A 111,909-nucleotide genomic window follows, 5' to 3' on the forward strand; every position below is an offset into this window, starting at 1 on the left:
CCGGAACCGGAACATGCAGGAGGTGGAGGCATGGCAGCTTGGATCGCGGCGCTAGGGGCCGCCGTGGCGGCAATCGCCGTCGCTGCGGCGGCATGGCAGTTCGTCGTGGTGCTTCGCCGTCTGAAAGCCTGGATGGAAGAAGCCCAGTCGTCAGGAAACAAATCGCAGGAGCAGCTCGACGAGCTTCTGAGCGATGCGCGCCATGCTCTGCGGCCCGCAAGAGAGGCGGCTGAGGAAGCGAGGCGGCAGCTGATGCTGCTCGGTCCGGTCCTGGAATCCGCCCTCAAGCTGCAGGACGCAGCGAACCATGCCCAGATTGCGGCGCGCAAGATCGCTCATGCGGCTGCGGACACGGCCGAATCGGCTGCAGTCCGCGTAGAGCAGGCTGCCGGCAAATACCGGGAGCAGATCGATCAGGCCATCGGCATCGCCGAAGTCGCGCTCGAAGGATGGATGTTTTGGCGCAGCCGCCGCGAAAAGCTTGGGATTTCTGCATGTTCCGTACGGAAGAATGGGAACCCTAACGAGGAAGGGAGCGATTAAGATGGCGAAGAAGAAATTTGGATTTGCATGGGGCGCGATTGCAGGAGGTATCGTCGGATCGGTGACGGCGCTGCTGCTGGCTCCGAAGTCGGGCCGCGAGCTCCGCTCCGACATCGGCGAGTATGCCGTCAAGACAGCCGACACGGCTGTTGAAATCGGCGAAATCATCGGCGACAAAGCTGCGGCTGCGGCAAGGCAGACGGCTGCCGGAGCAACGGCTTTGAAGGAAAAAGCCATTCAAACGGTCGATACCTTGGCATCCGGAATCAAATTCTGGGACCGCGAGGAAGATCGCGAGCTTGCGGTTATCGAATTGGCGGCAGCTGCCGACGATTCCGATGTGTCGGACTTCGTTATCGATGAGCGCCTTGACGCGATCGATAGCGAAGCAGACGGCTCCGGCAAAATCTGAGGAGCCTCCAGCTCATCCTAGCGGATGCGGCTGGCGTACATAGACGGCGGTTCTCCATAGGAGCGCTTGAACACCCGCTGAAAGTAGGACACCTCGGCATAGCCGAGATAGGCCGCGATTTCTTCTACGGTGAGCAGCGATTCCTGCAGCATGTAGACCGCCGTTTTCATCCGCAAGGAATGGACATAACCGCTGATGGTCTGCCCGGTGCCGCTTCGGAACAGCGAAGCGGCATAATTCGGCGTGCGGCCTATGCATTCGCCAAGCTCTTCCTTGGTTATATGCTCACGGTAATGATCCTGAAGGAAAGCTTTCATCTTATCGATATGGCGGCCTCCGGCTGCCTTGGCTTCCCCCTTGGACCGCTCTCTTCCCCATAACGCCATGATCTCCAGCAGCAGACCCGTTCCCAGCAAGCGGGAGTAGGGCAGTCCCTCCTTGCTTTCGCCGAGCATCGACTTGATCCGGTCGAGCAGCAGATCATAGGCGGCAGGCCTTATCCGCTCCCATCTCCCTGGCAGGGGGAAGCCGGAGGCCGGGGAGGAATCCATGCTGAACGAGATGACGTACATCTCGTGAAACACCCCCGGAAGAGCGATGGACCTGGCCTCTGCCGCCGCGGGAATGAAGATGAGGTCGCCACGGGCCGTCCCGAGGGGCTCCCCGTCTATATCGAGCGTGAATTTTCCGTAGCTGGCCAGCAGCAGAACATTCCGGTCGCCGGTTCGACGGCTGATCAGGGATTCGGAATTTCCTTGAATCCGGTTGATATCCCAATTATTAGGCCATTGCGCCATGAGTCGGCTCCTTTTATCGTACTATAGGTTTTTTATTATACTATAGGACGTCGTTTTGGTCTTCTTCAACAGGTACAATAGAGGAAGCAAACACCTAGGAGGACTTCAATCATGCTGCGCAAAACAAAAATCGTATGTACGCTCGGTCCGGCAAGCGAGTCGGTCGACACCCTCAAGCAAATGATGGAGGCCGGCATGAACGTGGCCCGCATCAACATGGCTCACGGGGAGCTGGAGGACCATGCCGCCCGCATCCGTTCGGTCCGCGAGGCTTCGGCCGCTGTCGGCGGACAGCTTGTTCCCATCCTGATGGATATCAAAGGACCCGAGGTGCGGATCGGCAAGCTTTCCGCTCCATCGGTCCACCTGCAGACGGGCTCCGAGCTGGTGCTGACCACGGTCGAGCTCGAAGGCGATGCGTCCCGCATCTCCGTCAACTACCCCGGCTTGCCGGAGGATGTGCATGAAGGCAGCACGATTCTGATCGACGACGGTCTGATCGAGCTGAGAGTGAAGGAATCCGGAGGCACCGAGATCCGCTGCGAGATCGTCAGCGGCGGCATGCTCAAGCCTCGCAAAGGCGTCAATCTGCCTGGCGTCCGTACCCGCCTGCCCGGCGTCACGGAGCGCGACGTCAAGCATATCCACTTCGGCATCGGCGAGAACGTGGACATCATCGCGGCCTCGTTCGTCCGCAAAGCGGAAGACATCATGGAGATCCGCCAGATTCTCGAAGAGAACGGCGCGGGACATATCCAGATCATCTCCAAAATCGAAAATGATGAAGGCGTCGAGAATCTGGATGCCATCATCGAGGCATCGGACGGCATCATGGTCGCCCGCGGCGATCTCGGCGTGGAGATTCCGGTCGAGGACGTGCCCGCCCTGCAGGAGGAAATGATCACGAAGTGCAACATCGCAGGCAAGCCGGTCATCGTCGCTACGCATATGCTGGAGTCGATGCAGGTCAACCCGCGCCCGACGCGCGCGGAAGTGAGCGACGTCGCCGGCGCCGTGCAGCAGGGAACCGACTGCATCATGCTCTCCGGCGAGACGGCTGCCGGCAAGTATCCGGTGGAATCGGTGCGCCGCATGGCCTCGATCGCCGTCAAGGCGGAGTCCATGCTGAATTACCGGCTTGAATTCCAGTCGCGCCAGGCGCTCCACGCCACGACGACGACCGAAGTGATCAGCCAGGCCGCCGTCGGCTCCTCCATCGATCTCGACGCCAAAGCGATCCTGACGCCGACGGAATCCGGGTTCACGGCGCGCATGGTATCGAAATACCGGCCGAAGGCTCCCATTATCGCCATTACCCCCGATCCTCGCGTAACGGCCAAGCTGTGCCTGCTGCGCGGCGTCATTCCCGTGCTCGGAGAGCGCGCGACGAGCACGGACGAGCTGCTTCAGTCCGCGATCGTGGACGGCAGCAAGACGGGCCTGCTGCATGAAGGCGATTATGTCGTCATCTCCTCCGGCGTGCCGAGCGGACGCTCGGGAGCGACCAATCTCATCAAGATCCAGCAGGTATAGAAGCAGGACCCGATCAAGATCATTATCCGTCCAGCAGGACGGAAAGCAGCCTCTGCTTCCGCATCATGACAGGCAGCCCCGAAGCGATCGCTTCGGGGCTGCCTGTTTTTTTTATGGGCCGACGAGACGCGCCCGGTAGGCGGAAGGCGAGCAGCCGGCGCTGCGCTTGAACTGCCGGGAGAAATAGAGCGGATCGGAGAATCCGCAGGATGCCGCCACCTGCTCCACGCTCAGTTCCGTGCCGAGCAGCGCCATCGCCCGGCGCAGGCGGATATTTTGGAGATACTGCATGGGAGAGAGGCCGGTGACGCTCCGGAACACCTTGGACAGATGGGAACGATGGTAGCCGAGAGCTTTCGCCAGCGCCGAGATGGATACGGCTTCGGCATAATGGGTCTGCAGCCAGCGCGCAGCCTGCTCCGCCTGCCGGCGGGCGGCGGCGGTGGAGCGGGCCGAGGGCAGAGCGGCATCCGGCTGCAGGCGGGCGAACTCGGCCAGCAGCAGCCGGAGCCAGCCGCTCGCCTCCATGTCCATCAGAGAAGCGCTGCTCCCCGATGCGAGGGAAGCCCGCAGCCGGGCGTACAGCTCTGCGGCCTTGCCGCTTCCTTGGCCGAGAATGGCGGGATTTTCCGGCGTAATCCCGGCCTCGGCGAGAAGCTGCAGGGCGGCATGTCCTCTGAACGCGACCCAGTTGTACTGCCAGGGATTCTCGCTGTCCGCCGTATAATGGAACAAGACGCCTGGAAAGATCGTGAAGCTGTCACCTGAAGTCAGCTCGGCGGCCTGGTCTCCGCAGCGGAACGTTCCTTTGCCGCCTGTTACGGTATGGACAAGGACGTAATCATGAATGCCGGGGCCGTTCTCGTGGCCGGGAATCGGGCTGCCTTCGCCGCTGAACAGAACCGTCAATTCTGCAGCGGGCACAGAACCCGGATTGTCGCTTACCTTGAACTCGTAGTGGTCCGGAGTGGCCGGCATCGGACGAAAGCCTCCTCAGCTTCTTTTGATTCCACAGTAGCGGAAACGACCACAAATGTCCATGCATTGCCTCCAACCTTCCATACCGCATCTGAAAGCGTTCTTTTACAATAATGACGAGGTTGAACGCCCGAAGCCGCCATCGTCGGCGAATGGCCTGCGGCTTAGCCGCAAGGCACACAAATGAACGTATTCAAGGAGGATGCACCTATGGACAAAATCGCCTTCCTCGGCGCAGGCAGCACCGTGTTCGTGCGAAATGTGCTCGGCGACGTCATGAAGACGCCGGCTCTGCAGTCTTTCGAGCTGGCTCTGTACGACATCAATCCCGAGCGGATGAGGGAATCGGAGCAGCTGCTCGGCGCCATCAAGGCGACCAGCGGAAGCAGCTGCCGGATCAAGGCTTATTCCGATCGGAAAGAAGCTCTGCGCGGAGCCAAATATGTCATCAACGCCATTCAGGTGGGCGGATACGATCCTTGCACGATTACGGACTTCGAGATTCCGAAGAAATACGGCTTGCGCCAGACGATCGCGGACACGCTCGGCATCGGCGGCATTTTCCGCAACCTGAGGACGATCCCGGTCATGCACGACTTCGCCGCAGACATTCGGGAAGTTTGTCCGGACGCGCTGTTCCTGAACTACACGAATCCGATGGCGGTGCTGACCAACTATATGAACACCTACGGCGGGGTGAACACGGTCGGCCTCTGCCACAGCGTCCAGGTATGCGTGCCCCATTTGTTCAAGGACCTCGGAATCAGCGCCGAAGGCGTCAAGACGAAGATCGCCGGCATCAATCATATGGCGTGGCTGCTGGAAGCGACCCGCGACGGGGAGGATCTGTATCCGGAGATCAGACGGAGAGCGGCGGAGCGGCAAAAGGAGAAGCATCATGACATGGTCCGTTACGAATTGATGCTGAAATTCGGCTATTACGTGACGGAATCCTCCGAGCATAACGCGGAATACCATCCTTATTTCATTAAAAAGAATTACCCGGAGCTGATCGAGCGCTTCAACATTCCGTTGGATGAATATCCCCGCCGCTGCGTGAATCAGATCGCCGACTGGAACCGGCTGCGGGAGGAACTGCTCGGGAAGCAGGAGCTGGCGCATGATCGGACGCATGAATATGCTTCCCATATCATCGAAGCCATCGAAACCGACGTGCCGTTCCGGATCGGCGGCAACGTCATGAACACGGGCCGCCTGATCCCGAACCTGCCGAGCGAGGCGTGCGTGGAAGTGCCTTGCCTCGTCGACCGCGGCGGAGTCCAGCCTACGTATGTCGGCAATCTGCCGCCGCAGCTGGCCGCTTTGAACCGGACCAATATCAATACTCAGCTGCTGACGCTGGAGGCGGCGGTAACCGGCCGCAAGGAGCATATTTACCAGGCTGCCATGCTGGATCCGCATACGTCGGCTGAATTGTCCATGGACGACATCATCGCGCTATGCGACGACATGATCGAAGCCCATGGCAACTGGCTGCCGAAATACCGCTGACGGAGGCAGGCTGCAAGCTGCAGACAGCTGTACAAGCGCATGACATCCGGAAGCAGCTGCCGGATCAAGGCTTATTCAGATCGGTGGGTAAGATGATCATTACTACATTTGATTGATTTATCTTTTTACGTCAGTAATGACCAAAAAAACAGACGCCATTTGGCGTCTGTTTTTTGATTTGATTAGTAGCTCAGTAGTTAGTGTTATTAGTGGTTTTATATTTCTAATCTTATATTTGGTTAATAAACTTAATAAAATATGTTGAAATTATACCTCTTACAAATTAGATATTACTCGCTCAACTAACCAGATACCGCCGAGTATAAATGCTATGGAAGACCCTCCAAGTATCACACTTCTCGAGAATCTCCAACGATGCAATAATACCAACAACGGTAATAGAATAGCTACAAGTATCACCTGAACCGTCTCGATTCCGATGTTAAAGCTTATTAAATTGACAGCCAGTTGGTTTCTTGGAATATTCATTTCTTGCAAAATATCAGCAAAGCCCATTCCATGAATCAGACCAAATAAGAAAGTTAATACCCAACGGTAGCTTACCTGTTTATGAACAATATTGTCTAAAGCCACATAGCAAATACTCAGTGCGATTGCAGGTTCGACAATGTATGATGGAACATTGATGATTCCAAGAACGGTTAAAGTTAGTGTAATACTATGTGCAATCGTAAAAGCAGTAATCATACTGGCATACTGTTTAAACTTTTGCCTGGCAAGGAGAAGTGAAAATAAGAATAGTAGATGATCATAGCCGGTAAGAATATGTTCCATACCTAGTTTCAAGAAAGAATACCAGCCAGAAATACTTCCAGAAGCTTCTGAAGCAGAAGCTTCTGAAGCATTGCTCTCATTTGTTGCGGTTCCTTCAGTAGCTCCAGGCTGAGAAGGCTGCCCATCTTGTGATAGACTTCTATAATCACTTTCAGTTACTTGCATAGACCAGGTCCGGTATTTACCGGATAAAGCGGAAGAAGTACTCTTTTTACCGTAATTAATGGTGACTAGATTGACGTAATTTGTGCTGCCACCGGTTGCATCAGAGTACAACTTATCTAAAAAGCCGACTGTTTGTGAATCGGATACAGGGGGATAAGATACTTTCAACGATACTTTTACTGCTTTTCCCTCACCATCTAGAGTGAAACTTTCCACTTTAGTCCAGGTTTGATTTTCGTTGTTAAGTGTGAATTGAAGATTTTTCTGGAACAACTCAATCAGTTGTTCTTTAACGCCTGCAAATTCATCTGGATCAAGAATACCGTTACTATTCAGATCTCCTTTGGATAACTCGATAACAGACAGCTCATCAAGTGAGAAGGTCATTTCGCTGCTCGCTTTTGTCAAGTTCAACGTCGTATAACTGGCGCTGTATGCGTGAGCATCTGCTTTCGTAAGAGGTATGAGAAGAAGTGCCAGTACCGATAAAAGACAGATAGTAGATCGAATAGCACAATGAATACGAAACATGACCGCGCTCCTTTTAAAAAATAGGATGCGACCTAAAGCCGCATCCAGTTAACCATATTCTAATTATTGAAGCTATTATTTCTGCAACAAGTTGTATACCACTTGAGCTGCTTCAGCGCGAGTTGAGCTTCCTTTAGGTTGGAAAGCACCTTGTGCATTGCCATTGATCAATCCAAGTGCGGATGCTTGTTTTACAGAAGCAGCAGCCCATGTAGATATTTGAGAATGATCTTTGAATGTTGTGCTTCCGCTTGCAGAAGCTTTACCGTGTGTTGTTTCATAGGCACGCATCAGCATAGTTACCATTTCTTCACGAGAAATTTCTGCTTTAGGATTGAACGATGCTGTGCTAGTACTTACAATGCCAGCTTTTGCAGCGATTGCAATTACATCAGCATACCAATCTGTGCTCTTCACGTCTTTGAATGTAACATTGCCTTTGTCTGTAAGATTCAAGGCTCTAACCAACATTGTAACGAATTCAGCGCGAGAAACCGTGCGGTTAGGTTCGAATTTGCCGTCAGCAGTACCTTTCAAGATTCCTTGAGATGCCAGGTAGCTAATTGGTGTTGATGCCCAATGTCCTCCAGGGATATCTCCAAATGGGATCGTACTGTTCCCACCATTGCTGTTTCCACCGTTACCAGGAGCAGGCGTTGGTGTAGGTGTTGGCGTTGATGTTGGTGTTGCTGTTGCTGTTGGTGTTGGTGTTGATACTGGTGTTGATGTTGGTGTTGATGTTGGTGTTGGTGTTGGTGTTGATGTTGATACTGGTGTTGAAGTTGGCGTTGGTGTTGAAGTTGGCGTTGGTGTTGATGTTGGCGTTGGTGCTGATGTTGGTGTTGGCGTTGGCGTTGGTGTTGGTGTTGGCGTTGGTGTCGGTGTCGGTGTCGGTGTCGGTGTCGGTGTTGGATTTGGGTCTGGTGTAGGAGTAGTAGACTTGGCTGGAACGGATACCGGAATGGTAATTGTGTCTGCGCTTGTATTGTCACTATCTTTCGTTACAGTCAGTACCAAGTTTACTGTTGTGTTGGTTGCTGGTGGTGTTATCACACCATCCAATCCGATAACTGCTGGGTTGCTGCTGCTCTTGATTTTAACGGCAAAGCCTGTTGATACAGTAGGCAGCGTCAACGATGTCGCATCTTTGGCTGGTGCTTGGATGCTGGTGAGTGCTGCTGCTACTTCTTCTACTGTTGGTGTAATTTCAACTGAAGCTTTACTTTCTTCAACAGTAGATTCCCATTCACGTTTATTATTGATTGCAGTAAGAACAGAATTCGATAGATTCAAATCGGCAGCTGTGATAACCGGCTTCGGCTTCAGGGTAAAAGTTAACTTGATAACATCCTGATATTTTCCATATTCTATAGAGTGGAAGGGCGTATCAAGATCAGCAGTGATATTCAATGTACCAGGAGTATTATCATCGACATTGAAATTATCAGAATGAAGATCAACCAGCTCAGCACTTTTAAAATCAAGATTATTTACATCATAAGTGAATGTTGTTTTTAGGTTTTTCACTGCGTTAGCATCTTTTACTGCATAGTAGAAATCAACGCTGGATGCATCACTTTGGAGTTTGCCTTCTTTGGCATAAACTTTTACATCTTCCGGTTTTTTAACCAGCGTGTAAGAGTCGACAGAAGTGACAGTACCATCAGTCTCAATTTCATACGCGTTATAAGAGATTTTATTTTCTGTTACATTGACAATGATGAAAGAGGGAAGATTGCGCTGTTCTTGTACCGCAGTGTAACGCTTTGAAGCATTAGTTGTATCCAAATTATAATATTTACTTCCGGAAGCAGAGTTCCCCGTGAAGTAAGAAGTACCTGTTGGGTTGATATCGTTACCAGCCGCATCTTTCAAAGAATATCCAGCTATAATTCCATCTTGTACCTTATCCTCGAATACAGGCTTGGATCTTGCATAAGAGTGGTCATGACCTGTGAAAATCAAGTCAATATCATATTTGTCAACGATTGGTGCAAGCCAGGTTCTTACGCCCATGGAATCATTACCTATTTTTTGGGAATGCGCGTCACCAGCACCATAAATGTCATGGTGGAAAGTAGCAATTCTCCATTTTGTTTGAGGATTATCTTCGATTGCTTTTTTCATGAATGCTTCATGATTTGCCCCGTTCGTATTGTTCGAGTTAAGCACCAGGTACAACGCATCGCCATAAGTGTACCAGTAATCGCCGCCATATGTAGCGTCTTTTTTGCCCGTAGCAGGGTTTATAAAGTTCGCATCTGTTTGAGCGCCAAGAGTACTGCTTTGGTTAGGTACATTGAAGTGGAAATCATAGCTAACTTGAGTATCATGGTTACCTACAGCTACTGCAACAGGCAGACTTTTGAGTTGTTCTGGAGACAAATAAAGGTCATATTCGGATGGGGCTCCCTTATAATATTGTTCGTTATTCGGAGCGCCATTGCTATAACTAGTTGCATCGATCTGGTCGCCAGCAGACATAATGGAATCAATCTCAGGGAATTTTGCTGTAGCGATTTCTAGCGTTCTTTTCCAACCTGCTGTATCAGTAAGGGTATTGCCGCTCTGTCCTGTACCGATTTGCGGGTCACCGACAAACATGAAAGTATAATTGCTCGGGTCGCCCGAAGTATAATTGCTAACTTCGCTCCAGTTATTGTCATCGCCGTCACCATAACGGTAAACGTATTCGGTTTGTGGCTCAAGGTCAGTTGCCGTTACTTTATTAGAATAATAAACTACGCTTGCAACGGTGACAGCTTGAATGGAGCTTCCTGTAAATACTTTGGCTTGATCGACTGGGAAAACGCCGCCGTTCATGGCGGATTTTTTCGCCATTTGAACTTTAGTGGCTGTCGGTTGGCCTCCAGAAGAGTACCATGCGAAATTCAATTGTGTCGCATCTGAGCCTGGAGTAAGTGCAAGATCCTTAGCGGCATAACCAGCAGCTTGTACTTCGACACCAGCAGCTACTGCCGGTTTTGGTCCCACGTGGGTACCATGAAATTGAGATGGCGACATGGATACTACCAGTGATGCAGACAGAACCAATGCGCTGATCTTGTTTAGCCGGCTCTGCTTCAGGCTGAGTTTTTTAAACATCCAAACACTCCTTTACCAAATTTGTTGCCTCTTATGTACGAGAACAAGTATCAGCATAGATCAAGAGTGTCAATTTCAATCTAGAATAATAATTAACTAATGTAAAGTTTTGCACTTTAATAAGCATGTCGCTATAAATCTACTTAATAGAGAGCAATTTAGAAGAATGCCTTTATGATGAACCAAACGATTCCAAATACTGTAATTAGTTTTAAGGTCCAAGGAACCGATATATTTGATTTAAATAAGCAACGGACAAAATACAAGACTGCAGCGATACTAATCAGAGCCGTAACGATCCCCGCATTAAAAGAAACGATGGAGTATAGAGGATGATGTCCACTATCCATTTTCATACCAGCCAAGTTTTTGGCAAATCCAAATCCGGCAAAGAATCCAGAGCCTCCAGCCAACCAAAAATAAAATTTCTTTTGCTTGCTAAACAACGTGTATAAAGAGGTCATGATAATACTTGACGCAACAATTAAATTAATAAAATTATCCGGCAGGGTTAATAGCTGTAAACTCGCCAAAATGAAAGCCAGAGCAAGGAATCCCCAGAATACGGACAAAACTGCAATGAACCGCTTAATGGATCTGCATCCTGCAATGAATGCAACAATGAACAAAATAGATTCAAAGCCAGTAAATGAATGTATCAAGCCGATCCGAAAAAAATGCATTAGCGTATATTGCAGCGTCATTTGACCAACTTGAAGCTCATGAAGATCTGCAACGAATACCGCCTCTTTCTTTAAATCTCCAATTGCTGCGTTTACATAATTGATGTGCCATCCGTCATATTCAAAAACCAAATCATAGTCTAGATAGAAGTCCTGCGGTGTATTGTTAACCGGATATTCAAGTATCGCTTCCGCAAAAGGTTGAGACTCGCCTTCCACCTCTACTTGTCTAAGCCGTGTAAGCTTTCCATTAAGAGGCAGGCGATCTGCGAATAAATGGATATTAGAGAGTAGATTTTGTTCTACGGATACAAAAGATCTTTTGTTGAACCGCTCAGCCTCCGGAGCTTGTTCATCAATGTCGGAATCCTCGATACCGGCAACTCTCTGTAAATCATACAGATCAATCTGCAGCACATATTTAATTACACCATCTTCATATGAAATCGTTGAGTAAGCCAAGCTGGCTTCACCATGAGCTGAGGACGTAGATGGCCATAATCCAAGTGTTAATCCACAGAAAACGAATGACAATACGAGCAATCGCTTAATCATGTTGTGCCTCCTGAATGGATTGAATAAAGTCAAATCTCCTAATATCATTAATGAAAAAAATAAAAAGGTTCTTGTATATTTGTATATAATGAATCTATAGGCTAGATTTAATGATATATTTTATCCAGTTAATATTACGGGGGTAATGTTATGTTTTCATCGAAGAAGAATACAAAAGCTATTCTCTTAGCAGTTGTAATTCTGCTCATTTCTATCTCGATGTATCTGTTTAGCAAGGCTCCTGAGGTGAAGTACCTGAATGAAGGTGTTGGCACCGGTTCTGTAAAATATGAAAAGGCAAAAGTATTGCAGGTTATAAGTGAAGATTTACAGCAAGATTCACAAGAACCCGATCTCAAAACTGGAACCCAAGAGCTGGAAGTGAAAATAATTTCAGGAGAGCATAAAGGTGACATACAGACCGTCACCAATCGCGTGAATCTATATAACTATAGTATCGCCAAAAAAGAAAGCATAATTATTGTAAACATTCAAACTGCTGAGACCGGGAATTATAATGTTTTGGCGTATAATGTTTACAAAACCCCCGTAATTCTGGTTACTATATTGTTATTCTTCGCTGTCTTATGGTGGATTGGCGGAAGAAAAGGACTAATGTCTGTACTGGGTATTGTTTTTACTTTTATGTGCATTTTCTATTTGTTTATTCCGATGCTGTACAGAGGATATTCTCCTATTTTTGCAACCATCTTGGTTGCCATTCTAACAACATGCATTTCTTTACTTTTGCTAAATGGTTGGAGCTCGAAATCATGGTCCGCCATATTAGGCACAATAATTGGATTGGTCATTACTGGAATAATAGCCTATTTATTTCAAATATTTGCGCACATTTCAGGCTACAATATTGATAATGGGGAAACTTTAATCACGATTGCTTATACATCGGGTATGCAGCTCAGAGGATTGCTTTTTGCCGGGGTTTTGCTCAGTTCCTTAGGCGCTGTAATGGATATAAGCATTTCAATTGCAGCAGCTGTTCATGAAGTTTATTTAACAAAATCAACCCTAAACAAGAGAGAATTGTATTTGTCCGGTCTAAATTTAGGTCGTGATATAATGGGTACGATGGCGAACACCCTTCTTCTTGCTTTTACAGGCAGTGCACTTAATACACTAATCATTTTGTATGCGATGAAGGTGCCATTCAATCAATTAATGAATATGAATTATATCGCTATTGAGGTCATGATAGGAATGAGCGGATGTATAGGCATTGTATTAACTGTACCCATTGTTGCATTTATTGCATCCAGAATTATTCCTAAATATGAAAAGAAAGCTGTTGTGAATCCAGAATCGTGACTAATTCGGTACCCATTGAGGCCACTGAAAAAATCCAAAGAATATAAACAGGATACCCTACCTCCAATTGGAAGAAGGGCGTCGCAGCACGCATGGAAAGCGGCAGATCCCCGATTGCAGATTGCAGCGGGGGTCTGTTTTTATATTCGGTCATGCTCCCGAGTACATATTCAGTTCATATAGGACGGTTACTATAAGCCCATCCGCTAATCCGGCACAATCAGGTTTACGGAATGAGAACACAACCGATAAAATGCCTATATGCGCAATTGGAAAGGCGGAACCGACATGACTCATATCCTTGTCGTCGACGACGACAGCCATATCCGCGAGCTGGTCTCCCATCTGCTCCGCAAGGAAGGTTATGCGACGGAAGAAGCGGCCAACGGCCGCGAGGCTCTGCTCAAGCTGTCTTCCAGGCGAGCCGATCTCGTCGTGCTCGATATCATGATGCCGGAGATGGACGGGTGGGAGCTGTGCCGCCGGCTGGGAGAGAACTACGAGGGCATGCCGATCCTCATGCTCACGGCCAAGGGCGAAACGGTGCATAAGATCAAGGGGTTCGAGCTCGGCACCGACGATTACCTCGTCAAGCCGTTCGATTCCCTGGAGCTGACCGCGCGGGTGAAGGCTCTGCTGAAGCGCTACCGGATCGCAGCTTCCCAGCAGATCCGGATCGGGGAGCTCGAGCTGGACCGCAAGACGTTCCAATGCCGGATCGGCGGCAAGGAAGCGACGCTTCCGCTCAAGGAATTCGAGCTGCTCTTCCTGCTCGCCAGCTACCCGGGCAAGACGCTCAGCCGCGACTCGCTGATCGAGCAGATCTGGGGCTTCGATTACGAGGGAGACGAGCGTACGGTCGACGTGCATATCAAGAGGCTGCGCGAGCGGCTGACCGAGGCGGAGCATCTGGAGATCCGCACGATCCGCGGGCTCGGCTACAGGCTGGAGGAGAAACGATGAAAAGGCTGGGCTCGAAGAGCAGGTTAAGGCTCATGGTCGCCTACACGATGGCGAGAGTCGCCGTGCTGCTCGTGCTTTGCTGGACGGCGTCGTTCTATTTCTTCGAGTGGCTTGCTTGGGAGCCCGCTCCTCTGGCCGGCCAGCTGTTGAAATCAGGGGCCGGCTTCATCCTGTTCGGATGCATTCTGTACCTATGGGGACGGTTCGCGCGCAGAAAGCAGATGGAAGCCTTTCAAGGAATCCTGGATGCCTTGGCCGCGATCGCGAAGGGGGACTTCCGCGTATCGATCGAGATGCCGAGGGAGATGAACGAAGGCTACATGGAAAATCTTGTCCAAGGCATCAACAGCATGGCCGCCGATCTCGACAAGATGGAGATTCTTCGCCAGGAGTTCATCTCCAACGTCTCCCACGAGATCCAATCGCCGCTCACGTCGATCAGCGGCTTCGCCCGCGTCCTCAAGGACAGCGAGCTGACTCCTCTTCAGCGCGAGCATTATCTCGATATCATCGAGCAGGAGAGCGTGCGCCTCTCGCGGCTGTCGGATAGCATGCTGAAGCTGGCCTCGCTCGATTCCGACAAGCATCCGTTCCATCCTGTCCCGGTCCGGCTCGACAAGCAGCTGCAGCGGGTCATCCTGGCATGCGAGCCCCAGTGGAGCGCCAAAAGCCTGGAGGTCGAGGCGCAGATGGACCCTGCCGAAACGGATGCGGACGCCGATCTGCTGGATCAGGTATGGATCAATCTCCTTCATAACGCCGTCAAGTTCACGCCGGACGGCGGGTCCATCCAGATCACCTTGCGGAGGACGAACGGAGAGGCGGTCGTCACCATCAAGGATACGGGGACCGGCATTCCGATCGCCAGCCTGCCCCATGTTTTCGAGCGCTTCTACAAGGCCGACCAGTCAAGGACCCGGACCGGCGGCGGCAGCGGCCTCGGCTTGTCCATCAGCCGGAAGATCGTGGAGATGCATGGCGGAGCCATTGCAGCGCACAACGATTCCGAGGAAGGAGCCGTCTTCACGGTCACCCTGCCGCTGTCGCAGACGCCCCCGAGCTCCTTGCGTCCGGCCAGGCAAGCCGAGAGTGCCCAGGGGGCGAGGCCTGCCGCTCCTCGGCTTGAACAGGCCTGTCTAATCCGCTAAGATGAAGGTACGTTTGCAATATGGCATTCATATGCTGTCATAGTCGAAAACGGACCCTCATTTTGTTCATGGAAAGCGGTGTGTACGTGCAAAGACCTATAGCCATCCTAGATTCCGGAGTAGGCGGGCTGACGGTTGTCAAGGAAGTGATGAGACAGCTGCCCCGCGAGAAGGTCATCTACTTCGGAGATACCGCACGAACGCCCTACGGACCGCGTCCGTCCGATGAAGTCGTCCGGTTCACGCGGGAGATCGTCTCCTATTTGATGCAGTATAAGCCTAAAATGATCATTATCGCCTGCAATACGGCTACGGCCGCGGCTCTTGAGGATATCCGCTCCATGGTGGACATTCCGGTCGTCGGCGTCATCAATCCCGGCGCAAGAGCGGCCATCAACCAGTCGAAGACCGGCATCGTCGGCGTCATCGGGACGGTCGGAACGGTCCGCAGCCGCGCCTACGAGGACGCGCTCAAGCGGCTCAATCCCAATATCCATGTCGTGAGCCTGGCTTGTCCGCTCTTCGTGCCTTTGGTGGAGCAGGGCAACTTCCGTTCCCAGGAGACGATGGATACGGTGCGGGATTCGATGGAGGAGCTCAAGGACATTCCGCTCGACACGCTCATCCTCGGCTGCACCCACTATCCGTTCCTGTCGGAGACGATCCAGGAAGTGATGGGCAGCGGCGTCAAGCTGATCAGCTCCGACAACGAGACGGCCCGCGAGATGAGCACGATTCTGCAAGAATCGGGCAAGCTTGCGCATGGGCCCGAGCTGCCGATCCACCAGTTCTTCTGCAGCGGCGAGCCCAAGATGTTCAAGCGGATCGCCCAGCAATGGCTCGGCGAGCAGATCGAGCTGACCCCGGTCGTCTGGCAGATTCCGAAGATCGGATAGAGCGGATTCGGACCGCACAGCCTCTTGCCTTCGTGGCAAGGGGCTGTTCGGGCTTGAACCGTCATGGATGACCGAGGCATTGCGCGTGCAATCCCCGCCTTCCAGCCCAGTCTACCGATTTTCTCCGCTGCAGCGGCGCTGGAGCTCCATGCTGCCCGGTTCCACCGGCATCGGAGGCGTGTTAGGTGGGCAAGTTCCCGCATACAATGATCGTATCTCGAAAAAGGGCGGGATCCTCCATGAATGTCCAAGACAACGACATTGTACGGCCATGCCTGTACGGACCGGCCGTTTTGGCAGCCGATCTGGATGCCTTGAAGAAGCGCTACCCTTGCTTGCCGAGAGTGCCTGCCGGCACAAGCGTCATGGGCAAGCCGATCGAGGCGCTTCGCTTCGGACGCGGACCGCGCTACGTCCAGATCAACGCTTCCTTCCACGCCAATGAATGGATTACAAGCCTCATTCTGATGAAGTATGCGGAGGCATTGGCGGCACGGGAAGCCTCGGGAGATCGTTTCGCCGCGGAAACGACGGTATGGCTGCTGCCGATGGTCAATCCGGATGGAGTGGAGCTCGTGCTCGAAGGCGTGCCGGACGGCCATCCTTACGGACGCCAGCTTCTGGAATGGAATGGCGGCAGCCTTGATTTCAGCGGCTGGAAGGCGAATATCCGCGGCGTCGACTTGAATGACCAGTTTCCGGCCGGCTGGGAGGAGGAGCGCCAGCGCCGGGGAGTGCAAGGCCCCGGTCCGCGGGATTATTCGGGGGAATGCCCGCTCAGCGAGCCTGAAGCCCGAACGGTGGCTGCCCTTACGGAACGAGAATCCTTCGATATCGTCGTCGCCCTGCATACTCAAGGGGAAGAGATCTACTGGAACTACCGGGGCTTCGAGCCTCCCGGGGCGGAGGAGATGGCGGCAAGGCTCGGCGCTGCCAGCGGTTACGCTCCTGTCGCCCTGACAGACAGCGATGCCGGATTCAAAGACTGGTTCATCCAGCGCTTCCGCAGGCCGGGATTTACGGTGGAGACGGGCCTGGGCGTCAATCCTCTGCCATTGGAGCAGTGGAGCGGCATGTACTCCCGCGTGAGCCTGCTGCTGGACGAGGTGCTCCTGATCGCGATGGGAAGAGAATAGGATGGGTTGATGGAATGGGTGCCAGCAGATTCTTGCTGGTCCTGTTTGATTTGAAACGGCAGAGAGCGGCTCGCATCCGAGCCGCTCTCTGCGTTTTATAATGGCAAGCTCATCGTTATGTTTCTGGCCGCGAATCCCATCCGCTCATACAGCCGGATCGCATGGCGGTTTTCCACGTACGCATTGAGACGGATTTCGGAGCAGTCCTCTTGTCTCATTTGGTCGATGGCCTGGTCCATCAAGCGGCTGGCGATGGACTGCCCTCTTGATTCCGGAAGGACAAAGAGCTCGTAGATGAAGCCGATTTCCTTGTCGGAGAACTCATCCGCTCTCTTTCCGAACAGAATCCAGCCTCTTACCTCCTGGTTCTCGGACGCAACCAAAAATCGGGAGCCTTTCGCCAGCAGCTCTCCGACCATCAACTTCATTTTCGCTTCTGACGGCTTGGACCGGCCCATCGTGCCTTCGAAGGTGGATTGCGGCGAGAGCCTCATGATTTCTTCCCGTTCTTCGTCCGTGGGAGTTCGAATTTCCATTCGGATACGCTCCTTCCGCTTCGGCCATCCTTTGCCGGAATGTCATTTCTGCGCCTGCGGAGATGCTTCTCCGTCTCGACAGTGTGTATTTCGCCATCTCTTCGGCACAAACCCTTTTTTCCGGATAAAAGAAAGGAAGAACGTCTTCGGAACGGTCCCCTTGGGAAGCCTGCAGTCCTCCGGTGGGAATGCTGCGGCTGCCGATCCGCAACCTTTGGGGCTGCCGGTTCGTATAACCCTTCGCCGGGTTTGGCTCGCGCCTGATTCGGGAAAGATAGAACCATAGGGGGAATGAGCCTTGCGCAAGCTTCTATCGCTCAACCATTGGAGACATGTGTTTGTCCGGGTATTCCGGCTGCTGCGCTCCAGGAACGTCAAGCTGACGGATAAGCTGCTGTTCCTTATTCCTGTCGGACTGTACTGGGTTCTTCCGGACGTCATGCCGTTCATGCCCGTGGACGACATCGCGGTGACGATGATGGCAGCCGGCTGGTTCGCCAAAGGAATGGAAAACAAGTACGGCGCGTCTTGATGTTTTGGCCGTCTTTCGATAGAATTACTGGATGAGAGAGATGCAGTCAACAAGCTTGCCGCGCCTGCAGCGGGCAAGCTTTACTTTATAGCCAGGAGGAACCGCCATGAATTGCAAAATTACCCGCAATGCCGCGAAGGTGCTGAAGCTGGAGCTGGACAAGCCCGAGCATGAAGGCAAGAAGCTGCGCGTCTACATCACCCATTCCCACGGAGATCATGCCCACTACGGGCTCGGCATCGACGATCCGACGGAGAAGGATGAGCTCGTATCGACGGACAAGGAAATCGACGTGCTGCTCGAGAAGGGCGTCGAGCTGCTGGACGGCGTGAAGATCGATTATCTCTACACCCCCGAAGAAGGATTCGTCATCACGAATCCGGTCAAAGGAAACCACGGTGACCACTGAGACGCTGCCCGCACGGCAGGAGGATAGGCCCGCATCGAAGAACGACATCCGCGTCTGCGAGAAATGCAACTTCATGCGTCTGAAAACGATCATTCCGAAGCTGCAGAAGCTCGATCCGGCTGCCGACATCAAGATCGGCTGCAAGTCCTACTGCGGTCCTTGCGGCAAGCGCGCGTTCGTCTTCATCAACGGACGCTACATCGCGGCACCGACCGAGGACGAAGTCATCGAGAAAGTGAAGCCCTACATCAAGAAATAAAACCGGCGGCTGTCCGGGAGGAGCTGCATCTTCCCGGGTTTGCAGCCGGCTTTTTTATTGCAGAGCAAAAAAGCACCCTCTTCCCGAACCGTTAAGGGAGAGGGTGCTTTGCGTTATTCGGCGGAGCTGGAGGCCGGTGCGCCATCAAGCCGAGGCCTCGGAGGCAGCGGCCCCAGGTACTGGTACAGCTGGCATTCGATGCGCCCGTTGTACAGCTTGCGCTTCTTGTCCGCGTTGCGGCCGTAGCTCTGCTCGAACGACTTGGAAGGGCTGAGGGCGAATACGGACCAATCCTTCTTGACCGCGTCGATGAAGCCGAGCTGGCGGATGACCTTGTCGGCTTCCTTCTCCGTGCCGAGCCGCTCGCCGTAAGGCGGATTCGTGATGATGCAGCCGTAGTGCCCTTGAGGCTGCACGCGCGCGATCGGCATCGTCTGGAGCTTGATCTCGCGGGCGAAGCCGGCTTTTTTGAGCGCGGCCTCGGCGACTTCGATCGCTTCGGGATCGATATCCGAACCGGCGATTTCCAGCTTCACGTCATCCTTCACGGAATCGAAGGCTTCCTCGCGGGCGAGGTCCCAGCGGCTCTCTCCCATGATGTCCCAGGCGTCGCTGCTGAAGGATCTGCGCAGGCCTGGAGCGACATTCCAGCCGATCATGGCCGCCTCGATCGGAATCGTGCCGGATCCGCAGAACGGATCGTACAGAGGGCGCTCCGGGCTCCAGCGCGACAGCAGCACCATCGCCGCCGCCATCGTTTCCTTGATCGGAGCTTCGGTGACGAGCTTGCGGTAGCCGCGCTTATGCAGGCTCGGTCCCGTCGTATCCAGCGTAATGAGCGCCATGTCGTTCAGCAGGCTCACTTCGATGACGTACCGGGCTCCATCCTCGCGGAACCATTCCGTGCCGTACTGCTCCTTCATCCTCTCGACGACCGCTTTCTTGACGATCGACTGGCAGGCGGGCACGCTCGACAGCTGCGATTTCTGCGACCGTCCATTGACGGGGAACTCTCCGTCTTCGGGGATCCAGTCGGGCCAGTCCAGCGCACGCACTCCTTCGAACAGCTCCTCGAAGGTCATGGCGCGGAATTCGGCCATCTTGACGAGAACCCGGTCCGACGTGCGGAGCCAAAGGTTCGTCCTGGCGATATCCTCCAGGCCGCCCTTGAAGGTGACGCGGCCGTTTTCTGTTTTGACATCGGTATAGCCAAGATCCTTCAGTTCCCTGGCGACCACTGCCTCCAGCCCCATGGGCGAAGTGGCAATCAGTTCAAGCTGCATAGTCTATCGTTCACTCCATCTCTTGCCTGCGGGCGGAATTTGTATCCGGCCGCAGGTCGTCATACAATCAAGTATAGGCGATAAACGCAAGCAAGTACACCGACAGAAGGGATTGAGCCGCAATGAACGAAATGGAAGCTTATATCGAAGCTTTGTTTCCTCCCGATGAGGATCTGGCGAGGGTGCTGACGAGCATCTCCGCGAAGGGAATGCCGGAAATATCCGTTCCTACCGGCTACGGCAGGCTGCTCACGCTGCTCGTGCAGATGTCCGGCGCGAAGGAGCTGCTAGAGATCGGAGCGCTGGGCGGTTACAGCGGCATTTGCCTGGCCCGCGGACTGGGCGGCGAGGGGAGCCTCACCTCGCTGGAGCTGCTCCAGGAATACGCGGACACAGCGAAGGAGAACCTGGAGGCTGCCGGGCTCGGAAGGCGCGTCTCCTATCTCGTCGGCGACGCGGGCGAGAGCCTGGGGCGGCTCGCATCCGAAGGGCGGCGCTACGACTTCTTCTTCATCGACGCCGACAAGGGCGGTTATGTCCGCTATCTGGACGCGGCGATCGGACTGGCCAATCCCGGCGCGGTCATCGTAGCCGACAATACGCTGCTGCGCGGCCGCGTCGCCGATCTCCAGCGGAGCGGACCTTCCGTGCTGGCGATGCGGCAGTTCAACGAGCGGGTCGCCTCCGATCAGAGGCTGACCGGCACGCTGCTGCCCGCCTATGACGGACTGGCGGTCGTGCGGGTCAATCCGTAGGGGCGATCAACGCTTGCCGCAAGCATCCCTTGATCGCTCAATCCAGCCGGGCAGGCTTCCTGCCCGGCTTCAGCAGCATCCGCCATACCCAGTAGGCGTTGGCGAACAGCAGCACGGAGCTGAGCAGGAAGATGCCTTCGATGCCGATCACTCCGCTGAGCAGGCCGCCGGCGATCGGCCCCAGCGTGTTGCCGAGCGCCAGCGTGCTGCTGTTGAGGCTGTAAGCCCGGCTTTCCTTGCCCTCGGGCGTATACACCCGGATCAATGCGTTCACGGACGGAATGAGGCCGCCGAGGAACAAGCCGAGCAGGAAGCGGACGATCAAGAGATCCCAGACGGATCCGGCGAACGCCTGCGGAATGAACATGGCGGCAGCCCCGAGCAGCGATACGGCCAGCACCTTGGTCTGGCCGATCCGGTCGCTCAGCCTGCCGAGCACGGGAGAGGCGACCAGATTCGACAGGCCGGTTACCGAGGTCACCATCCCGGCCAGAAAGGCCAGATTGCCTTTGGTCCCCGGCAGCTCCTGCACATACAGAGGCATGAGGCTCGATGGGCTCATCAGGGCGAACTGGATGAGCAGGGTGACGGTGAACAGCGCCATCAGCTGGGGAATTCCGCTCAGCTCCTTCATTCCCTGGAGGACGGAAGGCTGGATGACCTTGGCCGCCTTTTCACGGTCGAACGTCTCGCGGACGACGAACAGGACGAGCAGCGTGGCGGTGAACAGCATGGCTCCGGTTATGTAGAAGATCGGCCGGTAGCCGACGGCGTCGGCCAGCAGCCCGCCGATCAGCGGACCGAGGATGGTGCCGGCGATGCCTCCGGACTGGAGCATGCCCATCGCGAAGCCCATCCGCTCGCGCGGCGCGCTGGAGCTCATCAGTGACACGGCGGCGGGATTCATGCCGGATATCGTGCCGTTCAGCAGGCGCAGGGCGAGCAGCTGCCAGGGATGGTTGGCGAAGCCCATGAGCACGATGACGAAGGCCATGCCGAAGCCGGAGCGCAGCAGCATGATCTTGCGCCCGTACTGGTCGGACAGCTTGCCCCAGAGCGGCTGGAACAGGAACGAAGTGACGAAGTTGCCGGCAAAGATGACCCCGGCCCAGAGGGCGACGCTGTGGGGATCGCTGATGCCGAGATCCTGCTGCAGGTACAGCGGCAGGAACGGGGTGATCATCGTCATTCCGGCCATGCCGAGAAACAGCGTGACCCAGAGGACGATCAGATTTTTCATCCATGCTTCCATGGCGGTTCACCTTCTTGATGAGTCGGGCCTAATCCATGGGAGGATCCGGCCTTCGATTTGGAGATGCGAAGGGACATGACGGACGGGAATCACCGGCTGCTGCGGCGCATTCAGACGCTGCTGCGAAGCACGAGGCCGGGGACGAGGCCGACTCTCTCGACCGAGGAATGGGGCATCTTGATCCGGCGCTCCAGAGCTTCGACGGCTCTCTGGCCGAGCACTTCCTTGCCGAGATCGACCGTCGTCAGCGGCGGCTGGCTGCGCGTCGAGCCTTCGATGTTGTCGATTCCGGCGACGCGGCAGCGATCCGGCACCGCCACGCCGCGGGTGCGCAGCATGTTCAGCAGGACAATCGCGATGTCGTCGTTGGCGCACAGGAAAGCGTCGGGAAGGTCCTCTTCCTTGAGCCTCCCAAGCCTCGCATCCAGATCGCCTTCCCACTCCCCGGAGTAAGGCATATTCCATCGCCGCAGCTCGCCCGCCTTGCGCAGGGAGAACATCTGCTCCAGCGCCGAGCGGCAGCCGAGCCAGCGCTCGCGGAAGCTGACCGAGAACTTCTCGCTTCCGACGAAGATGAAGCGCCTGCAGCCATGGTCGAGCAAGGCGCCGGAAATCATGCGCGCGGCGGCGATGTTGTCGTTGGCTACGCTGTCGAGCCCCGAGAACGGCTCCTGGTGGTCGACGAGCACGACGGGAATCCCGGTTCTTTTCATGGCGGTGAGATGCCGCAGGGGAAACGCACCGACGGCGAGCCCGCCGACGCACAGCGAACGGCTGAGATAGGGCGGCAGAATATCTTCCTGCCGGCTTTCTCCCATCGGAGAGAGGACGACGGTTCCCCAGCCGCGCGAGCGGCAGCCTTCCTGGATGCCGGACAGGACGCGCTGCCAATACATAGGTTCTTCCAAATGTCCCCGCGACATCCATATGACGACGAACCGCTCATGGCCGGGGGCATCCATCGCCCGTTCTTCCCCGCCATCGACGATAGCCTGAATGCCGGCGGCCGTGCCCGGCGATTCCGACGCGCGCGGCGCGGAGCGGGACAGGCGGACCTCAGGCGGGCTGTAGCCCATCGCTTTGGCCGTGTCCAGCACCTTCTGGCGAGTCGCTTCGCTGACGCCTGACTTGCCGGACAACGATTGGGAAACGGTATATTTGGACACTTGCAGACGATCGGCGATCTGCTGCATCGTGATTTTTTTTCCTCTTGACATGAAAGCCTTCACCCTCTAAAGTTTGGTTGCTTTCTGGTTGTTATTAGCCTAACAAACCTAACAAAACTATTATAAATCAAAACCGCGGGGTGCTCAATCATGAATAAATGGCTGACCTTCTATGACAACGAATTTCCTTTTGCCGGTCCGCGTCCCGGCGGCGCCGATCTCGGCGCTTTGCAGGACACGCTGATCGGAGCGGCCGAGCTGGCAGACAAATTGCGGGAAGAACGGCCGGCAGCGCTCGTCATGCTGCATGGACCTTATTTCCCCAAGCAAGCCTGGCCGGCTCTGCTGGAGCATGTGAAGCGCGGCGGAGGGCTCGTGACGATCGGCGGCATACCGCTGCGCATCCCCGTTCTCCATACAACGGAAGGCTGGCTGCCCGAGGCGGAGCAGACGTCGTACCACCAGACCATCGGCATCCATGAAGCGCTTGAAGTCCAGACCGGCTTGGTGACGGAGCTCAAGACCTCCCGCGCCATTCCGCTGCTGTCCGGCGACGAGGGACTCTTCTCGCCCGCTCCGACTTACGGGCTTGCTCTTCATGTGACGCGCTCGCATGACCATCCGGCCGAGAACGGTTCGGGCGGTCCGATGGACGCCCATATCTATCCGCTGCTGACCGGGCTCGACAAGGACGGCCGCGAGCGCTGCGCTCCCGTCGTGCTGATCGAGAACACGAAGGGCGACTTCGCCGGCGGACGCTGGATCCTTGCGAACCGCGAAGCCGGGGCGGCATTCTGGGAGAACGGGAAAGGCGCACAGTCGCTCGCCCGCTGGGCGGCATTCGCCGCCAGCGGCGTGACGGAATGGTGGCTCAAGCCGAACTACGCCTGCTTCGAGATCGGCGAGAAGCCGGTTCTGACGTTCCAGCGCCAGCGGCTGAACGCGCAAGGGGACAGCGAGTGGAGCGTACGCTATGAGGTCCGTCTTGCGGACGGGCAAGGGAACCGCGTCGTGGCCGAAGGCAGCCTCGAGCTGTCTTCCGGCGCGCTGGCCGATTATGAGCGCGTGCCGCTGCCGTTCCAGGCGGAGCCGGGCTACTACAGCGTCGAAGCGGAGCTGACGGGCAAGCAGAGCGGCGAGATCCGCCGCCTCTCCCAGGGCTTCTGGGGACGCGACGAGGAGCTGCTTCGCCAAGGCGAGATGATTGCGGTGAACCGCGATTATTTCGTCAAGGAAGGCAAGCCGCTGCCGATCGTCGGCATGACCTACATGACGAGCGACGTCGCGCGCAAATATCTCCATCTGCCGAACGCGTCCGTGTGGGACCGCGATATGGCGCAAATGGCGAAGGCCGGCATCAACACGATCCGCACCGGCCTCTGGACGGCGCTGCGCAAGATGGCCTTCGTGGACGGGCATGTCAGCGAAGAGATGCTGCGCGCCGTCGATGCGCTGTTCCTGACGGCCAAGCGCCACGGCCTCGAGGTCGTCTTCAACTTCTTCGCCTTCACGCCGGAGCTGTGGGAAGGGGAGAACCCTTATCTCGATCCGCGCAGCGTGGAAGCGCAGAAGCGGTTCATCACGTCCATCGTAACCCGTCACAAGCATTCCGCCCACGTTCACTGGGATCTCATCAACGAGCCGACGATGTTCAATCCGGACAAGCTGTGGAACGCGGCAAGCACGCTCGGAGACCGCTTCGAGGTCGCCGCTTACCGCGAATGGCTGCAGGAGCGGCATGGCTCCATCGTCAAGCTGCAGGAGCGGTGGAACATGACGGAAGCCGAGCTGCCGTCGTTCGCCGGCATCATGCCGCCGACGCCGGGCGATATCGCCTTCTCCACGACGGAGCTGTACGAGAAGCGCAGCGGCCAGTGGCTCGACTACCTGCTCTTCTCGCAGGACATGCACAACCGCTGGGCCTCCGAGCTGCGTGCGGCGATCCAGGCCGTCCAGCCGAAGCAGCTCGTGACGGTCGGCCAGGACGAGGGACTGCAGGCGCAGCGTCCGTCCCCGCTCTTCTATGAAGAAGCGGTCGACTACACGACCGTGCACTCGTGGTGGAAGAACGACCAGCTCGTGCTGGACGGCATTTTCGCCAAGACGCCTTACAAGCCGAATGTCATCCAAGAGACCGGCATCATGTATATCGAGACTCCGGACGGCTTCGCCAAGCGCACCGAGGAAGAGCTGCACAGCATCCTGGAGCGCAAGTACGCCTATGCGTTCTCGACAGGCGGAGCGGGGGCGGTCCAATGGATCTGGAACATCAACTTCTACATGCACAACATCAACGAGTCGCATATCGGCGCCCTGCGCGCCGACGGCACCGAGAAGCCGGAGGCCGATGTCTCCTACGACTTCGGCCGCTTCATCCGCGAAGCGGGCCATCTGTTCGAGGACCGCAAGCTGGAGGAGGTGGCGGTCGTTTATCCGTACAGCAACGACTTCTCGAACCGCTCGCTGGCCGAGGACATCACTTCGCGCCTGACGCGCTCGCTTGCCCACCGCATGAATGTGCCGTTCCGCTCCTTGGGCGAATATGACCTGCATGTGCTGAAGGATGCTGCCTACGAGCAGCCGAAGCTGATTCTGATGCCGTCGGCGCATGCGCTCAGCGACGAGGCTTTGCGCGATCTTACGCACTGGGCGGAGACGACGGGAGGCACGCTGCTCGTGACCGGCCCGCTGAATCTCGATGCCTACTGGCATCGCAGCGACCGCGCCGAAGCGCTGACCGGCCCGGCCGTTCTCGCCAACATCCGCCGCGAGGAAGCGCTGGAGCTGGACGGCGAGCTGCTGCAGATCGGCTTCGCCGGCGACGCCATCGCCAAGCTGAACAAGCAGACGCTGCTTGGCGAAGACGGACGTCCCGTGCAGGCTCCCTCCCGGCTGCATGAGATCGCGATCGGCAATGGCCGCCTCCTCTGGTGTCCGCTGCCGCTGGAGCTGGCCGAGAGCTATATCGCGCTCGAGGCGGTGTACGACCGCGCCCTCGAGGCTGCGGGAGTATCGGCCGAGCTGGAATGGGAGCAGGGTGGAGAGCTCGCGGGCGTTTATGGACGCAAGCTGGACTTCGCCCAAGGCGCCGTGTATATTTTCGTATCGGAATACGCTCTGGACGCCAATATCGCGGTCAAGGACCCCGTTACGGGCATCCGCTATTCCTTCACGCTGGAAGCCGAGCGTTCGGTGCTGTTCGCGGCGGACCAGGAAGGCCGCATCGTCAGCGTCTACCGTCCGGATCAGGTCGAAGTCCAGGCGCAGAACGGCTGAGACGGAATGACTTGAGTTCTCGCCCATGAACCCTATCGCATACGGAAAGAGCCTCCGCCAGTTCGACTGGCGGAGGCTCTTTTATGTTCCAAGCATCCGCAAACGGCGCGACCGGCCGGGAAACGCTGTGAAGGAAGGCGCATCCAGTCCCGTTCAGGCATCGGACCCGTCATCATGCGCCGACAAACTCGGGAAAGCTATGGATTTGTACGATCATTTCGAGGGTAGGTGTGGTACAGTGTGCTCAAATCGTCCAAATAAATCCATGCTGTGGAGGGATGGCTGATGAAATTAAGCACGAGCGTAGATGTGAGGAAAGAACCGTTTCATCTCAATCATTATAAATGTTCCGGCAAGCAGGTTTGGGAAATCTATCATGCTCACCCTACGATGGAATTTCTTTTTGTCTATGAGGGCCATGGAACTGTAGAGGTGAACAAGCAAGTGATGGACATAAGCCCTGGCACGCTGCTCATGTTTCAACCTTTCCAATTGCATCGGATTCAAGTGGAAGGGCCGTTCATTCGATCGATTCTCATGTTTGATCCCTATAGATTGGATTCTGCGCTCCTTGCTTTCAGCTGCATACGGAAGCGGTTCAATATCCTTTGGAAGCAGCCATTAAAGTGTCAATCGCTGCCGCAGCAGCATCATCTTGCCCATCTGTTCGAGCAATTGAATCATAAGCTCAGGAACATGCCGGCCCATAAGCGGCAAGAGGAATTCATGCTGTGCCTATTGTCGATTCTCCAGCATCTGGAGCCCTTCGAGAAAGGAATGCATCTCGGCCAGGACGACCCGTTCAAGCCGCGCTTCAGCCATACGGTCATGCAGATGATGGAGTGGATCGAGCTTCACTACAAAGAGAAGTTCGATCTCCACCGGATGTCGGAGGACCTCCATCTGTCCACGTATTACTTGTCGCGCATGTTCCGGCAGTCGACCGGCAGCTCGATCACCGAGTTTATTATTTCGCGGAGGCTGAAGGAAGCTTGCCTGCTGCTGGAAACGACCACGAAAACAGCCGGCTTCATAGCCCAGGAGGTCGGTTTTCACAATGGATCTTATTTTTCCCGAGTATTCAAAACATCGCTTGGCGTCACCCCGAAGGGGTACAGAAAGCAGCTTTGAACAAGCGCAATACAGTGCAAGATTTAGGCAATAGATTGGCACATGGATGATTGACGTTCTTTTATACTGTGTAAGCGTCAGGTTAAAAATTTGACTTCAAGGAGGATGATTCACTTGGTTGGACCATTCACGGGAAACAAAGGCAGAAAAGGGGGGATCGCGTTCCTATCGTCGCTCATCGTGTTGAGTATGATGAGTGTTCCGTCGGTCGCCAGTGCGGCGGCTGCGTCCACGCTCAATCCATCGGAGGACTCCTATGTGTATTCAAGCAATGCGACGACCAATTTTGGAACAGCGACCTCGCTTTATGTCAAAAACGATTCAAGCGCGACTCGAATTGCATACTTGAAATTCAACCTGACTGGACTGACTGGAGTTACTAGCGCCAAGCTCCGCATTTATGGCAGCGCTTCCGCAGCAACCGTTCTCTCGGCGTACCAGACGACGGACAGCTGGACGCAAGCCGCCGTAACGTGGAACACGAAGCCTGCGGTCGGCCTTTCGGCGGGCAGTGTGCCGATCAATACAACCAATATGTACAACGAGATCGACGTTACTTCCTACGTGGCAGAGGAGGCGGCAGGGGATGCTGTCGTTTCATTTGCCTTGCAGGAAAGTGTCGGCAAATACACGACGTTGAACAGCAATGAGAATGCTGCCAATAAGCCGCAGCTCGTTGTCGTCAGCGGCGGAAGCGGCGGCGACACGCAAGCGCCGAGTGCTCCAACAGGGTTGACGGGTACGGCGGCGTCTAGCTCCCAAATCAATCTGAGCTGGAGCGCTTCTTCCGACAATGTCGGCGTAACCGAATATGAGGTGTATCGGAACGGCGCTTTCCTTAAAAGTGCCGCAGGCACTGCAGCCAGCGATACTGGCTTAGCGGCGTCAACCTCCTACAGCTACTATGTCAAGGCGAAGGATGCTGCCGGCAACGTCTCCGCGCCAAGCAGCACCATCCTTGCCACGACGAATTCCGGCGGCGGAGCTCCTAGCTGTTCGAATGCGCTAAGTTCAACAACGGCTATTCAAAATGCGATGAAAAATGCCACAGCAGGTACGGTGATCTCCATCGCGCCGGGCACTTATGCGGGTGATCGGACTGCCAGCGGCGACCCTGGCGGGCAAGGATTGTTTTTCTCCGATAAGAACGGCACGTCCTCCAACCCTATCATCTTAAAAAGCTGTGATGCAGCCAACCCGGCTATTCTTAAAGGCGTCAATGTCAATGACGGCTCTTACGGCATTCACCTGACGGGAGACTACTGGCAAATTCTCGATGTCGAAGTGATGAACGCGCAGAAGGGAATCGTCATTGACAATGGCAACCGAAATCTGATCCACAATGCCGAGGTGCATCTCATCGGGGATGAGGCTGTTCACTTCCGTGACGGAAGCTCCTACAACACATTGGAATACTCGCTCATCTACGATACGGGCAGATATCAAGCTGATTATGGCGAGGGAGCTTATGTGGGATCCGATTCCAGCTCTCCTTATGAACATATCGTTACGGGCAATGTGATCCGGTATACGAATTTCAATGGCGGCATTACAGCCGAGCATATCGATGTCAAAGAAGGCGCCAGCGGCACGATCATCGAGTACTGCACGTTCAATGGAACAGGAATCAGCGGGGCGAACAGCGCGGACAGCTTCGTAGATGTCAAAGGCGTGAATACCATTGTTCGTTATAATCAAGGCTATCGCAATGGCAATGCGAATGTGGTGGATGCCTTCCAGGTCCGTACACATGGGAGCGACTATCCGACCGGCATGAACAATTCGTTCAATAACAACACCGTGAACTTGGATAACTCAAGCGGTTATGTGGTCTATGCGACAAGCGCAACAACGGGTACGACGGCGCAGAACGATACGCGCACAGGCGGCGGGAACAAGTATAACGCGAATGTCAATAAGTGAGGAAGCCTGGCTGACTCTTTGAGGCAAGGAAGAAAAAAACAGACGCGGATTCCGACCCGCGTCTGTTTTTTTCTGTCATTTGTCTTCTTTATACTGGATGATCGGCCGGATAACCTGCGAGATCAGCCTGATTTTCTCGGGGGAGCAGCCTTCGAGCATATCCATGATCTCATGGCGGAGAAAATCTTGCGAGATGCTGTTGGCTCCGCTGAGCAGATATTCCGGAGTTTCCTCCAGGACGACGCAAAGCTCCGATAGTCGGTCGAGATTGAGCGGGGTTTTGCCGCGTTCGATTTTGCTTATGTAAGCATTCGATACATCCAGATGCTCGGCAAGAGCCTCTTGGGTCATCCCCTTCTGCTCACGGGCTTTCTTGATGCGCTTGCCAATTATCGAGTAGTCATATGCCACTATTCCATCACCCTACCAAACTATAACAACCTTTGAAACGGTCTTACATGTATGCGGATTCCAACTGAACCTATCGTTCAATCGATTTCGGAATGCGGGCATTCCTGGTACAGGAGTGATTCCCGGGATGTGCGATCGTTCATTTCCGCCAAATGAAAAACCCCTATGCAAGCTCTGCCCGGGCGGTGCTGAAGGCGCCGGCGAGCGGAGCTTGCATAGGAGATTGCAAGGATACGGAATCATTCACTTCTATTCATCGCTGGCGTGGGAGCCGATCGCGCCTGCGGCGAGCCGGCTGAGCACGCGGGCGACTTCGGCAGCGAACACCGGCTTGCTGATGAAGTCGTCCATGCCTGCATCGGCGCAGATCTTCTTGTCGGATTCCTGGGCGAAGGCTGTCACTGCAGCGATGGCCGGCTGCCTGCCGGGGGGGAGCCGGCGGCGGATGGCGGTCGCCGCTTCAAGGCCGTCCATGACCGGCATCTGCAAATCCATGAACACGATATCGTACCTTTGGCGCTCCAGGATGGCCAACGCTTCCGCGCCGTTGCCCGCCGTATCGGCGAGGCAGTCCATCTTGGCGAGAATCGTCTTCAGCAGTGACCGGTTGACGGAGTTGTCGTCGACGACAAGCGCTTTGATGCCGGGATAAGAATTCGCGGTCAGCAACGGCTCTGCATGCGCCGCTCCGGAGCGTTCCGGCTGCAAGAGCTCATGGTCCCCAGCCTGAGGGAGCGCGAAGCGGAGGACGAAGCTGAATACCGAGCCTTGGCCTTCAACGCTCTCGACTCCGATGGACCCGCTCATCAGCTCCACGAGCTTGCGGCAGATCGCAAGTCCGAGCCCCGTTCCTCCGTACTTGCGGTTGATGGCCGGATGCAGCTGGGAGAACGATTGGAACAGCAGGCTCTGCTTGTCCAGCGCGATTCCGATCCCGGTGTCCCTGACGCTGAACTCCACCAGGCAAGACGCCTGATCCGAAGCTTGCAGCGAAGCCGACACCTTGACGAAGCCTGCGTCGGTGAATTTGACGGCATTGCCGATCAGATTGGCGAGCACCTGGCGGATCCGTCCCGAATCGCCGATGACGCTGGAGGGCAATTCATCCGGGAAGTCGAGCTCGAGCGAAATGCTCTTGGCGCGCGCGCTGCCGCGGAACAGATCCGCAACGTCTGCGACGGTCTCCCGAATCTGGAACGGCTCCAGCTCCAGCTCCATCTTGCCGGCTTCGATCTTGCTGAAGTCCAGCACCTCGTTGAGGATGCGCAGAAGCGCGTCGCCGCTCTCGATGATGGTTTGCGCGTATCCGCTCTGCTCCTCGTCCAGCTCCGTGCCGGCGAGGAGATCGGCCATGCCCATGATGCCGTTCATCGGCGTCCGGAGCTCGTGGCTCATGATGGCAAGGAATTCCGATTTGGCCCGGTCGGCTTCTTCCGCCGATTCCTTGGCGCGGATGATTTCCTTTTCCCCGGTAATGTCGCGGAAGACGATGACGGAGCCTTTATGCTCGCCGCGGTCGAGGATCGGGGTCACGCTGCATTCGGCCAGGAAGCTGGATCCGTCCCGGCGCCACAGCACCGTCTCCTGGCTGAGGTAAGGCTGGCCGCCCCGGATCGCCTGGTGGATCGGCGAGTGCTCACTGCGGTAAGGAGTCCCGTCCGCCCTCGTCTGCTCGATCATGTCGAGGTAGGATCGACCGCCGATATCCGGGTGGCTCAGCCCGAGCATGGAGGCGGCCGCCGGATTCATGAATATCGAGGCTCCATCCAAATCCACGCCTAATATCCCCTCGGAGACGGCGTTCAGGATCAGCGTGTATTGATAGCCGAGCTTCTCGATCTGCTCCAGATGGCGCTTCCGCTCGGTGATGTCCTCGGAAAGGCCGTATACGCCGACAACTTCCCCGTCTACGACGATCGGAATGTTCATGGTATTGATCTCGAGCTCGTACCCGTCCTTGTGCCTGATTTTCAAATCGTAGGATTGCGGATGGCCTTTGCATGCCTGACCGAAGTGATAGAGGGTCTTGTCCATGTATTCGTCCGGAACAAGAGGCCCCCAATGATTGCCGAGCAGCTCTTCCAGAGAATATCCCGTCAGCTTCTCCAGGTTCGCATTCGCCGTCAAGTAGTCTCCCTGGAGGTTCATCGAGTAGACGGCCTGGGGACTGTTTTCGAACAGGGACTTGTACTGCTGCTCGCTTTCCTGCAGGCGCTTCTCCAGAAGCTTCTGCTCGGTGATATCCTGCACGAAGCCGGTATAGTGGTAGGGCCGGCCGGATTCGTCCACCCTGGGCACGCATTGGGAGTAGACATATCGGATGGTGCCGTCCGGAAGCGTGACCGGGTATTCCCATTCTCTCGACGTGCCCGGATTGTCCGCTCCTCGCCTCAGGAACAGCTTGATGTCTTCCGACACATCGGATCCGATGCGCAGCGCGTCGATGATTTCGTCGCTCGCGGGGGCAGACAGCGGCAGCCGGCCTTCGTACATGGCGCGGGTCTCCTCGGAGAACGACATCCGATTGGAGATGACATCCCACTGCCAGGCTCCGATCCGAGCCATGTCGAAGACGGTCTGAAGCATTTCCTCATACCGTTTCATGGCCGATACGTCCCGGGCAAAGGTAAGGATGCGCTGCCTGCCGTCCGGCATGTCCAGCACCTTGAAGTAGGTTTCCATCCAGATGAAGCGGCCGTCCTTATGGCGCGTCCTCCGCACGAAGCTGCGGTTCTCGTCGAACATGCCGCCATCGGCCATCTGGACAGCCTCGTGCTCATGGTAGAATTCCTTGCGGTTATGCCCGATCAATTCATGAACCTCGTAGCCCAGAATTTCCCGGATGGACGGCGCGATATACAGAATGGTTCCTTCCGGCGTGCTGCAGCTGACCAGATCCCGCGTATTCTCCACGATCAGCTCGTGCAGGTCATCATCCAGGGCGTGCGGAAGCTCCCGCTGTGAATCGGGGGAGGACTGGACCATGATGAACGCATCCTGATCCTCCTCAAGCAGCGTGAGCAGGCAATCGATCATGATGGAGGAACCGTCAGCCTGGCTGAGAGTCAGGCTATGCTGCAAAGGGGACTGAGCCTCGAGCATCCGCTTGAGGCTTCCCGGATCGTCGCCGCCTCCCAGGGCGGGGCCGCGCCGGTCGAGTTCCGGGCTGCCTGATTCGGCGCTCCATCCGCATAAGCGGCGGAAAGCGGGATTCATCGCGCTCCAGGCGCCGTCCCGAAGAGACAGAAACGCGATTCCATCCTTCGAATGGCGGAAAGCCATTTCCGCAAATAGCAGTTCATTTTCGGGCAGTTTCATCTAGTATGATTTCTCCTTGTCCTTGTCACGCTGGCAGCAGCCCGCTTTGCTGATAGTATAATCCTTTTCCAATCAAGAAGGAATGCCTATCGTTTGTCATAGGATTGTCATCACCCCCCGCCGGGTAAAGGTTGTTAGCGTTTTTAAAAACGGGCATAATGGGAAGCGAAGGGAAATTAATAGAAAGAAATGGGGAGCGGATATGATGCAGAACGACTCCTTCCTCCGGGCGGCCCGCGGGGAAAGCACGGATCATGTGCCGGTATGGTACATGAGACAGGCAGGGCGGTACGATCCGGATTACCGCAAGATCAAGGAGAAGCACACGCTCCTGGAAATTTGCAGGCAGCCCGAGCTGGCAGCGGAAGTCACGATGATGCCGGTACATAAGCTTGGCGTCGACGCCGCCATTTTATATTCCGATATTATGAATCCCGTTGCGTCCATCGGGATCGATTTTGATATAGTCGCCGGCATCGGTCCCGTCATCCACAATCCGATCCGCAGCGCGGAGGACGTGCGCAGGCTGAAGCCGATCGACGTGGAAGGGGACTTGTCCCACGTCCTGGAGACGATCCGGATTCTTGACCGAGAGCTGAAGGTTCCGCTCATCACGTTCGCCGGCGCGCCGTTCACAATCGCCAGCTACCTGATCGAGGGCAAGCCTTCCCGCAACTATCTGCGCACCAAGGCGCTCATGTACGCCGAGCCGGCCGTATGGTTCGAGCTGATGGACAAGCTGGGCGACATGGTGATCGCCTATCTGCGGGCGCATGCGGACAACGGAGGCAAGGCGTTCCAGCTGTTCGACAGCTGGGTCGGCTCGCTCGCCCCGCATGACTTCCGCGTCTTCGTCCTGCCGACGATCACCCGTATCTTCAGCGAGCTGTCGGATCTCCGGCAGCCGGGCATCTACTTCCCGGGAGTCAGCTCGGGCGAGCTGCTGCCGGAGCTGAAGGGCCTTCAGGCCGACGTGATCGGCCTCGACTGGCGAGTCGGCATCGCCGAAGGACGCCGCCGCCTCGGAAGCGGATATGCGGTTCAGGGCAACCTCGATCCGGTCGTGCTCACCGCTCCGATGGATGTCATCAAGGACCATGCCCGCAGCATCATCGACGAGGGCATCAAGGAGCCGGGCTACATTTTCAATCTCGGGCACGGCCTGTTCCCCGAGGCGTCCCTCGAGAAGCTGAAGCTGCTGACGGAATACATCCATGAATATTCGGCCGATGCCATCGCCACCCGGAGAACGGCCGCAAAGGAGATGCCTCATGTCTGACAAAACGATCGGCGTCCTGGTCATGTCTTACGGCACGCCGGAGAGCCTGGATCATGTGGAAGAATATTACACGCATATCCGCCGCGGCAGCCCCCCTTCGCCGGAGCAGCTCAAGGAGCTCAGCGACCGGTATGAGGCGATTGTCGGCGGCGTCTTTCCGCTGCGCGAGAACACGGACCGCCAGGTAGCCAGCCTGCAGGACAAGCTGGAGCAGGCCGCTCCCGGCCGCTATCGGTGCTATCAAGGGCTCAAGCATGCCCGTCCGTTTATCGAGGACGGGGTAGAGCGGATGGCGGCGGACGGAATCACGGTGGCCGTCGGCATCGTCCTAGCTCCCCATTTCTCCACCATGAGCGTCGCCAGCTACAACAAGCGCGCGATGCAGAAGGCGGAGCAGCACGGCATCTCGATGGTGTGCGTGGAGTCCTACCACCTTCATCCCAAGCTGGTCGAAGCGCTGGCGGAGCGCGTGAGCGAAGGAATGAAGGCTGTCGCCGAGAAAGCGGGAGGCGCTTCGGTCAAGGTGCTGTTCAGCGCGCACAGCCTTCCCGTCCGCATCCGCGAATCCGGCGATCCTTACGAGGAGCAGCTGCTCGAGACTTCCCGCGCCGTAGCCGACGCTTCCGGCGCGCAGAACTGGGAGTTCACGTGGCAGAGCGCCGGCCGCACGAAGGAGCCATGGCTCGGACCGGATATTCTGGAGACGATGACCCGGCTGGCCGGCGAAGGAGAGCAGGCGCTGCTGGCGGCTCCGATCGGTTTCGTATCCGACCATCTGGAAGTGCTCTACGATCTCGATATCGAGGCGATGGCCGAAGCGGACAAGCTGGGCATCGCCTTCGGCAGGATCCGGATGCTGAATTCCGATCCTCTCTACATGGAGGTTCTAGCCGACGCCGTCGCGCAAGCGGCGCAAGGACTCGGGGAATGAACGGCGATCGGAGAGCTCTGCGGATCGCTGTGGTCGGCGGAGGCTTGACGGGCCTCAGCGCCGCCCATTATATCCGCAAGGGGCTCGAAGAACGGAATCTGGAGGGCGAGCTCGTGCTCGTCGAAGCTGGAGAACGGCTTGGAGGGCGCATCGAGACGCTGCGCAAGGATGGATTCACCATTGAAAAAGGACCGGATTCGTTCCTGGCCCGCAAGCTGCCGATTCTGGAGCTGACGAGAGAGCTCGGTCTTCTTGACGAGCTGGTCCGCACCAATCCGCAGGCGGCCAAAACGTACATCTATCAAGGCGGGCAGCTGCATCCGATGCCGCCCAAGCTGGTGCTTGGAGTGCCGGCGGACATGGCCGCATTCCTGAAGACGGAGCTGCTCGGCACGGATTCCAAATTCCGGGCCTCCTGCGATCTGCTGCTTGCGCCGCGCCCGGACGACGGGGAGGACGAATCCGTCGGCGCTTTCCTGGAGCGCCGCATGGGTCCCGATATCGTGGACCGGATCAGCGAGCCGCTGCTTGCCGGAATCTACGCAGGCGACCTTTACAATCTCAGCCTCGCAGCGACCTTTCCCCAGTTCCGCCGGGCGGAGCTCAAGCATGGCAGCCTGATCCGAGGCTCGCGGGCCGGCAGCAAAGGCGCGGCCCCTGCGGCTCCTCCCGATTACTTGCCCGAATCCGTCAAAGGCAGCGTCTTCATGACGTACCGGAACGGTCTGCGGACTCTGGTCGAAGGATTGGAGCGGTCGCTGGAAGGCGTGCGCATCCTGATGGGCACGACGGTTGCTTCCATCCGTGAATCCGGCGGGGAAGGCCGCCGCTACGAGCTTGAGCTCGGCAGCGGAGAGCGGCTTGAGGCGGACGCGGTCATCGTGACCGCTCCAAGTCAGGCAGCGGCTTCGATGCTGGAGCCGCTCGCGGACATGTCCGAGCTGCGGGAGGTCAAGTATGTATCCGTCGCCAACGTGGTCATGGCCTTCACGCGCCAGGATGTGGAGTCGATGGAATTCGACGGCTCCGGCTTCCTGGTTCCGCGCTCGGAGGGCCGCACGATTACGGCCTGCACGTGGACCTCTTCCAAATGGCTGCACAGCAGTCCTTCGGATCATGTTCTCCTCCGCTGTTATGTGGGAAGGGCTGGCGCCGAGGCCGCGGTGGAGCTGTCCGACGAGGAGCTGACGGCAGCCGTTCTTCGCGACGTGAAGGATACGATGGGCATCGAAGCGCGCCCGCTGTTCACCGAGATCACGAGACTGCGCCATTCGATGCCGCAGTATCCGGTCGGCCATGTCGCCGCCATGGCTCGGCTGCGGGCAAGAATGGCACAGCAGTCTCCTGGCGTTTACGCGACGGGGGCGGCTTTCGACGGCGTTGGACTTCCGGATTGCATCCGGCAAGGACGCGAGGCGGCGCAGCATGTTTTGGGTCTGTTCCAATAACTGGACGGCTTCTTTTCGCTATGAGGCGGAGAACTTGGTATAATGGCATGGTATTTGCATCGCGACCATCCTAATCCAAGCTACTTCATCATACCGAGAGGAGCTGTCTTTTTTTGTTCCTATCCCGTTCCAACTCCAGACAGCATCACAGTCGTCAGCGCAGGCACCGGCTCCGCCGGCTCGTCATCTTCAACTTCATTCTTCTGGCGGCCGCTGCCTTGCTTGTCGGCGGATTTCTATGGAACCGGCCGGAGCCTTCCGCCAGCGGAGACGGTACTTCAGCTTCTTCCGGAGACGCCGGCAGCGAGGGGGAGAACCCAGCGCCGGCAGCTTCGTCCTTTCCATCCAGCCCGAGTCCGCTGCCTTCTGCCAGCCCGGAGCAGCCTTCGGCGACTCCCGAGCCTAGCGAGGAGCCGAGCCCGTCGATGAGTCCGACGCCGGTGCCGGCCGTCTCGGCGACTCCGAAAGCCACGCTGCCGCCGGCCGATTCCACGAGCCCGGGCAGCGGCTGGAGCGGCGATATGCCGAAGGATGCGGGAACCGTCCGCTTGGCTTTTACGGGCGACATCCTGCTGGCATCCAAAGTGGCGGATCAGATGGAGGCGAACGGCCTTGACTATCCGTTCACGGGCGCTGCTCCCTATCTGTCCAAGCCGGACCTGACGGCCGGCAATCTGGAGACGCCGATCACGCTGCGGGGCACGCCCGCAGAGAACAAGCAATATGTGTTCAAAGGCAAGCCCGGCTACTTGAAGCCGCTCAAAGACGCCGGCTTCGACGTCGTCACCGTCGCCAACAACCATACGCTCGACCAGGGTACGGAAGGGCTTCTGGACACGATGAAGTACCTCGACGACGTCAAGCTTCCCCATGTGGGAGGCGGCCGCAACGACAAGGAGGCCTTCGCTCCCGTCATTCTGGCAAGCAAAGGCGTCACGATCGCCTACATAGGCGTCAGCCGCGTGCTTCCTGTAACGGACTGGATGGCAGGGCCGAAGCGGATCGGAGTCGCGGAAGCCTACAATTCGGCGAGGGCCGTCGAAGCGATCAGATCCGCCAAGGAGAAGGCTGATCTGGTCGTCGTCATGGTCCATTGGGGCACCGAGCGTTCCGAGCAGCCGAACGCGCAGCAGAAACGTCTCGCGAGGGATCTTGTCGATGCTGGAGCCGATCTCGTCATCGGCGCGCATCCCCATGTCCTGCAGGGCTTCGAGCTGTACAAGGGCAAGTGGATCGCCTACAGCCTGGGCAATTTCATTTTCACCTCGAATTCGAACTCGAAGACGAGCGAGACAGGCGTGCTGGACGCCGTCTGCTCCAAGGAAGGCAACTGTGGCCTGCAGTTCCATCCCATGAAAATTGCGCTGTCCCGGCCTGCTCCTATGGAAGGAGAGGAAGCCGCGGCGCTGCTGAGGCGTCTCGACAGCATCAGCTCCGCGGCTTCGGTCGGATCGGACGGCAAGGTGAAGTCGCGTTGAGGAATCCATGCGTCGCCCACCGCGGCTGGTCAGGCGCTGCGCCAGAGAATACGCTGGCCGCGGTTCGGCTGGCCGCGGAAGCGGATGATGTCGAGTGGGCTGAGATCGACGTGCAGCTATCCAGCGACGGCATTCCCGTTCTGATGCACGACAAGCGTCTGAGCCGCACGACGAATGGCGGGAGGGCGCAGGCTGCCCGCGTTGCTTCCGCCAAGCTTCTGTCCCTGGATGCCGGAAGCTGGTTTTCTCCGGCCTTCAAGCAGGAAGGCGTGCCGCTGCTGGAGGAAGTCCTGAAGGAAACAGGAGACAGGCTGAAGTTCAACATCGAGCTGAAGCGCCATGAGCGGGTGGACGGCTTGCTGGAGGAGCGGGTGGCCGAGGCGGTGGAGCGGAGCGGAATGCGGGAGCGCTGCGTGCTGACTTCGTTCAGCAGGGAGTCGCTCAGGCATTTGAGCTCGCTTGATACGGGCATCAAGACCGGCCTGATCAGCGACAGCTGGAGCGCTTCCCTGCCGGCCGAGCTGTCGGCGCTGGGCTGCAGCCTGCTGTCGGCCGATCATTCCGCGATGAACCGCGAGCGGATCCGCCTCCTTAAGGCGGCCGGCATCCGGACGATGGTATGGACGCTGAACGACTTTCGCCTTATCCGGCGTTATGCGCTCATGGACCCTTCGGTATTGATCTGCACGAATTACCCTGACCGCTGGCGGGAAGCGATGCGCAGCCTGCCGCAGCCGCTGGAGCTGCCGGGGCAGGAAGCGTGGCCGGGATGAGCAGACGAGGAAGCGGGGCGGAACGATGACGGAGAACGAGCTATGGACGCTGCTTGAATCGGAGCCGCTGCTGCGGCTGGCAATCGGAGCGGCAGGCAGCCTCGCCATTGCCGCAACGGCTTATCGGCTGCGGGCATTGTCGGGATCCGGGGCGGCAGCGGCCGCTGTCATGGGAACCGGCTACGTCTTTTACGGGGGGCCGGTCTGGTTTGGTTTGCTGATCGCTTTTTTCGTCACTTCGACCTTCTGGTCGAAGTGGAAGAAGAAGCATGCCGCCAAATCCGGAGCGGAAAAAAACTACGCCAAGGGCAGCAGGCGGGATGCCGGCCAGGTCATCGCCAATGGAGGCGTCGGCCTCATCCTTTGCGCAATTTACGGCTTCTGGCCGGAGCCATGGCTGCTGTATGCGTTTGTCGGCGTGATGGCCAGCGTCAACGCCGACACCTGGGCGACGGAGATCGGCGCGTTCAGCCGCCGGGCGCCGGTATCGGTGCGCACGCTGCGCCGGGTGGCGCCCGGCGCGAGCGGCGGCGTCACGCCGCTCGGCAGCCTGGCGGCGCTCGCCGGCGGCGCCTTCATCGGCGCCTGCGCCATGCTGCTGGCGCAGGCGCCCACGGCCTGGAGCGCCGCGGCCATGCCGGCGCCGCCCGCAGCGGCTCTGCTGCTCGCCGGCGCCGCTGCGGGCTTGGCCGGCGCGTTCGCCGATTCATGGCTCGGCGCGACCGTCCAAGCCATGTACCGCTGCCGTGTCTGCGGCAGCGAGACGGAGCGCGCCGTCCATTGCGGCGCCGCTTCCGAGCGCATCCGCGGCTTTGGCTGGATGACGAACGACGCGGTCAACCTGCTGTCTTCCTTGATGGCCGGGGCGCTGGCTGCCCTGCTCGGACAGCTGTTCTAGCCCCGAAGCTGGAGAAATGGCTAGAGGGATAGGCTGATTTTTCAATCCAAAGAAGAGCCGAATGAAAGCATGCTTTCATTCGGCTCTTCTTTGTTCAGCAGCCTTGGGCTGGCCGTTAAGTTTGGACAGATTTATCCGAGCGTTCCTATCTTTTAGCCGGTAGGTATCAGATTGAATTCAACCTCGCCGTCATTTTTAAGAGGGTCTATGATGGAATATCCCAGATAGTTTTCGCTATTGAACAATTTGGAAGTGGTGAGTTCAAAGGGGGACTCCTCTGAAATTTTACCGCTTACTAAGTCGAGGCTGAGGATTTGATACATGGAATAGCGGTAATAGAGCTGATTTTGATCCGTAATAAAGGGTGAATCCACAGTCAGCTCCTTATCAGGCACTTCGATGATATGTTTGATTTCCCCTGTCTTTCTAAGAGCCGCCGTGATCTTGCCCATTTCCGTCCAAACGAACCAATCCTCATTTGCCGTGAAGTCGATCACAGCCAGACCATCCTTCAGCAGCTGAGGACCTTCCTTGTTATCATAACCGTAATGGACAAGCTGCACTTTTTTTTCGCTCTTACTCGCGAAGGAAGTTTGTTGGATCAGCATTCCGTTTTTGATGGGGCGCTGAAGCACAAAAAATGTCCCTGTGCGCTTCCCGCCTGTTTCGTCCAATTCGGCTTCTGCGACGATCTCGGCTTTCATGGCCGACGGTTTGAAGAGGATCGCATAGCTTGTTAGGATTTCCTTCTCTTTCTTTTTTTCAATCCAGGTCAGATCGTCGCCGTAGATCCGGAGGACGGGCGCATCAATTTCGGGGATGCCGCCGCCTTTGCGAATGGTCTGCAGGTCATTCGTGCTCAGATCCAGCGATCTGATTTCCCATGACAGCTCCTTGACCCGCTCCCGGTCATACTCGACCCAGTACAAAATGTTTTTGATGCCGACAAGCGAATTGATTATTTTATGGTCAGGAGCCGTGTATAGATCCTTGACGGATTTGCTGTTAATTTCCATCATACTTATATAACTTTTGGATTCGTTGCTGCGGTCATATTCAAAAGCGATCAGCTTCTCATTTATATAGCTGGGAGCTAAAAAGGTGGATTCAAACGATTTTTGTTTGATGGCATAGACATGCTCCTTGCGCACAACCGCTTTTTCAGGCACAGTCTCTACAGCCTTCACATCTTTTTCTTCCATGGGCTCCAGTGCAGCGGGGGGAGATGTTGGTTCAGGCTCGGGCGTGCCTCCTCCGAAAAGGGAGCATCCGCTCAACATGAAGACAAGTGAAACCGCGATGGCACTTGTCACGATCCTCTTCATCAGCTCTTCTCCCTCCTTTCTTTGACAGCGAGGGGGATTCCCCCTCGCTCGTTGCTTCACCAGATAACAGCCTTGCGGAAATGGGCTTGGTTTGCTGCCCATACACCATCGAACGGGTGCCATATGTTTCCAATCGTCACACCGCGCCCGCCTTGATCATAAGGGTCTGTGAGACGAAGCCTTTTGTTTTTGGAGTCCAGTAAGTTATACCCGGAGGTATTCAAGATATGTCCCTCTACCGAGCTTGTATATAGAGGCATATTTTGAGGAGTGATTCGAAGATCCAGTACAGCGGGATTTCCCCAATCTATCGACAGAATCATAATTGATTTCCATGTTTCGTATTCTGTAGAAGAGAGGCTTTGATAGATATAACTTACAGCGCTTTGATGATTATTCAATATATCGTCCACCAGCGAGAAGTCCGTGCCATCTTTTGTTGTTCCCAATTTGCCGGCATAGTAGGTTTGCGACTCGGAGCTTCCATTTATTGCACCGAGAACTTGCTTTACTGTAGCTGGCCCGCACCAGTAGGATGTTTCTTGCTTATACCCTGTGACCGCAATCGTCCTGCTTTCAAGATCGGCCATCGTACCGTAGTCACCGTTTGCTTGGAGTTTTTGTGCGGCTAGTTTTTGCTTATGTTCTTGAACAAGCTTCATTTTTTCCGAGCTTGCTATCTGTTGTTCGTTTGTAGGCTTATCTTGGGTGTTTGTCGGATTATCGCCGGACCCAGCTGCAAAAATCGCGTTCGGTGCTGCAAGCGTAAGCATAAGAGCAGTCGTAGAGAGAAGCTTAACGGATTTTTTCATTTTTTCTCCTCCAGACTTATAGTTGATGCTCGCAATGTAGCTGCCGCGCGTTACAGCTTCATCAATGGGCATCTACTAACAAGAACCTTTATTCTTCCGGGCAGGTTGCGTTTTTTTTTTTTTTTGTAGAATTTTTTCTTATATCAGTTTTTTTGAGGATTAATAATGAAGATGAAATAGAAAAATATTGAGTCATAGTTTAATCTAAAATAAATATTTTTGCAGTAAATGTATTTTAATTAAATTAATTGGGTTTTATTTATCCCTAGCTGCAATGAAAGTTGAGTTGATATACCGTACTAGTCCTATCCTTTTCCGGCAACAACTTTGCTGACCATTGCCATTCCCCATGAAAAAAGCGTCCGTTCAAGCAGCTTGAGCTGCCTGTACGGACGCTTTTTGGAATGAAAGCTTACTTGGCCGATGCCGTCAGCTCCTCGAGCTGGCTGATGACGCTCTCGAACACGCTCATCGCCTGCTCGATCGGCTCCGGCGAGCTCATGTCGACGCCGGCCTTCTTGAGGATATTGATCGAGAAGTCGCTGCCGCCGCTCTTCAGGAAGCCGAGATAGCGGTCCACCGCCGGCTGTCCTTCCTCCAGAATCTGCTTGGCGAAGCTGGTGGCGGCGGAGAAGCCGGTCGCATATTTGTACACGTAGAAGCTGTTGTAGAAGTGGGGGATGCGCGCCCATTCCATCTCGATGTCCTGATCCACGACCATGCCTTTGCCGTAATAGAGGACGTTGAGGTCGTAGTAGATCTTGGACAGCTCCTGCGGCGTCAGCGATTCGCCCGCCTCGGCCTTCTCATGGATGATCTTCTCGAACTCCGCGAACATCGTCTGGCGGAATACCGTCGTACGGAACTGGTCCGCATAATAGGTCAGAAGGTACATCTTCTCCTTCGGATCCGTGGATTTGTTCAGCAGGTAGTCCATCAGCAGCGCTTCGTTCAGCGTGGACGCCACTTCGGCGAGGAAGATGGTGTACTGCGCGTCGCGGTACTTCTGGTTGCCGTCGGAATAGTACGAGTGGAGGGCGTGGCCCATCTCATGCGTCAGCGTGAACATGCTGTTGAGGTTGTCCTTGTGGTTCAGCAGCACGTACGGATGCGTGCCGTAGGCTCCCCAGCTGTAGGCGCCGCTGCGCTTGCCTTCGTTCTCGTAGATGTCGATCCAGCTGTTGGCGTAGCCTTCCTGAAGCGCCTTGCCATAGTTGGCGCCGAGCGGCTTCAGGCTTTCCGCCGTCATTTTTTTGGCTTCGTCGAAGGAAATCTTCATATCGAACTCATCGACCAGCGGTGCGAACAGATCGTACATATGGAGCTCGTCGACGCCGAGCAGCTTCTTGCGAAGCTCCATGTAGCGGTACATGAGCGGAAGCGACTTGTGCACCGTGTCGATCAGGTTCGTATAGACCGACTTGGGGATGTTGTCTCCGTAGAGCGACATCTCCAGTACGGAAGGATATTTGCGCGCCTTGGCATAAAAGACGTTTTTGGTCACATTCGAGCTGAGCGTCGAGGCCAGCGTATTTTTGAGCTTGCCGTATGTAGCGTACATCGTCTTGAACGCGTCCTCGCGGACCTGGCGGTTGCGGCTCTCGAGAAACTCGATGTAGCGGCCGTGGGAGAGCTCGACTTCCTCGCCCTTCTCGTTCTTGACTTTGGGGAATTTCATATCCGCGTTGTTCAGCATGCTGAAGATCGTCTGCGGCGAAGAGCTGATGTTGCCGACCTGGGCCAGCAGCGACTCTTCGTTTTTGGAGAGGACATGTGCCTTCTGGCGTTTCATCTCCTCCAGCGTATGGCGGTAAGGAGCGAGCTGCGGATCGGCGATGAAAGCATCGAGCTTGTCGTCCGGAAGGGCGAGCACCTCGGGCGTAATGAAGCTGAGAGCTTCGCCGGCTTCGACGCTCAGGCGCTGCGATTTTTCGGACAGGGCCTGGAATTCAGGCTCGGCCGTATCCTCGTGATGCTTCATGTTGGCGTACACGTACAGACGCTCCACATGGTAGCCCAGATCGTCCTCGAGCTCGAAGCAAGCTTTGAGCTTGGCGGCGTCGCTGAGGGTGCCTTGATAGGAAGCGGCGGATTTCAGCTTGGTCTTGGCTTCCTGGTATTCCTTGTCCCAAGCTTTCTGGTCGGCGAAAATGTCTTCCAGCTTCCAGCGGGACTCTGGCGCGGTCTCGGAACGTTTCGGTACTTGGCTCATAGTCGGCCTCCTTGTCGGGGTCTTGGATAGGGCCTGAGCGGGGGGCGGGAACGCCCCGCCGGCTCCGGATCGGGACAGGACCGCTTCGCTCTGTTCGGCGGAAATCCGCTGGGGACTTCCGGGCAGCAGGCTGAGGGACAGGAGCAGCGGAATCCATTTCATGGCATGACCTCCAACCAGGCATAGTCTGCCTAGTATGGCATGTCTTTCCCTTCGTTATGACCCCAGGTTGAACAAGGTCATGACGACGATGAGGAAAGCGAATGCCACGAGCACGATGGCGGTCAAGGCGAGCGGCTTGCGCAGCCGCTCGGGAATCTGGTTCCGGCTCATGAGGATGACGGCCCCCAGGACGAAAGCGGAAATAATGAAAATGGCAGCGGAAGTCGTATCCATCGCTAAGGGTTGCCTCCATTGCGGATTGCTGACGGCTGCCTGCATGGGAGAGAAAGCCGGCGCGGCCTTGCATAGGGGCAGGACAACAGACAACGCGCAACCGCTCGGTTATCCCATTCGGTGCGGAGCGCCGTTTTCCTGCCGGAGGTTCGGAACGGTCAGACTTCGCGGAGCGCTTCCAGGATGGCGATGCGCTCTTCCTCTCGTCCGACGAAATCGTCTGCACGGAACCTGTTCTCCGCCCAGTGCATCATTTCGGGACGGGATACGAACGTGAAGCATTCTTCGCCCCACTGATCCGATATTTCCCTGGCGATGAGCGTTTTTCCGTGGACCTCCACATTGAGCATGTTGTATTTGTCGCGTTTATAGATCTGATGCTTCTTAATCACGTGGCTTATGTCCTCCCGTTATTTGTTATCCCTTCATCATAGCGTTAAAAAAGGCTGGAAATCAACCGCGGAATCGGTCAGGATCTACCCGTCTCCAGAATATGGAGATTCTGCCTGCGCCGAGAGAGCGCCGGAGAAGAAGAGCGGAGGAGACCAAGAGAATGGGAACGGGAATGAAGCCTTACGGGCAGCAGGGAGTCGCCGTCACATGCCGGAGCCTCGAAGAGTACATGGCTATGTTCGGGCTGTCCGAGGAGGATCTGGCTGTCGGGGAGCTCGTGGACGGGAGGAGCATCATCGATTGCGGCGGATGCAGCAGCGCGCGGCTACCGGGCCGCGGCATTCGATCCTACGATTGATGGAAGCGGTTGCGGGTGCAGGCGGAATCGCGGACCTGATGCCTTCCCCACTGCCGTTCATCCCAGGCTCCGACCGGTATTTGCAGATTGCGATTCCGGCACGGTAAAAAATGGATTTAACCGTTCCGGCTCGTTGCATTCGGCATGGCTGGTGTGTATAATGAGCTTATTCGTCGCTCTCCAAGGCGGCGTCATTTTAGGAGGTTGTTCATTTGAAAGGAACAGTTAAGTGGTTCAACGCAGAAAAAGGCTACGGTTTCATCCAAGTCGAGAACGGTGAAGACGTATTCGTTCACTTCTCTGCTATCCAAACCGACGGCTTCAAGTCCCTGGACGAAGGTCAAGCTGTAGAATTCGACATCACGGACGGCAACCGCGGTCCTCAAGCTGCTAACGTCGTTAAACTGTAGGTTTATAGGATCCGCTTAGGCGGGTTTGCTTCTAATAGAGCAGAACAAGGCCCCCTCAAGGGGGCCTTGTTTTTTTGCGCCTTTTTTTAGTTCCGGGAAAAGCATGGATGGCGAGGATGCTTGCCGATGCCGCCAAGGCCAGGCCGGAGAAGTCCCTTAGGGTGCTCCGTGATGAGGCTTCCCGGGCTGCCGCTCCGGGCGCCGACAACGCTTTGGGGGCGGTCATGTCGGACATGTGCCGAGCTTCACTCCTGTCGATGCCAATATCCGGCCGCAAGGACTCTTGAAAGGATAGCGCGGACGGTCGCACGATGACATTGTTTTCGGCTCCGGTACTGGATTTTAGGGTTTCGGGATGGTAAAGTTATTTTGGAGGTTTACCATGGGGAATCGTTATTTCCGTACGGACAGCCGGCTCGGAATCCAGCTTCCGTCGCTGGACAAGCGGTGGGAGGACTACGAGGCCGGCGAACAGCTGTTCATCATCGAGCAGTGGGAGCTGATCCGCGGCCGCATACCGGATCTGGTCATGGCTTTCGAGGACAGGATCCGGGACAAGCAGCGGCTGCTCGAGGAAGAGGATGACTTCAGCCATTCCTGCTTCCTGAACAGCGAGATCGCCGAGCTTGCAAGCCGGATCAACGATCTGCATATCTGGTACCGCGTCAATCAGGAGATTGAACTGCGGCGCCATTCCTAAGCATATTCGGGAGGCGCCATTATATGAGCGAACGAACATTGACAGCCGGCAAAGCGCCGGCAGAGCCATTGCGTCTGATGTACCGGGTGTACAAATACGCGCTTCCGGACGTCTCCGCAGAGCTTGAGAGCCTCAGGCAGCGCGCCGAGCGCATACCCGATCCCGAGCTCCGGACGCAGGCTCTGAGCAGCATGAAGGAAAAAAGGTTCCATTGCCAGGGAGGCTCCGTGTACGCAATCGCGGATCCGGCTTCCCGCAAGGTCCTCATACCGCTGATCGTCGCGCTGCAGACGATCAGCGACTATCTGGACAACTTATGCGACCGCAGCACATCGCTGGATGCGGATGATTTCCGGCTGCTGCACCGCTCGATGCTGGATGCCGTCGATCCGAAGGCGGAGCTGACGGATTATTATGCGCTGCGGGCGGAGCGTGACGACGGCGGTTATCTGCATCATCTGGTGCGCACCTGCCAGCGCCAGGCGGCCATGCTTCCCGGCTATGCCGCCGCTCAGCCGGAAGTATCCCGGCTGGTCGGCCTCTACGGCGATCTGCAGGTGTACAAGCATATCGCCAAGGATCTGCGGGAGGAGAAGCTGCTGGCGTGGTGGGAGCTGCATCAACGGGAGTACCCCGAGCTTCGGTGGAACGAATTCGCCGCGGCGACGGGCTCGACCCTCGGCATGTTCACGCTGTTCGCCGCCGCTCTTGATCCGGCTCTGACGCCGGATAGAGCGGTAGAGGTCAGGAGGGCTTATTTCCCCCACGTATGCGGGCTTCATATTCTTCTGGATTACTTGATCGACCAGGAGGAGGATCGCGAGGGCGGAGATCTCAACTTCTGCAACTACTACAGCGGCACGGGCGAGGCTGCCCAGCGGATCGGAGAGATCGTCCAGCGGGCCCGCGAGGATATCCGCAGGCTGCCGGAGCCCGGCTTCCACCGGATGATCGTTGAAGGGCTTCTGGCTCTTTATTTGTCCGACCCCAAGGTCAGCGGCCAACAGGATGTCCGCAGCGTATCCCGGAAGCTGATGAGGCGCAGCCCGCTGACCCGCTTGTTCTTCTTCATGAACAGCGTAGTCATCCGCCGCATACGCGCCTAAAACGAAGCTGTAAGCCATTTTTTTAAATAAATGCGTCATTGGAGGATTTACACATGTCAGCTGTTAAATCGATTGCTGTTCTGACCAGCGGCGGGGATTCCCAGGGAATGAACGCTGCCGTGCGCGCCGTGGTGCGCAGCGCCCTGTATTACGGACTGGATGTATACGGCGTCCAGAGAGGCTACCAAGGCTTGATCAACGATGACATCCGTCCTATGGACCTGCGAAGCGTCGGCGATATCATCCAGCGCGGAGGCACGGTGCTGCAGACGGCCCGCTGCAAGGAATTCCTGACGCCGGAAGGCCAGCAAAAGGGGGCTGACGTCCTGCGCGAGCGCGGCATCGACGGCCTCATCGTCATCGGAGGGGACGGCTCTTACCAAGGTGCGAACAAGCTGAGCAAGCTCGGCATCAAAACGATGGCATTGCCGGGCACGATCGACAACGATATCGCGTATACGGATTTCACCATCGGGTTCGACACGGCAGTCAGCATCGTCGTGGACGCCATCAACAAGCTGCGCGACACGATGACCTCGCATGAGCGCTCGTCCATTGTCGAAGTCATGGGCCGCCATTGCGGCGATATCGCACTCTATGCCGGTCTGGCGAGCGGAGCGGAGACGATCATCGTTCCCGAGGTCGAGTACGATCTGGACGAAGTGTCCCGCCGGATGCAGGACAATTTCAAGCACGGCAAGCGCCACAGCATCATCGTGGTCGCCGAAGGCGCGGGCAAGGGCGAGAATGTCGCCCAGCACATCACGGACTGCTGCGGCATCGAGCCGCGCACGACCGTGCTGGGCCATATCCAGCGCGGCGGGGCGCCAACCCACAACGACCGCATCCTTGCGAGCCAGCTTGGCGATTTTGCCGTACGCCAGCTTATGGAAGGCCATTCGGCCAAGTCCTGCGGCATCATCAAAGGCGAGCTGACCGCAACCGATATCGATCTTGTCGTCAACACGAAGAAGCCGTTCAATATGGAGCTGTACAACCTGGCTCTTCGCTTGTCCCAATAAGAAGCGTACCGTTCCAGAGCCAGAGCCAGAGCCAAGCCCTGTCCAGCGGCCCCAAGCCGCAGCGGCAGGGCTTTCTGGCAGGCCGGGCGCTGAGCTCGCTCCTAACGATGACATCTCTCAAGGAGGTATCACCTATGTTCCTGTATAAGATCGAGATTCAGCTTGAGCAAGGGCAGGCGCATCTGATCGTGCTTGCCGCGACAGACGAAAAGGCGTTTTCCTATGTGGAGAGCCATGTGCAGCGGCATTTCCTGAAAGTTCCCGAGATGACCTCCATCGCGATCGTGGAGAAGAAAAGGACGGAGCCGGGCAACGGCTATGTGATCGAAGGATAGCAGCGCGGGAATGCGAAATGAAAAAGGTCAGCAGCCTCGTTGAGGCTGCTGACCTTTTTGCTGGTGGAGGCGAAGCGATTGCCGCTCCTTTGGATGGATGGGAATAAGTGCGGTTATTTGAAGTTGGCGCTTTCCGTATAGCTGTTGCCTGCATTCCAGAGCAGATATTCCTCGACGCCCGTATCGTGAAGCGCCTTGATCTGGGCTTCCACCTCGGTTTTGCCGTACTTGATGTAATGGCCTTTGCCGAGCCAGCTGGCGGTGAAGTCCTGAATCCATGGCCGGATGACGGGCTTGTAGCTGCCGATCGGATCCAGCTTCTTGTGCGTGTCGACCATGGAGCCCTTGATGACCTGGTAGGGACTCGTGTCAGGGTTGGAGGCGCCGAACCAGCCGGCGGAATAATGGCTTGGATAGACCATCGGGCTGATCACGTCGACATACTTGGAAATCTTAACGAAATCCTGGCCGATGCCTTCCGCTGCCGGGACAGAGGCGGCGTATCCGAAGATGTCGACCGATACCCTGACGTTGAGAGGGGCCAGCTGCTCTCTGGCGTACTTGACGAATCCGGCGACCGCATCGACGCGGCTGATGTCGGTCTTCTCATACTTGAGAGTATCGGCTTTCTTCTCGAAGCCTTCCGGGAAGCGGACGTAATCGAACTGGATCTCCTTGAAGCCGAGCTTGGCGGCTTCCTTGGCCACCGCGATATTGTAGTCCCATACTTCCTTGGAGTAGGGGTTGACGAAGGCATCGCCTTTGCCGTTCTTCCAAAGCGTGCCATCCGGACGGACGTAGCTCAGCTCATGATGCTTCTCGGCGAGCACGGTGTCCTTGAACACGACGATCCGGGCGATCGGATAGACGTCATGCTCCTTCAGCTGGGACATCAGGGAAGGTATGTCCTTGATGTATTTCTTGGCGGTGCCGAGCTTGAGCAGCTCGGCGCTGTCCGTCGGGTACGTCAAGTAGCCGTTGTCGTCCTTGATGTCGATGACCATGCTGTTGAGATCCGTTTTGTCCAGAAGGCTCAGCAGCTTCGGGAGCCTGGCACCGCCCGCGCTGTGAGCGGTCACGTAGATGCCTTTGACGGCAGGAGCGTCCGGCTGCGGATCCTTTTTGACGTATTCGGCTCCGCCGGCATCCGGCGCCTGGACTTCCTTGGCCGGAACAGCCATGACTTCCTTGCCTGCGGCGGCGTTGAGGTAGGTGGCCATCATCCCATGGGATGCGTCTGCCTGCTGGCCGGTTCCTCCGGAGAGGAGCTGCATGAGGAGCAGCAGCGTCGAGTAAACCATTTCCATTCTATTCTCTCCCTATGTACTCTTCTCTTGAGATTATAAAACAGAATGGGCATGGCTGACACAAGAAATTTCATGCAAGTTGTTGAATTTGGGCGAATGGTGTCTATGTGCAACCGGAATGTGCAATCGGGTTGCATTTGTAAATGCGCGCAACCAAAAAGCCCGCCTCGAGGAGAGGCGGGCAGCCAGACGCATTCGGAACGGTACGTTCCTATCCTCGGGGCTTTCGCCTTGGGAGACGAAGCCAGCAGGCAGGGCCGGGCATTTAATGCAAAAGCGTTTGTTTCTGGTATTCACAAATGCTTTGCTGAACAATTTCCATTGCATCGGCGGGTTCCAGAACCGAAAATCCGTCCCGCAGGACGATTTTGAGGCCCAGCTCATGCTCCGTAAGGAAGGAATGAAGCTCAGGCGCCAATTTTTCCACAATCCTCGAAAGTTTGACCGTTTCCATATCCACCTTGCATCACCCTTTCTCATCGATGTGTTCAGGGCAGAACGCTGGGCATGAAACATGAACTACGGGATAGGGTCAGTATACCATTTCAGGGCTGCCATTCAAAGGTAAGCGGATAGAAATCCGCTGCTGCCCAATTGAGCATCCTTTCAATTCACATTGCGCCTGAAATCGCCGAGAATGCCGACCGTCTCCACGATATTGACGAAAGCCTTGGGATCAAGCTTGCGAACCATCCGCTTCAGCTCGTCCAGCTCGTAGCGGGTCGTGACGGTCATCAGCATGTCGTTTTCTTCGGAGGTGAATGCTCCCCTCGTGCGGATGACGGTGACTCCCCGAGGCCGTGCAAGCATCTGCTGGAGCATGTCCTCCGTGCGCTTGGTAATGATGAACACGGTCACTTTGAGATGGCGGATATAAATGATATCCACGATTTTCCCGGCGGTAAAAATCGATATAAGCGAATATAAAGCAATATCAGCGTTGCGGGTAAATGCGACAAGAATGACGATTACAAGGCTGTTGAGAAGAAAGATCATCATGCCGACGGGAAGGTCGCGGGTGCGGCTCAAGATGGATGCGATGACGTCGAATCCTCCGGAAGAACCTCCAGCCCGCAGGCAAAGCCCGGTTCCGAAGCCGAGGACGATGCCGCCGAACACCGATCCGAGCAGAATATCCCGGGCCAGGGTTTCGACAGGAATCAGCTGCATGAATAGGGAGGCCGCCGCGACCGAGTAGGCGCTCCAGCCGACGAATCGTCTCCCGAGCGTGAACCATCCCCAGAGCAGCACCGGAATGTTGAGCACCAGATACAGCCAGCCGATATTGCTGCTCGTCAGGTAGCCGATCATCATGGAGATCCCGGAAATGCCGCCGCTCAGCAGCTGATGGGGAATAAGAAGCAAGTTGAACGCTGCGGCGATCATCAGCGAACCGGCCGTGACGGAAAGCCAGGACAAAGCGGCGCGCATTGGTTTCATGAGGACCTCCGGTCAGATTGCATTGAATAGCCTGGGGCGAGAAGCGGAAGGCTATTTGTCATGTCCACCCTAGTATGGCTTTGCATGCGGCTGGTATTCATGTATGTATTTGTGCTATACTAAACAGGATATTTTTGAAGCGAGCTTTACAAAGAGAAGGAGTTTGAATAAGATTTGAAAACATTTGCTGAATTTGGCCTCGACCCTAAGGTGTTGCAGGCAATTACAGAGCTTGGGTTCGAGGAATCCACGCCTATTCAAGACAAGTCCATTCCGATCGCGATGGGCGGCAGTGATATGATTGGCCAAGCACAGACCGGTACAGGCAAGACAGCGGCGTTCGGCATTCCGCTGATCAACAAGATTCCATCCAGCGAAGAGCGCATCGTGGCCCTGATCATGACGCCGACCCGCGAGCTGGCCATCCAGGTAGCCGAAGAAATCGGCAAGCTTTCCCGCTTCAAGGGAACCCGTTCTCTTCCTATCTACGGCGGTCAGGAAATCGGACGCCAGATCCGCGCTCTGAAGAAGCGCCCGCAAATCATTATCGGTACTCCAGGACGTCTTCTTGACCATATCAACCGCAAGACGATCAAGCTGGACGATGTCCAGACCGTCGTCCTCGACGAAGCGGATGAAATGCTGGACATGGGCTTCATGGAAGACATCACGTCGATTTTGAGCCTCGTGCCGGAAGAACGCCAGACGATGCTCTTCTCCGCGACGATGCCTCCGAACATCCAGCGTCTTGCCCAGCAATTCCTCAAAAATCCGGAGCATGTATCCGTCATTCCGAAGCAAGTCAGCGCGCCGCTGATCGCCCAGGCCTACATCGAAGTTCATGAGCGCCAGAAATTCGACGCCTTGAGCCGCCTGCTCGATATGGAAAGCCCTGAGCTCGCCATCATCTTCGGACGCACGAAGCGCCGGGTCGACGAACTGAGCGAAGCTCTGCAGAAGCGCGGCTATTCCGCGGACGGACTGCATGGCGACCTGTCCCAGAACCAGCGCGACAACGTCATGCGCAAGTTCCGCGACGGCAGCATCGACGTCCTCGTGGCGACGGACGTTGCGGCACGGGGTCTTGACGTATCGGGCGTAACGCATGTTATCAACTTCGACCTCCCGCAGGATCCGGAGAGCTACGTCCACCGGATCGGCCGTACAGGCCGTGCAGGCAAGGAAGGAACGGCATGGAGCTTCGTGACGCCGCGCGAGACGGATCACCTTCACTTCATCGAGAAGGTTACCCGCCAGCGCATCTCGAAGAAGCCGGTGCCTAGCCTGGCAGAGGCAATCGAAGGCAAGCAGCGCATTACAGCCGAGCGTATCCTTGAAATCGCGCAAAGCGAGAGCTTCCAGGAATACAAAGGCATCGCGATCCAGCTTCTGGAGCAATACGATTCCGTCAACCTGCTCGCCTCGGCGATCAAGCTGATCACAGGCGAGAAGAAGGATGTCAACGTCGAGCTTACACCTGAAGATCCGATCCGCGCTAAAAAGCGTCGTCCGGACGTTCGCTCCAGCGGCCGCCGGTTCTCCGGCAGCGGTTATGGCGGCGGCGGCGGCAACCGCAGCGGCAGCGGAAGCACCGGCGGCAGCGGTCCTCGCGGACGCAGCTACGGCAGCGGCGGCGGCAGCAGCTACGGCGGCAACCGCAGCAGCAGCAGCCGTGACGGCTATAAGCCAAGAACGGAAGGCAGCCGCGGTTATGAAGGCCGCAGCTACGAAAATCGCAGCAGCGGCAGCGAAACGCGCCGTCCGACTGAAGGTTGATTTTCAAACCAAAAGCCGGGAAATCCGAATGCGGATTTCCCGGCTTTTTTCAATTCGACATCCATAAGTGAACGCCCGCCGTCAACAATGGCTGCGGACGTTCGTTTTTATTTCATCTACTGAATTTCGATGCCCCATGTTTGCCCTGATTCCATTCCTTGATGGATGCCGGCAGCGGTCCTTGCTTGACGGCAAGGATTCCCGTAGTCCGCAGCGGCAGCCAGCCGCGAATTAGTACCAGAATGCGCGAGCGATGATGACAAGCAGAATGAACAGGACCAGAATCGCGCCAATGCCGTAACCGCCGAAGCCGTAACCGCCGCAACCGCCTGCGACTCCTCCGTAAGCTGCGCCCATGTGAAGTACCTCCTGTAAAGTTTGATAGGGTGAAGATGATACACATTATTCCGGTACGGCTGCCGTGGGAAGGACGTTAGCCCTCCAGTCAAAAAGTTGGGCTTATGGGCTCGGCTGAGTTATAATGGAAAAGCAGATGTTCAAGCATGCTTCTAGGGGGTCCGCTTATGGAAATGAGAGGAATTATGGGAGGGTTCTACCGCATCTCTGAATGGATCATGAGACTTGCGGTGACGAATATTCTCTGGATCGTATGTTCGCTGCCTTTCGCGTTTTTTGTATTCACGGCATTCTTATCGACCGGCTTGGAAGAAAACGCGATGAGCATGTTTTACTGGTGGTTGGTCATGGGACTGGCCGTAGCACCTTTCACGCTTTTCCCGGCTACATCCGCCATGTTCGGAGTCGCCCGCAAATGGGTGATGGGGGATCTTGACGTCCCGCTCTTCCGGACCTACTTCCGCCATTACAAAGAAAATTATCTTCAAAGCATGATCGGCGGAATCGTGTATGCGCTTTTATTCGGCATCATGATCGTGGACTTCAAGTATTTCCAAGGCAATTCGAGCCTTCAGCTGGTGTCCTATGTATTTCTGGGGCTGATCCTGCTGCTCGGGATCTCGCTCTTCAACTTCTTCTCCATGGTCGTCCACTACCATATGAAAACGTTCCAGCTGCTCAAGAACGCGGTGCTCATCACGATCGGAAGGCCGCTCCGCTCGTTCTCGACGGCAATTGTAAGCGGATTTATCATTTATATCAGCTTTTCGACGAAGCTGACATGGCTGATTCCATTTTTCATGGGCAGCATCATCGCTTATTTCGCATTCTGGAACTTTTACCTGACGTACCAGAAAATCCAGGCTCAGACGGAAGCGAGGAACAAAGAAGCCGAAGAAGATGCCTTGGAAGCAGAGCTGAGCGAGGATACCAAGAAATAACGGTCTTTTTAAGCCTCGGCGATTTTACTTTTGTTTCGACAAAGCTTATAATAGCTATACATCCTGCGGTGCTCGTTATGGCTTAACGTGTTTTGAACCAATGGCTGTTTCACGGGAGTTCAACATCGGCGGGCGGCTGATATGCCTTCATTTTATGGAGGACCTCAAAACCCTGCCTGAGGACACCCACCTGCGAGAGCGGGTTCAGAAACAAGCAAGCCAGACGGCACTGCGGGACTATAATTTTAGAGTTCTTCCATGACTCTGACTGCTGTCAGGGCCTTTTTTTTGCAGGGGTATACATATAGATGCCGGAGGGGGAGACCATCACTTGCTGAAACGTACGTTTATCGGACTGCTCCGCAGCTTCGAACAAACAGGCGACAAGGCCAAGGATCCGCAGCTTAAATCCCATTATTACAAGTTATCGAAGGACAAAGCCTGGGAAGAAGTATTGTCCACGCTCAAGAAGATGCAAGGCTACAAAGTTCTTCATGACGTGCAATCGGTCGGGGAGATCGTGCTTGAAAAGAGAACGGTTACAGGCAGGACAATGGATATCACGGTGTCGGTCATCGGGGTCGGACCGGTAACATCGGCGGTGGATATTTATTCGGCTTCCCGCGGATCTCTTGGGGATCTGGGAGCCAATTATCGCATTATCCTGGACATTTACCGTACGCTCGACAAGAAGCTGTCTGCCTTCAAGACGACTCAGGCTTGAACATAAAAAAAGCGAGCGAAGGAGTTCCTCCTTGCTCGCTTTTCTCTATCGTGGAGGCGGCCTATTGCAAGGCGCGAACCGCTTCAACCGCTGCTTCATAGTTCGGATGCTCGGTCATTTCGCCAAGAACCTCAACGTATTGGATCGTGTTGTCGGCGTCCAGCACGAAGATCGAGCGCATGTCGAGAGCGAATTCCTTGATCAAGACGCCGTAAGCTTGACCGAACTCGTTGCCTTTGTAGTCGGACAGCAGGGTGACTTGATCGATGCCTGCCGCTCCGCACCAGCGGGCTTGGGCGAAGGGGAGATCGGCGCTGACGGTCAGCACGGCCACGTTGCTGCCGAGCTTGGCTGCTTCTTCGTTGAAGCGGCGGGTCTGGGCGTCGCATACGCCCGTATCGATGGAAGGAACGACGCTGATAAGCTTGATCTTGCCGGCATAATCAGCCAGGGATACGTTCTCGACGAGAGATTTGTTCAGGGAAAAGTCCGGCGCTTTATCGCCCTTTTTGAGCTCAGGACCAACGAGGGTGATCGGATTTCCTTTGAAAGCCGCTTGACGTTCTTGTGCCATGGGGAATTCCTCCTTCAACAATTCTTGGGATAGGAAATGCTAGACCATTATAATCGTTCGCTAACCGTGTTGTCCAATCGGCTAAGGAGGAGACGCCCTAATGATATTCCTGCGCTACGAAAGCTTCCGGGTCTACTTGAAGTCCTATCCGGTCACATCGTTGCTGATCGCGCTCAATATCCTCATGTACATCGCCCAGATGGCAAGCGGAGGGATGAACACCGGAACGCTGACCAGCCGTTTTTTATTCTATCAAAGCGCGCTGGACCCTTACGGTCTTGAAGAGCCTTGGCGCTACGTGACGTCGATGTTCGTTCACGGGGGATTGCAGCATCTGTTGTTCAACATGTTCGCCTTGCTCGTGTTCGCCCCTCCGCTGGAGAGGCTGCTCGGTTCCGCCAGGTACCTGGTCCTGTATCTGCTCAGCGGCGTTGCAGGCAACCTGATCGGCGCGGTCATCGTAACGGGCACTCAGCTGTCGCTGGGTGCTTCCGGGGCGATCTACGGCGTGTATGGGGCTTATCTGTTCATTGCGCTGCTGCGCAAGGGCATGATGGACAAAAGCTCCGAGCAGACGGTATACATCATTCTGCTGTTCGGGGTCGTCTATTCTGTCATCAATGTCGGCGTTGATCTGTGGGCGCATGTAGGCGGGGCAATCGGCGGCTTCCTCCTGTACGGACTGATGGACAAGAGGGAAAGATACCGCAAGGACCGCTATCGGCGGTAGCGGGGGGAGCATTCGATTCGATACGGAAGCTCATGAATGGGCATGTGAAAAAAGGCGTCCCATAAAATCTGGGAACGCCTTTTCTCATGTCCATGTTGCTACTCGCGGTTCGAGGAGGTGAAGATCATGATGTACTTCACGAGCTCCAGCAAGGAAATCAGCGCTGCAGCCACATACGTGAGGGCGGCGGCGTTGAGGACCTTGGCGACGCCGCGCTCTTCTTCGTTGCTGATGAATCCTTCGGACACCATCAGCTCGCGAGCGCGGTTGCTGGCATTGAACTCGACGGGCAGCGTGATCAGCTGGAACGCGACCGCTACCGAGAAGAATACGATGCCGGCGCCGATAAGGCCCGTGGCGGAGAACAGGAAGCCTGCGATCAACAGGAACGGCGCAATGCCGGAAGCGAAGTTCACGACCGGGAAGATCCGGTGGCGCAGAACCAGCATCGGGTAGCTAACCTTATGCTGGATGGCATGACCGACTTCGTGACAGGCGACGGAGATGGCCGATATGGAGCTTTCGTAGTAAACCGGCTCCGACAGTCTGACGACGCGATGAATCGGGTCGTAGTGGTCGCTGAGGCGTCCTGGGACCGGTTCGATCGGCACATCGTGGAGGCCGTTGGCATCCAGCATGCGCCTGGCAGCCTCGTAGCCTGTCATGCCGCTCATGGCAGGAACTTCAGCCCAGCGGTTGAACGTGCCCTTGACCCGGAACTGAGCCCAGATCGAGAGGCCGAAGGCGATCAGAATCAAGAAGTCCATCGGATGAAAAAACATAGTATCCCTCCATGCTGCATGGTTTGCGTTGGCTTACATGAAATTGCCTTTGTTCAGAATCAGCATCAGCGCCTCGATGCAGGCGGCCGTCTGCGGAATCAGCCGGTTGAAAGCCTGATTGGCCTGCTTGGGCTTGAGATTCTGGATGACGGGCTCAAGCTCTTTCACTTCACGCTCAAGCTGGCTTAGATGAAGCTGCAGATCACTCAGCTTCTGCGTGACTTGAGACACGGACGAGACTTTGTTCCAGCTGTCCAGCGCCTGCTTGATTTCATCCAACGTATATTTGTCTTTCTTCATTTGTTCTATACGCTTCAGCCGTTCCAAGGTTTCAATGCTGTAGAGCCGGTAATTTCCCTCGGAACGCGTCTCGGGGCTGATCAGGCCCAGCTTCGTATAATAATCGATTGTTCGCGCGCTGACGTTGGCCTGGCGGGACAATTCTCCGATTTTTAGCAGGTTCTCGTTCATTCTCCTCCACCATCCTTATAAACCCTAACGCTCTCTATTAAAAACTATGATAATCGCTAACGAACGATGCCGTCAAACAAACGGACTCCAAACAGCCCATATTTTAATGGAAGCGATTGCAGGAAACCTGACATGACCGTCCGGCAATCCAATCGCGGGCCCTGGAGACGACGCGAGAGGACTCGGACATGCCTCTTGAAATACGAAGGAACCAAGACGGATGGCTTGGTGAGAAGGCCAAACCGGTTAAAAAACATAACATTCGTTACGATTAGATAGGGGAATGTCGGATATCCTTTGCGTTTTTATTCAATTGTATATTGTCAAACCAGGTACTTCTGACTATAATGACATTAAGTCTTTCAAAACGTGTCAGATAAATTAACATTGGGGAGTGGTCGTTGTGGTCAAAAAAAGCTTGATATCTCTCGTTGCCCTGCTTGTGCTGTTCCCGGCAATGGCATTCGCGGAAGATCCTTCCGCCGGAACGCTCAACATGGGACTTAACGCCCTCTGGGTCATGCTGGCCGCCATTCTAGTCCTGCTCATGCAAGGCGGATTCATCCTTCTGGAAACCGGATCGACCCGCATGAAGAATGCCGGGCATGTCGCCGGCAAGACGATCTTTACCGTAGGCCTTTGTTCCCTGATCTACTGGGCCGTAGGGTACGGCATCGCATTCGGCGGCGAAGGCAACTCGTTCATAGGATGGGGAGACTTCTTCTTGAACCCGGCCAAGGCCTCGGTTGACAACGGCCTTCCGACAACAATCTTCTTCTTGTTCCAGCTTGCATTCGCGGCTGTATCGCTGTCCATCGCATGGGGCGGCTTCGCGGAACGCGCCAAGCTCTCCGTATACTTGATCTTCACGGTACTGTTCACAGCCCTCATCTATCCCGTTATCTCCCACTGGATCTGGGGCGGCGGCTTCCTTGCCAAGGACGGAGCGCAGGACTTCGCCGGCTCGACCGTCGTCCATTTGACGGGCGCATTGGCCGCATTCGCAGGCACCGTGCTGCTGAAGCCTCGTATCGGCAAATTCAACAAAGACGGCTCGGCCAACGAAATTCTCGGCCATAACCAAGTGTTCACGGCTTTGTCCGTATTGATCCTCTGGGTCGGCTGGTTCGGCTTCAACGCCGGCAGCACGGTTGCTATCGGCGACGGATTCTTCGGATACGTTGCATTCAACACCCAGCTCGGAGCGGCTGGCGGCGCTGTCGCAGCCCTGCTCATCTCCTGGGCGGTAATGGGCAAGGCCGACATCGGCACGACGCTGAACGGAGCTCTCGCAGGCCTCGTCGCCATTACAGCATCCTGTGCCTTCGTCGATCCTTGGGCGGCTGTCGTGATCGGCCTCGTAGCCGGCGTGCTCGTCTTCTTCAGCGCCCGTTTCTTCGAGAAAATCAAAGTCGACGATCCGATCTTCGCGATGTCCGTTCACGGCGCAGCCGGCATCTGGGGCACGCTCGCCAACGGCATTTTCGCCACGCAGGAACTGGCAGACAAAGTCGCGGTAGGCCGCGGAGGCCTCATTGACACCGGTTCCTGGCATCAGCTGTGGGTTCAGCTTGAATCGGTCGTCATCTGCGGCGCTTACGTTCTCGTCGTCAGCTTCGTGCTCCTCGGCATCATGAAGTTCGTCATGGGACTTCGGGTTACGGAAGAGCAGGAGATCGCCGGACTTGACCTCAGCGAGCACGGCAACTATGGCTATCCGGAGCAGCTGAAGAAAGCAAGCCAGAATATCCAAGCTTGATCCCGATCGGCTTCATGATATGCTGATAGCAAGAGGGGAGAGAGCCGAATGACGGATTTGGGATGGCAGCAGCTGCTGCAAAGTATAAGCAATGCGGACAATGCCGCAGGCTTGCGCCGAATCCGCGAATCTGTCCATGATATCATGATCAGCCGGCTGCCTCAGCAACAAACGGAACCATTCTACGGCGAGCTCAATGATGTGCATGATGCCATGGTCAGGCGCTGCATCTGGCTCGCGCAAAAGGAACTGGCACGGCTCGGGAAAGGCAATCCCCCCGTGCCTTTTGCGTATCTATTGTTCGGCAGCGGGGGCAGGATGGAACAGACCCTGTTCAGCGATCAGGATAGCGGGATGATCTACGCGGATCCGCAAAACGAGGCGGATACCGTTCATTGCAGGGAGTATTTCGAGCTTCTGGGAAAAGAGACGGTCCAATTGCTATTGGAGGCAGGATACCCTCTGTGCGAGGGCAATGTGCTGAGCAGCAATCCGGACTGGTGCAGCTCCTCCTCGGTATGGAAAGCGCGGCTGGGGGAATGGTTCAGGGAGCCGGCGTGGGAAGCGGTCCGGTACCTGCTGATCGTCGCGGACAGCCGCTGCGTGCACGGCAGCGCCGAGCTCCATGCCGACATGATGAACCACTTCTACGGCGATATCCTCGATTCGACGCTGATCGTGAGAAGGATGCTGGAGAATACGATGAAGCACAAGGTGCTGCTCAACGTATTCGGCCAGCTGCTCAAGGAGCAGTACGGAGCGGATGCGGGCAGTCTGGATATCAAGTACGGGGCTTACATTCCGATGGTGAACGCCGTAAGGATGCTGGCCATTGAAGCCAATCTTCGCGAGACTTCCACCCTCGGGCGGATTCGGCTTCTGGAGCAGGGAGGTGTCATCACCGCCGAAGACGCCAGGGAGTGGATGCAGACCTTCCGCTTGTTCCTGAGGCTTCGCATGATGACGACGGAAAAGCTCGAGGGAGGACAGTTCTCCACGAACGGGAAGCTGTCTGCCCGGAAGCTGAGCAAAGAAATGGCTGAGGAACTGAAAAGCGGCCTCAAGCTCGGGAAAAAGCTGCAGCGGCGTGTGTACAGGCACACGATGGGCAGGCTTTGACAAGAGCGGAGGGAGGTTGGAATGAAGGAAACCAAAGGCGTGAACCGGATGTGGCAGCTGTACAAGATGGGCGGCGTTACGCCGGCGATCGCCTCCATGCTCGGAGCGCAGAATGCGCAGCAGATGGCTTTCATGCGTTCGATGAACAAGGATCTGCGCAAGCAGGCAATGCTCGATACTCCGTTCGACGAGATGGAGACCATCGTTTTCGATCTGGAGACGACTGGCTTCTACCCTTATAACGGAGACGAAATCATCAGCTTCGGGGCGTTGCTGCTCAAGGGCGGGGCTGTGCAGGAGGATAAGTTCTTCTATAGCCTGGTCAATCCTAAAAGAAAGGTTCCTCTCCACATTACCGAGCTGACCGGCATCACGAGCGGAATGGTCGAGGAAGCTCCGGATCTCCTCGATGTCCTGCACAGCTTCATGGAATTCTGCGGCAGACGCCTGCTCATCGCCCATGGCAGCGGACATGACAAGCAGTTCCTCAATGCGGCTCTCTGGCGGACCTCGAAGGTGAACCTGTCGCATCGGGTGCTCGATACGATGATGGTCGCCAAGTGGCTGAACCCCGGCAGGGAAGCCTACGGGCTCGACGAGCTCCTGGAAGAGGAAGGCATCGCGGTCACCCAGCGGCATCACGCGCTCGAGGATTGCAGGATGCAGGCACAGCTATGGCTCAAATACTTGGACAGAATCCGCTCCCGCAATATCAAGACGCTCGGGGATCTATACGCGTACCTCAGCCAGCACTAGCTTGCGAAGTCCTGCATGGGACGGCCTGAACGCTGCGATGTCCGGCCGGTCTGCATCCATCAGCGAAACGATCCACATGACGAGCCCTCCGGCGATGCCGGAGGGCTCGTCCGCGTCGGAATAAGTCCAGATGGGGCTGGACCTGTCCAGATCGGACGGGAATGCGGGAGTGCTGGGATGGGAATGATAGAAGCCGGCAGCATCCAATCCTTCCCGGCGCATGCGATAGAAGAGCGCGACCCATTGCTCCGGTCCGAAGGCATAGCGGCTCCCGGAGTCGGCATGGCCGTTCGGAACGGGAAGGACGGCCGTTACGATCCGCAGGGGATCGTCCAAGCGGCATGCGGCGATGCCGCAGCATTCTTCGAGGGGAGAAGCCATGCAGTTCCGAAGCATGGCTTCTAGGGCATCCGGCGTAATCCGCGCGATGGGGGACATGATGATCACCTCTCGGGTTCGTGTGTCGCTGACTTCATGCGCCAAGTTGAGCGCCAGGTCCATTCATGATAACATGACGGTACTAATGTCTAACAGAGAATGAAGGTAGGTCGCGCTATGAAACGGACAGGCATCATCGTCGTATTGGCTTGCGCCGCGGTTTTGCTCGGCGGCTGGATGTGGAAGAGCGGTTCTCTCGCCTCGCTGACGACCTCGGGCAATCCGGCTTCCAAGCCGAAGGCCGGTTATGAGGCTCCCGCATTCACTCTGCCGGGTTTGGACGAGCTCCCTTATTCTGTTGGCGGACCGCGGGAGAAGCCGGTTTTGATTAATTTCTGGGCTTCCTGGTGCGGCCCTTGCGACATCGAAGCGCCGGATCTTCAAGCTTTGTATGAAAAATACGGCGACAGAATCGATTTCTACGGCATCAATGCGACCAGCTACGACCGTGAACGCGATGCGCGCAAGTTCGTAGACGAGAAGAAGCTGACCTTCCCGATTCCGATGGACCGGGAAGGAGAGGTCGCCAAGCTGTACAAAGTGAACAATTTTCCGACTTCGCTGCTGATCGGTCCGGACGGCAAAGTGCTGGAGCGGATACCGGGAGTCATCCCTCGCGAGGAATGGGAGAAGAAGCTGTCCGACCTGGTTGCAGGCGGAGGAGGCTCCTGACGCTCTTCCGGCTGTTCTCGTGAACGCGCCGGCATGCCTGTCCAGCGGGCAGGAGAGCTTTTGGCGAGAAGACATGAGGCCAATGGAAATGCACAGCAAAAGCCCGGCCAGGATATGGCCGGGCTTTTGCTGTCTGCTGCAAGAGCTCGAAAGAGGTTGGGCTGCTTGCAGTCCGGCCGGGCTTCGCCCGCAAGGGCATCTTGCCTTCAGGCAACGCTCAGTGGTTGATGACGCCTTGGCGGGGCGAATGGTCTTCGCCGACGGCAGGCTCGACCTTGGTCATGCCGAGAAGAGCGTATCGCAGGCTGTCCAGCAAGGCTTCCCAGCTTGCTTCAATGACGTTGCCGGATACGCCGACCGTATTCCAGCTGCTCGTGAAGTCGCTGGATTCGATCAAGACGCGGACCTTGGCTGCGGTCGTATCCTTCTCGTCGAGCACGCGGACCTTGTAGTCGGCGAGATGGATGTCGTTGATGCGCGGGAAGAACGGCAGCAGAGCCTTGCGGAGCGCATTGTCGAGCGCGTTGACTGGACCGTTGCCTTCGGCGGCGGTGTAGACGGACTCGTTGCCGACCCGCAGCTTCACGATGGCTTCGGTGACCATTCCGTGGGCTGTTTTTTCCAGCAGGATCTTGAAGGAATCCACCGTGAAAATCTCGTCCAGGCCGCCGAACGCATCGCGAAGCAGCAGCTCCATGCTCGCCTCGGCACCTTCGAACTGATAGCCCTGATGCTCCAGATCCTTGATCCGGTCGATGATGGATTTCGTTTTCTCGTTGTTCGCGCTGACATCCAAGCCCATTTCCTGGGCTTTGGAGATGACATTGCTTTGGCCAGCGAGCTCCGAGACGAGAATGCGCTGCTTGTTGCCGACGAGCTCGGGAGAGATGTGCTCGTACGTCTTGGAGTCCTTCAGGATCGCAGAGACGTGGATGCCACCCTTGTGGGCGAATGCGGCATTGCCGACATAAGGCTGTCCGACAGGCATGCTGACGTTGGCGATTTCGCTGATATAACGCGCCGCAGGAGTAAGCAGCTTCAAATTCGCTTCTTCGATGCAGGAGTAGCCGAGCTTGAGCTGCAGGTTCGGGATGATGCTGCATAGATTGGCGTTGCCGCAGCGCTCGCCATATCCATTGATGGTGCCTTGAACCTGGAGCGCCCCTGCTTGCACGGCAGCCAGCGTGTTGGCCACGGCCAGCTCGCAGTCGTTATGGGTGTGGATGCCGAGCGGAGCACTCAGCTCCGAGGCGATGCGGGAGACGATGCCGCCGACTTCACCTGGAAGCGTGCCGCCGTTGGTGTCGCACATGACGAGCCAGTCTGCTCCTGCTTCATGGGCCGTCCTCAGGACGGCAAGAGCGTACTCCGGATTGTTCTTGTAGCCGTCGAAGAAATGCTCCGCGTCGAAGATGGCTTCAAGCCCTCTCTGCTTCAGGAATGCGATGGAGTCCTGGATCATGGAGAGATTCTCCTCCAGCGTCGTTCCAAGTGCGGTGTGGACGTGGAAATCCCAGGATTTCCCGACGAGAGTCGCGGCCTGAACGCCTGAATCAGCGATCCGGAGCAAGCCGGCATCCTGATCGGCGACAGCGTTTTTGCGGCGCGTGCTTCCGAACGCCGTGATTTTGGCGCGAAGTCCGAGCTTTTGCACCCGCTGGAAAAATTCAATGTCCTTGCTGTTGCTTCCAGGATTGCCGCCTTCAATATAATGAACCCCCAGCTGGTCCAGCTTGCGGGCGATTTTGAGCTTGTCGTCGGCGGACAGGCTGATGCCTTCCCCCTGGGTCCCGTCGCGCAGGGTGGTGTCAAAGATGGAGATGGCTTGGTTCATACCGGAAGTGCCTCCTTTAATGTCTTAACCCAGCAATGTGTGAAAGCGTTCGACTCTATAATGCTCTATTATATCACCTTGCCATGTCAGGATAGAAGTGAAGATGCATAAATTTTCGCTCTTTTCGCTGGCGGAAGATGAAAAGGACCGAATTGGGCCTCTCTAAGAGGTTTTTGCCGCTCCGACAGGATCATAGGGGCAGGAAGAAGGTCCAGGGGGATTAAGGGTTGAAGTCTGCCGCAATGCCTCCGGTTTGTTGACCGTGATGGCAGGCAGGGGTATGCTGGTTAAACGAAGGGAAGGAGGAGGAAGGATGGGCGAGACGGAGACGGGCGGCGCGAGAAAAGGCCGGATCATTCTGCATTTGGACATGAACGCTTTTTACTGCTCGGTCCATGAAGCCGAAGAGCCTGAGCGATACGCGGGCAAGCCTACGGCCGTGGCCGGCAGCGTCGAGCTTCGCAAGGGAGTCATCGTCACCTGCTCCTACCCCGCGCGCGCTAAAGGCGTACGCACCGGTATGACGGTCCGGGAAGGCCTCAAGCGATGTCCGGAGCTCGTGCTCATCCAGCCGGATTTCAACCTCTACAGACGCTACTCGCGCGGATTCATGGAGATCGCTGCCGCTTATACGCCTCTGATGGAGACCGTATCCATCGACGAATGCTATCTGGACATCACGGGCTCAGGCATGTTCGGCAGTCCCGTGGAAATCGCGCAAGCCATCCAGGAAAGAGTGCGGCTGGAATGGTCGATACCCTGCTCGGTCGGCATCGGCCCGAACAAGCTGCTCGCTAAAATGGCATCCGATATGAAGAAGCCTTCCGGATTGACGATTCTACGCATACGCGATGTTCCGAGCCTTCTCTGGCATAAGCCCTGCGACACATTGTTCGGCGTCGGCCGCAAAACCGCCGACAAGCTGCGGAAGCTGAACATCGCGACGATCGGCGACCTTGCGGCAGCCGACGAATCGCTGCTGACTTCCCAGTTCGGCGTATACGGCGCCCATATGAAAGAAGCGGCCAACGGGATCGACCGCTCGCCGGTGCGGGAGACGAGGGAAGCGAGCAAGTCGGTCGGCCATACGACGACGCTCCCGGAGAATGCCACGCGGCGGGAAGACGTGCACCGGGTGCTGCTCAACCTGGCCCATCAGACCGCCCGCAGGATGAGGCGGAAGGGATTCCTCGCGGGAGGCGTGCAGATCACCGTCCGTTTCCCGGATATGACGACCCTCACCCGCTCCCGCGCGCTCGATAAGCCGATCGAGGATGCGGGCGTCATCCACCGCGAAGCCTGCAAGCTGTTCGATGAGCATTGGAAGGAAGTCGTGCCGGTCCGCCTGCTCGGCATCACCCTTCACAGCCTGCATCCCAAGGAAACGGCCGCGGTGCAGCTGGATTTGTTCGATTACGAAAGCGAGCCGCGCCGGGAGGCATTGACCAAGGCCATGGACGCCATGCGGGACAAATATGGAGAGGGTGCTGTGCTGACGGCCGGCATGCTCGGCGACGATCCTTCGACGCTCATCCGCAACCGCCGGATTAGGGGAACATCCTTGCAAATTGATGATGATTTTGTTATAAATTGATGTGTAAAGTCAGACTTATGACAGGGAATCATACACTTGCCTGGTCAAGGGAATGCTGATGATGCATGACACATAGAGGAGGGAATACCATGTCTAAATATACTTGGGTTGACAAAGATACCTGCATCGCATGCGGAGCTTGCGGCGCAACGGCCCCGGATATCTACGATTATGATGATGAGGGATTGGCCGAGACGATCTACGACAAGGACGGCAACACCGGCACGAAGGCGATTCCTGAGAGTCTGTACGAAGATCTGCAGGACGCTGCGGATGGCTGTCCGACGGATTCCATTCAAATCGCGGACGAACCGTTCAATATGTAATTCTTTCCATGAACTTATCATGCCTGCTCCCGGCTGCCGGGAGCAGGTTTTTTTGGTTCGGACGCCGAACAATATGTTCTTCGGCAGCCGATATTAGGATGGAAAGGAACGGGAAGGGGGCGGCGGATTGGATAGCGGAGAAAGCGTAGAACCTGATCAGGGAGGCGGTACCGGGATCGAGGAGCTGAAGGCATACGTCAAGTCGCATCCAGGCAACAGGCTTGCCTGGTTCTTTCTCGGCAAAGCTTACGCGAGGCAGGGAATGGACGCCAAGGCCAACTATTGCTACCTCAAATCCGGCAGCGTGTACGAAGCGTTCGAAAACGAAGCCCATCCGCTGACGCTCGGATCGGGACCGCTGCATGCCATGCTCGAAACCTGGGATCGGGACAGGAGGCGCAAAAAGGGAGCGGCAAGGATTCTGCTCGCAGTCCTCGCCGCGTTCATGCTCACTTCCGTGGCGGCCGCTCCAGGCATGCCAGGCGTGCCGACGCAGCTGTCCCAGACCGTCAGCCTGCCTGAAGGAAGTAAGGCTGGGGAAGTCCCGCCAGCCGCATCAGTGGCATCCAAGGCCGGCATGAAGCGAACCGTTGTCTGGGTGGACAGCGATAAGACGGGGAATGCAGCCGCAGCAGCGATCGGGGCTCTGGAAAGCGATGACGCTCTTCCATCCGCAGCCGCATTCACGCTGGCACGATCCGGAGGCTACTATTGGTGGCGGGCGGGCGCCAAGGGAGTGCTGGAAGCTTCCCGCTCCGACGGAAAAGGATCTTATGCCGTGCAAACGGCCGATAATGAGGACTGCGCATGCGAAAGCGGCTTGTCGGAGGCAGCGGACCGCCGGATCCGTGATGAGACTATTATTCAGGAGCAGGCCTGGTCGACGATCAGCGGCATCAGGCAATTCAAGCGGCTCAACGGGAAATGGCCGGATTCCGCCGAACAGCTTGCAGGAGATTACCCGCATAATATCCTTCCTGGGCTGCCTGACGAGGCGGAGGAGCATTTCCCCGAGTGGCTGCTCCAGGCTCGTCAAGGCGATGCGGGCGCTTCAGCAAGCGGAGGCGCTGGCGGAGCGGCGCAGCCAGCGGCGGGAAAGGCTGCCGGCAAGGAAGGCGTTCTGCAGGAGGCGATGACGGCGACGCTGAAGATCGTCGTCGACCCGCATTCGAGACAGCTTGCGCTCATGAGCGGCGCCGTCGTCGTCCGTGCCTACCCGGTAGGCGTCGGTGGCGGCAAGACTCCGCGCGGAAGCTTCGCCATATCCGAGAAAGTGCGCAACCCGAACGGAAGCTCCAAAGGTCCGTTCGGAAGCAGGGGCATGACGCTTTCGGATACTCGGTATGCCATTCATGGTACGGACGAGCCGGATTCGATCGGAACCGATCGCTCGCTCGGCTGCATCCGCATGGCGAAGGCTGATCTCGAGGAGCTGTACGATCTTGTGCCGCTCGGAACGGAAGTGGCGATCGGCGACGGAAAGCTGGCCTTCCTGCAGCGGCAAGGGGAAGCTGAAAGCGAGAAAAGCCGCTACAAGGTGCGGCCGGGTTCCCGGGAAGAAAATCCGGACAAGGTATACGACTGGCTGTAGGGCTTGGGCTGATCAGCTGAAGATCAGAAGCAGGATCATGACGATGGCGAATACGGCGAAGATGGAGGCGGCCACAATGATGGCCTTGCGGTTCGGCTGCTGACTCGCCGGAGCCTTTCTCGTCGGAGGCTTGCGTTTGGCTGTGCTCATGCTTATCGACCTCTCCTGAAGAATGATGGCAGTGCTTGTACGGTCATTGTAATCGCTTGCATAAGAATTGGGCAAGCCTTTCATCCATTCGCAAGGCAATTCCGCCGATGTCCCCATGCGGGGGATTTTCCTTGGAGAATAGAAATAAGCAACTCCAGGATGAAATGCAAGCGCTGCCCGAAGCACTGGCGGCCTTTTCTTTTGGTGCTGAACAAGATAAACTGAAAGGCAGAGCCTTTTTTTGCCGTATGGGTTGGATTCGTACGGCCAACATCTCTACATACCTATGCAAACGTCCGCCGCCACTAGGACGGCGAAGCCGTTTTGCTTGAACGGAAACGGAGTGGACTTCTTGCTGTACCAATACTTTGCCAAGCCGTTCTTTTTCCGGCTTGATCCGGAAAAAGCGCATCATCTGGTCATTGACGGCCTTCATCAAGCTGCCCGAATGCCGGGCATGACCGCCTTATTGCGCGGCATGTACGGCGTGCCGGAATATCCCGAGCTCAGCATGGATCTTCTGGGGCTCTCCTTCGCGCATCCCGTAGGTCTTGCCGCGGGACTGGACAAAAACGCAAAGTCCGTGGAAGGCTTCTCCAGCGTCGGCTTCGGGTTCATGGAAGTCGGCACCGTAACGCCGCTACCCCAGCCTGGCAACGAGCTGCCGAGACTGTTCCGGCTTCCGGCCGACGAAGCGCTGATCAACCGGATGGGCTTCAACAACGACGGAGCCGCCGCCATGGCCGGGAGGCTCGGCAGCCTGTCCGCCAGGCCGATTCCTGTATTCGTGAACATCGGCAAAAACAAGGCGACTCCGAACGAGCTCGCCCATGAGGATTACCGGCGCTGCGTCAAGGAGCTGTTCGCATACGGCGATCTGTTCGTCGTCAACATCAGCTCTCCCAATACGCCGGACCTCAGGGCGCTTCAGCTTGGAGACGAGCTGAAGACGCTGCTCCAGGCCGTGAAGGAAGAGATGGCCGTACAGGCCGCCCGGCTTGGATCAGAGCCGAAGCCGGTGCTGGTCAAGCTGGCGCCGGACATGACGCCGGAGCAGCTTGCCTTCTCGGTCGATACGATCGCTGCGAGCGGAGTGGAAGGCATCATCGCGACAAATACGACGCTGTCCCGCGACGGGCTCACTCATGCCAACGCCTCGCAGGCCGGAGGCATGAGCGGCCGTCCGCTGCGCGAGAGATCGACGGAAGTCGTGGCTGCCATCTACAAGCAGACCGGCGGGAAGCTGCCGATCATCGGATCCGGCGGCATCTTCACGGCGGAGGATGCGTATGCCAAAATCAGAGCGGGCGCATCGCTCGTGGAGATTTACACCTCGATGATCTACAAGGGTCCGGGGATCGTGAAAGAAATCGCGTCAGGTCTCAGGGAGCTGCTGCTCCGCGATGGGCACTCCCATCTGCGCGAAGCTATCGGCGCCGATCATCATTGACAAGACAGGAGGCGGACGGATGGACGGCCGGGATTGGAACCAATTTCTGCAGCCTTATGAACAAGCGGTAGAGGAAATGAAAGTGAAATTCAAAACGCTGCGGACCGAGCTCAAAGCCCGGGAATCCTACGCGCCCATCGAATTCGTGACCGGCAGGGTCAAGAAAATATCCAGCATCATGGATAAAGCCCGCCGCTTGAACGTGCCGATGGATCAGCTGGAAACAGGCATCGAGGACATCGCAGGCATCCGCATCATGTGCCAGTTCGTCGACGACATCCTGCGGGTCGCTGCGATCATCCGTTCCAGGCAGGACTTGAAGCTGGTCTACGAGAAGGATTACGTCACCAACTTCAAGGACAGCGGCTACCGCAGCTATCACATGATCGTCGAGTATCCGGTGCAGACGGCGATCGGCTTCAAAAAAGTGCTTGCCGAGATTCAGATCCGGACGCTGGCGATGAATTTCTGGGCGACGATCGAGCATTCGCTCAATTACAAGTACAAGCAAAGCCTGCCGGAGGAAGTGAAGCTGAGGCTGCGCAAGGCATCCGAAGCGGCATTCAACCTCGACACGGAGATGTCGAGCATCCGGCATGAAATTCTGGAAGCGCAGATCGGCTTCGAGGAAGGCTCCAATATCGTCAACAAAGTGCTGAGCGATATCCAGGACCTGTATTTCTACAGGCGGGTGCGCGAGGCGGTGCAGTTCCAGCTCAAGTTCAACGAGCTGTGGGAGCAGGGAGACACGTTCGAGCTCAAGCAGCTCGCGCAGGAGATCCAGTACTCTCTCCACAAGGCGAGAAAAGGCGGAAGCCCATCCGATTAAAACGGTTCCGGCTTCTTCCCGATGAATAGATCATCTGCGCTTGCCGGATACGGGCAAGCCTCGACGCACGGCAAAGCGGGACGATGTTGTCCCGCTTTTGGCATTTTCACCCGAATCCAGAGGAATCCTCGAGGAATAGATGCAATCGAAAGGAATGATGGTTGATGGTCAAAAGAATTCGACTCGACAAGCTGCTCTCATCCATGGGATACGGCTCCAGAGCCGAGATCCGAAGAGTCGTCAAGACAGGGATCGTGACCGTGGACGGCTCGGTCGAGAAGGACAGCGGCCGCATCCTGGATCCCGGCTCCGAGCAGGTCCGGTATGATGGAGAGCTTGTGGAGTACCGGGACAAGATCTATCTCGTGATGAACAAGCCTCCCGGAGTCATATCGGCGACAGAGGATGCCCGAGACCGGACGGTGATCGATCTGCTCGATCCGCGGGACCGTGTGCTGGAGCCGTTTCCTGTCGGAAGGCTGGACAAGGATACAGAAGGGCTGCTGCTGCTGACGAACGACGGCCAGCTTGCGCATGATCTGCTGTCTCCGCGCAAGCATGTGCCGAAGACATACTTTGCGCTTGTGGAAGGCGACACGCCCGTAGGCGAGAAGGACAGGGAGCAGTTCGCCAAGGGAGTTACGCTTGAAGACGGGTACACGACTTTGCCGGCAGAGCTCGCCATCGAAGGCATAGCCGAGCCGGAGGCAGGAGAGAGCGCTGGCGTAACGACCCGGATCCGGCTGACGATCCACGAGGGCAAGTTCCATCAGGTGAAGCGGATGTTTCTCACTACAGGGCGCAAGGTCACTTATCTGCAGCGCATATCCATGGGCTCCCTCGAGCTTGACGGCACTCTCGGCCTGGGGGAATATCGCGAGCTTAGCGCGGCCGAGCTGGAAGGACTGAGAAGCGCTTCGTCCATAGAGGACGGTAAAGATTGATTATAGCTGTGTTGAAACTTGTATGCGGCTTCAGGATATGAGTAAATGAAGTTGTCGGACCGACGCATCCTCTACTGGAAGGAGGCTGATACAAATGGATCAGGCATACGAGGTGGTCTCCGCCTAAGGCGGAGGCCATGCCAAAAAGGGAGGCCCTAATCAGGCCTCCCTCGTTATTTTTCAGGCAAGGAAGGATTACGCAAGCAGACAGCGAATACCATTAAACAGAACTGTTGCAAAAAGCAACAGTCAACATTTTGAAAGGAGGCGCAGCAAATATGAAAATCATGAACATGATTTCCGTTGCTGTAAGGCAAAAAGGCATTCTTGCCGCTAGTCGTCGTTTGGTCGTCAAGGGTTACGCAATTGAGGAGGTAGGGAACCTTGAATTACAAAAATGGAAAAGACGTGCTTCCCCCTAGTTTGCTGCAGGAGCTGCAGAAATACATCAACGGGGAATTGATTTATATTCCGAAGCAGCAGGAAAGGCGCGCTGCATGGGGAGAGCTTAGCGGCTCCCGGAAGATGATTCAGCGCCGCAACGAAGATATTTACCGGCACTACCTGCGTGGCCTGACCTTGGCGGATCTGGAGAAGAAATTCCATCTTTCCGTCGAGAGCCTGCGCAAGATCGTGGTCAGGATGAGAGCAGCCGGCGTCCGCCTGGAGACGGCTGCAGGTTCCTCGGCCTTGCGGCCGGAAGGAACCGGCGTCCATTCCTGATCATGGCAGCCGTGAAACCGCTTGTCCGGCATCCAATCAAAAAGAACCGCCACTCCATTATAGGAGGGCGGTTCTTTTTGATTGGCAAATGATTGACTGCGCAGCAGCTTGATCTATACCAGGAAAACTTGGGATACGATGACGAGCAGGATGAACAAGACCAGAATGATCGCCGTGCTTGTGTAACCTGCGCCAATTCCCGGGCCATAGCCTGCACCTGACATATGGTTCCTCCTCTGCGGTTCCGGCAGCAATGCTGCTCTGTACGATAACCTATGCCCGCCGGGCGGATGTGACTAGACATTCGCCCAGTTGAGGGGATAAATGGGCAGGAGCCCGCTTGGAGGAGGGGAATCAGCGTCCGCTGCGGCGGCCGGGGCCGGAACTGCCGGGCTTGCCGCCGCGGCGAGCGGAGCCCGCGCTGCCGGATGAGCCGCGTGTGCCGCCGGATGAGCCGCGTCCTGCTCCGGAGGCGCCGCGGCTGGAGCCTGAAGCTCCGCCGCGACTGCCTTTGCTGCCGCCTGAAGCTCCGCGTCCTGCTCCGGCAGCACCTCTGCGATTGCCGCGGCCAGTACCGGAATCGCCGCTGCCCTCCGAGTTGAAGCCATGGCCAGGGAAGGCGGGCTGTCCGGATGCTCCGGCAGACCTTCCTTGAGCCGGTCCGCGGCCGCGGACCGATGGGCGGGCGGACGGAGCGGACTCGTCGGTCCAGCTGCGAGCCGTCTTGGCCCCTGCCGAGGAGGCGGCGCCAGCACCAGCCCTGCCTGCCGGCTTGGCTGCGAAGCGGCCTGCGCGCTCGGACGGAGAAGCTTCTGTGCGCGAACCGGAACGGCCGCCTCCTGCATTGGAACGGCCTCCCGAGCGTCCGCCACCGCTATCGCGGGAGCCTGGGCGGCTGGAGCCGCGGCCGCCGGCTGGAGCCTTGCGTGCGCCGGAGCTGCGTCCGCCCGTGCGAGGGGAGCGCGGCTCGGCATCAAAGCGCTCGGTGCCCGCTTCGAGTCCGATGCCGTACTCCGAGCCTTGGATGCGCTTGATGGAGGCGCGGATTTTTTGCTCCACAGCCTCGAGGCTCGCACGGTCGCGGGCAGTGGCGAGCGTGATCGCTTTGCCGGATTCTCCCGCACGGCCCGTCCGGCCGATCCGGTGGATATAGGTGTCGCCGTCGGCAGGGGCGTCATAGTTGAACACATGGGTGACGCCTTCAACGTCGAGACCGCGCGCCGCGACGTCCGTCGCGACGAGCACCTGCAGCCTTGCCGAGCGGAACCGCTTCATGACGGCTTCGCGCTTGGCTTGCGTCAGATCGCCGTGCAGCTCGTCGGCGGGGACGCCGGCTTCCTGCAACGCTTCGGTGAGCTTCTTGGCGCGCAGCTTCGTGCGGCAGAAGACGACCGCAAGATACGGGTTCTCCGTCTCGAGCAAGCGGAGCAGGAGCGGCTGCTTGTTGCGGTCTGTCGTGATGACGACGCGCTGCTCGATGGCGTCGAGCGTCACGGCCGCGCTCTTGATGCGGATATCCTGAGGCACGTCCATATAACGGGCAGCCAGCTGCTTGACGGCATCCGGCATGGTGGCCGAGAACAGCATCGTCTGGCGCTTGACGGAGCATTGGTCGATAATGGCTTCCACTTCGGACAGGAAGCCCATGTGGAGCATCTGGTCGGCTTCGTCGAGCACGAGCATGCGGATGGAGCTCAGCGTGACCGTCTCCCGCCGCAAGTGGTCGAGCAGCCTGCCCGGAGTCGCCACGACGACATGCGGGGCGGCATTCTTGAGCTTGCGGATCTGGGATTCGACGTCTTGCCCGCCATAAGCGGCCAGCACGGTAATGCCGAGCACAGGGGCCAGCTTGGCCAGCTCGCCCGTAATCTGTATGGCAAGTTCTCGAGTCGGCGTGAGAATCAGAGCCTGCGTATATGTTTTGCCCGGATTGATCTGTTGAAGGGCAGGCAGAGCAAATGCAAGCGTTTTGCCTGTGCCGGTCTGAGCTTGTACGATAACGTCCTTTCCTTGGAGAAGGACGGGAATTGCTGTCTCCTGCACCGGAGTCGGCTCCGAGATGCCTTCCTGCGCCAGGCGTCCGGCAAGCTCGGTCCTGATGCCGAGGGCGGTGAATGATGATGACATGAATGGGGTTCCTCATTTCCTGATTGTGCGCCGGCGCCTGCCGGCTTCGCTGTATCCTTACCAGTATACCAGCAAGCGCGGGCGGATGCACACGGCATCGGCTGAATTTCCTTCGCATTCGACGGCGTTTTTTTGCCCGCCGACTCCGGGTATGGTAGTCTGTGACGGACAAAGGAATATTATGAGCCTGCAAAGGAAAGGATGATGGAGGATGAACGGAAGCAACCGTGCGTCTATCCGGCCGGGCATGACCGTAGATATCGTGCTCAAGCAAGACCAGAGAAGCGGCAAGCTGACCCGAGGCATCGTGAAGGATCTGCTGACCAAATCGCCTACGCATCCGCACGGGATCAAGGTGCGGCTGGCAGACGGCCAAGTCGGGCGGGTCAAGACGATTATTGACGGCCAGCCGGCTGCCGAAGGGAACTGAAGGTGGCCTTCGGGATCCGAAGAGAAGAGCTGCAGAGCTGGAAGAAGGCCGTTGACCGGGGAGAACTGACTTTCTTGACCCATTATTGGATCGACGAACGGTTTCCCGGCGTCAAAACCGTGACAAAGGCCGGCTGCAGCGACATCGTCAAGCTGGAGTCATGGTGCCGCAAGCATGGGCTTGATCCTCGGCATATCCACCGCAGGGAGCGCTATCCTCATATGGATTTGTTTGGTCCGGCTCAAATCCGGGTATTGCAAGCGGAAGGCTTGCAAAATCATTTGGCACGTTTTGGTATCGACACTTGAAAAAGCCCAAATCATGAGTTACACTAAAAAAGTGCGTTACTTAAGTAACTAAAAAACCCACTTTATTGGAGGTATAACCACATGTCTTCCGAACAATTTTTCGCAGCGGTAAAAGGTCGTCGTTCTCTTTATGCCATCAGCAAGGAAAAAGTGGTCTCCGAAGAAAAAGTGCAATCCATCATTGAAGAAGCCGTCAACTATACGCCATCGGCATTCAATTCCCAAAGCTCCCGCGTGCTGGTGCTGTTCAACGAGCAATCCGACAAGCTGTGGGATCTGACGCTGGAGACGCTTCGCGTCGTGACCGGCGGCGGCGAAGGCTTTGACCAGACCGAGCAGCGCATGGCGGGCTTCAAAGCCGGCTACGGCACGGTATTGTTCTTCGAGGACGAGAATGTGGTGCGGGGCCTTCAAGATCAGTTCCCGACCTACCAGGACAACTTCCCGAAATGGTCCAGCCATTCGTCCGGCATGCTGCAGTTCGTCGTATGGACGGCACTCGAGGCCGAAGGTCTCGGCGCTTCCCTGCAGCATTACAATCCGCTCATCGACGAGCAGGTCAAGCAGTCTTGGGAGCTGCCCGAGAGCTGGAAGCTGATCGCTCAAATGCCGTTCGGCAAGCCTACGGCTCCTGCAGGGGAAAAACAGTTCGCTCCAATCGAGACTCGCGTCAAAGTCGTCAAATAAACGGCTGAGCGATAGGCTGGTCCGGGTTACCCGGGCCAGCCTTTTTTGCTGTTTTGGAGATGAGCTCGTTCCGGCATTGTTAAGCTGCGGAAATCCGCCGGCAGGAATGCAGGAACTTCCCGGATGGGATATACTGTATACCATATGTGGTCATCGGAACCGCAGGAGCAAGAATTGCAGCATGATCTTCCAGCGGAAAGGAACACGGAAACGCAATGTCGATATGGCTATGGACGGCTGCGGCCGCGGCCGCTTTGTTGCTACTGCTGGCGGCGGCCAGCATGTATTTCTACCGCGTCGCCATCGCGCGCACGCCCAAGACTTATCTGGAAGGCAACCCCGATCTCCCTCAGAAGGAGGCATCCGTCTCCCGGCTGGATCCATCCGATAGGGAGGAGCAGGTGTGGCTCCGAAGCCGGCATCCGGAGATGGTCCGTCTTGTCTCCGACGACGGCCTGGAGATGCAAGCCTATTGGATTCCGAGCAAGGCTGAAAACGCCCGAATCGCCATCCTCGCCCACGGCTATTCCGGAGAGGCGACGCAGATGGCTGTGTTTGCCCGGTACTACGCCGAGGTTCTAGGGTGGAATGTGCTTATGCCCGACGCGCGCGGCCACGGCCTGAGCGGGGGCGGATACATCGGCTTCGGCTGGCATGAACGCAAGGATTATCTCCGCTGGATCGATTGGGCGGCCGGTAGGATCGGCAACGGCGCGGAAATCGTCCTGCATGGGGTTTCCATGGGCGGCGCCACGGTATGCATGACGAGCGGCGAGGAATTGCCGCCTCAGGTCAAGGCGATCGTGGCGGATTGCCCCTACACATCCGCGAAGGACGAGCTTGTCTATCAGCTGAAGCGGATGTACAAGCTGCCGGCGTTTCCGTTCCTGCCGATAACGAGCCTTGTGACCAGGCTGAGGGCAGGGTATTTCTTCGGCGAGGCTTCGGCTCTTGAGCAGGTCAAGAAGGCGAACGCGCCGATGCTGTTCATCCACGGCGAGGCGGATGCGTTCGTGCCGACGTGGATGGGGGTGAAGCTGTACGAGGCTTGCCCGCAGCCGAAGCAGCTGCTGCTTGTGCCGGATGCGGAGCATGGGGCGGCCCGCCAGAAATCCCCGGAGCATTACGATGCCGCCGTGACGGCTTTCCTGGATCAGTGGCTGCCCGGAACGGCCGCGGGGGAAAGGCTGGGGGAGGAGCAGGCTGCAACGACCTGATCAGCAGCTGGAGGCTGGAATCCGACAGGCATGTCAATGCGGGAGCGGCTTCAACGGAAGGTTGAGCTGGCCGGGCCACGAGCTTGCCAGACAGGTGCTGCATGCGAAAAAGAGTCCTGGGCCAAAAACTGGCATAAGGACTCTTTTTTTCCAATGTCTGCGGCGGATTTGCCTGAGGCAGCCATCCCTTATCGTGATGATGATGTCTAAGGCTCAGTATCCGGCGTATTTTCTGCTGCCGTCAGCGATGCGTCAGGACGGAAAGAACTTGGGCAGGTACCTGCGGTTCGCTTCCAGCATTTCATCCAGCAGCTCCTTGGCGACGCTGACGGACGGAACGAGCGGATGATGGGCCATCGCCTGCAGCGCCAGGCTGCGGTCGCCGGTTACGGCCGCTTCGATCGCGAGCGCTTCGTACGTTTTGACGGCATGGATGAGGCCTTTGGCCTGCGCGGGAATGTTCGTCAGCTGGAGCGGAACGGGTCCTTGGGAGGTGACGAGGCAGTTGACCTCGATGCAAGCGTCGTCCGGGAGGAAATCAAGGATGCCGTTGTTCGCCACGTTCAGCGTCTGCACGTCGCCTGTGCTGTTGTAGAGCGAGCGCATGAGGTTGACGGCCGCTTCGGAATAATAGGCGCCGCCGCGCTGCTCCAGCTGCTTCGGCTTCTCGCTCAGGTCGGGATTTTTGTACAGGTCGAACAGCTCGGCCTCTACGCGCTTGACCACCTCGGCGCGGTTGCCGTTTTTGCGCAGGGACTCCTGCTGCTCGGCGAGCATGGCATCCGTCATGTAATAGTATTTGAGATAGTAGGAAGGAAGCGAATGAAGACCTTGGATAAAGGCGGGGTCCCATTCCCCGGCTGCGACGTTGGCGGCGGAGAAGGAATCGTCGCCGCGCAGAAGCTCCGGCAGGCGGTCGACGCCATCGACCTCGGCGCGGCTGACCCAGTGAAGATGATTGAGGCCGACGAACTCGGCGTAGACCCGGTCCGTCGTCGTGCCGTATTTGCCGGATAGCCACTTGAGCAGGCCGATCGGGGCGTTGCACAATCCGACGCTGCGGACCGAGGAATGCTTGTGGATGGCCTCGGTCACCATGCCGGCCGGGTTGGTGAAGTTGAGCAGCCACGCCTGCGGCGCCAGCTCTTCGATATCCCGGCAAATATCCAGCAGCACCGGAATCGTGCGCAGCGCCTTCATCATGCCTCCTGGGCCGGTCGTCTCTTGGCCGATGACGCCGTATTTGAGCGGAATCGCCTCATCCTGGCCGCGCGCCTCCAGCATGCCTACCCGCATCTGCGTGCTCACGAAGTCGGCACCGGCGATAGCGAGCCGGCGGTCCGTCGTCAGATGGACTTCGATCGGAAGGCCGGATTTCTCCACCATGCGCTTGGCCAGCTCCCCGACGATGTTCAGCTTCCACAAGCCGGCTTCGATATCGACGAGCCACAGCTCTCTTACCGGCAAGGAATCGTAATAACGGATAAATCCTTCGACCAGCTCTGGCGTATAGGAAGAGCCTCCGCCGATGACGGCAACTTTCAATCCTTTGCTCATGCACGATCACTCATTTCCGTTGGATTGGGCGGCTGTCATGCCGCTTGAAGCTGGCAGGGAAGCGCTTGGAATCAGAGCTGCCCGCTTGAGGTCCGGATGTCCTCGAAATTCTGGAACCGGCCCATGGCGGCATACATCTCGCCGGTGATCTCCCGGCCGCCGGCGTCGAGCGCGCTCCACAGCGCACCGATGACGGGCTCGACCTCCAGCTTCACGAGCGAAGCCAGAGGAGCGGCATCCTTCAGCATCGCCTGGATAGGGCCGCTGATCCAGCCGGCGTCGCCGCGTGTAAGCAGGCTGCCCGCCAGCACGACGTCGAACGGGATGCCGGCCAGGCCAAGCTTGGCGACGACTGCATGGACGGACAAGGCAAGCTCCTTGCCTTGCTCGCGCAGGATGTCCAGAGCGACGTCATCCCCGCTCTCGGCAGCCTGGAACAGCAAGCGCACGGCATCCAGCGGCACGCTCCGGTTATGGTCGAGATAATCATGGAACATTTCGTCGACCGTGCCGTAACCGAGCAGTCCGAGCAGCATCGGCGTCAGCTGCGTGGCGGCACCCCGGCCGTCCCAGGAACGGACGACCGCACGGAACACTTCGACGCATAAGCCGCCTCCGCCGCCCCAATCCCCGTACATGTAGCTGAAGCCGCCGCATTGGTACGTCAGGCCGTCAGGATCGACGCCGGCGCAGTTCACGCCGGTGCCGCAGATGACGGAGACCCCGTAAGGACGGCGGGTGCCTGCGCGCAGGCCGATGATCGTGTCGCAGACGATCGTGTAGCGTTCCGTGAAGCCGAGGCTGTGCACCAGCGGATGCAGAATGCGGAAGTCCGCCTCCCGATCGGCTCCCGCCAGCCCGAAGCAGGCATGCTCCACGTCTGCGGCCGTAATTCCGGCTTCGTCGAGAGCTTGCTGGAGGGAGATGGTGAGGTTGGAGCGGGCTTCCTCGTAGCCGTTCTGATGATTGCCTCCGCCTGCGCTTCCTTTGCCTGCAATCCGGCCCGTATGGTCGCATACAAGCGCATAGGTCTTGCTGCCTCCGGCGTCGATTCCTACATAATAGCTCATCAAGAGTCTCCTTTTTCCTGAATATCCGCAGCGCGGCCGTGACTTCGTCCGGTCGATTCCCGGATGACGAGCTCCGGCTGGATGACGACGCCTTCCGGCGCCGCGCCGTCCGCCATCCGGGCCATAAGGGCTTGCACAGCCGCCTGGGCGATGGGGAGGACCGGCTGCCGGACCGTCGTCAGCAGGGGATGGAGCAGGGAAGCCAGGTTCTGATCGTCGAAGCCGACGACGGACAGGTCTCGCGGCACCGAAAGCCCCGCTTCCTGCAGGGCGTTGATGATTCCCGCAGCGATGTAATCGTCCCCTGCGAATACGGCGTCCGGAAGCCGGTTCTCTTCCAGCCAGCGTCTTGCGCTGCGGTAGCCGTTCTCGATGGAATAGCCGCCCGCCTCGATCAGGAACGGCTCCAGTCCGGCCTCCCGAAGAGCTCTCAGAAATCCGCTCTTGCGTTCCCGAGTGCTGTCGTAATGAGCAGGCCCGCTCAGGTGAGCGATCTTCCGCAGCCCCAGTTCCGTCAAATGCTTGCCGGCCATATATCCTCCGGCTTCATGGTCGACCTTGACGGTGGACGGGGCGGCCTCGGCATCCTGACTGTCGATGACGACGAAAGGAATGCCGCTCTGCTCCAATTCGCGGACGGTTTCGTCTTCGTCGGAAGGCGACAGGACGATCACACCGTCCACCCGGTTCTCGCGGATGAGATAGCTGCTGCCGGGCTCCCCCGATTCCGATGATATCGACAGCGCGAGGAAATAGCCTTGAGCCGACAGCTCGTCATGCACGCTCTTCACGATGGAGTCGAAGACGGAATCCTGCAGCGTAGAGAGGGTGAGTCCGATGACGCCCGTGCTTCCGCGCGCCAGCGTCCGGGCTGCGGCGCTCGGGCGGTAGTCCAGCTCTTTCATCGCGCTGAGCACTTTCAGCCTGTTGTTCTCACGGACGTTGCCGCTCCCGTTGAGCACGCGGGACACCGTTACGACCGACAAGCCGGAGCGCTTGGCGACATCGAATATGCTTGGTTTCATGAGCCATTGCCCCCGAGTTGAAAGTTTTCTTGATGCGGCAGAACTAAAAGTTATAACGCTTAAACTTTTAAAGCAAAAAAATTTTGCTGCTTGCAAAGCGGAAAAAAGAAAAATGGGTTGAACCAAAGTTAAAGCCCTTAAACTTTATTCGTTCCCATTGTATCGGCTACGAGGCTTAATGGCAATCTTTTTGTGGTAATATCGGAACAAAACGCAACGCAAGGAGGATGCGAATGGGTTTATTTCTGATGATCGGAGGCATTCTGATCGCTGTATTCGGGAGCGCGTACAGCTTCAGCATTGCCGGCGACTACGTCCATATCAGCTTTTTGGCTTGCATGATAGGGGGATTGATCCTCGCTGGAATCGGCAGAATCATCGATATCATGGAAACGTCGATCAACCGCGACAGGCCTCCCGGTCGACGGGAAGCCTGAACGGCTTCTTACGCTGCAAGCGGATCGTGGATGGCGCCGAGGAACAGCCACAACCCCGTGGTCGTGTCTTCGATGGCATAAAAGAAAGGGCGGTCCGCTCTGAACGAGAATGGGTCGGACGGGGCGCTTGTGCCTCCCATCCCGAGCGCGGTGACGGCCGCCGCTTCGGTTCCTTTTTCATTGACCTCGAGGACAGCCTGATGCTTGATGAGGTTGATGAAAAGGCCGGAAGAAAGGGCGGAAGGCTCGAACATGCCGGTGAAATCAGCCGTTCCAGACACGAAGGCGTCCTGCATGCCGAAATGCTGCAGGGCCGGAATCAGATCCGCCTCGTAAGAAACCTTGAACCGAGGAAGCGCGACAGAGCCGAGGGAGGCGGCCAGTTGGTCCTTCCACTCCCCGTACCGCTCCAGATCGCCGATGATGTCCGGAACGCCGAGCCCGCCCTGCGGCACGACGACGAGCAGGTCGAGCTTGTCCTGGAGATACGGAATCCGGACCGCTTCAAGGCGTTCCGTCTTCACGTGCGCGTAAGAACCGGATCTCTGCATCATCGGGACTTTTTCAGGATCTCCGTCCAACGTGCGGAACGGCTCCGGCTTTGTCCGGGCAGGGTCGAATTCATCCTTCCAGGCCCCTTTGAAATAAACGGCGTTGATCATGATGGCGCGGTTTTCCGGATCCAGCGTTTGGGATGGATCAAAGACGGATTCGATCATCCCCTCGGTATGCTTGGAGGTCCATTCGTTCATTGCCTCGACCGTTTTGGGCGAAGGCAGGTCAACTGCCTGCAGGCCGGCCTCGTAGCTGTTCTTGAGCGTGGCTTCATAAGGTTCGAGGAGATGCAAGCCTTTCTGGTACCAGAAGGAATTTGAAGCCTTGAGCTTGATGCCCTCTGCCGGAAGGCGGAGATAGGAACGAAGCTCTCTAGAGCTTGCCGCGATCTCGTCCGGGTGCGAGCCGCTCCAGCCGACAGCTTTCGCCATTTCCTCCATGGTCTTCCCGCCGCTTCCGTTCCAGGCCATGCCGAGAGCCTCCGAGACGCTGTACGGAGAGAGGACGATGTTCTTGTCCTTGTCTTCCTTGGCCAGCTCGCGGAACAGCGACAGCCCGAAGGCGTTGGCTGCCTGCAGATACGGCTCATCCAGCGTGAGAGCCGCCTTTGAACGATCATGCTCCTGATCGTGGATGCGGCCGGACTGCTTGCGGAACTCTTTCTCCGCTTTCGCTTCCTTGTCTTGGGCAGACAATCCGCAGCCGGCCATGAGGATGGACATGCCGAGCAGAACAAGTGCAGATATTCGGGCCTTTCGTCTGATTGGCATTTTGCCGCCCCCTCCGGGTATGCTTTGAACCTTCAGACGGCAAGCGGATGTTGAAGTTGCAGACTTTTCCATCCCTTGGCGGATGTGGTAAAGTGGGGAGCATACAGGTCTGGCAGCAAGAAGCCGATCAATAACCGTTATCTAGCCAAGTAGGAGGGTGTTCGCCCTGATCATTCGGGAAATGGAAGAAGAGTTCGTCCTGATCCGCCAGCATGACCATGCCGCGCTGTCGGCGGCGCTGGCAAGAGCGGCGTCGGACCGCTTTTTGCCGATCGGGAGGTTTTCCGCGGAGCTGCTTTATGCGATCGAGCAGCATGACCGCGGCTGGATCGAGCTGGACGAGACCCCGATCTGGAATGACGCCGCCGGCAGGCCGTTCGCATTCGAGGATTATCCGCTCCTGCCCAAGATGGCCTACTACCGGAGAGGCATCGAAGAAGCTGAGGCTGTAAGCCCTTATGCGGGGCTGCTGATCAGCTTGTTCTACACCGCATTTTTCGAAGGGTTCGAAGGAGCGCAGGTCGATGCGTTCCGCAAGCGCGAGGAGGAAAGGCAGAGGCGGATCCGCATGAATATGCGCGCGAATGCCGAAGAGGCTGCGCTGGATATGGCGCGGCTGCAGCTGTTCGACAGCCTGTCGCTGTACGCTTGCCTCAACGATCCCGGCACGCCCAAGAATCAGGAGCATCCATGGTACCGGGCAGGGTTCGGCGCTTCCCGCAAGCTGTTTCCGGACAGGGACATTCTGTCCGCCAGCTGGGAAGGCCCCGGCGCGGTGCGGTTCTCCGCTCCCGTGCTGGAGCGGGAGCTGACGACCTCGCTTCCGGTGAAGAGAATTCCGAGAAGATTCGCCGGGGAGATCGGAATCGACGCGGCTTACAGCCGAACTTCTTGGACCATTGAGGAAGTCACCTGGCTGCCGCCGGAGTGATTCGGTCTGAAGGATATTTTTTGAAGCAGTTGCGTCCGCAAGCCCAAAAGCCGCCTGAGCACAGGCGGCTGCTTGCAAATGACGATGGACGGAACAGGCGGACTCCGCTTGAGGAACGGCCTGGCTTCAATGCTTCTCGGAGCTGAGCGCGGCCGGCTCCAAAGCAAGGAAAGCCTTCCGGGCGAGGCCTCTTTTCGTAATCAAGGAAAGCCTTCCAGGCGAGCCCCCATCTTGTAATCAAGATGAGCCTTCCGGCTGCGCCCTCTTCTCGTAATGCTCCGCGATCTGCAGGATGATGATTTTGGCCATCATGTAGACGGGAATGGAGATCATGACGCCGACGATGCCGCTGACGGCTCCGGCGATCAGCACGACGACGATCGTGGTGAGCGGGTGGATGTCCATCGTTCTCCCGTAGACGAACGGGGAAATCAGGTTGCCTTCCAGCTGCTGGGCGATCAGGATGATGACGAGAACCCATACGGCGGACGAGAAGGAATCGGTGAAGGCGATCAGAATGCATGGCACCGCGCCGATAATGGAACCGATATAGGGAATCATGTTCATGGAGCCGACGAATATCGCCAGCAGCAGCGAATAAGGCAGGTCCACGATCAAGAAGCCGACATAGCAGAATGCGCCGAGCGCAAGGCAGCAGACGACCCGCCCGATCACGAACTCGCTGAGCATCTTGTCGATGGAGTTGAAGATTTCGATGGCATCGCTGCGGTATTTGGCCGGAGAGAACCGGACGAACGATGTATAGCCTTTCCGGTCTTCCTTCAGCATATAGTAGAGCAGCACCGGCACCGTGCCGACGACGAGGAAGACAGTAGTCACGATGGACACGGCACCTTGCAGGTAAGTGGAAGCGTAGTTGATGAACTGCTCCAGGTAGGTCGACACCTTGGTCGTCAGATCAAGCTCCTTCAGGCTGAAGCCCGCGATGCTCTGCTGCTGCAGATAGTCGATCTGGTCCTGTACGGCGGAGGCCAAGGCAGGCAGGTTGTTCAGGAATTCCTGTGTCTGGGACTGCAGAGGCGGCCATACGAGCACGATCAGCAGAGCGAAGACGGAGAAGATCAGGATGAACAGCAGCAGCACGGCCAGCCACTTGGGCAGGTTCCACTTGTGGAGCTGGGTGACGAGCGGCCTGAACAGGTAATAGAAGAAGAAGGACACGACGAACGGCAGCAGGAGCATGTTGAATGCCAGCAGCACCGGACGATAGACGAAGTCCAGCTTGGACATCAGGTACAAGATGAGAAGCACGAGAATGATGCTGATGCAGATTTGATAGAAACGTCCGATTTTCACCCGGCAGACCCCCATTAACAGTCGAAGCTTTTACCACAGTTGTACCCTGACGGCGCTTGCTCTAATCCATGCAAAAAATGTGGTGAGAAAGAAACCTTCCTGCCGCTGCGCCGTATGTAGATTCAACGGCAGAAAAAATTCGGTTCAGAGCTTCTTACTAGCTAACTATGCTCATGCCGATTCCATTCAGAACCGACCTAAGGAGGAAGATAAACGATGTCCCTGTTCAAACGGCTTCGCGACCTGACGCTCTCCAATGTGTACTCCCTGATTGAGAAAGCCGAGGATCCGGTGAAAATGACCGATCAATACATCCGTGACATGGCCGACGATCTGGAAGATGCCGAGAAGGCGGTCGCCGCCCAGATCGCGCTTGAAAAAAGATTCAAGAAGCAATATGAAGAGCAGGAAGCGCTCGCGCAGAAGCGCAACGAGCAAGCCCATCTCGCCGTCCAGAACGGCAATGTAGATCTAGCCCGCCGCGCTCTGGAAGAGAAGAAATCCGCCGAGGCGAAGCGCGACGAGTTCAAGACCGCTTACGACAGCAACAAGGCTTCCGCCGACAACCTGCGCGAGAAGCTTGGCCAGATGCAGAAGCAGCTGGCAGACCTCAAGAACAAGCGCGAGACGCTCGTAGCCCGCGCCAATGCGGCCAAAGCCCAAGTGGACATCAACCGCACGATGAACGGCTTCGGCAACGATACGGCGATGGCCGGACTGAAGCGCATGGAGGAGAAGGTGCTCCAGATGGAATCGCAGGCCGAGGCGAGCAACGTGCTGAACGACAAAGGCAAGTCGCTCGACGAGGAATTCGAGGCTCTGGGCAAAGACAAGGCTGTCGAGGATGAGCTGGCCGCCCTGTTGAAGCAATACGAAAAATAAGGCTGTAAGGGGAGGCGCGTGCCGTATGGCGCGGCCGCCCCTTATCTAATGAACGGGGGAACTTCTGATGACGCTTGAATCCGCTGTCCGGCTCTTGACCGGAACTTTCGCCTGGACGGCTGCCGGAGCTCTGCTCCTGGCCTTGCTGATGGCCGTCGATTCGCTGACGACCCGCTATAAGGATCTTGCGGAGATGCGCAAGGGGAACGTAGCGGTGACGACTCGGTTTATCATGAAATTATTTGCCCAAGGATACATACTCGCCCAAGCGGTACGCACCTCTTACAGCTTGTCCGAGGCGTTGATCGTGTCGGTCGTCTCCTTCGTCATCCTGCTGATCATCGAGCTTGTCGTTCGCCGGCTGCTGGACCGCTTTGGAGGCTTCCATCTCGATGAAGGGACGAAGGACGGCAAGATCGCCCATGCGCTGCTGGCTGGATCTCTGCATCTCACCGGGGCGCTGATCGTCGCTTCCACGCTGTAACGCATAAGGACGGAACCTATAGACAGGAGGAACGGGAGATGAGCCTGTTCAAACGAATCTCGGGCATCCTCCGGAAGCCGGAGCCGCCCAAGTCTGAAAAGAGCCTGCTCACGCTGGGACCGGGCGATATATGCGAGGTGTCTCTGGTCACCTATGAGGTCATCGGCAAGACGCAGAACGTCAGGCGCAAGGAAACATTCCTTTCCCTCCAGGACGGGACGGATCTGCGCTATCTCCATATCGAAGACCGTCAGAGCACCGAGTATACGTTGTATGCTCCGGTGGACGGAAGGATGGATTCCATAGAAGAGATCCCTTCCACGATGGAATTGGACGGAAGAGACTACTACCTGGAAGAGAACTACTCGTCGCCGGTCCAGGTGACGGGCCGCTCGCCGCATCAGGCGGCGGGGGAGCTTCATGTATGGCAGTACCAATCCGACGACCGCAGGCTGCTCCGCATCGAATGGCAGGAAGGGAGAATCCTTCTCTATGAGGGGGAATCGATCCTTACGGCCGACGTGAAGGTGCTGCGGGGAAGCTAGGAGGGCTAGCAGATGGGCAAAAAGTGGTTGAACGCCCTTAAGTGGGTCCTGGCCGCGACGCTGATGGTATCGCTGCTCAGCGGCTGCGGAGCTCCCAGAGTAAGCGATCAGTACCCGCTCGTGTCGGTAAGCAAGGACGGCGGCCAGACCTCCTATGTGTACCGGGCTGCAGGCGAGACCGTTCCGGAAGTCGCGGCGAGGCTTGCGGAGCAGAAGAAGCCCCAGCAGATGTCGGATTCGGACGATGAACGGATGTTCCTCGTGTATTCCGACCAATGGTATCATCTGCAGAGGGATCCGGCCGAGCCTCAGGATACGCTGATCGAGATTGACAATAAGGAATTCATACAGCGAAATTACAGCCCTTCCTTCCTGGAAGGCTACTTGACGGCTGTGCTGGTCGGACAGCTGTTCGATACCATCGGGAGCTACGGCAAATACCGCGGATATACAGGCCGCGATGTCTACAAGCCGGCGACCGGCTCGTACCGGACGCCTACCGCGTCGGACAAAAAGATGGCGCCCCCTCTTACAGTGCCCGGAAAAGGCTTCATCACCAAGCGAGGCGGCAAGGTCACGGATCGTCCGAGCGACAGCGGAGGCCTCTTCGACCGCAATCCGACGACCTCGAGCGGAAGCAAAGGCACGATCAAGCGGGACGGCGGATCCTCCTCGGGCAGCAGCGGATCGTGGCTGTCTCCGCGCAAGAGCGTGCCGAAGACGAAGTTCGGCAGCTCCGGCAAAATAAGACGCCGACGATAACCGGCAAGATAGATATGCCGAATCCGCAATCGGCATAGACTTAGATCAGGCGCGCTTCATCAAGGAGGATGCCTATGGACAGAATCGCCATCATCTCGGATATCCACGGCAATATGCCGGCGCTCGAAGCTGTGCTGGGCGACATCTCCAGACGGGGAATCGGCCGGATCGTCTGCTTGGGCGATCTGATCGGCAAGGGACCGGGCTCGGCTGAAGCTGTCGACAGGATCCGCAGCAGCTGCGAAGCCGTCATCAAGGGGAACTGGGATGACTTCATCAGCAAGGAATCCGAGCTCGAATTCATCCGGTGGCATCAAGCCCGTCTCGGGGAGGAACGGCTCCGCTATTTGGCCGGTCTTCCCTTTTTCGCGGAATATGTTTTGAGCGGCAGGCTGATCAGACTTCTCCATGCCTCTCCGGAAAGCGTGTATAAGCGCGTGCAGCCTTGGGATTCCAAAGAGACGAGGCTGGCGATGTTCGAGCCTCCGCTCGGGGAGGCAGAGAGGGCCGACGTGCTTGGATACGGCGATATCCACCAAGCCTATGTCCAGCATCTGAACGGCCGGATGCTGTTCAATTGCGGCAGCGTAGGCAACCCGCTGGATATGACGCAAGCTTCTTATGCGGTTCTGGAGGGATCGCGGCAGGCGGACAGCACGGCTCCGTTCTCCTTGCAGCTGATCCGGGTGCCGTATGATATCGAGGAGGCGGTACGGCTTGCGCTCGAGGCCGGCATGCCCGATACCGCCGCTTACACGCTGGAGCTGAGAACCGGCCGTTATCGCGCAAAACGATTAGACAGTGGAGGCGATGCCGATGATACGCGCGATCCTGTTTGACCTGGACAACACGCTGCTCGACCGCCAGGCCGCTTTCCTCCGCTTTGCCTCCAGGCTGGCGGATGACTACGCCGATGCCGCGGGCGAGGAACGCCAGAGCTGGATCGATTCTGTCGTCGAATGGGATGAAGACGGATACAAGGACAAACCGCAGTTGTTCCGGGAAATACTGCAGCGCCTTCCATGCAGGCCGGCGGCGGGGTGGGAAGAGCTGTACCGATACTACCAGAAGCATTATGTGGCTTCCGCCGTTCCGATGGAAGGGATGAGAGAGCTGTTGTCCGCGCTTCGTCCCTATTACAAGCTGGGCATCGTCACGAACGGCAGGGACGACATCCAGAACGGCAAGATCGACAAGCTGGGCATTCGGGGCTGGTTCGGCTCCATCGTCGTCTCGGAGTCGGCCGGAATCAAGAAGCCGTCTCCTCTCATATTCGCCCGGGCTCTGGCTGAGCTCGACGTCAGTCCCGAACAGGCGCTCTTCGTCGGGGATCATCCCGTCAACGACGTCGAAGGAGCACTTCTCAGCGGGATGCGGGCCGTATGGCTCAAGCGGAGCCAGCCCTGGAACGAGTCCATCGCGGTCATGCCCGATGCCGTCATCTCAAGCCTGGCCGAGCTTCCCCAAGCGATCCGGCATGCATGGGGCCAGACGGCATCATCCATCAAGCGGCTTTCCTGATTTCAGGGAGCCGCTTTTTTTGCCGCGCCCCGAGCGGACCGGCGCATTGACGACCGTCACTTTGTTCTTGCCCGTCGTCTTGGAGCGGTACATGGCTTCATCGGCTTCCCGGATGACTTCCTCCACGGTGCTGCCGCTGCGGGAATAGCTGACGCCGATGCTCATCGTAACGATGGATTCCTCTTCGATCCGGCGCCGGAGCAGCTCCGCGATCTCGGCGGCCTTGTCCCCGGAGCCGACAGCGAGCAGCAGCTCCTCGCCCCCGTAACGGCCGGCAATGCCGCCGCTCTGGCTGATCTCCCGCATGATCTCGGCGACCTGCTTGAGCACCCCGTCCGCCCGATGGTGCCCGTGGGTGTCGTTCAGCTTCTTGAAGTTGTCGATGTCGCCGAAGATGACGGCGATTCCCTTGCCGCGCACCATCATCTGGCCGGCCTTCTGATGGAAGTGCTTGCGGTTGTACAATCCCGTCAGCCCGTCGGTGATGGAGGAGCGGTAAGTCGTCAGCAGCCTGTCGACCACCCATTCGAACAGCAGCAGGAAAAGCAGGATGAAATAGATGACGGGCAGCATTCTCGAGAGCAGCAGCAGCATCGGCACGCTGCCTTGGAAGACGTAGCGGTCGGTGACGCGGGCCAGGTCTCCGGCGAAATAGATCATGAGGCCGACGGAATACTTCGTGCGCAGCTCGACCCCTCTCGTGTCCAGCAAAATCAGGAAATTGACGAGAATCCCATAGAAATCAAGGCCTACGAACGGAATCGGCGCGCCGGCGGAAGTCTCCAGGAGCCGCGGGTTGAATGCGATCTCGAGTCCCGCGATGAGAGCGGCGGCGAGCGCCATCAGGAAAAAGGGCGCACCCTTGAGGCGGACGGCGGGATGGCTGTATAATTTCATAAATACAAAGTTTATAATGATGAAAGCGAAGATGCCCAGCAGTCTGGTCCCGAGCTGAAGAAGCGGCGGGGAGGTCCCGCCGTCGGCCCCGGCAGCCTGAAGCAGCTGCAGCATCATCAGGAGAGGCAGCACGACGATCAGCAGCCGGTAGACGGGATGCCGCCGGTAGCTGCGGTACAGGCGCACGGACATGAACATCATCATGGCCAGCACGGTGAGGGAGCAGGCTGAAGCGAACAGTCCGATGGAAGGATTCGACATCCAATTGGTCATAGCGATTACACTCCGTCTTTGTCAACTTTTCTTCCTGCGACTTCGGATCTCGATCTTCATTATCTTGCTGCCTTGAATCTATCGATGGACCATTCATGCTACAATGGCGGTATCGGCTTGACGGGAGGAAGATATGAGAGGGAACGTCCGTTCTAGTATAACATGATCATGTCTGTTCGGAGGAGATGCGGACGATGGAAATTTTGCAGGCCTTGTTTTTTCCGCCGGAACAGCCCGGCGGCGTTTCTTCCATGGTTCCGTACATGCAGGAGAGGTTCAACAAAGTCGGCTGGCCGACAGAGCTGTTCTCCCTGCCCAAAAGAATCCGGGGCAAAGGAAAAGAGGACTTTCCGTTCCTCCATCTGGATGCGGGCGAATACGAGGACAATCCGATTACGGCCAAATATTTGCAGACGCTTCGGGATTACTTGTGGTGGACGAAGCTGCGCATCAAGCGCTCCTATGATCTGATCCACGCGCATCATCCTGTAGCTGCGCTTGTCATGAAGCAGGTCTTTCCGGATACGCCGCTGGTCGTCACGATCCATTCCAGCTACGAGAGGGAGCTGATCCTGAACGGCAAAATCCGGGAGGGTGGTCCCGAACACCGGTTCCTGACATCCATCTACAAGGAAATCGAGGATACCGCGGACCGGATCCTGACGGTATCGGATTCATTCCGCGCCTATCTGGCGCCCTATGTGGAGCGCCCCGAAGAGATCGGAATCATCGCCAACGGCTTCGACGAGCGCAGATTCAAGCCGATCAGCCATGAAAATGCGGTTCCCCAGCTCATTACGGTATGCCGGCTCGTCCCGGCCAAGGGCATCGACATCCTGCTTCATGCCTGCGCGGAGCTGAAGGCCAAAGGGCATCCGTTCGTGCTGCACATCATCGGCGACGGCCCGATCCGCGAGGAGCTCGAGGCGCTGGCCCAGAGCCTGGACTTATATGACGACATCATCTTTTACGGCTACATGCTCCATCCGGAGGAGTTCATGCCCTTCTTCGACGTTTTTGTCCTTCCGTCCAGAGCGGAGGCGTTCGGCAGCGTGTTCGCCGAAGCGGCCTTATGCTGGCTTGCGCTTGTCGGGACGGATGTCGGCGGCATCGGCGAGCAGATCGACGACGGCGTGAACGGACTGCTCGTTCCCCCGGACGATCCGGCCGCGCTGGCGGCTGCGCTGGAGAGCCTCGTGACGGATTCGACGTTCCGCTATCAGCTGGCGCGAGCGGCATGGGACAAAGCGAAGAAAGCCTATTCCCTCACGAGAGTGATTTCCCAATTGAAGCAGGTCTATCTGGAGACGGCGCCTGAAGCGGGCGGGAACGGCTAATTCCCCCCCCTCCCGGTTTTTTTGCGTATCATCAGCAGCAGCCATCCGAGGCTTACGAAGCCGAACAACGGGTAGAGCGTCGAGACGAGCGGGCCGAAGCCGATCTGGCTTAGCAGATAGCAGAAGATAAGGATGAGGATGATGATCAAATTCCGGGGAATGGGGAGACGGTCCTGCAGCTGGAGCGCTAGGCCGTATACGTCCGCGATCAGCGTCGTGAAAATCTCGGAGAAGATCAGGAAAATGTAGATGAGCTGCACGCCGCTGCCGAGCTGCCGCGCGATGCCGCCCATCGGAATCGCATATTGCTGGACGCCCGGCATATGAGAGCTGAGGGCGATATGGCCCGCCAGCAGCATGAAGCCGATGCCGAAGCCTCCGAACCAGGAGCCGAGCTTGATCGCCTTGCGGTCGGCGATCTCGGCTCCGAGAGGCACGAGCACGGCCTGGGCCATGGCGAGGTTGAAAGCCGTATACAGGAATGGGGAAGCCCATATCCGAAGCGGCGATGCGTCGGTCTGCAAAGTGATCCAGCGACCTGAGCCGGGAGAATGGAAAGTGTCGAACAGGACGAACACGGTGAACAGCAGCATGACGGGCACGACGATGCTGTTGACGGTAAGGATCGCCTTCATTCCTCTGCTCAGCATCGCATAACAGGCGACGAGAGTGACAACGAGGCCGGTTTGATACGAGATGTTCCAGTTCTCATAAAAGATCGTTCCCGCTCCGGCGAGCATGATCGCATTGACGCCGAGCAGCACGACAAGCATGAAATGGCTGACCAGCTGCCCGATCGAGCGGCCGAACAGCGCCTTGTTCAGATCCTCGTAGGATTTGGCGCCGATCTCCCCGGCCAGAATCATCATTTTGGCTCCGAGCCAGATGAAAAAAACCGTCGCGACAGCAATCGTGAAGGAAGCCCAGTAGCCGTACCGGGTGAAAAACTGCAAGATTTCCTGTCCGGTCGCGAAGCCGGCTCCGACGATGGTGCCCATATACGTAAACCCGATCTGCAGCACTCGCCCTGTGCGTCCCGGCATCCGCGTCGCCTCCGCTTCTGAATCAATCCTTACCATCCTATGACTGGGACGGGACGGGCATGACAAGTCTTTGGCAGGCGGCGAGCCGGTCCTGGGTTGCGCGAACGCTCCAGCTATGATAATTTAACGGAAAGAATGACGCCGGAAGGGACTAATGCGCCATGGAACAATTGAAGCAACGCATCTTGCAGGAAGCCTCTGTCATGTCGAGCGACGTGGTCAAGCTCGATGCGATTCTGAATCATCAGGTCGATCCTGTCCTCACGATGGAGATGGGGCGGGAATTCGCGCGCATCTTCGCCGAGGAGCAGGTGACCAAAGTCATTACGGTGGAATCGTCCGGCATTCCTGTCGCATTTGCCACCGCCCTCGAGCTCGGGGTGCCGCTGCTGTTCGCCCGCCGCAAGAAGACGCTGATCGCCGATCCGGATCATTATTCGGAACGGGTGCCTTCGTTCACCAAGGGGATCGTCACGGATCTGATGGTTTCCAAGTCCATGCTCTCTGCGGACGACCGGCTGCTGTTCATCGACGACATCATCGCCAACGGAGATGTGGCGCGCGGCCTGGTCCGGATCATCGAGCGGTCCGGCGCTTCGCTGGCCGGTCTCGGCGTCGTCGTGGAGAAAGCATTCCAAGCCGGCGCAAGCACGATTCGGGAGAGCGGAATCCGCGTGGAATCGCTGGTCAAGATCGCCTCGCTCGAGAACGGGAACATTGTGTTCGCGGATTGAGCACAACAGCAGCGGGAAATCAACTCTTTTCCCCGATAGGCGTATCCCCTATAATAGGAACAAGATCTTCAAGGGAGGCATAAGGATATGGAAAACGCGAGTTCCGAGTTTTTTGAATCCAAGCTGTCCGATGCCAAAGTCCATTTCGAGCGCGCGCTCGATTGCAAGCATACGGAGTTTGACGATCTCTATCCTTATATGATCGAGCATCCGCAGTTTTTCTGGTATAAGCGCTACGTCGCCTGGTCGGAGCTGCTGACGGTCGTGAAGCTCAGCGAGGAGCTGGGGATGGAGTGGAAGGGCCAGTTCACCGAACGCCAGGCCGACTACATCGGCAAGCGCGTGATGTCTTCCAGGGTTCTGGACGAATGGTTCGAGACCAACGACACCAAGGAGCATGTCGGCAACGCCGAATGAAGCCTGACGGCAACGCCGAATGAAGCATAGAGAGGCCCGGGAGACATGCGGTCAGCCAGTCTTCCGGGGCTTTTTTGCGTCTTAAGGACACGATATGCAAGCTGGAATTGTTTCAACCTAGAGAATGGAGGGTAATTTTATGAACATCGCAAGCGAAGACCTGCTGAACCAATATCGGCTCTCAGGAGAGAAGGTCAGGGTGATCCGGGATGAGATGGAGCAGAACGATGTGCTCGGAATCGTGGTAGCCTGGGATGAAGATTCGGTCATGATCCGAAGGCCCAACAAGCGTGTCGTCAAGCTAAGCCGGAGCTACCGGTACGAGCCTGCAGCGGCTCCGCGTTCCTGATCGTCCTCAACAAACGAAGGAGGCGGCGCAACATGTTATGCCCTAACGACCATATGGTCATGAATCATTCGGAGACGGACGGAATCTCGATTCACAAATGCCCGGTATGCGGAAGCGTGCGGCTGACCGGACATGAAGAGGACAAGCTGGCATTCGGAGGGGTGGAGCTGTATCCTTACACTCCCGGTCCTGCGGCTGAGCCTGCGCAGAAGGCCCCGTTCGGCTCGGCGGTCAAGGAAAGCTCCGATCGATCCGGCATTGAAAAACTGGGAAACGATGCGATTGTTTACGGAGCCCCGGAGCTGTCCGACAACGGGGCTTCCGATTCCGGCCGATACGGCTATGTGCCGGAGGAGGTTCGGGCAGCGAATACAGATCTGCATATCCAGGCTTATGGAACGCCTCCCGAAGATTTCGGGAGGGTACATGAGAATGCGGGTGGACAAGAGGCGGGAGGCAGCTACGCCTATCAGCCTAGCTCATCCAAAATCTGAATTGCGGAACTTCTTGAACTACATTGACTTGGCTATGACCGCCATGATAATATAATCAACGTTGCAGCGTTTCATCAGCTGCCGAAGCGTTTTACTTGCGGTCATGGCGGAATTGGCAGACGCGCTAGATTCAGGTTCTAGTGTCAGCAATGACGTGGAGGTTCAAGTCCTCTTGACCGCACCACTTTATCAGCAACAGGTTTCTGATCTGCTCGCCAAGGCAGATTGGGGACCTTTTTTCATTTCAAGCTATTGCTCCTCTCTTGGGCAGATGAATGCCGCTTTCATTTTTGTCATTCCGTACGATTTGTCCGCTCCCTGAAGAGACAGCAGGAGTTTACCGCGGATCTGAAGCTCACCGACAAAACAAGAAAGCTGCTTCCATTGTGGCAAAGGAAAAGATAGAATTGGTACGAAAGCCACGAACCTTATATTGGTGTTGGGCTTAGCAACCAAGTCCTTTCTGAAGCGCGCAGCAAGGTTTATGAGCGGACCAACCGGCAGAACGTCAAGGGGGAAATACAGAAAGTGGAAAAGAATGATGACGCTGTTCAGAATGAGCCTAAAAACCATCCTCGGGCTCTCCTTGAAATATTAGCTGTATCAACAAAACTGGGGCTCACTTCATTCGGAGGGCCGGTTGCTCATCTTGGCTATTTTCATGACGAATACATACGCCGCCGCAAATGGATGGACGAACGGAGCTATGCGGATCTGGTCGCACTGTGTCAGTTTTTGCCCGGTCCTGCCAGTAGTCAGATTGGGATTGGAATCGGCGTTATCCGCGCCGGACTACTCGGCGGACTGACTGCTTGGCTTGGCTTTACGCTGCCATCGGTCATTGTACTGGTACTGTTCGCCTTCCTTTTGAAGGGATTTGATATCGGCAGCTCTGGATGGATTCATGGTCTTAAAATCGTCGCTGTAGCCATTGTTGCACAAGCCATACTTGGAATGGGAAAAAAACTCGCTCCAGATCGAAACAGGGCGACTATCGCTATTATTGTTGCATCCGTCTCGCTCTTGTGGCAGGCAGCTTTTAGTCAGGTCCTGCTTATTGCTTTCGCAGGGATGATTGGAATGATGTTGTTTCGAAAAACGGATGTTCCGGAAACAGCGGATCTTACCGTTTCCATCAGCCGCAGCTTTGCTGTCATGTGTTTGGCTGTTTTCTTTGGACTCCTGATTGCATTGCCGGTTCTTAGACAAGCCTTTGCCGCGGACTGGCTGTCCTTGTTCGATAGCTTTTATAGAGCAGGCTCACTTGTATTTGGCGGAGGCCACGTCGTGCTTCCATTATTGGAAAGGGAAGTTGTACCGCCGGGGTGGATCGGCGAGACGGATTTTTTAGCCGGATACGGAGCGGCACAAGCGGTGCCTGGACCGTTGTTCACCTTTGCTGGATATTTGGGTGCAATGATTAGCGGGGTCAAGGGGGCCCTGATTGCAACAGCCGCCATTTTTCTGCCTGCTTTTCTTTTGATCGTAGGCGCATTACCCTTTTGGAACTCGTTGCGTAAAAGTCCAAACGTACAAGGGGTGCTCATGGGGATGAACGCAGCGGTCGTCGGCATCTTGTTAGCAGCGCTTTACAACCCGTTGTGGACGACGGCTATTCTGGCTCCCTCTGACTTTGCTCTCGCAACGATTCTGTTTTTGATGCTCGTATTTTGGAAGTTGCCGCCTTGGGTTGCTGTCATTACGGGTGCGATTGGCGGAATGCTGATCGGACATGTTTGAACGATTTTGCCTGTGCTGTTAATAGATCAACGCGGGACGGACCCCGTTTTCTTTTGGGCCTCGAAATGCTACTATGAAATCAAGTTCATAACAGGTAGGAGCCGGATAAACCACATTGTCCCCCCTTTGCGATCGGCGCAAAGGAGGATGGTGGTTTTTTTCATTTAAGCAGGATAGATCGGCATCCAAGGATGTCGGCATCTTCGAAATGACAGCGTTATCATTGGGGGGCTGACCATGTCGGAAAAAGTATGGTGCGACATTGTGCTGGTGGACGACGAGGTGCTGATCAGGCAAGGCATCAAGCATTATCTGAATTGGGAGCAGGAAGGGTTCCGCATAGCGGGCGAGGCTTCCAACGGCAAGGAAGCGCTGTCGCTCATCGACAAGCTCCGTCCCCATATCGTGCTGACGGACATCGTCATGCCTGTCATGGATGGGGAAGAGCTTACACGGCAAATCAAGAGCCGTTATCCGGATATCGAGGTCATTATCTTAAGCAGCTTCGGAGAATTCGATTACGTGAGAGCGACCTTCCAAAGCGGCGTCGCCGATTATATCTTGAAGCCCAAACTGGAAGAGAACGAGCTGCTGCGCATCTTGAAAGAAACGGCTGCCCGGATTCCGGCGCTCGCAAGCGAAAAGCTTGCCTCCCCGGAGAAGCTCTCCAAGAGGGCGGCGGTTGAAAGGCTGCTTGACGGCTGCGGAGCGGATTGGGACCAAGCTTGGATGGAGGAAATGTTTCCTCATCGTCATTTCTGCCTGGTGGGAGCCGAGTTGAATACCCGTCCATTCTCGAATTCCGGCGGCACAGGAGAAATGCGGAAGAGCGTGGAGGAAATGCTGGCTGGCCTGCTGCCGGACACGGCCGCATGCGTGCTGGAGCCGAAGAGCGGATCTTTCCTTGCTCTGCTCAACTTGGAGACTCGCGACACTTCCGGCATTCTCGAAGCCGTGCGAGCCGTTGCCCGCTTGACGGAGGAACAGTTTCCGCATGCCGCATTCGCCTTGAGCCATGTCTACGGCAATATCGCCCTGACGGCGGATGTGTACAACAGCGAGCTATCCAAGCTGCTGAAAGGCCGATTCTATTTCCCGGACCGGAGGGTCATCGTGGAGGAGGAGCTGCCGGATGCCGGGCAGTCGCCGGGGCCGTTCCAGCTCAATCGGTTCGCGGACGAAATCCGGCATGGCCGTTATGAAGCTGCTTTTGAGGAGTTGAAGAACTATGTGGAAGCATGGGCCTTATGCTGCGAGACGGATGTGTTCGAATTCAAATCGTTCCTGACCGCGATCATGTTCAATATTACGGTGCTTCTGGTCAATGGGAAGCATGACGTCAAGGAGCTGGAACGGGTCAAATACGCTTACTTCAACGAGATCAACGAGTCCTTGTACGCCGCGGACGCAGTGGAATGCCTGAATGCTTTCGTCGAGGAGGCGAAGCTGTGCATCGGGCAGCAGGGGCAGCCCGGCGGCAGCAACATGAAGAGGCTGCTTGAATATGTCGAGAAGAATTATGCAGAGCCTCTCACGCTGAAGGAAATGGCCAAGCACTTCCACTTCAACCCCTCTTATCTGTCCAGCTACTTCGCCTCTCATAACAAGGAGGGCTTCACGGAGTATCTGAACAAGATCCGTACGGACAACGCCGCCGAGCTGCTGAGGCAGAGAGAGGCGACGATTTCCGAAATCAGCGAGAGGGTCGGATACTCGGATCCCAATTATTTTTCCAGAGTGTTCAAGAAGGCGACGGGCTTCTCGCCAAGCGAGTATCGACGCCATTATGCGAAATAGAAAAGGATGGCTGGCATGAAGGCAATGAAGCGGAGAATGGAACGATTGAAGTTCCACGGCTTGTTCATGAAGATGTTTGTCGTTCTGCTGCTCAGCATCGTATCCGTCTCGCTTCTTACCTCCTGGAGCACGATCCGGATATCCGAGCGCTTGTTCATCGATACGTTCAGCATCACGAACGCCAAGGTGATCAGCCAGATCAAGTCGGGGTTCGAATCGTTCAACGATTCCGTCTCCACATCGATCATCAACATCCAGCAAAGCGGGACGGTGCGGCAGTTCCTTACGGAAGGGACTACCGATTCGGCGACCTTGTTCAAGAGCTACTACAGCATGAGCAAGCAAGTCAAGCCAAGCAGCTCGAACCTCGATGCCTACGATGTCGATCTCCTCTTGCTCGGGAACAACGGCCGCACATATTCGACCAACCGCAACATCTGGTCCGTTACGGACGAGCAGCTCAAGGCAAGCCCGCTTACAAAGAGCGTCCAGTCGGTGCCGGACCGGCTCCAGTACCAGTTCCATTACGATCCGGATCACGGAGAGCAAAAGCCTTTTATTGTCGCGGCGAAGGCGCTGATGGACCGGACGACGAGAAAGGTATACGGGTCTTTGTACGTAGCGATTCCAGAGAGCCAGCTGAGAAGCTTCTACAGCAGCTACACGAGCAGAGGGAACTCGGTGGTGATCCTGAGCAAATCCGGCGTCATCCTCTCCAGCAACGATTCAGCTCTCATCGGTCAAGAGGCTCCTGATCTGCTTCGGCATGCCGTGGACATCCATCAGCAGGGACTTTCCTTCAAGGAAGCGGAATTCATGGGCAAAAAAGACTTGATCCTAGCGCAGGACCTCTCTTTCTACGACATGTACATCGTCAATCTCATCGACAAGCAGTGGGCGCTCGGACAACTGATCGATACCCGGTCGATCCTTCTGATCTGTGTGGCCATCGTGGCCGGAGCCCTCATCGTGGTGTTCTTCATCACCCGCAAAATGACGAAGTCGCTGACTCGGCTGGTCAAACAGATCTCCACCATTTCGAAGTACGAGTTCCATCATTACGTGAAGGTGTCGGGAAGTTATGAAACCCGGCAGTTGGCCCAAGCCTTCAACTTCATGCTCGACGAGCTGCATGAATATGTGGAGCAGCTCGTGCAGACCCAGCAGAAGCAGAGGCAGGCGGAGCTGGCCGCGCTGCAGCGCCAGATCAATCCCCATTTCCTCTACAATACTTTGGCCTCGATCAAATTCATGGTGAAGCAGGGGAGCCGTGAGAAGGCGGCGGAAACGATCAACGCCCTGATCTCTCTGCTCCAGAACGCCATAGGCAACATCAGCGAGACGGTCACGGTCGACCAGGAGCTGGACAATCTCAAGCATTACGTATTCATCAACCAGGTGCGTTACGGCGAGCGCATCCGGGTTCAGTATTTCGTATCGGAGGACTGCAAGGAAGCGTCTCTGCCCAAGCTCATCATCCAGCCTTTCATCGAAAATGCCTTTTTCCATGCTTTCAATACGAAGCCTGAAGGTCATGTGTACGTTACGATTACCCGGGAAGGCGAGACGCTCGCATGCGAGGTCGCCGACAATGGAGACGGCATGGACATGAGCGAGCCGAGGCCCAAGAGCTCGAAGAGCCGGCGGCAGCTGTTCACGGGAATAGGGGTGAGCAATGTCCACGACCGCCTGATCCTACTCTATGGTGAACCTTGCGGAATCTCCATCCACAGCGTGAAGGGAGAAGGGACGCGCGTACGGATTCGGATTCCTTTTCAAAAGATCTGAAGATCGTGCTACTTTCCAAATACAGTGCGGAATGAAAGGGCTGTCATCTGCAGGGAAGCAATAAATGTACCGGTTGAGATAAAGATAATGCTAACCCCCTCATTTTCGCCGATGCTACGATGGCTTCACGGCGGAAATCGCTTACAAACTATGATTTTGGGGGTTCGAGAAATGAAAAAAGCAACCTTGCTTTTAGCCATGGCATTGCTCCTGATCCTAAGCGCTTGCAGCTCCAACAGCGGCACCGGCAACAGCTCCAGCGCCAATAAAGGCGGAAATGAGCAAAGCGGCGGCAGCTCTTCCAAGGAAATCACGATCTGGGCTTGGGACAAGAACTTCAACATCAAAGCTTTGGAGCTCGCGAAGGAAATGTATGCAAAGGATCACCCGGACACCAAAATTACCGTGATCGAAAATGCCCAGGCCGATATCGTCCAGAAGCTGAATACCGGTTTCGGTTCGGGATCGAACAAAGGGCTTCCGAATATCGTCCTGATCGAGGACTATCGCGCGCAAAGCTTCCTCCAGGCTTTCCCGGATATGTTCTTCGATCTCACCTCTTCAATTAAAGGCTCCGACTTCGCCCAATACAAAATCGGGCCGACGAGCGTCGATGGCAAAAATTACGGCCTTCCGTTCGACTCCGGCGTAACCGGCCTGTTCGTCAGGACGGATTATCTGGAGAAAGCCGGCTACAAAACTTCCGACCTGCAAAACATCACTTGGGACCAGTACATCGAGATCGGCAAAAAAGTAAAAGAAGCGACCGGTAAAAATATGCTCGCCCTGGATCCCAACGACCTGGGAATTGTCCGGACCATGATCCAGACGGCAGGCTCCTGGTACATGGACAAAGACGGCAAGAAGCCTTACCTGGAAGGAAACCCTGCCCTCAAGGAAGCCTTCCAGCTGTACAAAACGATGATCAAGGACAACATGGTCAAGCCGGTGTCCGATTGGAGCCAATATCTGGCCGCATTCAACAGCGGCGATGTCGCTTCGGTGCCGACCGGCAACTGGATCAGCGCTTCCATCAAGTCGCAAGCGGATCAATCCGGCAAATGGGCGGTCGTGCCGATTCCAAGACTGTCCGGCCAATCGGGCGCCGTCAATGCATCCAACCTCGGAGGCAGCTCGTGGTATGTGCTCAACGTGCCCGGCAAAGAGGCGGCTGCCGACTTCATGGCCAAAACCTTCGGCTCCAGCACGGAGCTGTACCAGAAGCTGATCACCGACATCGGCGCCATCGGAACCTATGCGCCGGCCGCCTCCGGAGAAGCCTATTCCCAAGCGGATCCATTCTATAACAATCAGACCGTCATCGCCGATTTCGCCAACTGGACCAATCAGATCCCGCGTGTCAACTATGGCGCCAGCACTTATGCGATCGAAGATATCCTGATCGTGGAAATGCAGAACTTCTTGAGCGGGAAATCGATTGACGATGTTCTGAAGGACGCTCAGCAGCAGGCGGAAGCGCAAACCCAATAATCTATCCGGAATCTTGGGCGTCCGAAGGCAGGCGGTGTGGAGACACCTGGCCAGCTTCCGGACGCTCTCCCCTTATTTGGCGTCCTCAAAAGAAAGGAGCTGCTCCCGCATGAATGCGAGAACCGGAGCGAGATTGCAGCGGAAATCCCAAGCCATCGGCTGGATATTTGTTTCGATTGCGGTGCTGCTGATCTGCGTCTTCTATTTCTATCCCATGATTCAAGCGTTCCTATTGTCATTGAAATCGGGCAAAGGCACGAACCTGCACGCTGCCGGCTTTGCGAACTACGGGCGCTTGTTCGGAGACTCGACCTTTCTGGCAGCCGTGAAGAACACGTTCACGTACCTCATCATCCAGGTTCCGATCATGATCATCCTGGCTTTGTTCATTTCCGTGCTGCTCAACGACAGCGGGCTTAAGTTCAGAGGTTTTTTCCGCACGGCGATCTTCCTGCCCTGCGTCACTTCCCTGGTCGCTTATTCCGTCATCTTCAAGTACCTGTTCGGCCAAGACGGACTGGTCAACACGGCGCTGATGCAGCTCCATCTCGTCTCCCAGCCGATCGGGTGGCTGACGGACCCTTTCTGGGCCAAAGCGACGATCATCATCGCCATCACGTGGCGATGGACCGGTTATAACATGATTTTCTACCTCTCCGCGCTCCAGAACGTCGACAACTCGATCTATGAAGCAGCCCGCATCGACGGAGCAGGTCCGGTCCGCCAGTTCTTCGGCATCACCGTGCCGCTGCTGAAGCCGATCATCCTGTTCACTTCGATCACTTCCACGATCGGTACGCTGCAGCTCTTCGACGAGGTCATGAATATTACCAGGGGCGGTCCGGGCAACGCGACCACGACCATTTCCCAGTACATCTACAACCTGTCCTTCAAGTACACGCCTGACTTCGGATATGCGGCTACGGTGTCTTATTCCGTCGTAGCCCTGATTGTCCTCTTCTCCATCATCCAGTTCAAAGCGGCAGGTGATCGAAATGGTTAAATCGAGAAGGGCTTTCACGTATGCTTTCCTCATCGCGGCCACCGTCGTCTCTGTGTTCCCGTTCTTGTGGATGATCGTCAGCGCGACGAATAAATCCGTCGACGTGACGCAAGGGAGGCTGCTGCCAGGCAGCCATCTGATCGTGAACATGCGGAATCTGTTCGATCAATACGATGTCGTGACCGCGCTGGCCAATTCCGCCAAAGTCTCGCTGACGACCACATTCCTGGCGCTTGTCATCGGCTCTCTGGCCGGATACGGGTTCGAGGTCTATCGCAGCAGAGCAAAAGATATCGTCTTCAATATTCTGCTGCTGTCCATGATGATTCCTTTTGCCGCGCTGATGGTTCCGCTGTACCGGATTTTCGCCGCCGTCTCCCGCAGCGTACCCTTCATCGGAATCAATACAGCCGCCGCCGTCGTGCTGCCGACGATGACAACCGCTTTCCTGATCTTCTTCTTCCGCCAGAGCACCAAGATGTTTCCGCGCGATCTGCTGGAAGCGGGGAGGATCGACGGAGTGAGCGAGCTGGGGCTGTTCCTCCGCATCTTCGTCCCGACGATGAGAACCACCTACGCCGCAGCGGCGATCATCACGTTCATGTCCAGCTGGAACAACTATCTGTGGCCATTGATCGTGCTTCAATCGGAGGATACTCGGACCATTCCTCTGCTCATCTCCAATCTCGGCTCAAGTTATACTCCGGATTACGGAGTCATCATGATGGCCATCGTCATCGGCACCCTGCCGACCGCGCTCGTCTTCTTCCTGATGCAAAAGCATTTCGTGGCGGGCATGACGGGTTCCGTCAAATAACCGGAATCAGACGGCAACAGTAGAACATTTGCAATCGCATCGCTGTTCCCGATAGGCCTTCGAAGATTTTAGGCGGATGGGGGAAAGAGACCGCAAGAAAGGGGAACTTGGTTCCCATTCTTGCGGTTTTTTCGTTTGTACGCTTGCAAGCGAGAGCGGCCTTGGCTGGCTGCAGAAGGTCGGGAAAAGAAAAGGCTCGGAGAACGGAGGCATCCGAAGTACGTGCCGACATGGTCCTCCCTTGACTGCGGATGCTCGCGACGATATGATGAGGTGAGAAGTAAATTAGTAATTCAGTAATTTATTAACTTAGTAATTCATCGTTTCGAGCACATCTTTCTTTTGGAGGATTTAGAATGAAAATTCCAACTACGCTCAAGCATAAACCGGTCCTTACGGTTGAGAACTATGTCAATGTCGATGGACGCCAGGCCGGCCATTCGGATGCGAAAGGCTTGTCGCTTGGCCTTGCCCAATGGAATGACCGCGGAAAGGTCGACATTTCGGCAAAAGTATGGCGCTACACGGGAGAGAAATGGTCCCGGCAATCGGAGGAGCTCCCTCTGCACAGAGTGCTGGATCTGGCGATTCTTGTTGCGAGCGGCATGGCTCACTTCCGCGAAGCCTACCAGCATCCCAAGCTGTACGATCCGGCAAACCCTGTGATCGACCGGATCGGCCTCCAGGGAGATGCCATGACGGTAGCCGTATGTACGGATAATGACAAGCTCGACGAGGACATCCAGCTGTTCAGCCAGGCACTGAGCGATGATGGAGAGCTGATCGGAGAGAGGCTGCGCACGCTTTCGCGCATTCTGGCGGAGATGGGCTATTGATTTGAATCTGAAGAGGAGGGATTGGGATGGCGCTGGACAAGCAAAGCAAGAAGGAGCTCGCCGCCTCCTACAAGCAATCGTTCCGCCCGATGGGCGTTTATCAGATCCGGAACAAGGAAAACGGAAAAGTGCTTGTATGCGGCAGCATGGATCTGCCCGGAGCGAAGAACCGGCTGGATTTTTTCAAGAGCACGGGGATGAATACGCTGCATGAATTGAAGAGCGATTGGAAGGCTTACGGAGCGGAGAGCTTTGTCTTCGAGGAGCTGGACCAGATCAAGCCGAGAGAAGAGTACGCCGGAGATCCCGAGGAGCTGAAGGCCTATCAGGCCGAAGTGGATGCGCTTCTGGAGCTGTGGATCGAAAAGCTGCAGCCTTACGGCGACAACGGATACAACAAGCCCAAGCGGTAAGGCAGCCTGCGTATTGCTGCGGAACGGAAAATTAAAGCAAGCTCCCGAAAGCTGCTGAGTCGGCAATCTAAATCAATTAAAATCAAACTAAAAAATAGACAGGAAAGGGTTGACATCACTTTCTTCTTCGTGTTATATTATTTCTTGTGATTCGCGGTCATGGCGGAATTGGCAGACGCGCTAGATTCAGGTTCTAGTGTCAGCAATGACGTGGAGGTTCAAGTCCTCTTGACCGCATTAATTAACAATGCAAGAGCTCTTGAATTTGTCCTGGCGACGATTCAGGAGTTTTTTGTATTGTTGGGATTTGTAACGCGTTGCTCATGACTTGAGCTGACGAAATCTTTGAGCTGCAGTCAAGATGAGCAAGCTGTGGCGAAGATCATGGAAGCGAATGTGCCTAATGCTTGGCAAATTGCACGAGTCTCCGAGTTTCGCAAACGTCCCAATTCGACTGCTTTTTCGACTCCTTACGGGAAGCCTTGCGGCTCGTTTCGTTCAGAAAGCGCAGATAAGATTCAGCGCCGATGCCCAGGCTGATTCTGAAAAAGGCATGGGGGCGGCTTCCAGGATGGAGCAGGCCATTTTTCTCCTTACATAAAACGCATCCCTTCTCTGCAAAATGAAGGAGAAACCTTCAGGGGGTGCAGATCAATGAGGAACGCAATCTGGAAAGCCGCGGCGGCCGGCATGCTTGTAATCGGGCTCTTGCCGCAGCAGCATGTGTCGGCGAATTCACCGCATCGGGTTGCCGTCGTCATTGACGACTTCGGCAACAACATGAAGGGCACCGAGGAGATGTTCAAGCTGCCGGTACCGATTACGGCCGCGATCATGCCCTTCATGCCTTCCACGCATGCCGACGCCGAGAAGGCGCATCGCCTCGGCCTGGATGTCATTGTCCATATGCCGATGGAACCGAACAAGGGCAAGCCGGAGTGGCTGGGGCCGGGAGCGCTGTTCAGCAGCATGACTGATGATCAGGTTCGCCTCGCGGTGCAGAAGGCGATCGACGATGTGCCTCATGCGGCCGGCATGAACAACCATATGGGCAGCAAGATTACGGCTGATGAACGCATCATGCGGATCGTCCTGCAGGTATGCAAGGAGCGGGAGCTGTTTTTCCTGGACAGCCGGACGACATTCAAGACGGTCGTTCCGAAAGTCGCGGCTGAGATCGGGGTACCCGTCCTGCGCAATGACGTCTTCCTGGACGATGTATACGAAGCCGGCCATATCGCCAGACAAGTCGACAAATTGAAAAAGCTGTCCGCCGGCCAGGCGGACAGCATCACGATCGGGCATGTCGGCACTCCGGGCCTCATGACCTCGGGAGCGTTGTCCCGGGCAGCTGCCGGAATGTCGGGCACGACCCGGTTCGTCCGGCTGTCCGAGCTTGTTCCGGCCTCAGCGGAAGAGCAGCTTATATTGCCGAAGCCCTGACGCGACGGCTTCGGCTACCTGCTCCTGGCCTTTCTGCGAAGTCAGCATGGACCTGTCCCCATCATTGCTGATGAATCCCATTTCCACGATGACGGCAGGTTGTTTGACCGTATTGAGCAAATAGAATGGGCTGCCCGCACGGGGCAGCTCATTCGTTTTTTGCTGCCGGTTCAAGGAGTCCTGAATGCATAAGGCCAGCAGCACGCTTTCGCCGCGCTCTTGATGAAGCACGACCGGTCCGCGCGCACCGGCTCTGCGGGACCAGTTCACATGCAGGCTGACGAGCAGGCCGGTGTGGATTTCCTCCGTCAGCTGCCGCCGCTGGGACAAATCCCGCTGATGACGGGACCGGCTCGGATGCCAGCGGTTCTCCTCGCTGAGCGCGTAGTCGGAGCTGCGGTTCAAGACGGCACTGATCCCTTTTTGCTGCAGGCTCGCCAGCAGTTTTTTGCCGACAGCGAGATTGATGTTCTTCTCCAGCACATCCTCGTGGGAAGTTCCGCCGTCGATGCCTCCGTGGCCGGCGTCGATGAGAACTTCGGCATAGGGGAGAGCTCCTTTGTACCTGGGGCCGGCAGGATCGGAATCCGACGAGTCGTGAAGGGTCCCGGCTGCCGCTGTGCCCGGTTGGAGAACCAGGGCTGCCGCAAGCGCCGCGGCTGCGAACCATCGCAAATCCATTTGCAATCCTCCATAAGGCAAAGTTGTCCGAACCTTTATACTTTGCCGCAATCAGGCAGGACTATTCCCGTTTGCGCCAAGAAGTTATCGGACATACTAAGCGCATAAAGAGGAGGCGACAACGATGGACCCCGAAGATTGGATCAAATACATGACCGAGAAGCTGGTTGTCTATGTGGAAACGCCCCGTGAAGTGCGCAAGCAGAAGCGCAGCGATCATAAGCAGGCCAAGGAGCCTTGGTTGACGCGCTGGTTCGGCGTCCCTGGCATGAGCATGCTGATCTGGTTCAGACTGCTCCGCCGCAAGGAGGGATGATCGCCGCTTCGGCAGACGAAGAGTTTTCGCTCGGCGGCTGCCGGCATTTTCTGCTCAGACGCGGTAGAACTGGCCTGCCAGCAGGGCTTGGTCAAGGGTGATGTAACGTTTGGCAGCCGATTCCGTGTTGACGAAGGAAGCATAGGCTTGGCCCGTCGTCCAGCGGTGAAGGCCGGCTGCCTGCCACACCTGAAGCACTTTGCCGGCATACAGCTCGGATGCGTAATCCAGCGGACGACCTGATTTGAGAATAGAAGCGAGAGAGCCGGAGGTCGGGCTGCCGATCGGCTTGGACACAAGCCAGCTGAGCCGCTGCATCGGATCGGATGAGCGCAGCGTCCGGGCATACGCTACCGCCGTTTTGGACGGCGGGGCTGCAGACGAGAGAGACAACGCCAACGTTGTCTTTTTTTCGTTTTCAGAAGCGCTGACATCGGATGTGGACGAGGTTTTCAAATGCTTGGCCCAGTCACCGTCGGAAATGGGGAGGATTTCTCCTGTCCAAGCGTCGGCGTAGACGACTTCCCGGTCTTGGGTTACGATCCGCCATACCGCCTCGGCAGGCGAGGCGTAGAGCTTTGATCGTTGTGCAGCCGCCACATTCTGCTCCTTGAGCTTCTTTTGGAGCAGGGCGGATGAATAGAGCGGGTAGGAGCCCGCCCCATATTCTCCAAGGGAATATCCATCCGGCTGCCTGGCGTTGATAATCATATATCCGGTTGTCCGTCCGGCTTTATCCAGCGTCACAAGCCATGAATGGGTGCCTGGACCGAGAGGCTCGATGACGGCGCGGGCGCCCTTCCAGCCGAAAAATTCCGGTTGGGCGGAAAGCGCCAGCCGCCAGGCTTCGGCTTGTTCCGCCAATCCGGGAGCGGAGGCGGCTGGAGACGAGGCATGTGCCGCAGCATTCCCCAGGAACAGGACGCAAAGCAAAACCGCGATTGCGGCTGACGCGGTGATGGCGTATCTTCTTCTCATTTTTTCAACATCCCCCTGTCGTATCGCTATAGGGTGGCAGCATGCTTGATTACGAAGCTTGTCTAGTTGATTGTAGAGCGGCCGGCGCGAGAAGAATGCTGCATTCTGTCGCGCAAACGACCGCTATTATTGGCGAGATCGGGCTGACACGGAAGATTGCTGTCACTCGATGCCTTCCAGATGGAAAATGCCGCAGTTGATCGAGGATGCGGTCACCCGCGGCTCGAACTGCCAGCGGATTTCTTCTTTCCGGGTCGCATATTGCTCCTCGGCAGCGGCTCGCTGCTCCTCCTCCGCAGATTCCAGCAGGCGATCGTAATAGTGGGCGACGATCTCAAGCTCTTCCTCCAGACGGCGCGAGGCGGCTTCGGCCCAGGAGAAATCCGCTCCCCTGAGCTTGCGCTCGAGAGAGGCTTCGATCAGGCTCAACGCTTTGCCCAGCGTGATGCCGTTTTTGGCCGTATGCACGTTGGCGGGGAGCCTGGGCGTCATCCTGAGGTCCACCAGCCGTTCGTGGAAACGCTCCACGACGGTTCCGGTCGCGAGAGAAACGCCGAAGGAATGGATTTCCTCGCGCTTCATGTCGCAGGCGAATTCCACACGCAGATTGACACCGAGCCAAGCCGTATACGCGACTGATTCCGTCGGGTGGAGCGAGCGGCGCTCCGGCTCCTGGAACAAATAGACGAAGCTGCCTCCCGTGCGCGCGGCCTCGAACAGCTGATCAAGCTTGCGCGCGCCGAAATACATGTCCTCGCGCGGCGTGCGGACGCCGGAGACGGAGCTGTGGAGAAAGCCGATGGAGCGGCCGAGCGCGCTTTGGGCGGCCTGCTCCATCGGATTCGGACTCGCGCCGGCCTGCGTCCGGGCTTCTTGCTCCTCTCGTTCCTTAGCCAGCTCCTCGTACCGGGAGCGGTCGGTCACGAACAGATAAGTCATCGTCTCCGGCTCCACGCCGGCGCGGTCGACATAATTCCAGTAATAAGGACGGTTCGTCAGCTCCCGGTCCGCCTGCGGCGACAGCTTCACCGTCAGATGGGAAGGGGATTTCTCGACGATCCGGCATCCCGTCGCCTCCGCGTACTTCTGGATATAGCGATGCACTTGCTTTCCGTTCATGGCGAATCCACCTCCACAACATGTCCGACCCCGTCCAGCAGACGGTTGATCGCATGCTTGCGCGCGGCCGCTGTGCCGGCCGGCTCCTCGGATACATCGGGCTCGCCGGATTCCGCAGCCCGGCTTCTTCTCATGCTGCTGATCGAACGGCCCAGATTCTCGATGCTCTCGGACAAGACGTCGGGATCGCTTGCCTCCAGCATGAGGCGCGCAAGCCTCTCCTCGATGCTTTCCTCCTTCTCGAACTTCTCGAGAATATGGTCCAGCTCGCCGATGACGGATTCGAACATATCGATCTTCTCATGCAGCAGATTGACGATATGCTCTTCGATCGTGCCGATCGTGCACAGGTTGTAGATCTGGACATCCTCGGTCTGGCCGAGCCGGTGCACGCGGCCGATCCGCTGCTCCACCCTCATCGGGTTCCAAGGCAGGTCGAAATTGATGATGCGGCTGCAGAACTGCAGATTGATGCCTTCTCCGCCTGCTTCCGTGGCGATCATCACCTGCGCGCGGCCGCGGAACAGATCCATCATCCAGTCCTTCTTGCCGCGGCCCATCCCGCCCCGGTAAGGGACGGCGGTAATGTCGCTGCCGCGGAAAAACTGGAGCAGATATTCCTGCGTCGCGCGGTATTCCGTGAAAATGATCGCTTTGCCATCGCTTTCCCGCACGAGCTCCATCGCCTTCTCCGCCTTCGTGTTGGACTTGATCTGCTTGATGACCTCGATCAGCTCCCAGATCTTGCCGCGGATGGGGGAGTCCTCAGCCGTCTTCTTGAACAGGTTCACGAGGGTGAGGAACACCGAGTCGCGGCTCGAGCATACCTCGCGCTGCAGCGTGACCATCGACAGCATGCTCGTCAGGTTGCCGCCGCTTTCCTCATAGCGCTCTTTGACAAAGGAAGTGACCGCGTGATAGAGGTCCATCTCTTCCTTGGACAAGTGCAAAGGGATGTTGCGGACGATCCGCTTCGTGAACTTCACATCTCCTTCGCCGCGCCGGTTGCGGATCATGACGCCGGACAGCGCCTCCTGCAGCTGATCCTCGTTCTTGGGCATCCGCTTGCCGACGACAAAATTGGATGAGAACTCGCCGTGTCCGCCGAGCTGGCCGGGCTTCAGCAGCGTGATGAGATTGTAGAGCTCCTCGAGGTCGTTCTGGACCGGTGTGGCGGTCAGCAGCAAGCAGTACTTTTTGCGGAGCTGCGTAATGAATTGGTAGTTCGTCGTTTTCTTGTTCTTGAGCTTATGGGCTTCGTCGATAATGAGAATGTCATAGTCGGTGGAGAGCAGCAGATCCTTGTGCGGCTCCCGCTTGGCCGTATCGATGGAAGCGACGACGACATCGTAGTTCCAGGTGTGGGCCCGCTTCTGGGCGACGGCTGCGATGCCGAACTTGCTGTTGAGCTCCCGGACCCATTGCAGGACAAGCGATGCGGGCACAAGAATCAGCGCGCGCTTCACGAGACCGCGTACCATGTATTCCTTCAGCACCAGCCCGGCTTCGATCGTCTTGCCGAGTCCGACCTCATCCGCCAGAATGGCGCGTCCGCCCATATCATGCAGCACTTTGACCGCTGTATCGATCTGATGCTTCATCGGCTCCAGGCCGTTCAGGAAGCGCAGCGACTGCAGCTCCTCGAAGCTCTCGATGCGCCGGGACTGCTCGGCCTCCATGGCGAGCTGATAGAGAGTCCAGTCGTCCCACGGGCCATTGCGCTCGAGCCGGGCCTGCAGATCGTCGAACCAGCTCCGGTCCATGCGGAAATCGACGAGCGGATGCAGCTTGGCGGATCCGTTCTCTCTTGTTGTGCGCGACAAGTTATCGGCTCCTCTCGGCTTTGGAATGTTCCCAGTATGCCCTAAGCTAGGGCTTCTAATAAGGGAGAGGAAAAAAGTCGAGAATCATGGAGCAAAACCAATATGTTGTAGGGTATAATTAGAATAGATACTAGATATTGATTTTCTTGGCCTAATAAATTTCGGCAGCCCGGAGAAATCGCGAATCATGGGCCGCGCCGGATACGGAATGGTTGGCTGCATGTGGACACGAAGGCTGAACGTCTGAACGGGTTGAGCGGGAAAATATTTTTGGACCGGTACGCGTGGAAGAAAGCCGATCCGGGCGAGGCCTGAGGAGATGTGGGACCGCCTGGCCAAGGCGATGGCATCGGTAGAGGAGGACGAGGAGGCGCGGTGGCGTTGGGAGAAGCGGTTCCGGAGCATCCTGGACGACTGGAAGCTCGTGCCGGGCGGGCGCATCGCCGCTGGCGCGGGGATCGGCGAGGAGCTGACGCTGTTCAACTGCTACGTCATTCCATCTCCGCATGACAGCCGCGGCGGAATCATGGAGATGCTCTCGGAAATGACGGAAATTATGGCCCGGGGCGGGGGCGTCGGCATCAATCTCAGCTCGCTGCGCCCCAGGCGCGCGATCGTGGCCGGCGTGAACGGCTCCTCCAGCGGAGCGGTGTCCTGGGGCTGCCTGATCAGCTACACTGCTTTTTTATTGCGGTGTTCGATCGTGTGATCGGCTGCCCATGTGTTTTCTGGAGCTTTTGTCTCCTTCAGTTGAATCTCATTACAAAGTTATATGAGGGTTTTAGTCATTACAAAATCTATTTGTTCTTCATCACCCATATAGAAAGAGTGGGACCCTGTTTGAACAAACCCCATTTTCTTGTAGAAAGCAATAGCATTTTCATTCTTTTCCCATACACCTAGCCAGATTTTCTTTTTATCGCGTTCCATCGCAGTTTCTATCGCTGTATTTAGCAGATATTTGCCAAGTCCATGTCCTTGAAATATCTTTTTTATATAAATC

110 protein-coding genes, 2 tRNA genes, 1 other RNA gene and 4 pseudogenes (1 of these 117 running past the window's edge) are annotated in these 111,909 nt (G+C 56.8%); 76 read left to right on the top strand and 41 right to left on the bottom strand.

All coding sequences use genetic code 11. The features are described 5' to 3' along the window. Positions 1-30: 30 nt before the first annotated feature. Positions 31-543: a hypothetical protein gene (locus AC06G8_RS08235; protein ID WP_480284993.1), complete on the top strand. Its 513-nt coding sequence runs from the start codon at positions 31-33 to the stop codon at positions 541-543. Position 544: 1 nt separating this feature from the next. Then, a complete protein-coding gene (locus tag AC06G8_RS08240) occupies positions 545-955 on the top strand; it encodes a YtxH domain-containing protein (RefSeq protein ID WP_480284994.1) in 411 nt (136 codons plus the stop codon). A 17-nt stretch (positions 956-972) separates the two neighbouring features. On the opposite strand, the gene AC06G8_RS08245 is transcribed toward AC06G8_RS08240, so the two are convergent. Next, positions 973-1,752 (bottom strand): helix-turn-helix domain-containing protein, encoded by a 780-nt coding sequence (locus tag AC06G8_RS08245; protein ID WP_480284995.1) that lies wholly within the window; start codon positions 1,750-1,752, stop codon positions 973-975. 114 nt (positions 1,753-1,866) lie between these two features. Here AC06G8_RS08245 and pyk point away from each other — a divergent pair, with 114 nt between their 5' ends. Beyond that, positions 1,867-3,285, top strand: a complete 1,419-nt coding sequence (pyk, locus tag AC06G8_RS08250) for a pyruvate kinase (protein ID WP_447662253.1) — start codon at positions 1,867-1,869, stop codon at positions 3,283-3,285. Between the two features lie 111 nt (positions 3,286-3,396). Here the strand turns inward: pyk and AC06G8_RS08255 are convergent, their stop codons facing one another. Next, a complete protein-coding gene (locus tag AC06G8_RS08255) occupies positions 3,397-4,263 on the bottom strand; it encodes an AraC family transcriptional regulator (RefSeq protein ID WP_447662023.1) in 867 nt (288 codons plus the stop codon). 210 nt (positions 4,264-4,473) lie between these two features. On the opposite strand from AC06G8_RS08255, the gene melA reads away from it, so the two are divergent. Continuing rightward, positions 4,474-5,775 carry an alpha-galactosidase gene (gene melA / locus AC06G8_RS08260; RefSeq protein WP_480284996.1) on the top strand — a complete coding sequence of 434 codons (1,302 nt, stop codon included), beginning with the start codon at positions 4,474-4,476 and terminating at the stop codon, positions 5,773-5,775. A 276-nt stretch (positions 5,776-6,051) separates the two neighbouring features. Here melA and AC06G8_RS08265 read toward each other — a convergent pair whose 3' ends face one another. The 3 genes from AC06G8_RS08265 to AC06G8_RS08275 all read right to left on the bottom strand — a co-directional run bounded on the left by AC06G8_RS08265 (position 6,052) and on the right by AC06G8_RS08275 (position 11,609). After that, positions 6,052-7,266 (bottom strand): HupE/UreJ family protein, encoded by a 1,215-nt coding sequence (locus AC06G8_RS08265; protein WP_480284997.1) that lies wholly within the window; start codon positions 7,264-7,266, stop codon positions 6,052-6,054. Positions 7,267-7,341: 75 nt separating this feature from the next. Continuing rightward, positions 7,342-10,371: an S-layer homology domain-containing protein gene (locus AC06G8_RS08270; RefSeq protein WP_480284998.1), complete on the bottom strand. Its 3,030-nt coding sequence runs from the start codon at positions 10,369-10,371 to the stop codon at positions 7,342-7,344. Between the two features lie 158 nt (positions 10,372-10,529). After that, positions 10,530-11,609, bottom strand: coding sequence for a HupE/UreJ family protein (locus AC06G8_RS08275; protein WP_480284999.1), 1,080 nt, complete (start codon positions 11,607-11,609; stop codon positions 10,530-10,532). Positions 11,610-11,759: 150 nt separating this feature from the next. Between AC06G8_RS08275 and AC06G8_RS08280 the strand changes: the two genes are divergently transcribed. From AC06G8_RS08280 to AC06G8_RS08300, 5 genes are all read left to right on the top strand, one after another. After that, positions 11,760-12,935 (top strand): YibE/F family protein, encoded by a 1,176-nt coding sequence (locus AC06G8_RS08280; protein WP_480285000.1) that lies wholly within the window; start codon positions 11,760-11,762, stop codon positions 12,933-12,935. Between the two features lie 288 nt (positions 12,936-13,223). Beyond that, a complete protein-coding gene (locus tag AC06G8_RS08285; RefSeq protein ID WP_447662021.1) occupies positions 13,224-13,898 on the top strand; it encodes a response regulator transcription factor in 675 nt (224 codons plus the stop codon). Then, complete coding sequence (locus tag AC06G8_RS08290) at positions 13,895-15,046, top strand: sensor histidine kinase (RefSeq protein WP_480285001.1); 1,152 nt, start codon at positions 13,895-13,897, stop codon at positions 15,044-15,046. The genes AC06G8_RS08285 and AC06G8_RS08290 overlap by 4 nt, the downstream gene beginning before the upstream one ends. Positions 15,047-15,132: 86 nt before the next feature. Then, positions 15,133-15,942: a glutamate racemase gene (gene racE / locus AC06G8_RS08295; protein WP_447662019.1), complete on the top strand. Its 810-nt coding sequence runs from the start codon at positions 15,133-15,135 to the stop codon at positions 15,940-15,942. A gap of 239 nt (positions 15,943-16,181) precedes the next feature. Next, positions 16,182-17,078 carry a M14 family metallopeptidase gene (locus AC06G8_RS08300; protein ID WP_447662018.1) on the top strand — a complete coding sequence of 299 codons (897 nt, stop codon included), beginning with the start codon at positions 16,182-16,184 and terminating at the stop codon, positions 17,076-17,078. 95 nt (positions 17,079-17,173) lie between these two features. Here the strand turns inward: AC06G8_RS08300 and AC06G8_RS08305 are convergent, their stop codons facing one another. Next, entirely contained in the window at positions 17,174-17,614 is a 441-nt protein-coding gene (locus AC06G8_RS08305; protein ID WP_447662017.1) for a GNAT family N-acetyltransferase, read from the bottom strand. Between the two features lie 298 nt (positions 17,615-17,912). Here AC06G8_RS08305 and AC06G8_RS08310 point away from each other — a divergent pair, with 298 nt between their 5' ends. From AC06G8_RS08310 to AC06G8_RS08320, 3 genes are all read left to right on the top strand, one after another. Continuing rightward, positions 17,913-18,146 (top strand): hypothetical protein, encoded by a 234-nt coding sequence (locus tag AC06G8_RS08310; RefSeq protein WP_480285002.1) that lies wholly within the window; start codon positions 17,913-17,915, stop codon positions 18,144-18,146. A gap of 106 nt (positions 18,147-18,252) precedes the next feature. Beyond that, the gene (locus AC06G8_RS08315; RefSeq protein WP_447662015.1) at positions 18,253-18,555 is read left to right on the top strand and encodes an iron-sulfur cluster assembly accessory protein; all 303 of its coding nucleotides are present in this window, start codon (positions 18,253-18,255) and stop codon (positions 18,553-18,555) included. Next, positions 18,545-18,814: a YuzB family protein gene (locus AC06G8_RS08320; protein ID WP_268802147.1), complete on the top strand. Its 270-nt coding sequence runs from the start codon at positions 18,545-18,547 to the stop codon at positions 18,812-18,814. The genes AC06G8_RS08315 and AC06G8_RS08320 overlap by 11 nt, the downstream gene beginning before the upstream one ends. Before the next feature lie 113 nt (positions 18,815-18,927). Here AC06G8_RS08320 and AC06G8_RS08325 read toward each other — a convergent pair whose 3' ends face one another. Further along, positions 18,928-20,097 carry a THUMP domain-containing class I SAM-dependent RNA methyltransferase gene (locus AC06G8_RS08325; RefSeq protein ID WP_447662014.1) on the bottom strand — a complete coding sequence of 390 codons (1,170 nt, stop codon included), beginning with the start codon at positions 20,095-20,097 and terminating at the stop codon, positions 18,928-18,930. Between the two features lie 122 nt (positions 20,098-20,219). On the opposite strand from AC06G8_RS08325, the gene AC06G8_RS08330 reads away from it, so the two are divergent. Further along, positions 20,220-20,852, top strand: a complete 633-nt coding sequence (locus AC06G8_RS08330; RefSeq protein ID WP_480285003.1) for an O-methyltransferase — start codon at positions 20,220-20,222, stop codon at positions 20,850-20,852. 37 nt (positions 20,853-20,889) lie between these two features. On the opposite strand, the gene AC06G8_RS08335 is transcribed toward AC06G8_RS08330, so the two are convergent. Both AC06G8_RS08335 and AC06G8_RS08340 read right to left on the bottom strand, forming a co-directional pair. Beyond that, complete coding sequence (locus AC06G8_RS08335; RefSeq protein ID WP_447662012.1) at positions 20,890-22,104, bottom strand: MFS transporter; 1,215 nt, start codon at positions 22,102-22,104, stop codon at positions 20,890-20,892. Between the two features lie 110 nt (positions 22,105-22,214). Beyond that, entirely contained in the window at positions 22,215-23,321 is a 1,107-nt protein-coding gene (locus AC06G8_RS08340; RefSeq protein WP_480285004.1) for a LacI family DNA-binding transcriptional regulator, read from the bottom strand. 99 nt (positions 23,322-23,420) lie between these two features. On the opposite strand from AC06G8_RS08340, the gene AC06G8_RS08345 reads away from it, so the two are divergent. The 4 genes and pseudogenes from AC06G8_RS08345 (at position 23,421) to AC06G8_RS08360 (ending at position 29,600) form a co-directional block, all read left to right on the top strand. Next, positions 23,421-26,546, top strand: coding sequence for a beta-galactosidase (locus AC06G8_RS08345; RefSeq protein ID WP_480285005.1), 3,126 nt, complete (start codon positions 23,421-23,423; stop codon positions 26,544-26,546). Between the two features lie 285 nt (positions 26,547-26,831). Further along, a pseudogene (locus AC06G8_RS08350) lies at positions 26,832-27,233 on the top strand (cupin domain-containing protein); the annotation flags it as partial. 39 nt (positions 27,234-27,272) lie between these two features. Continuing rightward, a complete protein-coding gene (locus tag AC06G8_RS08355; protein ID WP_480285404.1) occupies positions 27,273-27,677 on the top strand; it encodes a helix-turn-helix domain-containing protein in 405 nt (134 codons plus the stop codon). Positions 27,678-27,791: 114 nt separating this feature from the next. Next, positions 27,792-29,600 carry a CBM96 family carbohydrate-binding protein gene (locus AC06G8_RS08360; RefSeq protein WP_480285006.1) on the top strand — a complete coding sequence of 603 codons (1,809 nt, stop codon included), beginning with the start codon at positions 27,792-27,794 and terminating at the stop codon, positions 29,598-29,600. Between the two features lie 75 nt (positions 29,601-29,675). Here the strand turns inward: AC06G8_RS08360 and AC06G8_RS08365 are convergent, their stop codons facing one another. Continuing rightward, a complete protein-coding gene (locus tag AC06G8_RS08365; protein ID WP_447662008.1) occupies positions 29,676-30,011 on the bottom strand; it encodes a helix-turn-helix domain-containing protein in 336 nt (111 codons plus the stop codon). Positions 30,012-30,260: 249 nt separating this feature from the next. Further along, complete coding sequence (locus AC06G8_RS08370) at positions 30,261-33,329, bottom strand: PAS domain S-box protein (RefSeq protein ID WP_480285007.1); 3,069 nt, start codon at positions 33,327-33,329, stop codon at positions 30,261-30,263. A 202-nt stretch (positions 33,330-33,531) separates the two neighbouring features. Between AC06G8_RS08370 and hemE the strand changes: the two genes are divergently transcribed. The 6 genes from hemE to AC06G8_RS08400 all read left to right on the top strand — a co-directional run bounded on the left by hemE (position 33,532) and on the right by AC06G8_RS08400 (position 40,136). Next, entirely contained in the window at positions 33,532-34,608 is a 1,077-nt protein-coding gene (hemE, locus tag AC06G8_RS08375) for a uroporphyrinogen decarboxylase (protein WP_447662006.1), read from the top strand. Next, positions 34,601-35,539, top strand: a complete 939-nt coding sequence (gene hemH / locus AC06G8_RS08380; RefSeq protein WP_480285008.1) for a ferrochelatase — start codon at positions 34,601-34,603, stop codon at positions 35,537-35,539. The genes hemE and hemH overlap by 8 nt, the downstream gene beginning before the upstream one ends. Next, complete coding sequence (hemG, locus tag AC06G8_RS08385; protein WP_480285009.1) at positions 35,536-36,987, top strand: protoporphyrinogen oxidase; 1,452 nt, start codon at positions 35,536-35,538, stop codon at positions 36,985-36,987. The genes hemH and hemG overlap by 4 nt, the downstream gene beginning before the upstream one ends. A gap of 113 nt (positions 36,988-37,100) precedes the next feature. Next, positions 37,101-38,465: a CapA family protein gene (locus AC06G8_RS08390; RefSeq protein ID WP_480285010.1), complete on the top strand. Its 1,365-nt coding sequence runs from the start codon at positions 37,101-37,103 to the stop codon at positions 38,463-38,465. Continuing rightward, the gene (locus AC06G8_RS08395) at positions 38,462-39,238 is read left to right on the top strand and encodes a glycerophosphodiester phosphodiesterase (protein ID WP_480285011.1); all 777 of its coding nucleotides are present in this window, start codon (positions 38,462-38,464) and stop codon (positions 39,236-39,238) included. The genes AC06G8_RS08390 and AC06G8_RS08395 overlap by 4 nt, the downstream gene beginning before the upstream one ends. A gap of 25 nt (positions 39,239-39,263) precedes the next feature. Beyond that, positions 39,264-40,136: a DUF92 domain-containing protein gene (locus AC06G8_RS08400; RefSeq protein WP_480285012.1), complete on the top strand. Its 873-nt coding sequence runs from the start codon at positions 39,264-39,266 to the stop codon at positions 40,134-40,136. 152 nt (positions 40,137-40,288) lie between these two features. Here the strand turns inward: AC06G8_RS08400 and AC06G8_RS08405 are convergent, their stop codons facing one another. The 5 genes from AC06G8_RS08405 to AC06G8_RS08425 form a co-directional block, all read right to left on the bottom strand. After that, entirely contained in the window at positions 40,289-41,461 is a 1,173-nt protein-coding gene (locus AC06G8_RS08405; RefSeq protein ID WP_480285013.1) for a hypothetical protein, read from the bottom strand. Between the two features lie 56 nt (positions 41,462-41,517). Then, positions 41,518-42,345, bottom strand: a complete 828-nt coding sequence (locus AC06G8_RS08410; protein ID WP_480285014.1) for a C39 family peptidase — start codon at positions 42,343-42,345, stop codon at positions 41,518-41,520. Between the two features lie 340 nt (positions 42,346-42,685). Continuing rightward, positions 42,686-44,485, bottom strand: a complete 1,800-nt coding sequence (pepF, locus tag AC06G8_RS08415) for an oligoendopeptidase F (protein ID WP_480285405.1) — start codon at positions 44,483-44,485, stop codon at positions 42,686-42,688. A gap of 216 nt (positions 44,486-44,701) precedes the next feature. Next, positions 44,702-44,881: a hypothetical protein gene (locus AC06G8_RS08420; RefSeq protein WP_480285015.1), complete on the bottom strand. Its 180-nt coding sequence runs from the start codon at positions 44,879-44,881 to the stop codon at positions 44,702-44,704. 158 nt (positions 44,882-45,039) lie between these two features. Further along, a complete protein-coding gene (locus AC06G8_RS08425) occupies positions 45,040-45,273 on the bottom strand; it encodes a hypothetical protein (RefSeq protein WP_447661997.1) in 234 nt (77 codons plus the stop codon). Positions 45,274-45,434: 161 nt separating this feature from the next. On the opposite strand from AC06G8_RS08425, the gene AC06G8_RS08430 reads away from it, so the two are divergent. The 6 genes from AC06G8_RS08430 to AC06G8_RS08455 all read left to right on the top strand — a co-directional run bounded on the left by AC06G8_RS08430 (position 45,435) and on the right by AC06G8_RS08455 (position 49,205). Continuing rightward, positions 45,435-45,632, top strand: coding sequence for a hypothetical protein (locus AC06G8_RS08430; RefSeq protein ID WP_480285016.1), 198 nt, complete (start codon positions 45,435-45,437; stop codon positions 45,630-45,632). A 212-nt stretch (positions 45,633-45,844) separates the two neighbouring features. Next, a complete protein-coding gene (locus tag AC06G8_RS08435; protein ID WP_021882190.1) occupies positions 45,845-46,042 on the top strand; it encodes a cold shock domain-containing protein in 198 nt (65 codons plus the stop codon). Positions 46,043-46,424: 382 nt separating this feature from the next. After that, positions 46,425-46,742, top strand: coding sequence for a hypothetical protein (locus tag AC06G8_RS08440; protein ID WP_447661995.1), 318 nt, complete (start codon positions 46,425-46,427; stop codon positions 46,740-46,742). A 23-nt stretch (positions 46,743-46,765) separates the two neighbouring features. Next, positions 46,766-47,848, top strand: a complete 1,083-nt coding sequence (locus AC06G8_RS08445; RefSeq protein ID WP_447661994.1) for a tetraprenyl-beta-curcumene synthase family protein — start codon at positions 46,766-46,768, stop codon at positions 47,846-47,848. Between the two features lie 53 nt (positions 47,849-47,901). Beyond that, a complete protein-coding gene (gene pfkA, locus AC06G8_RS08450) occupies positions 47,902-48,870 on the top strand; it encodes a 6-phosphofructokinase (protein WP_048748577.1) in 969 nt (322 codons plus the stop codon). A 134-nt stretch (positions 48,871-49,004) separates the two neighbouring features. Continuing rightward, complete coding sequence (locus AC06G8_RS08455; protein WP_021881691.1) at positions 49,005-49,205, top strand: DUF3906 family protein; 201 nt, start codon at positions 49,005-49,007, stop codon at positions 49,203-49,205. Positions 49,206-49,318: 113 nt separating this feature from the next. On the opposite strand, the gene AC06G8_RS08460 is transcribed toward AC06G8_RS08455, so the two are convergent. The 3 genes from AC06G8_RS08460 to AC06G8_RS08470 all read right to left on the bottom strand — a co-directional run bounded on the left by AC06G8_RS08460 (position 49,319) and on the right by AC06G8_RS08470 (position 51,952). Next, complete coding sequence (locus AC06G8_RS08460; RefSeq protein WP_480285017.1) at positions 49,319-50,512, bottom strand: putative glycoside hydrolase; 1,194 nt, start codon at positions 50,510-50,512, stop codon at positions 49,319-49,321. Between the two features lie 265 nt (positions 50,513-50,777). After that, positions 50,778-50,966: a hypothetical protein gene (locus AC06G8_RS08465; protein WP_174806358.1), complete on the bottom strand. Its 189-nt coding sequence runs from the start codon at positions 50,964-50,966 to the stop codon at positions 50,778-50,780. A gap of 152 nt (positions 50,967-51,118) precedes the next feature. Then, the gene (locus AC06G8_RS08470; protein WP_447661992.1) at positions 51,119-51,952 is read right to left on the bottom strand and encodes a YitT family protein; all 834 of its coding nucleotides are present in this window, start codon (positions 51,950-51,952) and stop codon (positions 51,119-51,121) included. Between the two features lie 174 nt (positions 51,953-52,126). On the opposite strand from AC06G8_RS08470, the gene cshA reads away from it, so the two are divergent. After that, entirely contained in the window at positions 52,127-53,728 is a 1,602-nt protein-coding gene (gene cshA / locus AC06G8_RS08475; protein WP_480285018.1) for a degradosome RNA helicase CshA, read from the top strand. 231 nt (positions 53,729-53,959) lie between these two features. Here cshA and AC06G8_RS08480 read toward each other — a convergent pair whose 3' ends face one another. Further along, on the bottom strand, positions 53,960-54,085 hold the full coding sequence (locus tag AC06G8_RS08480; protein WP_480285019.1) for a YjcZ family sporulation protein: 126 nt from the start codon (positions 54,083-54,085) through the stop codon (positions 53,960-53,962). Between the two features lie 167 nt (positions 54,086-54,252). Between AC06G8_RS08480 and AC06G8_RS08485 the strand changes: the two genes are divergently transcribed. From AC06G8_RS08485 to AC06G8_RS08495, 3 genes and pseudogenes are all read left to right on the top strand, one after another. After that, entirely contained in the window at positions 54,253-55,026 is a 774-nt protein-coding gene (locus tag AC06G8_RS08485) for a YesL family protein (RefSeq protein ID WP_480285020.1), read from the top strand. Positions 55,027-55,083: 57 nt separating this feature from the next. Further along, positions 55,084-55,268, top strand: a non-coding RNA gene (gene ssrS / locus AC06G8_RS08490) — 6S RNA. 89 nt (positions 55,269-55,357) lie between these two features. Continuing rightward, positions 55,358-55,648 (top strand): annotated as a pseudogene (locus tag AC06G8_RS08495) (DUF1499 domain-containing protein); the annotation flags it as partial. A 29-nt stretch (positions 55,649-55,677) separates the two neighbouring features. Here AC06G8_RS08495 and AC06G8_RS08500 read toward each other — a convergent pair. Then, positions 55,678-55,716 (bottom strand): annotated as a pseudogene (locus tag AC06G8_RS08500) (hypothetical protein). 95 nt (positions 55,717-55,811) lie between these two features. Then, a complete protein-coding gene (tpx, locus tag AC06G8_RS08505) occupies positions 55,812-56,324 on the bottom strand; it encodes a thiol peroxidase (protein WP_048744925.1) in 513 nt (170 codons plus the stop codon). Between the two features lie 100 nt (positions 56,325-56,424). On the opposite strand from tpx, the gene AC06G8_RS08510 reads away from it, so the two are divergent. Further along, entirely contained in the window at positions 56,425-57,054 is a 630-nt protein-coding gene (locus tag AC06G8_RS08510; protein ID WP_447661988.1) for a rhomboid family intramembrane serine protease, read from the top strand. A 98-nt stretch (positions 57,055-57,152) separates the two neighbouring features. On the opposite strand, the gene AC06G8_RS08515 is transcribed toward AC06G8_RS08510, so the two are convergent. Both AC06G8_RS08515 and AC06G8_RS08520 read right to left on the bottom strand, forming a co-directional pair. Further along, positions 57,153-57,836 (bottom strand): zinc metallopeptidase, encoded by a 684-nt coding sequence (locus AC06G8_RS08515; protein WP_447661987.1) that lies wholly within the window; start codon positions 57,834-57,836, stop codon positions 57,153-57,155. Positions 57,837-57,869: 33 nt separating this feature from the next. Further along, positions 57,870-58,307, bottom strand: a complete 438-nt coding sequence (locus tag AC06G8_RS08520; RefSeq protein WP_480285021.1) for a helix-turn-helix domain-containing protein — start codon at positions 58,305-58,307, stop codon at positions 57,870-57,872. Between the two features lie 403 nt (positions 58,308-58,710). On the opposite strand from AC06G8_RS08520, the gene AC06G8_RS08525 reads away from it, so the two are divergent. Genes AC06G8_RS08525 through AC06G8_RS08535 form a run of 3 tightly spaced genes read left to right on the top strand, consistent with a single transcriptional unit; the run spans position 58,711 to position 61,941 of the window. Next, on the top strand, positions 58,711-60,066 hold the full coding sequence (locus AC06G8_RS08525) for an ammonium transporter (RefSeq protein ID WP_447661985.1): 1,356 nt from the start codon (positions 58,711-58,713) through the stop codon (positions 60,064-60,066). Between the two features lie 48 nt (positions 60,067-60,114). Next, positions 60,115-61,185, top strand: coding sequence for a DUF294 nucleotidyltransferase-like domain-containing protein (locus tag AC06G8_RS08530; protein WP_480285022.1), 1,071 nt, complete (start codon positions 60,115-60,117; stop codon positions 61,183-61,185). A 21-nt stretch (positions 61,186-61,206) separates the two neighbouring features. After that, on the top strand, positions 61,207-61,941 hold the full coding sequence (locus tag AC06G8_RS08535) for an exonuclease domain-containing protein (protein WP_447661983.1): 735 nt from the start codon (positions 61,207-61,209) through the stop codon (positions 61,939-61,941). Here AC06G8_RS08535 and AC06G8_RS08540 read toward each other — a convergent pair. Next, on the bottom strand, positions 61,915-62,379 hold the full coding sequence (locus AC06G8_RS08540) for a M67 family metallopeptidase (protein ID WP_447661982.1): 465 nt from the start codon (positions 62,377-62,379) through the stop codon (positions 61,915-61,917). The genes AC06G8_RS08535 and AC06G8_RS08540 overlap by 27 nt on opposite strands. Before the next feature lie 117 nt (positions 62,380-62,496). On the opposite strand from AC06G8_RS08540, the gene AC06G8_RS08545 reads away from it, so the two are divergent. Next, complete coding sequence (locus AC06G8_RS08545) at positions 62,497-63,051, top strand: TlpA family protein disulfide reductase (RefSeq protein WP_480285023.1); 555 nt, start codon at positions 62,497-62,499, stop codon at positions 63,049-63,051. 217 nt (positions 63,052-63,268) lie between these two features. Here AC06G8_RS08545 and cimA read toward each other — a convergent pair whose 3' ends face one another. Then, positions 63,269-64,885: a citramalate synthase gene (gene cimA / locus AC06G8_RS08550; RefSeq protein WP_480285024.1), complete on the bottom strand. Its 1,617-nt coding sequence runs from the start codon at positions 64,883-64,885 to the stop codon at positions 63,269-63,271. Between the two features lie 313 nt (positions 64,886-65,198). Here cimA and AC06G8_RS08555 point away from each other — a divergent pair, with 313 nt between their 5' ends. The 3 genes from AC06G8_RS08555 to AC06G8_RS08565 all read left to right on the top strand — a co-directional run bounded on the left by AC06G8_RS08555 (position 65,199) and on the right by AC06G8_RS08565 (position 68,396). Beyond that, positions 65,199-66,479, top strand: a complete 1,281-nt coding sequence (locus tag AC06G8_RS08555; RefSeq protein ID WP_480285025.1) for a DNA polymerase IV — start codon at positions 65,199-65,201, stop codon at positions 66,477-66,479. An 89-nt stretch (positions 66,480-66,568) separates the two neighbouring features. Next, positions 66,569-66,805 (top strand): ferredoxin, encoded by a 237-nt coding sequence (locus AC06G8_RS08560; protein WP_447661977.1) that lies wholly within the window; start codon positions 66,569-66,571, stop codon positions 66,803-66,805. Positions 66,806-66,932: 127 nt separating this feature from the next. After that, entirely contained in the window at positions 66,933-68,396 is a 1,464-nt protein-coding gene (locus tag AC06G8_RS08565) for a L,D-transpeptidase (RefSeq protein WP_480285026.1), read from the top strand. 12 nt (positions 68,397-68,408) lie between these two features. Here AC06G8_RS08565 and AC06G8_RS08570 read toward each other — a convergent pair whose 3' ends face one another. Further along, positions 68,409-68,546, bottom strand: coding sequence for a hypothetical protein (locus tag AC06G8_RS08570; protein WP_447661974.1), 138 nt, complete (start codon positions 68,544-68,546; stop codon positions 68,409-68,411). 352 nt (positions 68,547-68,898) lie between these two features. On the opposite strand from AC06G8_RS08570, the gene AC06G8_RS08575 reads away from it, so the two are divergent. The 5 genes from AC06G8_RS08575 (at position 68,899) to AC06G8_RS08595 (ending at position 72,492) form a co-directional block, all read left to right on the top strand. Further along, the gene (locus tag AC06G8_RS08575; RefSeq protein ID WP_480285027.1) at positions 68,899-69,996 is read left to right on the top strand and encodes a quinone-dependent dihydroorotate dehydrogenase; all 1,098 of its coding nucleotides are present in this window, start codon (positions 68,899-68,901) and stop codon (positions 69,994-69,996) included. Positions 69,997-70,015: 19 nt separating this feature from the next. Further along, positions 70,016-70,825: a GTP diphosphokinase gene (gene yjbM / locus AC06G8_RS08580; protein WP_447661973.1), complete on the top strand. Its 810-nt coding sequence runs from the start codon at positions 70,016-70,018 to the stop codon at positions 70,823-70,825. A gap of 164 nt (positions 70,826-70,989) precedes the next feature. Next, on the top strand, positions 70,990-71,769 hold the full coding sequence (locus tag AC06G8_RS08585; protein WP_480285028.1) for a pseudouridine synthase: 780 nt from the start codon (positions 70,990-70,992) through the stop codon (positions 71,767-71,769). Between the two features lie 278 nt (positions 71,770-72,047). Then, a complete protein-coding gene (locus AC06G8_RS08590) occupies positions 72,048-72,191 on the top strand; it encodes a hypothetical protein (protein ID WP_021881895.1) in 144 nt (47 codons plus the stop codon). Continuing rightward, entirely contained in the window at positions 72,154-72,492 is a 339-nt protein-coding gene (locus AC06G8_RS08595; RefSeq protein ID WP_447661970.1) for a CD3324 family protein, read from the top strand. Before AC06G8_RS08590 ends, AC06G8_RS08595 begins: the two co-directional genes overlap by 38 nt. 113 nt (positions 72,493-72,605) lie before the next feature. Here AC06G8_RS08595 and AC06G8_RS08600 read toward each other — a convergent pair whose 3' ends face one another. Continuing rightward, on the bottom strand, positions 72,606-72,716 hold the full coding sequence (locus tag AC06G8_RS08600; RefSeq protein ID WP_447661969.1) for a YjcZ family sporulation protein: 111 nt from the start codon (positions 72,714-72,716) through the stop codon (positions 72,606-72,608). 130 nt (positions 72,717-72,846) lie between these two features. Next, the gene (locus AC06G8_RS08605; RefSeq protein ID WP_480285029.1) at positions 72,847-74,619 is read right to left on the bottom strand and encodes a DEAD/DEAH box helicase; all 1,773 of its coding nucleotides are present in this window, start codon (positions 74,617-74,619) and stop codon (positions 72,847-72,849) included. Between the two features lie 211 nt (positions 74,620-74,830). Between AC06G8_RS08605 and AC06G8_RS08610 the strand changes: the two genes are divergently transcribed. The 4 genes from AC06G8_RS08610 (at position 74,831) to AC06G8_RS08625 (ending at position 77,261) form a co-directional block, all read left to right on the top strand. Then, positions 74,831-75,049, top strand: a complete 219-nt coding sequence (locus AC06G8_RS08610) for a YwbE family protein (RefSeq protein ID WP_447661966.1) — start codon at positions 74,831-74,833, stop codon at positions 75,047-75,049. Positions 75,050-75,123: 74 nt separating this feature from the next. Beyond that, a complete protein-coding gene (locus AC06G8_RS08615; RefSeq protein WP_480285030.1) occupies positions 75,124-75,357 on the top strand; it encodes a hypothetical protein in 234 nt (77 codons plus the stop codon). 81 nt (positions 75,358-75,438) lie between these two features. After that, positions 75,439-76,044 carry a nitroreductase family protein gene (locus tag AC06G8_RS08620; RefSeq protein WP_447661964.1) on the top strand — a complete coding sequence of 202 codons (606 nt, stop codon included), beginning with the start codon at positions 75,439-75,441 and terminating at the stop codon, positions 76,042-76,044. Between the two features lie 215 nt (positions 76,045-76,259). Continuing rightward, positions 76,260-77,261: an alpha/beta hydrolase gene (locus AC06G8_RS08625; protein ID WP_480285031.1), complete on the top strand. Its 1,002-nt coding sequence runs from the start codon at positions 76,260-76,262 to the stop codon at positions 77,259-77,261. Between the two features lie 252 nt (positions 77,262-77,513). Here AC06G8_RS08625 and AC06G8_RS08630 read toward each other — a convergent pair whose 3' ends face one another. The 3 genes from AC06G8_RS08630 to AC06G8_RS08640 form a co-directional block, all read right to left on the bottom strand. Then, the gene (locus tag AC06G8_RS08630) at positions 77,514-78,818 is read right to left on the bottom strand and encodes a 6-phospho-beta-glucosidase (RefSeq protein WP_480285032.1); all 1,305 of its coding nucleotides are present in this window, start codon (positions 78,816-78,818) and stop codon (positions 77,514-77,516) included. A gap of 71 nt (positions 78,819-78,889) precedes the next feature. Further along, positions 78,890-79,888, bottom strand: a complete 999-nt coding sequence (locus AC06G8_RS08635; RefSeq protein ID WP_480285033.1) for an N-acetylglucosamine kinase — start codon at positions 79,886-79,888, stop codon at positions 78,890-78,892. Continuing rightward, complete coding sequence (locus tag AC06G8_RS08640; protein ID WP_480285034.1) at positions 79,888-80,913, bottom strand: LacI family DNA-binding transcriptional regulator; 1,026 nt, start codon at positions 80,911-80,913, stop codon at positions 79,888-79,890. The genes AC06G8_RS08635 and AC06G8_RS08640 overlap by 1 nt, the downstream gene beginning before the upstream one ends. A gap of 233 nt (positions 80,914-81,146) precedes the next feature. On the opposite strand from AC06G8_RS08640, the gene AC06G8_RS08645 reads away from it, so the two are divergent. Beyond that, positions 81,147-81,350 (top strand): hypothetical protein, encoded by a 204-nt coding sequence (locus AC06G8_RS08645; RefSeq protein ID WP_447661956.1) that lies wholly within the window; start codon positions 81,147-81,149, stop codon positions 81,348-81,350. Between the two features lie 8 nt (positions 81,351-81,358). On the opposite strand, the gene AC06G8_RS08650 is transcribed toward AC06G8_RS08645, so the two are convergent. Continuing rightward, the gene (locus AC06G8_RS08650) at positions 81,359-82,675 is read right to left on the bottom strand and encodes a serpin family protein (protein WP_480285035.1); all 1,317 of its coding nucleotides are present in this window, start codon (positions 82,673-82,675) and stop codon (positions 81,359-81,361) included. Between the two features lie 157 nt (positions 82,676-82,832). Here AC06G8_RS08650 and AC06G8_RS08655 point away from each other — a divergent pair, with 157 nt between their 5' ends. Next, positions 82,833-83,606, top strand: coding sequence for a DUF3891 family protein (locus tag AC06G8_RS08655; protein WP_480285036.1), 774 nt, complete (start codon positions 82,833-82,835; stop codon positions 83,604-83,606). A gap of 237 nt (positions 83,607-83,843) precedes the next feature. Here AC06G8_RS08655 and AC06G8_RS08660 read toward each other — a convergent pair whose 3' ends face one another. Continuing rightward, positions 83,844-84,923, bottom strand: coding sequence for an AI-2E family transporter (locus AC06G8_RS08660; protein WP_447661951.1), 1,080 nt, complete (start codon positions 84,921-84,923; stop codon positions 83,844-83,846). Between the two features lie 216 nt (positions 84,924-85,139). Here AC06G8_RS08660 and AC06G8_RS08665 point away from each other — a divergent pair, with 216 nt between their 5' ends. The 6 genes from AC06G8_RS08665 to AC06G8_RS08690 all read left to right on the top strand — a co-directional run bounded on the left by AC06G8_RS08665 (position 85,140) and on the right by AC06G8_RS08690 (position 89,117). Next, entirely contained in the window at positions 85,140-85,805 is a 666-nt protein-coding gene (locus AC06G8_RS08665) for a PspA/IM30 family protein (protein ID WP_447661950.1), read from the top strand. A 67-nt stretch (positions 85,806-85,872) separates the two neighbouring features. Then, positions 85,873-86,289, top strand: coding sequence for a DUF350 domain-containing protein (locus tag AC06G8_RS08670; protein ID WP_048744563.1), 417 nt, complete (start codon positions 85,873-85,875; stop codon positions 86,287-86,289). Between the two features lie 38 nt (positions 86,290-86,327). Continuing rightward, entirely contained in the window at positions 86,328-86,834 is a 507-nt protein-coding gene (locus AC06G8_RS08675) for a DUF4178 domain-containing protein (protein ID WP_480285037.1), read from the top strand. Positions 86,835-86,846: 12 nt separating this feature from the next. Then, positions 86,847-87,596, top strand: a complete 750-nt coding sequence (locus tag AC06G8_RS08680) for a DUF4247 domain-containing protein (protein WP_447661948.1) — start codon at positions 86,847-86,849, stop codon at positions 87,594-87,596. Between the two features lie 74 nt (positions 87,597-87,670). Continuing rightward, positions 87,671-88,435, top strand: coding sequence for a metallophosphoesterase family protein (locus tag AC06G8_RS08685; protein ID WP_480285038.1), 765 nt, complete (start codon positions 87,671-87,673; stop codon positions 88,433-88,435). After that, the gene (locus AC06G8_RS08690; RefSeq protein WP_447661946.1) at positions 88,413-89,117 is read left to right on the top strand and encodes an HAD family hydrolase; all 705 of its coding nucleotides are present in this window, start codon (positions 88,413-88,415) and stop codon (positions 89,115-89,117) included. The genes AC06G8_RS08685 and AC06G8_RS08690 overlap by 23 nt, the downstream gene beginning before the upstream one ends. Here the strand turns inward: AC06G8_RS08690 and AC06G8_RS08695 are convergent. Then, entirely contained in the window at positions 89,094-90,287 is a 1,194-nt protein-coding gene (locus tag AC06G8_RS08695) for a GGDEF domain-containing protein (protein WP_480285039.1), read from the bottom strand. The two genes, AC06G8_RS08690 and AC06G8_RS08695, sit on opposite strands and share 24 nt — an antisense overlap. Positions 90,288-90,481: 194 nt before the next feature. Between AC06G8_RS08695 and AC06G8_RS08700 the strand changes: the two genes are divergently transcribed. Beyond that, entirely contained in the window at positions 90,482-91,624 is a 1,143-nt protein-coding gene (locus AC06G8_RS08700) for a glycosyltransferase family 4 protein (RefSeq protein WP_447661944.1), read from the top strand. Here the strand turns inward: AC06G8_RS08700 and AC06G8_RS08705 are convergent. After that, positions 91,621-92,667 (bottom strand): YkvI family membrane protein, encoded by a 1,047-nt coding sequence (locus AC06G8_RS08705; protein ID WP_447661942.1) that lies wholly within the window; start codon positions 92,665-92,667, stop codon positions 91,621-91,623. The genes AC06G8_RS08700 and AC06G8_RS08705 overlap by 4 nt on opposite strands. A 161-nt stretch (positions 92,668-92,828) precedes the next feature. Here AC06G8_RS08705 and AC06G8_RS08710 point away from each other — a divergent pair, with 161 nt between their 5' ends. The 15 genes from AC06G8_RS08710 (at position 92,829) to AC06G8_RS08780 (ending at position 105,989) form a co-directional block, all read left to right on the top strand. After that, positions 92,829-93,401, top strand: a complete 573-nt coding sequence (locus tag AC06G8_RS08710; RefSeq protein ID WP_480285040.1) for a xanthine phosphoribosyltransferase — start codon at positions 92,829-92,831, stop codon at positions 93,399-93,401. Positions 93,402-93,488: 87 nt separating this feature from the next. Beyond that, on the top strand, positions 93,489-93,818 hold the full coding sequence (locus AC06G8_RS08715; RefSeq protein ID WP_447661940.1) for a hypothetical protein: 330 nt from the start codon (positions 93,489-93,491) through the stop codon (positions 93,816-93,818). Between the two features lie 145 nt (positions 93,819-93,963). Beyond that, entirely contained in the window at positions 93,964-94,167 is a 204-nt protein-coding gene (locus tag AC06G8_RS08720) for a hypothetical protein (protein WP_480285406.1), read from the top strand. Between the two features lie 32 nt (positions 94,168-94,199). Then, positions 94,200-94,661, top strand: a complete 462-nt coding sequence (locus AC06G8_RS08725; protein ID WP_480285041.1) for a TFIIB-type zinc ribbon-containing protein — start codon at positions 94,200-94,202, stop codon at positions 94,659-94,661. A gap of 97 nt (positions 94,662-94,758) precedes the next feature. After that, positions 94,759-94,845 (top strand) — tRNA-Leu (locus AC06G8_RS08730). Positions 94,846-95,189: 344 nt separating this feature from the next. Continuing rightward, on the top strand, positions 95,190-96,401 hold the full coding sequence (locus tag AC06G8_RS08735; protein WP_480285042.1) for a chromate transporter: 1,212 nt from the start codon (positions 95,190-95,192) through the stop codon (positions 96,399-96,401). Positions 96,402-96,638: 237 nt separating this feature from the next. Beyond that, complete coding sequence (locus tag AC06G8_RS08740; RefSeq protein WP_480285043.1) at positions 96,639-98,198, top strand: response regulator transcription factor; 1,560 nt, start codon at positions 96,639-96,641, stop codon at positions 98,196-98,198. A gap of 24 nt (positions 98,199-98,222) precedes the next feature. Further along, positions 98,223-99,986 (top strand): cache domain-containing sensor histidine kinase, encoded by a 1,764-nt coding sequence (locus tag AC06G8_RS08745; protein WP_480285407.1) that lies wholly within the window; start codon positions 98,223-98,225, stop codon positions 99,984-99,986. 171 nt (positions 99,987-100,157) lie between these two features. Continuing rightward, on the top strand, positions 100,158-101,477 hold the full coding sequence (locus AC06G8_RS08750; protein ID WP_480285044.1) for an ABC transporter substrate-binding protein: 1,320 nt from the start codon (positions 100,158-100,160) through the stop codon (positions 101,475-101,477). A 109-nt stretch (positions 101,478-101,586) separates the two neighbouring features. Then, positions 101,587-102,480, top strand: a complete 894-nt coding sequence (locus AC06G8_RS08755; protein WP_480285045.1) for a carbohydrate ABC transporter permease — start codon at positions 101,587-101,589, stop codon at positions 102,478-102,480. Beyond that, positions 102,473-103,297 carry a carbohydrate ABC transporter permease gene (locus AC06G8_RS08760; protein ID WP_480285046.1) on the top strand — a complete coding sequence of 275 codons (825 nt, stop codon included), beginning with the start codon at positions 102,473-102,475 and terminating at the stop codon, positions 103,295-103,297. The genes AC06G8_RS08755 and AC06G8_RS08760 overlap by 8 nt, the downstream gene beginning before the upstream one ends. A gap of 356 nt (positions 103,298-103,653) precedes the next feature. After that, positions 103,654-104,133: a DUF6530 family protein gene (locus tag AC06G8_RS08765; protein WP_447661933.1), complete on the top strand. Its 480-nt coding sequence runs from the start codon at positions 103,654-103,656 to the stop codon at positions 104,131-104,133. A gap of 26 nt (positions 104,134-104,159) precedes the next feature. Next, complete coding sequence (locus tag AC06G8_RS08770) at positions 104,160-104,546, top strand: GIY-YIG nuclease family protein (protein ID WP_447661932.1); 387 nt, start codon at positions 104,160-104,162, stop codon at positions 104,544-104,546. A 153-nt stretch (positions 104,547-104,699) separates the two neighbouring features. Continuing rightward, a tRNA-Leu gene (locus tag AC06G8_RS08775) sits at positions 104,700-104,783 on the top strand. A gap of 417 nt (positions 104,784-105,200) precedes the next feature. After that, entirely contained in the window at positions 105,201-105,989 is a 789-nt protein-coding gene (locus AC06G8_RS08780; protein ID WP_447661931.1) for a divergent polysaccharide deacetylase family protein, read from the top strand. Here AC06G8_RS08780 and AC06G8_RS08785 read toward each other — a convergent pair. Beyond that, positions 105,954-106,670 (bottom strand): N-acetylmuramoyl-L-alanine amidase, encoded by a 717-nt coding sequence (locus AC06G8_RS08785; protein ID WP_480285047.1) that lies wholly within the window; start codon positions 106,668-106,670, stop codon positions 105,954-105,956. The two genes, AC06G8_RS08780 and AC06G8_RS08785, sit on opposite strands and share 36 nt — an antisense overlap. Positions 106,671-106,794: 124 nt before the next feature. Here AC06G8_RS08785 and AC06G8_RS08790 point away from each other — a divergent pair, with 124 nt between their 5' ends. Further along, positions 106,795-106,986, top strand: a complete 192-nt coding sequence (locus AC06G8_RS08790) for a YqzE family protein (protein WP_447661929.1) — start codon at positions 106,795-106,797, stop codon at positions 106,984-106,986. 54 nt (positions 106,987-107,040) lie between these two features. On the opposite strand, the gene AC06G8_RS08795 is transcribed toward AC06G8_RS08790, so the two are convergent. From AC06G8_RS08795 to AC06G8_RS08805, 3 genes are all read right to left on the bottom strand, one after another. After that, complete coding sequence (locus AC06G8_RS08795; RefSeq protein ID WP_480285048.1) at positions 107,041-107,964, bottom strand: hypothetical protein; 924 nt, start codon at positions 107,962-107,964, stop codon at positions 107,041-107,043. A gap of 162 nt (positions 107,965-108,126) precedes the next feature. After that, positions 108,127-109,083 (bottom strand): YqhG family protein, encoded by a 957-nt coding sequence (locus AC06G8_RS08800; protein WP_480285049.1) that lies wholly within the window; start codon positions 109,081-109,083, stop codon positions 108,127-108,129. Further along, on the bottom strand, positions 109,080-110,846 hold the full coding sequence (locus AC06G8_RS08805; protein WP_480285408.1) for a DEAD/DEAH box helicase: 1,767 nt from the start codon (positions 110,844-110,846) through the stop codon (positions 109,080-109,082). The genes AC06G8_RS08800 and AC06G8_RS08805 overlap by 4 nt, the downstream gene beginning before the upstream one ends. 282 nt (positions 110,847-111,128) lie before the next feature. Here AC06G8_RS08805 and AC06G8_RS08810 point away from each other — a divergent pair. After that, a pseudogene (locus AC06G8_RS08810) lies at positions 111,129-111,597 on the top strand (ribonucleotide reductase N-terminal alpha domain-containing protein); the annotation flags it as partial. A gap of 77 nt (positions 111,598-111,674) precedes the next feature. On the opposite strand, the gene paiA reads toward AC06G8_RS08810, so the two are convergent. Continuing rightward, positions 111,675-111,909: the final stretch of a spermidine/spermine N(1)-acetyltransferase gene (gene paiA, locus AC06G8_RS08815; RefSeq protein WP_480285050.1), read on the bottom strand. 284 nt of this gene lie beyond the right edge of the window; 235 of the gene's 519 nt are visible here — the last part of the coding sequence; the start codon falls outside the window, past its right edge; its stop codon occupies positions 111,675-111,677.

This window comes from Paenibacillus sp. SJS-P3 (assembly GCF_056711585.1).

What these genes read in the sequence shown, in the direction of transcription:
- AC06G8_RS08335 (WP_447662012.1), bottom strand. Translation starts at nt 22,104, where the DNA reads ATGGAAGCATGGATGAAAAATCTGATCGTCCTCTGGGTCACGCTGTTT.
- AC06G8_RS08630 (WP_480285032.1), bottom strand. Translation starts at nt 78,818, where the DNA reads ATGAGCAAAGGATTGAAAGTTGCCGTCATCGGCGGAGGCTCTTCCTAT.
- AC06G8_RS08725 (WP_480285041.1), top strand. Translation starts at nt 94,200, where the DNA reads ATGTTATGCCCTAACGACCATATGGTCATGAATCATTCGGAGACGGAC.
- AC06G8_RS08600 (WP_447661969.1), bottom strand. Translation starts at nt 72,716, where the DNA reads ATGTCAGGTGCAGGCTATGGCCCGGGAATTGGCGCAGGTTACACAAGC.
- AC06G8_RS08405 (WP_480285013.1), bottom strand. Translation starts at nt 41,461, where the DNA reads ATGAAGAGGATCGTGACAAGTGCCATCGCGGTTTCACTTGTCTTCATG.
- AC06G8_RS08240 (WP_480284994.1), top strand. Translation starts at nt 545, where the DNA reads ATGGCGAAGAAGAAATTTGGATTTGCATGGGGCGCGATTGCAGGAGGT.
- AC06G8_RS08620 (WP_447661964.1), top strand. Translation starts at nt 75,439, where the DNA reads ATGTCTTCCGAACAATTTTTCGCAGCGGTAAAAGGTCGTCGTTCTCTT.
- AC06G8_RS08465 (WP_174806358.1), bottom strand. Translation starts at nt 50,966, where the DNA reads ATGGAAACGGTCAAACTTTCGAGGATTGTGGAAAAATTGGCGCCTGAG.
- AC06G8_RS08755 (WP_480285045.1), top strand. Translation starts at nt 101,587, where the DNA reads ATGAATGCGAGAACCGGAGCGAGATTGCAGCGGAAATCCCAAGCCATC.
- AC06G8_RS08605 (WP_480285029.1), bottom strand. Translation starts at nt 74,619, where the DNA reads ATGTCATCATCATTCACCGCCCTCGGCATCAGGACCGAGCTTGCCGGA.
- AC06G8_RS08705 (WP_447661942.1), bottom strand. Translation starts at nt 92,667, where the DNA reads ATGCCGGGACGCACAGGGCGAGTGCTGCAGATCGGGTTTACGTATATG.
- AC06G8_RS08530 (WP_480285022.1), top strand. Translation starts at nt 60,115, where the DNA reads ATGACGGATTTGGGATGGCAGCAGCTGCTGCAAAGTATAAGCAATGCG.
- AC06G8_RS08515 (WP_447661987.1), bottom strand. Translation starts at nt 57,836, where the DNA reads ATGTTTTTTCATCCGATGGACTTCTTGATTCTGATCGCCTTCGGCCTC.
- cimA (WP_480285024.1), bottom strand. Translation starts at nt 64,885, where the DNA reads ATGAACCAAGCCATCTCCATCTTTGACACCACCCTGCGCGACGGGACC.
- AC06G8_RS08340 (WP_480285004.1), bottom strand. Translation starts at nt 23,321, where the DNA reads ATGTCAAGAGGAAAAAAAATCACGATGCAGCAGATCGCCGATCGTCTG.
- AC06G8_RS08625 (WP_480285031.1), top strand. Translation starts at nt 76,260, where the DNA reads ATGTCGATATGGCTATGGACGGCTGCGGCCGCGGCCGCTTTGTTGCTA.
- AC06G8_RS08345 (WP_480285005.1), top strand. Translation starts at nt 23,421, where the DNA reads ATGAATAAATGGCTGACCTTCTATGACAACGAATTTCCTTTTGCCGGT.
- AC06G8_RS08750 (WP_480285044.1), top strand. Translation starts at nt 100,158, where the DNA reads ATGAAAAAAGCAACCTTGCTTTTAGCCATGGCATTGCTCCTGATCCTA.
- AC06G8_RS08305 (WP_447662017.1), bottom strand. Translation starts at nt 17,614, where the DNA reads ATGGAAATTCGAACTCCCACGGACGAAGAACGGGAAGAAATCATGAGG.
- AC06G8_RS08300 (WP_447662018.1), top strand. Translation starts at nt 16,182, where the DNA reads ATGAATGTCCAAGACAACGACATTGTACGGCCATGCCTGTACGGACCG.
- AC06G8_RS08585 (WP_480285028.1), top strand. Translation starts at nt 70,990, where the DNA reads ATGGTCAAAAGAATTCGACTCGACAAGCTGCTCTCATCCATGGGATAC.
- AC06G8_RS08460 (WP_480285017.1), bottom strand. Translation starts at nt 50,512, where the DNA reads ATGGAAATGGTTTACTCGACGCTGCTGCTCCTCATGCAGCTCCTCTCC.
- AC06G8_RS08685 (WP_480285038.1), top strand. Translation starts at nt 87,671, where the DNA reads ATGGACAGAATCGCCATCATCTCGGATATCCACGGCAATATGCCGGCG.
- AC06G8_RS08635 (WP_480285033.1), bottom strand. Translation starts at nt 79,888, where the DNA reads ATGAGCTATTATGTAGGAATCGACGCCGGAGGCAGCAAGACCTATGCG.
- AC06G8_RS08780 (WP_447661931.1), top strand. Translation starts at nt 105,201, where the DNA reads ATGAGGAACGCAATCTGGAAAGCCGCGGCGGCCGGCATGCTTGTAATC.
- AC06G8_RS08590 (WP_021881895.1), top strand. Translation starts at nt 72,048, where the DNA reads ATGAAAATCATGAACATGATTTCCGTTGCTGTAAGGCAAAAAGGCATT.
- AC06G8_RS08770 (WP_447661932.1), top strand. Translation starts at nt 104,160, where the DNA reads ATGGCGCTGGACAAGCAAAGCAAGAAGGAGCTCGCCGCCTCCTACAAG.
- AC06G8_RS08440 (WP_447661995.1), top strand. Translation starts at nt 46,425, where the DNA reads ATGGGGAATCGTTATTTCCGTACGGACAGCCGGCTCGGAATCCAGCTT.
- AC06G8_RS08255 (WP_447662023.1), bottom strand. Translation starts at nt 4,263, where the DNA reads ATGCCGGCCACTCCGGACCACTACGAGTTCAAGGTAAGCGACAATCCG.
- AC06G8_RS08555 (WP_480285025.1), top strand. Translation starts at nt 65,199, where the DNA reads ATGGGCGAGACGGAGACGGGCGGCGCGAGAAAAGGCCGGATCATTCTG.
- AC06G8_RS08445 (WP_447661994.1), top strand. Translation starts at nt 46,766, where the DNA reads ATGAGCGAACGAACATTGACAGCCGGCAAAGCGCCGGCAGAGCCATTG.
- AC06G8_RS08765 (WP_447661933.1), top strand. Translation starts at nt 103,654, where the DNA reads ATGAAAATTCCAACTACGCTCAAGCATAAACCGGTCCTTACGGTTGAG.
- AC06G8_RS08710 (WP_480285040.1), top strand. Translation starts at nt 92,829, where the DNA reads ATGGAACAATTGAAGCAACGCATCTTGCAGGAAGCCTCTGTCATGTCG.
- AC06G8_RS08700 (WP_447661944.1), top strand. Translation starts at nt 90,482, where the DNA reads ATGGAAATTTTGCAGGCCTTGTTTTTTCCGCCGGAACAGCCCGGCGGC.
- hemE (WP_447662006.1), top strand. Translation starts at nt 33,532, where the DNA reads ATGATGCAGAACGACTCCTTCCTCCGGGCGGCCCGCGGGGAAAGCACG.
- hemG (WP_480285009.1), top strand. Translation starts at nt 35,536, where the DNA reads ATGAACGGCGATCGGAGAGCTCTGCGGATCGCTGTGGTCGGCGGAGGC.
- AC06G8_RS08275 (WP_480284999.1), bottom strand. Translation starts at nt 11,609, where the DNA reads ATGATTAAGCGATTGCTCGTATTGTCATTCGTTTTCTGTGGATTAACA.
- AC06G8_RS08280 (WP_480285000.1), top strand. Translation starts at nt 11,760, where the DNA reads ATGTTTTCATCGAAGAAGAATACAAAAGCTATTCTCTTAGCAGTTGTA.
- AC06G8_RS08325 (WP_447662014.1), bottom strand. Translation starts at nt 20,097, where the DNA reads ATGCAGCTTGAACTGATTGCCACTTCGCCCATGGGGCTGGAGGCAGTG.
- AC06G8_RS08235 (WP_480284993.1), top strand. Translation starts at nt 31, where the DNA reads ATGGCAGCTTGGATCGCGGCGCTAGGGGCCGCCGTGGCGGCAATCGCC.
- AC06G8_RS08270 (WP_480284998.1), bottom strand. Translation starts at nt 10,371, where the DNA reads ATGTTTAAAAAACTCAGCCTGAAGCAGAGCCGGCTAAACAAGATCAGC.
- AC06G8_RS08540 (WP_447661982.1), bottom strand. Translation starts at nt 62,379, where the DNA reads ATGTCCCCCATCGCGCGGATTACGCCGGATGCCCTAGAAGCCATGCTT.
- AC06G8_RS08455 (WP_021881691.1), top strand. Translation starts at nt 49,005, where the DNA reads ATGTTCCTGTATAAGATCGAGATTCAGCTTGAGCAAGGGCAGGCGCAT.
- pepF (WP_480285405.1), bottom strand. Translation starts at nt 44,485, where the DNA reads ATGAGCCAAGTACCGAAACGTTCCGAGACCGCGCCAGAGTCCCGCTGG.
- AC06G8_RS08535 (WP_447661983.1), top strand. Translation starts at nt 61,207, where the DNA reads ATGAAGGAAACCAAAGGCGTGAACCGGATGTGGCAGCTGTACAAGATG.
- AC06G8_RS08745 (WP_480285407.1), top strand. Translation starts at nt 98,223, where the DNA reads ATGAAGCGGAGAATGGAACGATTGAAGTTCCACGGCTTGTTCATGAAG.
- AC06G8_RS08330 (WP_480285003.1), top strand. Translation starts at nt 20,220, where the DNA reads ATGAACGAAATGGAAGCTTATATCGAAGCTTTGTTTCCTCCCGATGAG.
- AC06G8_RS08545 (WP_480285023.1), top strand. Translation starts at nt 62,497, where the DNA reads ATGAAACGGACAGGCATCATCGTCGTATTGGCTTGCGCCGCGGTTTTG.
- AC06G8_RS08645 (WP_447661956.1), top strand. Translation starts at nt 81,147, where the DNA reads ATGGGTTTATTTCTGATGATCGGAGGCATTCTGATCGCTGTATTCGGG.
- AC06G8_RS08695 (WP_480285039.1), bottom strand. Translation starts at nt 90,287, where the DNA reads ATGACCAATTGGATGTCGAATCCTTCCATCGGACTGTTCGCTTCAGCC.
- AC06G8_RS08470 (WP_447661992.1), bottom strand. Translation starts at nt 51,952, where the DNA reads ATGAAACCAATGCGCGCCGCTTTGTCCTGGCTTTCCGTCACGGCCGGT.
- AC06G8_RS08675 (WP_480285037.1), top strand. Translation starts at nt 86,328, where the DNA reads ATGAGCCTGTTCAAACGAATCTCGGGCATCCTCCGGAAGCCGGAGCCG.
- AC06G8_RS08785 (WP_480285047.1), bottom strand. Translation starts at nt 106,670, where the DNA reads ATGGATTTGCGATGGTTCGCAGCCGCGGCGCTTGCGGCAGCCCTGGTT.
- AC06G8_RS08355 (WP_480285404.1), top strand. Translation starts at nt 27,273, where the DNA reads ATGCTGTGCCTATTGTCGATTCTCCAGCATCTGGAGCCCTTCGAGAAA.
- AC06G8_RS08800 (WP_480285049.1), bottom strand. Translation starts at nt 109,083, where the DNA reads ATGAACGGAAAGCAAGTGCATCGCTATATCCAGAAGTACGCGGAGGCG.
- AC06G8_RS08760 (WP_480285046.1), top strand. Translation starts at nt 102,473, where the DNA reads ATGGTTAAATCGAGAAGGGCTTTCACGTATGCTTTCCTCATCGCGGCC.
- AC06G8_RS08315 (WP_447662015.1), top strand. Translation starts at nt 18,253, where the DNA reads ATGAATTGCAAAATTACCCGCAATGCCGCGAAGGTGCTGAAGCTGGAG.
- AC06G8_RS08640 (WP_480285034.1), bottom strand. Translation starts at nt 80,913, where the DNA reads ATGAAACCAAGCATATTCGATGTCGCCAAGCGCTCCGGCTTGTCGGTC.
- AC06G8_RS08790 (WP_447661929.1), top strand. Translation starts at nt 106,795, where the DNA reads ATGGACCCCGAAGATTGGATCAAATACATGACCGAGAAGCTGGTTGTC.
- AC06G8_RS08715 (WP_447661940.1), top strand. Translation starts at nt 93,489, where the DNA reads ATGGAAAACGCGAGTTCCGAGTTTTTTGAATCCAAGCTGTCCGATGCC.
- hemH (WP_480285008.1), top strand. Translation starts at nt 34,601, where the DNA reads ATGTCTGACAAAACGATCGGCGTCCTGGTCATGTCTTACGGCACGCCG.
- AC06G8_RS08265 (WP_480284997.1), bottom strand. Translation starts at nt 7,266, where the DNA reads ATGTTTCGTATTCATTGTGCTATTCGATCTACTATCTGTCTTTTATCG.
- AC06G8_RS08665 (WP_447661950.1), top strand. Translation starts at nt 85,140, where the DNA reads ATGTCCCTGTTCAAACGGCTTCGCGACCTGACGCTCTCCAATGTGTAC.
- AC06G8_RS08795 (WP_480285048.1), bottom strand. Translation starts at nt 107,964, where the DNA reads ATGAGAAGAAGATACGCCATCACCGCGTCAGCCGCAATCGCGGTTTTG.
- AC06G8_RS08410 (WP_480285014.1), bottom strand. Translation starts at nt 42,345, where the DNA reads ATGCCCATTGATGAAGCTGTAACGCGCGGCAGCTACATTGCGAGCATC.
- pfkA (WP_048748577.1), top strand. Translation starts at nt 47,902, where the DNA reads ATGTCAGCTGTTAAATCGATTGCTGTTCTGACCAGCGGCGGGGATTCC.
- tpx (WP_048744925.1), bottom strand. Translation starts at nt 56,324, where the DNA reads ATGGCACAAGAACGTCAAGCGGCTTTCAAAGGAAATCCGATCACCCTC.
- AC06G8_RS08400 (WP_480285012.1), top strand. Translation starts at nt 39,264, where the DNA reads ATGACGGAGAACGAGCTATGGACGCTGCTTGAATCGGAGCCGCTGCTG.
- AC06G8_RS08290 (WP_480285001.1), top strand. Translation starts at nt 13,895, where the DNA reads ATGAAAAGGCTGGGCTCGAAGAGCAGGTTAAGGCTCATGGTCGCCTAC.
- AC06G8_RS08610 (WP_447661966.1), top strand. Translation starts at nt 74,831, where the DNA reads ATGAACGGAAGCAACCGTGCGTCTATCCGGCCGGGCATGACCGTAGAT.
- AC06G8_RS08560 (WP_447661977.1), top strand. Translation starts at nt 66,569, where the DNA reads ATGTCTAAATATACTTGGGTTGACAAAGATACCTGCATCGCATGCGGA.
- AC06G8_RS08570 (WP_447661974.1), bottom strand. Translation starts at nt 68,546, where the DNA reads ATGAGCACAGCCAAACGCAAGCCTCCGACGAGAAAGGCTCCGGCGAGT.
- yjbM (WP_447661973.1), top strand. Translation starts at nt 70,016, where the DNA reads ATGGACGGCCGGGATTGGAACCAATTTCTGCAGCCTTATGAACAAGCG.
- AC06G8_RS08245 (WP_480284995.1), bottom strand. Translation starts at nt 1,752, where the DNA reads ATGGCGCAATGGCCTAATAATTGGGATATCAACCGGATTCAAGGAAAT.
- AC06G8_RS08480 (WP_480285019.1), bottom strand. Translation starts at nt 54,085, where the DNA reads ATGGGCGCAGCTTACGGAGGAGTCGCAGGCGGTTGCGGCGGTTACGGC.
- AC06G8_RS08690 (WP_447661946.1), top strand. Translation starts at nt 88,413, where the DNA reads ATGATACGCGCGATCCTGTTTGACCTGGACAACACGCTGCTCGACCGC.
- AC06G8_RS08740 (WP_480285043.1), top strand. Translation starts at nt 96,639, where the DNA reads ATGTCGGAAAAAGTATGGTGCGACATTGTGCTGGTGGACGACGAGGTG.
- melA (WP_480284996.1), top strand. Translation starts at nt 4,474, where the DNA reads ATGGACAAAATCGCCTTCCTCGGCGCAGGCAGCACCGTGTTCGTGCGA.
- AC06G8_RS08680 (WP_447661948.1), top strand. Translation starts at nt 86,847, where the DNA reads ATGGGCAAAAAGTGGTTGAACGCCCTTAAGTGGGTCCTGGCCGCGACG.
- AC06G8_RS08670 (WP_048744563.1), top strand. Translation starts at nt 85,873, where the DNA reads ATGACGCTTGAATCCGCTGTCCGGCTCTTGACCGGAACTTTCGCCTGG.
- AC06G8_RS08370 (WP_480285007.1), bottom strand. Translation starts at nt 33,329, where the DNA reads ATGAAACTGCCCGAAAATGAACTGCTATTTGCGGAAATGGCTTTCCGC.
- AC06G8_RS08485 (WP_480285020.1), top strand. Translation starts at nt 54,253, where the DNA reads ATGGAAATGAGAGGAATTATGGGAGGGTTCTACCGCATCTCTGAATGG.
- AC06G8_RS08285 (WP_447662021.1), top strand. Translation starts at nt 13,224, where the DNA reads ATGACTCATATCCTTGTCGTCGACGACGACAGCCATATCCGCGAGCTG.
- AC06G8_RS08420 (WP_480285015.1), bottom strand. Translation starts at nt 44,881, where the DNA reads ATGGATACGACTTCCGCTGCCATTTTCATTATTTCCGCTTTCGTCCTG.
- AC06G8_RS08805 (WP_480285408.1), bottom strand. Translation starts at nt 110,846, where the DNA reads ATGGACCGGAGCTGGTTCGACGATCTGCAGGCCCGGCTCGAGCGCAAT.
- AC06G8_RS08510 (WP_447661988.1), top strand. Translation starts at nt 56,425, where the DNA reads ATGATATTCCTGCGCTACGAAAGCTTCCGGGTCTACTTGAAGTCCTAT.
- AC06G8_RS08650 (WP_480285035.1), bottom strand. Translation starts at nt 82,675, where the DNA reads ATGCCAATCAGACGAAAGGCCCGAATATCTGCACTTGTTCTGCTCGGC.
- AC06G8_RS08520 (WP_480285021.1), bottom strand. Translation starts at nt 58,307, where the DNA reads ATGAACGAGAACCTGCTAAAAATCGGAGAATTGTCCCGCCAGGCCAAC.
- AC06G8_RS08430 (WP_480285016.1), top strand. Translation starts at nt 45,435, where the DNA reads ATGGGAACGGGAATGAAGCCTTACGGGCAGCAGGGAGTCGCCGTCACA.